Annotated in this window: 110 protein-coding genes and 3 pseudogenes (2 of these 113 only partly in view); 66 read left to right on the top strand and 47 right to left on the bottom strand. The window is 43.5% G+C overall.

The genetic code is table 11. The annotated features are described in order from the left end of the window. Nucleotides 1-144, top strand: the 3' portion of a protein-coding gene (locus MAS10914_RS0103375) for a hypothetical protein (RefSeq protein ID WP_017314491.1). 72 nt of this gene lie to the left of the window's left edge; 144 of the gene's 216 nt are visible here — the last part of the coding sequence; its start codon lies off the left edge, out of view; it ends in the stop codon at nt 142-144. A gap of 237 nt (nt 145-381) precedes the next feature. On the opposite strand, the gene ftsZ is transcribed toward MAS10914_RS0103375, so the two are convergent. Then, nucleotides 382-1,671 (bottom strand): cell division protein FtsZ, encoded by a 1,290-nt coding sequence (ftsZ, locus tag MAS10914_RS0103370; protein WP_026082307.1) that lies wholly within the window; start codon nt 1,669-1,671, stop codon nt 382-384. A 1,021-nt stretch (nt 1,672-2,692) separates the two neighbouring features. Here ftsZ and MAS10914_RS33880 point away from each other — a divergent pair. Continuing rightward, nucleotides 2,693-2,971 (top strand): hypothetical protein, encoded by a 279-nt coding sequence (locus MAS10914_RS33880; RefSeq protein ID WP_156818082.1) that lies wholly within the window; start codon nt 2,693-2,695, stop codon nt 2,969-2,971. A gap of 219 nt (nt 2,972-3,190) precedes the next feature. Here the strand turns inward: MAS10914_RS33880 and MAS10914_RS0103355 are convergent, their stop codons facing one another. Then, nucleotides 3,191-4,027, bottom strand: coding sequence for a cell division protein FtsQ/DivIB (locus MAS10914_RS0103355; protein ID WP_017314487.1), 837 nt, complete (start codon nt 4,025-4,027; stop codon nt 3,191-3,193). A 467-nt stretch (nt 4,028-4,494) separates the two neighbouring features. On the opposite strand from MAS10914_RS0103355, the gene MAS10914_RS33875 reads away from it, so the two are divergent. Beyond that, nucleotides 4,495-4,632, top strand: coding sequence for a hypothetical protein (locus MAS10914_RS33875; RefSeq protein WP_156818081.1), 138 nt, complete (start codon nt 4,495-4,497; stop codon nt 4,630-4,632). Between the two features lie 135 nt (nt 4,633-4,767). On the opposite strand, the gene MAS10914_RS0103350 is transcribed toward MAS10914_RS33875, so the two are convergent. Then, nucleotides 4,768-5,118, bottom strand: coding sequence for a hypothetical protein (locus MAS10914_RS0103350; protein WP_017314486.1), 351 nt, complete (start codon nt 5,116-5,118; stop codon nt 4,768-4,770). Nucleotides 5,119-5,944: 826 nt separating this feature from the next. Between MAS10914_RS0103350 and psbO the strand changes: the two genes are divergently transcribed. The 6 genes from psbO to psaI all read left to right on the top strand — a co-directional run bounded on the left by psbO (nt 5,945) and on the right by psaI (nt 13,375). Beyond that, nucleotides 5,945-6,778 carry a photosystem II manganese-stabilizing polypeptide gene (gene psbO, locus MAS10914_RS0103345; RefSeq protein ID WP_017314485.1) on the top strand — a complete coding sequence of 278 codons (834 nt, stop codon included), beginning with the start codon at nt 5,945-5,947 and terminating at the stop codon, nt 6,776-6,778. A 792-nt stretch (nt 6,779-7,570) separates the two neighbouring features. Continuing rightward, a complete protein-coding gene (locus MAS10914_RS0103340; RefSeq protein WP_017314484.1) occupies nt 7,571-8,347 on the top strand; it encodes an RNA polymerase sigma factor SigF in 777 nt (258 codons plus the stop codon). Between the two features lie 165 nt (nt 8,348-8,512). Next, nucleotides 8,513-9,448 carry a hypothetical protein gene (locus tag MAS10914_RS0103335; RefSeq protein ID WP_017314483.1) on the top strand — a complete coding sequence of 312 codons (936 nt, stop codon included), beginning with the start codon at nt 8,513-8,515 and terminating at the stop codon, nt 9,446-9,448. 2 nt (nt 9,449-9,450) lie between these two features. After that, nucleotides 9,451-9,705, top strand: a complete 255-nt coding sequence (locus MAS10914_RS0103330; protein ID WP_017314482.1) for a hypothetical protein — start codon at nt 9,451-9,453, stop codon at nt 9,703-9,705. Between the two features lie 970 nt (nt 9,706-10,675). Next, the gene (locus MAS10914_RS0103325; protein WP_017314481.1) at nt 10,676-13,057 is read left to right on the top strand and encodes a hypothetical protein; all 2,382 of its coding nucleotides are present in this window, start codon (nt 10,676-10,678) and stop codon (nt 13,055-13,057) included. Nucleotides 13,058-13,228: 171 nt separating this feature from the next. Continuing rightward, on the top strand, nt 13,229-13,375 hold the full coding sequence (gene psaI / locus MAS10914_RS32535; RefSeq protein ID WP_198014957.1) for a photosystem I reaction center subunit VIII: 147 nt from the start codon (nt 13,229-13,231) through the stop codon (nt 13,373-13,375). Nucleotides 13,376-13,566: 191 nt separating this feature from the next. On the opposite strand, the gene MAS10914_RS32530 is transcribed toward psaI, so the two are convergent. From MAS10914_RS32530 to MAS10914_RS0103305, 6 genes are all read right to left on the bottom strand, one after another. After that, complete coding sequence (locus MAS10914_RS32530) at nt 13,567-13,686, bottom strand: photosystem II reaction center protein J (protein WP_015209608.1); 120 nt, start codon at nt 13,684-13,686, stop codon at nt 13,567-13,569. Between the two features lie 74 nt (nt 13,687-13,760). Then, complete coding sequence (locus tag MAS10914_RS32525; RefSeq protein WP_071599790.1) at nt 13,761-13,880, bottom strand: photosystem II reaction center protein L; 120 nt, start codon at nt 13,878-13,880, stop codon at nt 13,761-13,763. 9 nt (nt 13,881-13,889) lie between these two features. After that, entirely contained in the window at nt 13,890-14,027 is a 138-nt protein-coding gene (gene psbF, locus MAS10914_RS32520) for a cytochrome b559 subunit beta (RefSeq protein ID WP_071599789.1), read from the bottom strand. Nucleotides 14,028-14,036: 9 nt separating this feature from the next. Beyond that, on the bottom strand, nt 14,037-14,285 hold the full coding sequence (gene psbE, locus MAS10914_RS0103315) for a cytochrome b559 subunit alpha (protein WP_017314479.1): 249 nt from the start codon (nt 14,283-14,285) through the stop codon (nt 14,037-14,039). Between the two features lie 103 nt (nt 14,286-14,388). Next, the gene (locus MAS10914_RS0103310) at nt 14,389-15,411 is read right to left on the bottom strand and encodes a photosynthesis system II assembly factor Ycf48 (protein WP_017314478.1); all 1,023 of its coding nucleotides are present in this window, start codon (nt 15,409-15,411) and stop codon (nt 14,389-14,391) included. Between the two features lie 95 nt (nt 15,412-15,506). Beyond that, nucleotides 15,507-15,842 carry a rubredoxin gene (locus MAS10914_RS0103305; RefSeq protein ID WP_017314477.1) on the bottom strand — a complete coding sequence of 112 codons (336 nt, stop codon included), beginning with the start codon at nt 15,840-15,842 and terminating at the stop codon, nt 15,507-15,509. Between the two features lie 263 nt (nt 15,843-16,105). Here MAS10914_RS0103305 and ndhC point away from each other — a divergent pair, with 263 nt between their 5' ends. The 4 genes from ndhC (at nt 16,106) to MAS10914_RS0103280 (ending at nt 18,455) form a co-directional block, all read left to right on the top strand. Beyond that, complete coding sequence (gene ndhC / locus MAS10914_RS0103300; RefSeq protein WP_017314476.1) at nt 16,106-16,468, top strand: photosynthetic/respiratory NAD(P)H-quinone oxidoreductase subunit C; 363 nt, start codon at nt 16,106-16,108, stop codon at nt 16,466-16,468. Next, nucleotides 16,459-17,196, top strand: a complete 738-nt coding sequence (locus MAS10914_RS0103295) for an NADH dehydrogenase subunit K (RefSeq protein ID WP_017314475.1) — start codon at nt 16,459-16,461, stop codon at nt 17,194-17,196. The genes ndhC and MAS10914_RS0103295 overlap by 10 nt, the downstream gene beginning before the upstream one ends. Then, nucleotides 17,189-17,713 carry an NAD(P)H-quinone oxidoreductase subunit J gene (locus MAS10914_RS0103290; protein ID WP_017314474.1) on the top strand — a complete coding sequence of 175 codons (525 nt, stop codon included), beginning with the start codon at nt 17,189-17,191 and terminating at the stop codon, nt 17,711-17,713. The genes MAS10914_RS0103295 and MAS10914_RS0103290 overlap by 8 nt, the downstream gene beginning before the upstream one ends. A 268-nt stretch (nt 17,714-17,981) precedes the next feature. Continuing rightward, nucleotides 17,982-18,455, top strand: a complete 474-nt coding sequence (locus MAS10914_RS0103280; protein ID WP_017314472.1) for a CRR6 family NdhI maturation factor — start codon at nt 17,982-17,984, stop codon at nt 18,453-18,455. Nucleotides 18,456-18,520: 65 nt separating this feature from the next. On the opposite strand, the gene MAS10914_RS0103275 is transcribed toward MAS10914_RS0103280, so the two are convergent. From MAS10914_RS0103275 to MAS10914_RS0103265, 3 genes are all read right to left on the bottom strand, one after another. Next, a complete protein-coding gene (locus MAS10914_RS0103275) occupies nt 18,521-19,288 on the bottom strand; it encodes a hypothetical protein (RefSeq protein ID WP_017314471.1) in 768 nt (255 codons plus the stop codon). A gap of 620 nt (nt 19,289-19,908) precedes the next feature. Beyond that, nucleotides 19,909-20,496 (bottom strand): D-glycero-alpha-D-manno-heptose-1,7-bisphosphate 7-phosphatase, encoded by a 588-nt coding sequence (locus MAS10914_RS0103270; protein ID WP_017314470.1) that lies wholly within the window; start codon nt 20,494-20,496, stop codon nt 19,909-19,911. Continuing rightward, nucleotides 20,489-21,448, bottom strand: coding sequence for a glycosyltransferase family 9 protein (locus MAS10914_RS0103265; RefSeq protein WP_017314469.1), 960 nt, complete (start codon nt 21,446-21,448; stop codon nt 20,489-20,491). The genes MAS10914_RS0103270 and MAS10914_RS0103265 overlap by 8 nt, the downstream gene beginning before the upstream one ends. A 177-nt stretch (nt 21,449-21,625) precedes the next feature. On the opposite strand from MAS10914_RS0103265, the gene ispD reads away from it, so the two are divergent. From ispD to MAS10914_RS0103250, 3 genes are all read left to right on the top strand, one after another. Beyond that, complete coding sequence (ispD, locus tag MAS10914_RS0103260; protein WP_026082306.1) at nt 21,626-22,315, top strand: 2-C-methyl-D-erythritol 4-phosphate cytidylyltransferase; 690 nt, start codon at nt 21,626-21,628, stop codon at nt 22,313-22,315. A 184-nt stretch (nt 22,316-22,499) separates the two neighbouring features. Continuing rightward, a complete protein-coding gene (scpB, locus tag MAS10914_RS0103255) occupies nt 22,500-23,045 on the top strand; it encodes an SMC-Scp complex subunit ScpB (protein WP_017314467.1) in 546 nt (181 codons plus the stop codon). 227 nt (nt 23,046-23,272) lie between these two features. Then, nucleotides 23,273-23,620, top strand: a complete 348-nt coding sequence (locus MAS10914_RS0103250; RefSeq protein ID WP_017314466.1) for a DUF760 domain-containing protein — start codon at nt 23,273-23,275, stop codon at nt 23,618-23,620. A 52-nt stretch (nt 23,621-23,672) separates the two neighbouring features. On the opposite strand, the gene MAS10914_RS0103245 is transcribed toward MAS10914_RS0103250, so the two are convergent. Next, nucleotides 23,673-24,878: an HhoA/HhoB/HtrA family serine endopeptidase gene (locus tag MAS10914_RS0103245; protein WP_026082305.1), complete on the bottom strand. Its 1,206-nt coding sequence runs from the start codon at nt 24,876-24,878 to the stop codon at nt 23,673-23,675. A 189-nt stretch (nt 24,879-25,067) separates the two neighbouring features. On the opposite strand from MAS10914_RS0103245, the gene MAS10914_RS0103240 reads away from it, so the two are divergent. Beyond that, nucleotides 25,068-25,949, top strand: coding sequence for a peptidoglycan DD-metalloendopeptidase family protein (locus MAS10914_RS0103240; protein ID WP_017314464.1), 882 nt, complete (start codon nt 25,068-25,070; stop codon nt 25,947-25,949). Nucleotides 25,950-25,979: 30 nt separating this feature from the next. On the opposite strand, the gene MAS10914_RS0103235 is transcribed toward MAS10914_RS0103240, so the two are convergent. After that, complete coding sequence (locus tag MAS10914_RS0103235) at nt 25,980-27,023, bottom strand: cysteine hydrolase family protein (RefSeq protein ID WP_017314463.1); 1,044 nt, start codon at nt 27,021-27,023, stop codon at nt 25,980-25,982. An 84-nt stretch (nt 27,024-27,107) separates the two neighbouring features. On the opposite strand from MAS10914_RS0103235, the gene MAS10914_RS0103230 reads away from it, so the two are divergent. The 3 genes from MAS10914_RS0103230 (at nt 27,108) to MAS10914_RS0103215 (ending at nt 31,279) form a co-directional block, all read left to right on the top strand. After that, nucleotides 27,108-28,400, top strand: coding sequence for an ATP-binding protein (locus tag MAS10914_RS0103230; protein ID WP_017314462.1), 1,293 nt, complete (start codon nt 27,108-27,110; stop codon nt 28,398-28,400). After that, nucleotides 28,390-30,069: a tetratricopeptide repeat protein gene (locus tag MAS10914_RS29490; RefSeq protein ID WP_017314461.1), complete on the top strand. Its 1,680-nt coding sequence runs from the start codon at nt 28,390-28,392 to the stop codon at nt 30,067-30,069. Before MAS10914_RS0103230 ends, MAS10914_RS29490 begins: the two co-directional genes overlap by 11 nt. A 412-nt stretch (nt 30,070-30,481) precedes the next feature. Next, nucleotides 30,482-31,279 (top strand): Rpn family recombination-promoting nuclease/putative transposase, encoded by a 798-nt coding sequence (locus MAS10914_RS0103215; RefSeq protein WP_017314459.1) that lies wholly within the window; start codon nt 30,482-30,484, stop codon nt 31,277-31,279. Between the two features lie 292 nt (nt 31,280-31,571). Here the strand turns inward: MAS10914_RS0103215 and MAS10914_RS0103210 are convergent, their stop codons facing one another. The 3 genes from MAS10914_RS0103210 to MAS10914_RS0103200 all read right to left on the bottom strand — a co-directional run bounded on the left by MAS10914_RS0103210 (nt 31,572) and on the right by MAS10914_RS0103200 (nt 33,655). Beyond that, nucleotides 31,572-31,817 (bottom strand): hypothetical protein, encoded by a 246-nt coding sequence (locus tag MAS10914_RS0103210; protein ID WP_017314458.1) that lies wholly within the window; start codon nt 31,815-31,817, stop codon nt 31,572-31,574. Nucleotides 31,818-31,984: 167 nt separating this feature from the next. Further along, nucleotides 31,985-32,524 (bottom strand): phosphate-starvation-inducible PsiE family protein, encoded by a 540-nt coding sequence (locus MAS10914_RS0103205; protein WP_017314457.1) that lies wholly within the window; start codon nt 32,522-32,524, stop codon nt 31,985-31,987. Nucleotides 32,525-32,731: 207 nt separating this feature from the next. Next, nucleotides 32,732-33,655 carry a tetratricopeptide repeat protein gene (locus MAS10914_RS0103200; protein ID WP_017314456.1) on the bottom strand — a complete coding sequence of 308 codons (924 nt, stop codon included), beginning with the start codon at nt 33,653-33,655 and terminating at the stop codon, nt 32,732-32,734. Between the two features lie 276 nt (nt 33,656-33,931). Here MAS10914_RS0103200 and MAS10914_RS0103195 point away from each other — a divergent pair, with 276 nt between their 5' ends. The 4 genes from MAS10914_RS0103195 to MAS10914_RS0103180 all read left to right on the top strand — a co-directional run bounded on the left by MAS10914_RS0103195 (nt 33,932) and on the right by MAS10914_RS0103180 (nt 38,245). Beyond that, nucleotides 33,932-35,980, top strand: a complete 2,049-nt coding sequence (locus tag MAS10914_RS0103195) for an elongation factor G (RefSeq protein WP_017314455.1) — start codon at nt 33,932-33,934, stop codon at nt 35,978-35,980. A gap of 364 nt (nt 35,981-36,344) precedes the next feature. Continuing rightward, nucleotides 36,345-37,274, top strand: coding sequence for a hypothetical protein (locus tag MAS10914_RS0103190; RefSeq protein ID WP_017314454.1), 930 nt, complete (start codon nt 36,345-36,347; stop codon nt 37,272-37,274). Beyond that, nucleotides 37,252-37,713: a hypothetical protein gene (locus tag MAS10914_RS0103185; RefSeq protein ID WP_017314453.1), complete on the top strand. Its 462-nt coding sequence runs from the start codon at nt 37,252-37,254 to the stop codon at nt 37,711-37,713. Before MAS10914_RS0103190 ends, MAS10914_RS0103185 begins: the two co-directional genes overlap by 23 nt. A 343-nt stretch (nt 37,714-38,056) precedes the next feature. After that, a complete protein-coding gene (locus MAS10914_RS0103180) occupies nt 38,057-38,245 on the top strand; it encodes a hypothetical protein (protein WP_017314452.1) in 189 nt (62 codons plus the stop codon). A 66-nt stretch (nt 38,246-38,311) separates the two neighbouring features. Here MAS10914_RS0103180 and ctpC read toward each other — a convergent pair whose 3' ends face one another. Both ctpC and ispG read right to left on the bottom strand, forming a co-directional pair. Beyond that, nucleotides 38,312-39,598 carry a carboxyl-terminal processing protease CtpC gene (gene ctpC / locus MAS10914_RS0103175; protein ID WP_017314451.1) on the bottom strand — a complete coding sequence of 429 codons (1,287 nt, stop codon included), beginning with the start codon at nt 39,596-39,598 and terminating at the stop codon, nt 38,312-38,314. 156 nt (nt 39,599-39,754) lie between these two features. Next, entirely contained in the window at nt 39,755-40,981 is a 1,227-nt protein-coding gene (ispG, locus tag MAS10914_RS0103170; RefSeq protein WP_017314450.1) for a (E)-4-hydroxy-3-methylbut-2-enyl-diphosphate synthase, read from the bottom strand. Nucleotides 40,982-41,466: 485 nt separating this feature from the next. On the opposite strand from ispG, the gene MAS10914_RS0103160 reads away from it, so the two are divergent. Both MAS10914_RS0103160 and MAS10914_RS0103155 read left to right on the top strand, forming a co-directional pair. Next, nucleotides 41,467-41,916, top strand: coding sequence for a Fur family transcriptional regulator (locus MAS10914_RS0103160; protein WP_017314448.1), 450 nt, complete (start codon nt 41,467-41,469; stop codon nt 41,914-41,916). 375 nt (nt 41,917-42,291) lie between these two features. Next, complete coding sequence (locus MAS10914_RS0103155) at nt 42,292-44,106, top strand: DUF3685 domain-containing protein (RefSeq protein ID WP_017314447.1); 1,815 nt, start codon at nt 42,292-42,294, stop codon at nt 44,104-44,106. 234 nt (nt 44,107-44,340) lie between these two features. Here the strand turns inward: MAS10914_RS0103155 and MAS10914_RS0103150 are convergent, their stop codons facing one another. After that, the gene (locus MAS10914_RS0103150) at nt 44,341-45,273 is read right to left on the bottom strand and encodes an ABC transporter permease (protein ID WP_017314446.1); all 933 of its coding nucleotides are present in this window, start codon (nt 45,271-45,273) and stop codon (nt 44,341-44,343) included. Between the two features lie 486 nt (nt 45,274-45,759). On the opposite strand from MAS10914_RS0103150, the gene MAS10914_RS0103145 reads away from it, so the two are divergent. Beyond that, a complete protein-coding gene (locus tag MAS10914_RS0103145; RefSeq protein WP_017314445.1) occupies nt 45,760-46,461 on the top strand; it encodes a CHAT domain-containing protein in 702 nt (233 codons plus the stop codon). Nucleotides 46,462-46,480: 19 nt separating this feature from the next. Next, nucleotides 46,481-48,682, top strand: coding sequence for an NACHT domain-containing protein (locus tag MAS10914_RS31965; protein WP_017314444.1), 2,202 nt, complete (start codon nt 46,481-46,483; stop codon nt 48,680-48,682). Between the two features lie 334 nt (nt 48,683-49,016). Here the strand turns inward: MAS10914_RS31965 and MAS10914_RS0103130 are convergent, their stop codons facing one another. After that, nucleotides 49,017-50,060: an ABC transporter permease gene (locus tag MAS10914_RS0103130; protein WP_017314442.1), complete on the bottom strand. Its 1,044-nt coding sequence runs from the start codon at nt 50,058-50,060 to the stop codon at nt 49,017-49,019. A 6-nt stretch (nt 50,061-50,066) separates the two neighbouring features. Here MAS10914_RS0103130 and MAS10914_RS0103125 point away from each other — a divergent pair, with 6 nt between their 5' ends. Beyond that, the gene (locus tag MAS10914_RS0103125; RefSeq protein ID WP_017314084.1) at nt 50,067-50,987 is read left to right on the top strand and encodes an IS5/IS1182 family transposase; all 921 of its coding nucleotides are present in this window, start codon (nt 50,067-50,069) and stop codon (nt 50,985-50,987) included. Between the two features lie 343 nt (nt 50,988-51,330). Here the strand turns inward: MAS10914_RS0103125 and MAS10914_RS0103120 are convergent, their stop codons facing one another. The 7 genes and pseudogenes from MAS10914_RS0103120 to MAS10914_RS0103095 all read right to left on the bottom strand — a co-directional run bounded on the left by MAS10914_RS0103120 (nt 51,331) and on the right by MAS10914_RS0103095 (nt 59,178). Continuing rightward, nucleotides 51,331-52,830, bottom strand: coding sequence for an ABC transporter ATP-binding protein (locus MAS10914_RS0103120; RefSeq protein ID WP_017314441.1), 1,500 nt, complete (start codon nt 52,828-52,830; stop codon nt 51,331-51,333). After that, entirely contained in the window at nt 52,827-53,840 is a 1,014-nt protein-coding gene (locus tag MAS10914_RS0103115) for a BMP family protein (protein WP_017314440.1), read from the bottom strand. Before MAS10914_RS0103115 ends, MAS10914_RS0103120 begins: the two co-directional genes overlap by 4 nt. 166 nt (nt 53,841-54,006) lie before the next feature. Continuing rightward, a pseudogene (locus MAS10914_RS33870) lies at nt 54,007-54,167 on the bottom strand (transposase); the annotation flags it as partial. Between the two features lie 114 nt (nt 54,168-54,281). Then, on the bottom strand, nt 54,282-54,875 hold the full coding sequence (locus MAS10914_RS0103110; RefSeq protein ID WP_017314439.1) for a MarC family protein: 594 nt from the start codon (nt 54,873-54,875) through the stop codon (nt 54,282-54,284). Between the two features lie 136 nt (nt 54,876-55,011). Then, a complete protein-coding gene (locus MAS10914_RS0103105) occupies nt 55,012-57,912 on the bottom strand; it encodes a hypothetical protein (RefSeq protein ID WP_017314438.1) in 2,901 nt (966 codons plus the stop codon). Continuing rightward, nucleotides 57,909-58,604, bottom strand: a complete 696-nt coding sequence (locus MAS10914_RS34860) for a YIP1 family protein (RefSeq protein WP_017314437.1) — start codon at nt 58,602-58,604, stop codon at nt 57,909-57,911. Before MAS10914_RS34860 ends, MAS10914_RS0103105 begins: the two co-directional genes overlap by 4 nt. Before the next feature lie 169 nt (nt 58,605-58,773). After that, nucleotides 58,774-59,178 carry a hypothetical protein gene (locus tag MAS10914_RS0103095; protein ID WP_017314436.1) on the bottom strand — a complete coding sequence of 135 codons (405 nt, stop codon included), beginning with the start codon at nt 59,176-59,178 and terminating at the stop codon, nt 58,774-58,776. Between the two features lie 73 nt (nt 59,179-59,251). Between MAS10914_RS0103095 and rppA the strand changes: the two genes are divergently transcribed. The 7 genes from rppA (at nt 59,252) to MAS10914_RS0103050 (ending at nt 65,012) form a co-directional block, all read left to right on the top strand. After that, nucleotides 59,252-59,929: a two-component system response regulator RppA gene (rppA, locus tag MAS10914_RS0103090; RefSeq protein ID WP_017314435.1), complete on the top strand. Its 678-nt coding sequence runs from the start codon at nt 59,252-59,254 to the stop codon at nt 59,927-59,929. Nucleotides 59,930-60,043: 114 nt separating this feature from the next. Further along, complete coding sequence (locus MAS10914_RS0103080) at nt 60,044-61,324, top strand: sensor histidine kinase (RefSeq protein WP_017314433.1); 1,281 nt, start codon at nt 60,044-60,046, stop codon at nt 61,322-61,324. Between the two features lie 251 nt (nt 61,325-61,575). Then, on the top strand, nt 61,576-61,920 hold the full coding sequence (locus MAS10914_RS0103070; RefSeq protein WP_026082303.1) for a DUF6152 family protein: 345 nt from the start codon (nt 61,576-61,578) through the stop codon (nt 61,918-61,920). A gap of 24 nt (nt 61,921-61,944) precedes the next feature. After that, nucleotides 61,945-62,352: a DUF6152 family protein gene (locus MAS10914_RS0103065; protein WP_017314431.1), complete on the top strand. Its 408-nt coding sequence runs from the start codon at nt 61,945-61,947 to the stop codon at nt 62,350-62,352. After that, nucleotides 62,352-62,843 (top strand): DUF6644 family protein, encoded by a 492-nt coding sequence (locus MAS10914_RS0103060; RefSeq protein WP_017314430.1) that lies wholly within the window; start codon nt 62,352-62,354, stop codon nt 62,841-62,843. The genes MAS10914_RS0103065 and MAS10914_RS0103060 overlap by 1 nt, the downstream gene beginning before the upstream one ends. A 48-nt stretch (nt 62,844-62,891) precedes the next feature. Further along, a complete protein-coding gene (locus MAS10914_RS0103055; RefSeq protein ID WP_033364908.1) occupies nt 62,892-64,145 on the top strand; it encodes a M28 family metallopeptidase in 1,254 nt (417 codons plus the stop codon). Between the two features lie 78 nt (nt 64,146-64,223). After that, complete coding sequence (locus MAS10914_RS0103050) at nt 64,224-65,012, top strand: trypsin-like peptidase domain-containing protein (protein WP_026082301.1); 789 nt, start codon at nt 64,224-64,226, stop codon at nt 65,010-65,012. A gap of 230 nt (nt 65,013-65,242) precedes the next feature. Here the strand turns inward: MAS10914_RS0103050 and MAS10914_RS0103045 are convergent, their stop codons facing one another. Then, nucleotides 65,243-66,766 (bottom strand): energy transducer TonB, encoded by a 1,524-nt coding sequence (locus MAS10914_RS0103045; RefSeq protein ID WP_017314427.1) that lies wholly within the window; start codon nt 66,764-66,766, stop codon nt 65,243-65,245. A gap of 304 nt (nt 66,767-67,070) precedes the next feature. Between MAS10914_RS0103045 and MAS10914_RS0103040 the strand changes: the two genes are divergently transcribed. From MAS10914_RS0103040 to MAS10914_RS0103030, 3 genes are all read left to right on the top strand, one after another. Then, entirely contained in the window at nt 67,071-67,724 is a 654-nt protein-coding gene (locus MAS10914_RS0103040) for a MotA/TolQ/ExbB proton channel family protein (protein ID WP_017314426.1), read from the top strand. Then, nucleotides 67,708-68,112: an ExbD/TolR family protein gene (locus tag MAS10914_RS0103035; protein WP_017314425.1), complete on the top strand. Its 405-nt coding sequence runs from the start codon at nt 67,708-67,710 to the stop codon at nt 68,110-68,112. The genes MAS10914_RS0103040 and MAS10914_RS0103035 overlap by 17 nt, the downstream gene beginning before the upstream one ends. A 136-nt stretch (nt 68,113-68,248) precedes the next feature. Then, the gene (locus MAS10914_RS0103030) at nt 68,249-69,013 is read left to right on the top strand and encodes a methyltransferase domain-containing protein (RefSeq protein WP_026082300.1); all 765 of its coding nucleotides are present in this window, start codon (nt 68,249-68,251) and stop codon (nt 69,011-69,013) included. Between the two features lie 71 nt (nt 69,014-69,084). On the opposite strand, the gene MAS10914_RS0103025 is transcribed toward MAS10914_RS0103030, so the two are convergent. After that, nucleotides 69,085-70,437, bottom strand: a complete 1,353-nt coding sequence (locus MAS10914_RS0103025) for a flavin monoamine oxidase family protein (RefSeq protein WP_017314423.1) — start codon at nt 70,435-70,437, stop codon at nt 69,085-69,087. Nucleotides 70,438-70,719: 282 nt separating this feature from the next. On the opposite strand from MAS10914_RS0103025, the gene MAS10914_RS0103020 reads away from it, so the two are divergent. Both MAS10914_RS0103020 and MAS10914_RS0103015 read left to right on the top strand, forming a co-directional pair. Then, nucleotides 70,720-71,373, top strand: a complete 654-nt coding sequence (locus MAS10914_RS0103020) for a GDSL-type esterase/lipase family protein (RefSeq protein WP_017314422.1) — start codon at nt 70,720-70,722, stop codon at nt 71,371-71,373. 431 nt (nt 71,374-71,804) lie between these two features. Continuing rightward, nucleotides 71,805-72,140 carry a hypothetical protein gene (locus MAS10914_RS0103015; RefSeq protein WP_017314421.1) on the top strand — a complete coding sequence of 112 codons (336 nt, stop codon included), beginning with the start codon at nt 71,805-71,807 and terminating at the stop codon, nt 72,138-72,140. 636 nt (nt 72,141-72,776) lie between these two features. Here MAS10914_RS0103015 and MAS10914_RS32510 read toward each other — a convergent pair. Continuing rightward, nucleotides 72,777-73,016 (bottom strand): zinc ribbon domain-containing protein, encoded by a 240-nt coding sequence (locus MAS10914_RS32510; protein WP_456297497.1) that lies wholly within the window; start codon nt 73,014-73,016, stop codon nt 72,777-72,779. 847 nt (nt 73,017-73,863) lie between these two features. On the opposite strand from MAS10914_RS32510, the gene MAS10914_RS0102995 reads away from it, so the two are divergent. Beyond that, on the top strand, nt 73,864-75,384 hold the full coding sequence (locus MAS10914_RS0102995; protein WP_017314418.1) for an LbetaH domain-containing protein: 1,521 nt from the start codon (nt 73,864-73,866) through the stop codon (nt 75,382-75,384). A gap of 94 nt (nt 75,385-75,478) precedes the next feature. Here MAS10914_RS0102995 and MAS10914_RS0102990 read toward each other — a convergent pair whose 3' ends face one another. After that, complete coding sequence (locus tag MAS10914_RS0102990) at nt 75,479-75,694, bottom strand: hypothetical protein (RefSeq protein ID WP_017314417.1); 216 nt, start codon at nt 75,692-75,694, stop codon at nt 75,479-75,481. Nucleotides 75,695-75,997: 303 nt separating this feature from the next. Between MAS10914_RS0102990 and MAS10914_RS0102980 the strand changes: the two genes are divergently transcribed. Further along, the gene (locus MAS10914_RS0102980; RefSeq protein ID WP_017314416.1) at nt 75,998-76,318 is read left to right on the top strand and encodes a hypothetical protein; all 321 of its coding nucleotides are present in this window, start codon (nt 75,998-76,000) and stop codon (nt 76,316-76,318) included. Between the two features lie 113 nt (nt 76,319-76,431). On the opposite strand, the gene MAS10914_RS0102975 is transcribed toward MAS10914_RS0102980, so the two are convergent. Both MAS10914_RS0102975 and MAS10914_RS33865 read right to left on the bottom strand, forming a co-directional pair. Further along, on the bottom strand, nt 76,432-76,677 hold the full coding sequence (locus MAS10914_RS0102975; RefSeq protein ID WP_017314415.1) for a hypothetical protein: 246 nt from the start codon (nt 76,675-76,677) through the stop codon (nt 76,432-76,434). A 90-nt stretch (nt 76,678-76,767) separates the two neighbouring features. Then, complete coding sequence (locus tag MAS10914_RS33865; RefSeq protein WP_017314414.1) at nt 76,768-76,917, bottom strand: hypothetical protein; 150 nt, start codon at nt 76,915-76,917, stop codon at nt 76,768-76,770. Here MAS10914_RS33865 and MAS10914_RS29475 point away from each other — a divergent pair. Further along, nucleotides 76,901-77,449, top strand: a complete 549-nt coding sequence (locus MAS10914_RS29475) for a hypothetical protein (protein ID WP_017314413.1) — start codon at nt 76,901-76,903, stop codon at nt 77,447-77,449. The genes MAS10914_RS33865 and MAS10914_RS29475 overlap by 17 nt on opposite strands. Nucleotides 77,450-77,739: 290 nt before the next feature. Here the strand turns inward: MAS10914_RS29475 and MAS10914_RS0102960 are convergent, their stop codons facing one another. Both MAS10914_RS0102960 and MAS10914_RS0102955 read right to left on the bottom strand, forming a co-directional pair. Continuing rightward, on the bottom strand, nt 77,740-77,955 hold the full coding sequence (locus MAS10914_RS0102960; RefSeq protein ID WP_232224095.1) for a hypothetical protein: 216 nt from the start codon (nt 77,953-77,955) through the stop codon (nt 77,740-77,742). A 285-nt stretch (nt 77,956-78,240) separates the two neighbouring features. Next, nucleotides 78,241-78,462 (bottom strand): hypothetical protein, encoded by a 222-nt coding sequence (locus MAS10914_RS0102955; RefSeq protein WP_232224094.1) that lies wholly within the window; start codon nt 78,460-78,462, stop codon nt 78,241-78,243. A gap of 904 nt (nt 78,463-79,366) precedes the next feature. Between MAS10914_RS0102955 and MAS10914_RS0102950 the strand changes: the two genes are divergently transcribed. From MAS10914_RS0102950 to MAS10914_RS0102915, 8 genes are all read left to right on the top strand, one after another. Then, on the top strand, nt 79,367-79,921 hold the full coding sequence (locus tag MAS10914_RS0102950; protein WP_017314410.1) for a hypothetical protein: 555 nt from the start codon (nt 79,367-79,369) through the stop codon (nt 79,919-79,921). 14 nt (nt 79,922-79,935) lie between these two features. Then, nucleotides 79,936-80,313: a hypothetical protein gene (locus MAS10914_RS0102945; RefSeq protein WP_017314409.1), complete on the top strand. Its 378-nt coding sequence runs from the start codon at nt 79,936-79,938 to the stop codon at nt 80,311-80,313. Further along, nucleotides 80,261-83,005 carry a hypothetical protein gene (locus tag MAS10914_RS0102940; RefSeq protein WP_017314408.1) on the top strand — a complete coding sequence of 915 codons (2,745 nt, stop codon included), beginning with the start codon at nt 80,261-80,263 and terminating at the stop codon, nt 83,003-83,005. The genes MAS10914_RS0102945 and MAS10914_RS0102940 overlap by 53 nt, the downstream gene beginning before the upstream one ends. A gap of 158 nt (nt 83,006-83,163) precedes the next feature. Further along, nucleotides 83,164-84,129, top strand: a complete 966-nt coding sequence (locus MAS10914_RS29470) for a hypothetical protein (RefSeq protein WP_198014956.1) — start codon at nt 83,164-83,166, stop codon at nt 84,127-84,129. A 15-nt stretch (nt 84,130-84,144) separates the two neighbouring features. After that, entirely contained in the window at nt 84,145-85,194 is a 1,050-nt protein-coding gene (locus tag MAS10914_RS0102930) for a hypothetical protein (RefSeq protein WP_017314406.1), read from the top strand. A gap of 171 nt (nt 85,195-85,365) precedes the next feature. Then, the gene (locus MAS10914_RS0102925; RefSeq protein WP_017314405.1) at nt 85,366-86,190 is read left to right on the top strand and encodes a hypothetical protein; all 825 of its coding nucleotides are present in this window, start codon (nt 85,366-85,368) and stop codon (nt 86,188-86,190) included. Between the two features lie 9 nt (nt 86,191-86,199). Next, complete coding sequence (locus MAS10914_RS0102920) at nt 86,200-86,880, top strand: hypothetical protein (RefSeq protein WP_017314404.1); 681 nt, start codon at nt 86,200-86,202, stop codon at nt 86,878-86,880. Between the two features lie 21 nt (nt 86,881-86,901). Then, entirely contained in the window at nt 86,902-88,596 is a 1,695-nt protein-coding gene (locus MAS10914_RS0102915) for a hypothetical protein (RefSeq protein ID WP_017314403.1), read from the top strand. A gap of 213 nt (nt 88,597-88,809) precedes the next feature. On the opposite strand, the gene lnt is transcribed toward MAS10914_RS0102915, so the two are convergent. The 3 genes from lnt to MAS10914_RS0102900 all read right to left on the bottom strand — a co-directional run bounded on the left by lnt (nt 88,810) and on the right by MAS10914_RS0102900 (nt 94,566). Continuing rightward, nucleotides 88,810-90,498 carry an apolipoprotein N-acyltransferase gene (gene lnt / locus MAS10914_RS0102910; RefSeq protein ID WP_017314402.1) on the bottom strand — a complete coding sequence of 563 codons (1,689 nt, stop codon included), beginning with the start codon at nt 90,496-90,498 and terminating at the stop codon, nt 88,810-88,812. After that, nucleotides 90,479-93,064, bottom strand: a complete 2,586-nt coding sequence (gene gyrA, locus MAS10914_RS0102905; protein ID WP_071599788.1) for a DNA topoisomerase (ATP-hydrolyzing) subunit A — start codon at nt 93,062-93,064, stop codon at nt 90,479-90,481. The genes lnt and gyrA overlap by 20 nt, the downstream gene beginning before the upstream one ends. 197 nt (nt 93,065-93,261) lie before the next feature. After that, nucleotides 93,262-94,566 (bottom strand): chloride channel protein, encoded by a 1,305-nt coding sequence (locus tag MAS10914_RS0102900; RefSeq protein WP_017314400.1) that lies wholly within the window; start codon nt 94,564-94,566, stop codon nt 93,262-93,264. 199 nt (nt 94,567-94,765) lie between these two features. Here MAS10914_RS0102900 and MAS10914_RS0102895 point away from each other — a divergent pair, with 199 nt between their 5' ends. The 4 genes from MAS10914_RS0102895 (at nt 94,766) to MAS10914_RS0102880 (ending at nt 99,689) form a co-directional block, all read left to right on the top strand. Further along, a complete protein-coding gene (locus tag MAS10914_RS0102895) occupies nt 94,766-94,987 on the top strand; it encodes a hypothetical protein (RefSeq protein WP_017314399.1) in 222 nt (73 codons plus the stop codon). Between the two features lie 46 nt (nt 94,988-95,033). Continuing rightward, a complete protein-coding gene (locus MAS10914_RS0102890; RefSeq protein WP_017314398.1) occupies nt 95,034-95,951 on the top strand; it encodes a histone deacetylase family protein in 918 nt (305 codons plus the stop codon). Between the two features lie 541 nt (nt 95,952-96,492). Further along, nucleotides 96,493-98,286, top strand: a complete 1,794-nt coding sequence (locus tag MAS10914_RS0102885; RefSeq protein WP_017314397.1) for a ShlB/FhaC/HecB family hemolysin secretion/activation protein — start codon at nt 96,493-96,495, stop codon at nt 98,284-98,286. A 260-nt stretch (nt 98,287-98,546) separates the two neighbouring features. Next, nucleotides 98,547-99,689, top strand: a complete 1,143-nt coding sequence (locus tag MAS10914_RS0102880) for a SpoIID/LytB domain-containing protein (protein WP_026082296.1) — start codon at nt 98,547-98,549, stop codon at nt 99,687-99,689. Between the two features lie 112 nt (nt 99,690-99,801). Here the strand turns inward: MAS10914_RS0102880 and MAS10914_RS0102875 are convergent, their stop codons facing one another. After that, nucleotides 99,802-101,088 (bottom strand): hypothetical protein, encoded by a 1,287-nt coding sequence (locus MAS10914_RS0102875; RefSeq protein WP_017314395.1) that lies wholly within the window; start codon nt 101,086-101,088, stop codon nt 99,802-99,804. 512 nt (nt 101,089-101,600) lie between these two features. On the opposite strand from MAS10914_RS0102875, the gene MAS10914_RS0102870 reads away from it, so the two are divergent. Continuing rightward, a complete protein-coding gene (locus tag MAS10914_RS0102870; protein WP_017314394.1) occupies nt 101,601-102,080 on the top strand; it encodes a hypothetical protein in 480 nt (159 codons plus the stop codon). 234 nt (nt 102,081-102,314) lie between these two features. Here the strand turns inward: MAS10914_RS0102870 and purN are convergent, their stop codons facing one another. Further along, nucleotides 102,315-102,971 (bottom strand): phosphoribosylglycinamide formyltransferase, encoded by a 657-nt coding sequence (gene purN / locus MAS10914_RS0102865; protein ID WP_017314393.1) that lies wholly within the window; start codon nt 102,969-102,971, stop codon nt 102,315-102,317. Between the two features lie 25 nt (nt 102,972-102,996). On the opposite strand from purN, the gene MAS10914_RS0102860 reads away from it, so the two are divergent. Continuing rightward, the gene (locus MAS10914_RS0102860; RefSeq protein WP_017314392.1) at nt 102,997-103,881 is read left to right on the top strand and encodes a carbohydrate ABC transporter permease; all 885 of its coding nucleotides are present in this window, start codon (nt 102,997-102,999) and stop codon (nt 103,879-103,881) included. Between the two features lie 43 nt (nt 103,882-103,924). Here MAS10914_RS0102860 and MAS10914_RS0102855 read toward each other — a convergent pair whose 3' ends face one another. After that, entirely contained in the window at nt 103,925-104,623 is a 699-nt protein-coding gene (locus tag MAS10914_RS0102855) for a bacteriorhodopsin (RefSeq protein WP_017314391.1), read from the bottom strand. 152 nt (nt 104,624-104,775) lie between these two features. Between MAS10914_RS0102855 and MAS10914_RS29465 the strand changes: the two are divergent. The 6 genes and pseudogenes from MAS10914_RS29465 to MAS10914_RS0102825 all read left to right on the top strand — a co-directional run. Next, nucleotides 104,776-105,045 (top strand): annotated as a pseudogene (locus tag MAS10914_RS29465) (DUF981 family protein); the annotation flags it as partial. Nucleotides 105,046-105,071: 26 nt separating this feature from the next. Continuing rightward, nucleotides 105,072-105,371: a transposase gene (locus MAS10914_RS0102845; protein WP_017314389.1), complete on the top strand. Its 300-nt coding sequence runs from the start codon at nt 105,072-105,074 to the stop codon at nt 105,369-105,371. Between the two features lie 17 nt (nt 105,372-105,388). Beyond that, nucleotides 105,389-105,820, top strand: coding sequence for a transposase (locus MAS10914_RS31420; RefSeq protein ID WP_232224092.1), 432 nt, complete (start codon nt 105,389-105,391; stop codon nt 105,818-105,820). Nucleotides 105,821-105,963: 143 nt separating this feature from the next. Beyond that, nucleotides 105,964-106,296 (top strand): annotated as a pseudogene (locus MAS10914_RS29455) (DUF981 family protein); the annotation flags it as partial. A gap of 753 nt (nt 106,297-107,049) precedes the next feature. After that, on the top strand, nt 107,050-107,451 hold the full coding sequence (locus tag MAS10914_RS0102830) for a response regulator transcription factor (protein ID WP_033365550.1): 402 nt from the start codon (nt 107,050-107,052) through the stop codon (nt 107,449-107,451). Between the two features lie 541 nt (nt 107,452-107,992). Beyond that, entirely contained in the window at nt 107,993-108,649 is a 657-nt protein-coding gene (locus MAS10914_RS0102825) for a pentapeptide repeat-containing protein (RefSeq protein WP_026082294.1), read from the top strand. A gap of 86 nt (nt 108,650-108,735) precedes the next feature. On the opposite strand, the gene MAS10914_RS0102820 is transcribed toward MAS10914_RS0102825, so the two are convergent. The 3 genes from MAS10914_RS0102820 to fraC form a co-directional block, all read right to left on the bottom strand. Further along, nucleotides 108,736-109,515, bottom strand: coding sequence for an ABC transporter permease (locus tag MAS10914_RS0102820; RefSeq protein ID WP_017314385.1), 780 nt, complete (start codon nt 109,513-109,515; stop codon nt 108,736-108,738). Nucleotides 109,516-109,858: 343 nt separating this feature from the next. Then, nucleotides 109,859-110,887, bottom strand: coding sequence for a septal junction protein FraD (fraD, locus tag MAS10914_RS0102815; protein ID WP_017314384.1), 1,029 nt, complete (start codon nt 110,885-110,887; stop codon nt 109,859-109,861). An 87-nt stretch (nt 110,888-110,974) separates the two neighbouring features. After that, a complete protein-coding gene (gene fraC, locus MAS10914_RS0102810) occupies nt 110,975-111,529 on the bottom strand; it encodes a filament integrity protein FraC (RefSeq protein ID WP_017314383.1) in 555 nt (184 codons plus the stop codon). A 247-nt stretch (nt 111,530-111,776) separates the two neighbouring features. On the opposite strand from fraC, the gene MAS10914_RS0102805 reads away from it, so the two are divergent. Continuing rightward, the gene (locus tag MAS10914_RS0102805; protein ID WP_017314382.1) at nt 111,777-112,913 is read left to right on the top strand and encodes a cob(I)yrinic acid a,c-diamide adenosyltransferase; all 1,137 of its coding nucleotides are present in this window, start codon (nt 111,777-111,779) and stop codon (nt 112,911-112,913) included. A 414-nt stretch (nt 112,914-113,327) separates the two neighbouring features. Then, a complete protein-coding gene (locus MAS10914_RS0102800; RefSeq protein WP_017314381.1) occupies nt 113,328-113,876 on the top strand; it encodes a cytochrome c in 549 nt (182 codons plus the stop codon). Nucleotides 113,877-114,116: 240 nt separating this feature from the next. Here MAS10914_RS0102800 and MAS10914_RS29450 read toward each other — a convergent pair whose 3' ends face one another. Together MAS10914_RS29450 and MAS10914_RS31960 are read right to left on the bottom strand one after the other, a co-directional pair. After that, the gene (locus MAS10914_RS29450; RefSeq protein ID WP_017314380.1) at nt 114,117-115,217 is read right to left on the bottom strand and encodes an LLM class flavin-dependent oxidoreductase; all 1,101 of its coding nucleotides are present in this window, start codon (nt 115,215-115,217) and stop codon (nt 114,117-114,119) included. Between the two features lie 14 nt (nt 115,218-115,231). Further along, nucleotides 115,232-115,343 carry the 3' portion of a class I adenylate-forming enzyme family protein gene (locus tag MAS10914_RS31960; RefSeq protein ID WP_017314379.1) on the bottom strand. 1,382 nt of this gene lie beyond the right edge of the window, so only the last 112 of its 1,494 coding nucleotides appear in the window; its start codon lies beyond the right edge, outside the window; its stop codon occupies nt 115,232-115,234.

Genomic DNA, 115,343 nt, shown 5'->3' with positions numbered 1-115,343 from the left:
CCAGTAGCAACACCAGTAGTTAGAAGTTTGGCTTATACCCGTGTAATTTCCCAAGCACCCTGGCAAACCTATATGGTTGCAAACAAGTTGGAAATTACAGAAGTACCAGGAATCGACATTCACCCTGGTCAGGTAGAACCGTGAAAACTTTCCGCCCCCGCTTTTTTGTACCAAATGCAGTGGCGGATATCCAAAGAAGCGAACTCTAGCCCAAATTAATTTAGTCTGTCAGTGACCTAAACGAGTTTAGTTACGTGTTGGAATCATCAGGGATAACAATACTGCTCACCCCAGTAGATGGCAAAACCCTCCAATTATAAGTTGTGGATGATGAGTCGTATAAAATTTTTCAGCCTGATTGTATTCATAATTCATCATTTCTTAATTACGAGGTGTACGTCGGTTGCGTAGAAAATCCGGTATATCCAATCCTGGTTTTTCTTTAGGTTCCGCAACAGGCGTTGGAGGATGAGCCGCTGGTGGCTGTGGCATTGGTCGTCTTGTTTGTTGTGGGGAGACAACCCGTGGTTGGTTAGCGTTTTGGGTTGGTGCGGCTTGTGCTTCACCTGTAAATCCCGTGGCAATTACGGTAAGTCTTACCTCACCTTGGAGCCTGTCATCAATCACCGCTCCAAAAATAATATTGGCGTTGGGATCAACGACTTCATAAATTGTTTCCGCAGCGGCATTCACTTCATGTAGAGTGAGGTCGCTGCCACCAGTAATGTTAAAGACAACACCTCTTGCGCCTTCAATGGAACATTCTAATAACGGTGAAGAAATGGCAGCGATCGCCGCTTCTCTGGCTCTTGATTTTCCTGAACCAATGCCGATCCCCATCAACGCCGAGCCAGCATCCGCCATAACAGCTCGCACATCGGCAAAGTCAACGTTGATCAAACCAGGGATCGTGATGATATCTGAAATACCTTGTACCCCTTGGCGCAGCACATCATCTGCATAACGAAAAGCTTCTTGCATCGGCGTCTGCTCTGGGATCACTTCCAACAGTTTGTTGTTGGGGATGATGATGAGCGTATCCACCCTACTTTTTAGACCTTCAATGCCTTGCTCTGCTTGGCTGATGCGGCGACGCCCCTCAAAGATAAATGGACGTGTGACCACGCCCACAGTTAGAGCACCCATTTCTTTTGCGACTTCGGCAACAACAGGGGCTGCACCAGTACCAGTACCCCCTCCCATACCAGCGGTGATAAACACTAAGTCGGCACCCTCTAAAGCTTTGGCAATCTCGTCTCGTGATTCCTCAGCTGCTTTTTGACCAATAGCAGGATTGCCACCAGCTCCTAAACCCCGTGTTAGCTTCTGTCCAATTTGCAAGCGACAGGGAGCAGATGCCAAGGTGAGCGCTTGGGCATCAGTATTGATTGACCAAAATTCCACTCCTGTCACATCAGAAGCAATCATGCGGTTAACAGCATTGCTACCGCCACCACCCACGCCAATCACTTTGATATTGGCGACCCGACCTGGAACAATGTCACCCATTCGAGTTTCTTCGCCGGGAATCTTCTTACTATCGTGATTTTGTCCGTAGTTTATCCCAGCATTATTAAAGGGATTAGTGGAGTTGATTGCCAGCGAAACCCCCTGTTGTCCGGGAGATTGGGAGTTTTTATAGGTAAGCCCTTGGTTATTATCAAGTGTCATCGGAGTTGCGAGCATGTAGATAAACGACTTTTTAAGGTGTTATTCACCTAGGAGTCAACTATAGTTTGACGCTGACGCTGCCATAATCTATGGCATTTTTGTTTATTGTTCTTTCTACTTCCAGCCCAAAGAGGATTGGAGGTGCGAAAGTTTGCTATTGGGTAAACCATTCAGGCACCCAGTCATACAGCTAATTCTAGTGAAGTATACCTATATTCACCTAAAATCGACCTGTATAACTTCCACCAGACATTAATATCTTCACTGCTATTTTGCTGATTTGGCTCAGTACACCGTTGGTATCCCCAATAATATCTCCGTGTTTGGGCTAGTGACTGACATGGGATATTCATTTTACAACTGGGGCCACTGGTTTTTTTTCGCTATCCGCCCCACACATAGATTTATGGTATAAATTTAAATGATATAAATATCCCAACCACTGGTAAAACCAATTCTTTCCTCCTTCAAAATCGCTCCCTCGGAGTAATTTTAAGTGATTACGTATACACAAGTGCTGAAAACAAGAAATTCTGTACACAAGATCCTGAAATAATTGCATAACTTGTAAAGACGCATCGTGGTGCGTCTCGTCTGTTACAAAGATTTGGGCAATAGTATTTACCATTTAAGAGACAAAATTGATCTTCTACTTACCTATCTCTAAACTGCAGATAATTAAGAAATTGTTGGTTAAGTAATGGTACACCCTAGTTGGGTTGTTGTTAGGTTCGCCTCTATAGAAGGGACACTTTACAACCGAAAAAGTCTACCTTTGCCTCAAGAAGAGTTTTACTCTGCGCTACTACAATTATTTATGGGCGTCTAGAGGAATCGACTGGAAGCCGCCTCTGCCTTTGGGTTGCACTATCCTCCACGCTCGTTGCAGCAGGATTTTACCTATGGCAAGCTCTTTGGGTATACCTTGGGCACACCTATGTTCCAAGGACACGCTTTGCGTTCGCGTAGCGTCTCCGCAGGAGATATGGTGAACGTAGTTGGCTAGGTCGGGCTAACCCCTATGGCTGACGCCACGCCTTACGGCGTAAGTCCGGAGGACAGGCTGCGCCAACACCTAGTGTGCGCTCTGCGCTTACGGGTATCTCCTCCCCAGAGGTTGCGCCAACGCCAGTTACCTGACGCCACTTGCTTTATGCCGGGAGAGCTTTTCAGCAGTCACCAGCGGAGGAAAACCCCTATGGCTGACGCCACGCCTTACGGCTATCGGGTGTGCCTTCAGTCGAATGCTAAGCAGGCAACAAGCGTTTTCCAACCCAGACGCCATCATCAAATTGTCTAACATCTTGCACCCCATCATTAGATGTTAGGGTAACAATAAGCTTTGCTTCTACTCCCAAATAGAAGTTTTTATGATTATTCCTCCCATTTTAATTAGAAGTTAAGGCCGATTTTTACTTGGGTTACTAAAATACAAAAAAATTGTATATTTATTAGCATAAAACTTCTTTATTAATTAAGTGTGTTTTATACATCAAATACACCAAATCTTTTTAGGGAGTTAGGGAGTTAAGTTGTTATTTTTTTGGTTCATTTGTACTAATGGAAGGTCTGGATTTTTCAGATCAATGTACTCTATTTGATTAGGATTGAGTTTTGCTGGTAAATGGCGCATTTGTGCCATTACCTTAATTTTTTCTAGCAATAGGGAACTTGGTGCCCCAAGATGTATGTTTCCCAGTTCTGTTTTCAAAATTAAATTTGTTGGATCATGAAAATCAATTTCCATGACGTTAACAGAACTCTGGCTAAGAGCTTGATAAAGTTGAGTCCAATAGGGGCGGTACTGCTCTGGCGAGCCAACAACCTTGAGACTGGGTAATCTTAAGCTGGGATTGAGTGATGTATATTTTTCCAGAGGTATCCAAACACCAGTTGCATCTAGTAACCCCACAGAGGCTTTATTGTTACCAGTGTCAGTATTTTGTTGCTCCCGGTAATTTTGGGTCATCGCTACAGGTACTCGTTCGTTAATCTGGACTATTAACCCAGGTGGAAAGAGGCGACGACTGACAGTTGCTTGTGCAATAGTCGATTGCTGTTCTAGAGATTCGGCAAGCCTATGAGGTTCTATCCGCCATAAAGACTGGGGATAGGAGAGCACGAGCAGTGACTGAATCGCTTCGTCAGAAAGTAAGTGATTGCCTGAAATCGCAAGATCTTTGGGAGTTTTTAAGACCCAAATCGGTTGGGTTGCCATCCACAACAAACCTCCAGCCAACGAACTCACAGCAATGGTTTGCCAAATCCCTTGGATAATTTTTATCTGTCGCCTTTGACGTAATTTCTTACGGCGCCCTTCTATATCTGCACGGGAAATCGATACAATGCCAGCCATTCAAACCCTTCTACATTTTCAGTCCAAGTCTTTGTTGTGCTCGTACCATTATGTAATTTTAGTAAACGCTGTCAGCTAGGTAGACCTGCTCTCTAAAAGAATTTTTTCACTTTTAGTAAAACTTTACAGCAGCTATATAAAGCCCATCAGAATTGTAGGGACATGATTCTTAACTATTAGAGTTTGTATCGAAGTTTCGCATATTGAATGTAGCCTTTTGACTTTGTTATGGCAACCTTTTCTCACTTTAAAAAGCTACAACCCTAGTATTGACAAATTATTTGATATCTGCATACTACTTATTCAATTGTTGAACACAGAGTGTATCAGGAAGCTGTCAAGGTAGAAATTGTTATACTAGCCGATTTTACCAATCGATATTTTGCGCCCTTCAGCAAATCAACAAAAAAATGTACCAGTTTTTGTGGTTGCTGGTAACTTTTATAACTAAATAACCAGGACTAATAGTGATTATCGATAACTTGGATCTAGTCGATGTGCGTCCCTTAGCATCTAAGCGATTGCCTTCTCAAGAGCAAAGACGCTACGCTAACGCGCAGCGTCCTGAAGGGATAGGACATAGAAGGCGAGGCACTGCACTTTGAGCAATCGCATCAAGGGAACCAGAATCTTTAGGGCTGGTCATGGGGATTGGTAATATTAGTAGTTCGTGGTCAAGAACAACCAATAAAAAACAACTAACAATTCCTCATTCCAAATCTAAAATCCAAAATTTAGTATTAGCAACTCAACGAACTATCGTTTTCCAAAACCTCACTGCTGTTTTCACTAGCCGCCTCTTGCTCCAATTTTGTTAAAAAGGCTTGCAGTCTCATACGCTCAATATAAGGCCAGCCTCCCTCAGCCTCAATATCGCGAAGCAGTGAGTAGAGGGCTTGACGGTTGTCGGGCAAACTTTTTTGAAAAGCCCCATCTCGGATCTGTCGGTGTAACTGCTCCAACTGTCGCAGTAAGGCTAAAAGAGCTTTAGCATCCTCTTGACAATCTTGGGCTGCATCATATACCGCAGATGCGATTGCTTGCAGTGTACTAGACAATTTCGCTGACTCTAGTTTTTTGTCGTTGCTCATACCCTCCTGTCCCTGCCAATCAGGTCTAATCAAATTTACCGGAGTTTTTTGCTTTCACTAATTACCAGTCAACCTTACGTTGAAAAGTTTAATTGATTTATGAGGCGTTGCTGTGACAAATTTCTTTGCATATCTCAACAGAAAATAGATTTTTGCGAGTGTCTGATTTTGGCGAGTAGGTTGGGGATACAAAGACTCACTACCCTCCTAGCCTCCCGCTATTGATTAGCCTATTGAAGGTAGAGTCATGATTTTAGTCTCTGTATCCATAGCAAAACTTGATACATTTTAAACATCTATGTTACCAGCAAATGTGAATAACTAGTTAACAGCAGGGTAGTGACTCTAGTGTTGAGCGCATCCATCTTTAAAAGGCAGAAGCTTGTAAAATACTAAACCTGAGTAGTCTAAATTCCTGCATAACTACCTGTAGGGCTACAGTTCCACTTCTTACAACTGATATCAAAAAGCTGTGACCGATAGAAAAGCCTCCGGTTTAGCTAGATGCGATCCCGGTTTCGTGGGTCAACAACAGAACGCTTTGATTTTGAGTTAAAAAAAATCGTATGATCTGGCTGATGCTCTGCTTGATTTCCCCATAAAATGATGGGCTGTATGTAAAACTGCTGGTTCTTTTACCACCCTTTAACCATGCATCCCAACTGATGCCGCAGGCAGGGGAGCTTGGGGTTTAAAGCTTCAGGCTAAAAGAAGCGACACGTTTAAAAACGTTTAGCAACAAGAAGTTTGAGCAGGGGCTTCCGCTTATCAAAGCTTCAGTGCAGTTTTTCAAGTTAAATACTAATTTTTGACATTGAGGTTAACCATGAGGTTTCGCGCTTTAATTGTTGCACTCTTGACTTTATGCCTGGGGTTACTTACTGCTTGTAGTGAAGGTCCATCATCGACGAGTACAGAGTTCCTGACTTACGAGCAGATTAGAGGTACTGGCTTGGCTGTCAAATGTCCCGTACTGGCAGAAACAAGTCGTGGTTCGATCCCCATCGATGCTAGCCAGTCCTACACCATAAAAGAACTGTGCTTAGAACCCACCCAATTCTTTGTGAAAGAAGAACCCATTAATAAACGGCAAGAAGCAGAATATGTTGCCGGCAAATTGTTGACTCGCCGCACCTACTCCTTGGATCAAATCAGCGGCGATTTAAAAGTCAATCCAGATAGTAGTCTCACTTTTGTGGAACGAGATGGCTTTGACTTCCAAGCCATTACAGTCAAACTGCCTGGTGGGGAAAGCATACCTTTCCTGTTTACCGTTAAAGGCTTGGTGGCTCAAACACAACCTGGCTTGACCAGCATTAACACCTCAACTGACTTTGAAGGTTCCTACAGAGTCCCCTCCTATCGTGGTGCTGCCTTCCTCGACCCCAAAGGTCGCGGTGTTACCAGTGGATATGATAACGCTGTGGCTCTCCCTGCCCAATCTGATGATGAGGAACTGAAGAACGCCAACGTTAAGCGGGCTGAAGTTCTCCAAGGCAAAATCTCTCTGCAAGTAGCGAAAATAGATAACTCTACTGGTGAAATTGCAGGGACTTTCGAGAGCGAACAGCCCTCAGATACCGACTTAGGTGCTAAAGAGCCGGAGGAAGTCAAGGTTCGCGGTCTGTTCTACGCTCGTGTAGAACCGGATCGTGTCTAGATTCTTCTTTTGACTGCAACTGAGTGGTACTCAGATCTGCTATCGCGTTTATTAAGTTAATTCTAAGAGGTAACTCCTCGCCCTCTGACAGGCTAGTGTCTGAAAGGAGGTTTTGGAGTTACCTCTGTCCGTATGTGGTTTACTGGTAGAACTGCTGACCATCTACTGAATTACCACAAAAGGCGTCTCTCCCTTTTTATCGGCTCATGTGAATATTTTTACTCTCTTAAATTTAGATTTTTAATTATAAAGCGGTATAGGTCACATCTTTAATATTAAGTGTTTTCCCTAAGATTACCTGTTTGTCATTCAGCAAGATAGTTTGTATTTTACGTTAATCTCTACTGAGTTCACTGCTGTATTAACTACTCTAATTCAGTACAATTGCGGTTTATCATTCAGGCATAAATTTTTTATTTTATTTCTATGTAGTTTGAAAGAAACTACAGGACATACCGAAAACTTAACTAAAAAACAAAAGACCTCCCTCCAATTTAAATTAAGCTGCATTGTCAATCACTTGTGGTAATTATTTCCAGCACAAAATTTTTGCTCTGCCACAGGAACTTCTCAGTTATATAGGGCGATGAGTGACGTTCGTTAACACTGTATCTGGTGCAAGTCCGCTACCTTGCGGAAAGCTCCCCAGAGGGTCTTGACGTGTCTGTTACCCGTAAAATTGCTGCGTTCACCATCTAACGGTTACGCTGCAACAAGCTGACTTATAAGTGCAACGCAGCTTGGTTTAAAAGTGAGTATTGTGCTGTTTATTTGACCAAGAAACCCGGTGCTATGCCTACCACAGTCATCAATGAACTGAAGCATGAGATTTGGCAGTTGTTGCGAGAATATCAGCAATCTCCCTGTGCTGATGTTCGCAATCAACTGGTGAAACTTAATTTTGGACTTGTGAGAAAAGAAGCTCACTACTGGCTTAATCAATGCCATGAAAGCTACGAGGACTTACTCCAAGTAGGTTGTTTGGGTTTAATTCGAGCGATAGAAAGATTTGAAATTTCCAAGGGGCATGCCTTCAGTTCCTTTGCCATTCCTTATATTCGCGGTGAAATTCAACACTATCTTCGAGATAAAGGTGTCACCGTGCGAATTCCCCGACGTTGGTTAGCGCTGCAACAGCAAGCAATCGGGGTTTCGCGTTCTTTGCGGGAAAAATACAATCGCCAACCTACTGACTCTGAGTTAGCAGCAGCATTGGCAATTTCCCTAGAAGAATGGCAGGAAATTAAATTAGCATGGTCTAACCGCGCTCCCTTAAGCCTTGATGTACCAGTCCAGGATGGCGAAGAAGGTTCAACTTTATTAGGAGAACTCGTTCCGGATAATCACTATCGCAGCTTTCAACTGGCGCAAGAAGACCAAATTCGCCTGCAACAAGCACTGGTGCAGTTAGAACAACGCACCCGCGAAGTCTTGGAATTTGTGTTTTTACATGATTTAACGCAAAAACAAGTGGCAGAACTCCTTGGTATAAGTGTAGTTACGGTTTCCCGTAGGGTCAAGAAAGGGCTAGACTCGCTCAAAGACTTAATGTGTATGGCAGAAGATTAACGGTAAAACTTAGTCAACTCGGAATCTGACTCAAAGCTACAGTGTTTAAAAAATCTTGGCAATGCGGAAAGTTAGGTTATAAAAGTATGAGACTTCTCATAGGATGTACATTTCAAGCATATTGACTTCGACAAGCAAATTTTACATAGCTTTTGAGAACAGCTCATGGGCAGAAATTCAAATATTGCAATAGCAGCCATTTTGGCTTTGGCGATCGCCTCCTGTTCCTCAGAAGGTGATCAACAATCTAGTAATCTTACGTCTACCAACACGCCTGCAGCGACTCAGCCCTTTAATAACCCTGTGGTGTCTGCTAATAAAAAAGTCACAAATCAACCCTTTAATAACCCTGTGGTGTCTGCCAAACAGACTTCACCAGTTGCTTCTATGACAACTGCTAACTTGATTCAACCAACGAATGCTACAGAACGAGTAGGTATCGTGTCAAAAGGTCGGAATGACCCGTTTGCAGAAATTGTGAGACCATATTCCATTGGAGTAACGAATCCGAATGTGGTAGCAAGACCCGTTCCTAAGTTGCCTCCTCTATCAGTCCCTCAGAGGACACAGACCACAGCAATATCTGCTACAAGGAGAAACTCTTTAAATCAACAAAAGCCCAGAGTCAACAAAACAAGGATTGCGCGGAGTACAGTGCCCAAGGCAATCGCATCTGTTAAAGGTAATGCCAACCGTCGCTTTAATCCTGTACTGCCTAAAGTCTTACCCCAAGTTATCGCCAGCCCTGCTTTAGCATCTGTATTACCACCACCACCGCAACCAGAGTTAGCCAGAACAGTTTTTGTGTCTGGTGTTGTTCTCCTTAACAAAGAACCCCAAGCAATTATCAAAGTACCAAATGAGCCAACCAGTCGGTATGTACAGGCAGGACAACGACTGGCAAATGGAGTGCTAATTAAACGGATTGAGATGAATGAAGGCTCCGAACCTGTCGTGATTCTGGAACAATATGGTATGGAAGTTGCCAGAATGGTAGGGGAAGGATCTGCTACCCAAACGCCATCAACCGCAGCTTCTGGGGGAAATTCTGTTTCTTTGACAGTACCACCCCAAAATCCTATTCCAGGCGGAGCTAGTTAAAGATGGAGACAAAAGAAAAAATTGAATTTGCTGGTTTACCTTTAGCTGCTTATCGGGAGATAGCAGCTCATTTGCTTCAAGTAGAAGGGGTGGAAGTGACCTTAATTCCCCAGACCTCCGAACAGTTTGATTACAACCAGAGCCAAATTAGCGGTTTGTGGATTGAGTACACTCCAAACTTTGGCGCCCAAAGTCGGCAACGGGTGCAGCAAATTTTGACTTACTATCGCAATCGCTACATTACTGGACGACTTTAGTTAATATCAAGTTCCTGAATAAGACCCTTACTGGAGATTTGTTGGATTGAAGTAACTTTACTGAAATCTTGTAAAAAGCCCTACTAAACACAAGCTTGGCGTTTAGCTCAACTTAGTGGAAATGGATTCAACCTACATTCCGCACCTAAACTGGCACATCATCTGAGTGTAGATTTACTGGGGCTAGTTTTACGCGTCTTGGTTACGGTTCTAGCAACCTTTTAGCCAGAAATATTACAAACGTTGGTTATTGACACTCTCACCTTCAAGGCTTCGCCTGTGAAGGGAGATTCTTGCTTCAACAGGTTTTTCTAGCCCACTGTGGTATAACGAGTTAAAAGCTCTCCCACAGGCACTGACCCCGACAGATTCCCCTCCACAAGCATCTGTTTTACTACCACGGGCTGCCCGACCGCAGTCACAAAATACTTATTCTGATGTATCGTTTGTCTGATTCACAACATTCGACCCCCCTGTTCATCAGGTATTTCTTTTTGGTGATGCGAGTTGTCTGGTGGAGAAACACCAATCTTGCCTAACCCTAACTTTTTTGGTGGCAAGTATATTCTACTACACCAAGGTATTGCGAAGCCATGTTTTTTATTGGTCGCAATTCATCTCACCCTTAAGGCGAAGCCTGTAACGGTGAGATGAATTGCGACATCCAAGATAGAAAAAAGTGCTGTGAGTAAATATAACAACTGCTTGAAGCCAAGCCTACGAGGGTTGAGTGACGAGTGACAAATAATTTGCCGCTATGGTCAAATAACTTTTCCCTCAACACATGGCGACGCATTAAACTTCGCTTCACGCTCTTGGGGGAAGTGACAGAAGTCAACTAAAACCGAATCTTAATCTTGCCTAATGTTAAATCCGAAACAACACTTTGGGTAGTGTGTTGAGTTAAACTGGCAAGCAAGATAATTCAAATACAACGAGATCCGCGCTACGGTCTCTTGCATCACTCACAATGGAACACTGGCAATTTCTGATACAGAAACAGGGCGAGCGCTCTTGGCGTCCCTTGGAATCGCCAAATGTGGAAATTATAGAAGGTCGGTATAGAGTTGTAGCTCGCTCTAAACTTACTAACATAGATGTGGAAGTGCGGGTCACTCACAGTTCAACCTTGGAGCTTCCACCGAAGCGGCGAATTCAAAAGCGATCGCGTCGCACAAACTCTGAAGGCTTAATAGCAGTCATTCCCTTTACCTACCTCAAGCCAGGAGTTTGGGAGTTACGTTGTTCCGGCGACTTAATGTCGGACTTTCTCGGTAAACCTTGGCAACATAGTGTCCAGTTGCAAGTCCTACCTAAGGTCACTACGGAGCAGGTGGGACGAGGGGATACGGGCAGATGGGGACAGGAGAACCAAGAGGAATTACCTGTCTTTACCGATGAATTACCTAAACAAGCAGCTATTATTGAGCAGCCGATTAGCCCAGTCTGGTTAAAAGGTGAGACAGTAGAACAAATTTTACATAACTTAATAGAGGTTGCTTTACCTCCTTGTGAATTGCCGGTGGAAGATGACAAAACTCTTGAGGATGCTGCGGCAGATTTTCCAGAGCCACTGCTTGTGCTGAAACTTAAAGAAGAAATCTACATTGCTCGTTGGGGACAAACTCTCACCATTAATGGATCTGTGGAGCAAAAAGAAGCGACGAATTTGGATCTGGGTCAAACACCAAACTATGAAAGAGTCTACGGAGGAGAAATAAGAATAGAATTGCGCTCACCCCAAGGTTCTAAAATCATCAGGCGAATCCGGCAATCCTTACCAGAAAAGTTAATACCATTTAGTATCAGATCTTCGATAGAGATTCCTGTTGATTGTGAATCTAAGCTGATTTTGGGGGAAATCAGTTTGTATGGCATCCTCACAATTGGTGGTAAAGCCATACTGTTAGCTAACCAGTCTTTCTCAATTACAGCGGATGTCACAGAATTACTGGCAATCAGTGCGGCAGCCAATAAGAGTGAACCAGATACGTTAAAAGACGCACCAGTACCTTCTGCAGCGCTTGCTACTTCAGCAACCAAAAAACCATCCATTCCTCTAGATTTAAAACTTTTCAATCTGGTAAAAACTCCAAAAAAAGCTCGGTCGCTTCTGTTACATCCATCTCCAAAAAAATCCCTGCCACCGAGAATTAACCCGCAATCACTGCGTAAATCAGCAGCAATTTCACCTCAATTACCGAGGTTTGCTCAACGCCAAAATAAGATGATTAGCCCTGCTGCTGTTGTTTCAGAATCTCCTTCCAAGTTGGAGAGTTCATATAGGGGTACCACTGTCACTGTCACTGCTGTTAGTCACGTAACGAGTATAGGCACGACTTTTCCCTACTTGAGACGACTAAAAGCATTGCCAGATGAAACAGAATTTATCAAGCGCAATACACCAGAGATGTTCGACTTTCATGCACCTGTTGATTCCCAGCAGCATTCAACTGAGATTCTCAATGAAGATGCAGCTCAATCAGTCGCAGAGGATGCACAATCCCAAGACACATCGTTTGTCGAATTAGTTATTCCCCGTACTTCTGAATTAATCACCACAGGTAGCTCCAACATATCCCCCTTAATTAGAAAGTGGATGCATACTCAAGGCTACTCCTTGCCTGAACCTATCAATTTGCAAAACCAGGATTACGATACCTATACAGTCCCCAGCCAAGAACAGATACCTGAAGAGATTAACACGCAGATGCATAGACACGGGGACATAGAGAACATACAGAAGGAGATAGAGGTACAACAAACAGCAGAGGAACCACAAGCAGTAGAGGAAGAAATAACTCCCTTATCACCTCCTCTCCCCCCTCATCGTAGGACATCGTCAGCTTGGTTAGCACAGGAAATTGTCGTAGATGAGACATTCGATGAAGCCGAAGTCGAACCTTTCAAAAACCAATCTTCCAAACAGCAAGAAGAATCAGTATCAGATGTCTCTGTGTGTTTACCTGTAGTTGCAGAAATCACTGAACCGTTATCAGTTCCGCAACTGCATTTGCTACCAGGCGAACTTATCTCTGGAAAATCTATTAGGGTAAGCGTGCAGTTAGCGCAAGTGTATCCTCAGGTGGCTGTGAAGTTATGGGTTGAGGATTGCCAAACTCGCTGGTTGCTGGAAGGTCCGCGCTTGTTAACAAATTTACTACCTAACTCTTGTGGAGGGATGGAAGAGATAACTCACATCAATATTCCTTTTGGCTGTTTAGAAATTCGCTTGGAAGCAATAGCTGTGGACATGGTGACTCAACAGGAAAGCCACAAAGTCACTATCCACCGGAGTGTGGTTCCTCCAGACTTACCGACCTTGCAGCTAGATGAACTTTTAGGTATTTAATCTAGGCGTGTAGGTAAGCATGTGAATTTTGAAATTTTGAATTGAAATATTATCCAACCCTTGACACTCCTATAAATTCTTACTGTGTTAAAAATCTTTAGAATTTAAAAAATTAGGGGAAAATTTGCAGTAAGCTCTTGTTGAATTGTAGTTCGATTTAATAGGAATCTTATGTACACAGCTTCGTTTTTGCCTCCCATCCTCATGTACGCAGCTTCATTTTTGCCTTCCATCCTCGTTCCTGTAACTGGTCTAGTTCTTCCGGCTGTAACATTTGCGTTTATGTTGTTGTACATCGAACGCGACGATATCGGCTAAACTAGTTAACTGACTTAACCATGAATTAAAAATTGACCGCCCCTCTTGTAGAGACGGGCGGCTTTTTTATGCTGATTTCTAATCGATTCTTCAACTGTTGTATTTAGCTACATCTTTATAGCTACTAATTGCTAATTGCTCATTGTCATTAGTACTTAGCAATTAGCAATTGTGTTCGGCTCAAATTACTCTTAAATTGAAGAACCAAGTCCAGCGTAGGCTCCGTAAAAGAAAATACCTACAACGGTAATTACGCCTAACCCTGCGATTGTCGCAACAACCCATAGGGGAATTCTGCCACTTCCAGACACAGTCTCTCCTCCCTTAATAAAAAATTTTCGACGAAAGTTAAAAAATAAACAGCGGTCAATAGCCCTCGTTCCAGTTAGTTAAAGAAATAACTGGAAAACAGAATCCCTAGAACGAAAACTAGTAGCAGTCCTAGGTAAAGAGAAGTCCGGTTAAGTTCAACTGGTTGATTGTTGGGATTGGGGTTTCTTTCCATGATTTTCTCCTAGCGTTGAATAAACTGCATGGAGGCGATCGCGCCTAAAAAGAATATAGTTGGCACAGCTAGGGTGTGAACTGCAAGCCATCTGACTGTAAAAATTGGATACGAAATTGGTTGATTGATATTATTTCCGCTAGTCATGATTTCAAACTACTCTGCCTTAAATTGCTCTACTTGTTGTTTTGCATCAAAACGGTTATTGACAATTGGCAATTCCTGCCGTATTTGTGTGTAATACTCATCAGGGCGAGGTGTACCAAACACATCGTATGCCAAGCCAGTGCTGACAAATAACCAACCCGCTATAAATAGTGCAGGGATGGTGATGCTGTGGATCACCCAGTAACGAACGCTAGTAATAATGTCCGAAAATGGACGTTCTCCAGTAGTACCCGACATTTATATCCCTACCTTCACAAAGATTGTTATTGAGATCATTATCCTACAAAGTTAAGAAAGAGTTACACCTCGTAACTTCTTTCTCATTAATAAGCACAAATACTCAAGACCCCTCTGACTTAGAAGCAGCTGCGATATTGGGATTATATTTCAGTAAAACACCGCGATCGCCAATAACAAACCCCTTTTCTGGGTTGAGAAACACAATCTTGTAAAAATTTGCGGGAACTGCTTCAACCTCACGGTCTTTTTCCCAGGTTTTACCGCCATCCGGACTCCGCAGCAAATTAGCGCTACCGCCACTTACCCAAATTTCCTCGGGCGTGCGATAAGCCAAATCGAGTAAGCCCCAGCTGGTAGAGAGTTCTGGATATTGAGATTCTAGCCACTCTTGGGGGTTAGCTGGGTCAGTAAACTGTACCTGACCACCCCGTGCTAACATCCACATTTGACCATTTTCGGTAAATCCCATATTTTCTACCCGTCGGGAACTATTCCGGTTATGAGGTATCCAAGCATTTAGCCCTGGTTCCCAAATCGAGTAGAAGTTACCCTTTGCAGAAACAGCAACATATTTGCCATCAGCAGAACGTTCTATGTTACGAACCACACCCACGGCTTCTTCCACCTGCGCTTTCCAGTTTTGACCGCCATCTGTGGTTCTGTATATTGCTCCCACATTTGTAGCCATCTCAGCTTTGTTTTGTCCAAGTGCCACAATACTAACAGGACTACCTGGTAGCTTTTCACTCAAGGGAATACGTGACCAAGAACGACCTTTATCAGTGGTATGTAACAGTAGAGAAGGTTCTCCAGCTATCCACCCCTCTTTAAGAGCAAAACTGATAGTGTTAAATCGGTATCTTTGGTCATCCAGTTTTAATTCCAGAGGTTGCCAAGTCTCACCACCGTCTTTTGTTTCCAAAAGAGTAGCATTACTGCCTACTAGGAAACCATGCTGAGGGTCATCAGTAAAGGCAATATCCAGTAGTTTTGCGTCTGTTGGGACGGAAATAACTTCCCAAGGATTGTAGCTGGTTGAGGAGACATGACTACAACCAACACACACTAGGATGACCACGAACAAAGCCAGTATTCGTTGGCAAATTTTCACAATTGAGAGCATCTGTATCTGTTAATTTTTTTTGAATTTGTGAGTTTGTGTATGGGTTTGGTATGAGGTTCGCATTGCCCACCCTACTGTTCTGTTAAGAGCGCGTCTTATTTTAAGCCGTAGAGACTCATAAAAAACAAAAAGGCAACAGCCAAAGCCCCGAAAATCAGAAGATTCTTCTGGGTGGGTGTGAGGGTATTCACACCTAAACCATATTTCAAATTTTCTTGAAAGCCAGATGCTTGACCAGCAGGACCAATGTTCGCAAAAGAAGTCTTTTTGACACCGCAAACTGGACATCGCCAAGTAGAAGATAATTCTGCAAAGGGTGTCCCAGGGACGATATCATGCTTGTCGTCCCCCTTCAGAGGTTCATAAACATAACCGCAGGCACGGCATTCATAGCGGTCTAACGCGGTCGTCTCAACAGCTTGTTCGCTCATGGCTCTTAGCGTTGGTGAGAGGGAAATCTTAAATATACGTTAAAAATTATGACATAAGTGTTAGGTTTTTCTATCTTAAGCAAAAACCAATCAAATCATCTCCAGCTCGGTTTCTCAGGATTCAAAAAAGTCAAAAAGATATAATGTAAAAGAAGGTTAACCTTCGGGTATGTGCGGAGCGCTGGCTTGCCAACGCAGTGGCTCCCCTCCCAAGAGCACTAGTCTGACAAATTTATTAGCACTAAAAGCGGTAGAAATTCATTGTGTTTGTTCTTAGTGGTTACGAGTACCTTCTAGGCTTCTTCATTGTCTGTAGCCTAGTGCCTGCCCTAGCTCTATCAGCGTCCAAGCTCCTGCGACCAAGTGGTCGCAACCCAGAACGGCGCACCACCTACGAATCCGGCATGGAACCCATTGGTGGAGCCTGGATTCAGTTCAATATCCGCTACTACATGTTCGCGCTAGTCTTCGTCATCTTTGATGTAGAGACTGTATTTTTGTATCCTTGGGCGGTTGCCTTCCACCGTCTTGGGCTATTGGCATTTATTGAAGCGCTAGTTTTTATTGCAATTCTTGTCGTTGCCCTAGTGTACGCATGGCGTAAAGGAGCTTTGGAATGGTCTTAGATACTAACATAGAGCAGCAGCAAAAAGAGCGCATCCTCAACCCGATTTCGCGTCCTACAGTAACCCAAGATTTGTCAGAAAACGTCATCCTGACCACGGTTGATGACCTCTACAACTGGGTACGGCTTTCTAGCCTTTGGCCCATGCTGTTTGGTACCGCTTGCTGCTTTATTGAGTTTGCGGCTTTGATTGGTTCCCGATTTGACTTTGACCGCTTTGGTCTGATTCCCCGTTCTAGCCCCCGCCAAGCTGACTTAATTATTACCGCAGGCACAATCACCATGAAGATGGCACCTCAGCTTGTGCGTCTTTATGAGCAAATGCCAGAACCAAAGTACGTAATTGCTATGGGTGCTTGCACGATTACTGGCGGTATGTTCAGCGTGGATTCCCCCACAGCAGTGCGTGGAGTCGATAAACTGATTCCAGTGGACGTTTACTTACCCGGTTGCCCGCCCCGTCCAGAAGCGATTATTGACGCGATTATTAAGCTGCGGAAGAAGATAGCAAATGATTCGATGCAAGAGCGGAATCGGATTACGCAAACCCACCGCTACTACAGCACAACTCACAACCTCAAGCCCGCAGAGCAAATTCTCACGGGTAAGTATTTGCAGACTGAGTCTCGCATTACACCGCCGAAGGAATTGACGGAAGCAATAGGTATGCCAATTCCACCTGCTCTTATGACACAGAGGGTACAAAAGGAGGAAACCAACCGTGGCTGAAGAATCGAAACCAGTACCAGCAGAAGAACAATCACTGGTGAAAGCGGGTGAAGTTTCCCAATGGTTGACAGAAAACGACTTTGCCCATGAGTCTCTAGAACCAGATCATAGAGGTGTAGAAATCATTAAGGTAGAGCCAGATTTTTTGCTCCCAACTTGTACTGCACTGTATGCTTACGGGTTTAATTACCTCCAGTTTCAGTGTGGCATTGACACTGGACCAGGGCAGGAGTTGGCTAGTATGTATCACTTAGTGAAACTCAGTGATAATGCTGACCGTCCCCAGGAAGTACGTCTCAAAGTGTTCCTTCCACGGGAGAACCCCAGAGTGCCTTCAGTGTACTGGATTTGGAAGGCAGCAGACTGGCAAGAACGCGAGTCCTACGATATGTTCGGCATCATCTATGAAGGACATCCAGACCTTAAGCGGATTTTAATGCCAGAAGATTGGGTCGGTTGGCCTTTGCGTAAGGATTACGTGTCCCCTGACTTCTATGAGTTGCAGGACGCTTATTAGAGCGGTTGTACCCTATCCTCAGCCCCTCTTTGTGCTCCAAAGAGCAGGGCTGTTTCAAAGTCATGAGAGGAAATCCAAAATTCCATTTTTTCGTTCTTCATTCGTGAGCAATTCGAGAAAGGGAAATGAAGGATTAAGACTTTCAGATTTTCTTTAATGACAATGAAACTACCCTGCCCTTTCTTAACTGGGAAAGAGGTAAGGGATAAGAAAAGTTTTTTGAGCCAGAAAAGAGTAGTATGAATTGTCGAGGCTATTTTTTGACTCGATGACAATCACCATCTCACTCAATACTGACTGCATTAACAGCTTGGATCTCTCCCCTGTAGTGACAGAGATTGAAAAACTGCTGCAAGAGGGGGCGATCGCATCCCACGAGCAGCAGCTACGTTTTGATATAAACTATGTCTTACAACCAGGCGATCCACGGGAACTCTCAGAAGTCCCAGAAGTGCGGATGTGGTTTATCCGCCTGGATACTCGCTATCCTTGGTTACTATTTTTACTTGATTGGCAAGCAGGGGAATTTGCCCGTTATGCAGCTATGCTTGTACCGCATCAATTCAGCACCAGAGAAGGTATTCAGTACAACCCTGAAGCTTTGGAAATCTTTTTGATGCACAAGCTGTTTGTTTTAAATGACTGGTTACAACAGCAGGGCATTCCTAATAAATCTCGCCTCCAGTCGATGGCGCAACTCCTAGGTTATGAGTTAGATGATGCCTTGTTTGAGATGTTTTAGTGATTAGTCATTAGTAAAATAAGCCACTAATAACTATGACTAATTTTTTAGTCCTTAGCTCAAGGCTACTTAATACGGCATATGAGTTTTAATGCTGTACTAAAAGCATATTCAACTGCTTTCGATTTAGTCGGTAATGCCGCTTGCCAGATGCGATAATCGTTATATTCAAGAATCAAATTTGCCATGTCATGGATTCTAATCTTCCTTAGCACATCGTATTGAGCAGATTCAAAATCTTTCAGGGTGCGACCGTTTTCTAAGACTTCTTGTGCAGCTTTAATAAAGCCATTGAAAACGGATCTCATGTATTCTTTGCCAGCACGTTCTGCAAATATAGTAGATGATTTAAACGCCCTAAATTCTTCTAAGAGAAGATTGGCGATTTTTCTCCCTTCTTGAGTATTCCAACCCGAGGGGAGTTGAACATCCAGATATTCATCTTGAATGTATTGACATTCAATATACTCCTTTATATCTACTGCTACTTGAACTATTTTATAACCCGCAAACAAGGGCTGTAAAGAATTTGCACTTGTATCAATAGATGAGTCTGGGAAAACTTTTTCTTCACCTACTGGACATTCATAGACAAGATATGTCCAAATTCCTGCTGAGTGATCTACATCAATGCTTTGAGCTTGGTAGAAAGTCATTGTTCCATCTTCTTCACACCTAAAACAGGCACTTTCTACATCTCTTGACGTATAGGGATGCATATTTTTGGAAAAGTGCATGAGCGTTCTAAAAATGCCAGTAATATGTTGAGGTTGGCTCTCTACTTGGATGTAACGTTTTCCACTGCTCACAAAGCTATGTACTCGAATCGCCATCTGTCTTTCCTTGTAATATTTCGTCACATTCTTTTTCGATGCACCAACCTGACAGCAAGAGGGAAGTGAAGGAACACATAACATGGCACCTAGATCTACCCGTAAGCTAATTACACCTGATAACATGGCAACAAGCAGTTACCAAGCAGCCGAGAATCCTCAGCTTGCTGCACTGAGGTTACTAATCTTTGTTCTAACGTAAATTTTTAGTTGCACTTAATTAATTTCGTAACAAGACTTTAAACTCCCTCTTGTGTCGATTTTCAAGAGCCATTGTAAGCTTATTTATTAAATAGCTTAGTGTTAACTTCACAAATTAGGCTCAAAGCTTTACTCAAGCTCAACTTCCAACTTATACTCAATTACAAAAGAACGCATCAAATGTATACCAAGTTATACAAAAGAATTCATTCTTTGTAAGAATTTACCTAAAATTTTTAGTTTATGCTAGTCATTAGCAAAAAATCTTTTCTCAACTAGAAGTTGGGCAAGAACTCAGGCAATTTTGTCAGTAGATAAGCTAAAATCCGCCTTTTTAAGCGGATTTTATCTAGCAATAGCCAAATTGGTACAAGTGGTACTGAGGTGAAGCTCAGTACCACTTGTTTTGTTGTATTTTTTTACACCTGTTGCTGGTGCAAAATCCACTCAACGGCTACAGCCAAATCTTTGGCAATGTAATCTGGTTTTGTGTGGTGCTGGTAATCACCAGCCAAAACGCGATCGCCAAACCCGGTTTGCACCAAAATACCCACACAACCAGCATTGTGCGCCATATCTACATCCGTCGCTTTGTCTCCCACCATAAAACTGTGCTTCAAATCCAAATCATGTTCCCAAGCCGCTGCGACCAACATCCCTGTGTTGGGTTTGCGCCAGGTAGACCAGCGAGTGTATTCTGGGTCTTTACCACCTTCTGGTGGGCTGAGGTAGGGACAATAATACAAAGCGTCTAAGAACGCCCCAGTTTCCTCTACCAATAATCGGCAAAGTCGCTGATGTAACGCTTGTACGTGAGTGTCTGGATAATAACCTCTAGCTGGTCCAGATTGATTAGAAACCAGACAGCAAAAAAGACCTCGGTCATTGATCTGGCGCACGGATTTTGCTACACCGGGAATTAAATGTAAATCTTCTACGGCGTGAATGTAGCCAGCCTCGACATTTAACACACCATCGCGGTCTAGGAATACAGCAGGTTTACCCACCCCAAATTTTCTCCAACACAGTTTTAGGTGAGATATCTGCCATCTTACCCGTAGAGGATTTAATGGCAATAAATTTATCGCTTCTTGGCAATAACTTCGCTGGGTTTGTCGGACCAAATAAGGCGACAGTATAAGTCTGTACCGCTACACTCAAGTGCATGGGTGCGCTATCAGTACATAGCATTAAATTTGCCCCAGCAATCAACGCTGCCAACTTGCCAATATCATCAGGAGAAGTGACTTTGATATAAGGTGCGGAATTTTTGAGACTACGCACAAACTCTTCATCGTCTGGTCCTTGGATGACCACTATGGGTATTTCTGGCTGCTTTTGCTGGAATTCTTGAATAATTTGCTGCCAATTCCTGACAGGGTAAATTTTATCCAGACCTTTTGTCTGAGCTAACTTGCTAGAACCACCGTGAATTAAAATGTAGCCAGTTTCCTTGATTTCTAACCGTTGTTGTTCTTTGATAGCCCAGTCAATATCTGGTTTTGGCACATTGACTGCTAACTCGGGAGTTGGGGAGTTTATACTCAACCCTTGCAGCAAGTCGTGATACATACAAGCGGCATACTGTTCTGTTCTCAGAGGAACTGGATTGGTGAGAAAAGCAGATGCTTTACTCCTGTAGCCAATTCGTCTGGGGATTCCAGTCAACCACAGCAAAACACCCACTAAAGCGCTTTGCCCTAGAGCAATGGCAATATTGTACTCGCGATCGCGTATCGTCCCAACCAAGTTGCCCCAATCTGCCAGACTATTACGGTCTTTATAGTCAAACGCCAGGACATTATTGACTGACTTACTCACCCGGTAAGCAGCCTTTGACCGGGGTTCGACAACAACATCTATCTGAGCGTTGGGGTAAGAGCGCTTCAGGTCATCTAGGGTCGGGAAGAAGAGAATTTGGTCGCCAATTCCGCCAGGAACAAGGGCTACTATTCGCATAATATATCTTGACGCTTACTCGCTGATTATTTTAGGGGAAGATAGGGATTGGGAATTAGGATTGTTAGTTGTTAGTTGTAGAAATGCGCCCTAGCGCGTCTGTACATTTACATTTATTGCTTGTCAAAAGTACTACTAACTACTAGACACTAACTAGTATAGAGATTGAGGAATTGTGTGCATTTATTAATACCAGCTGCTGGAACAGGAAGAAGAATGGGGAGTAACCGCAATAAACTTCTGCTTGTGGTATGCTCCAGACCTATTATCGCTTGGACTCTTCTAGCCGCTGAAGCGGCAAGTCAAATTAGTTCGATAGGCATTATCTGTCAACCCTATGACTGGGAAGATTTCAAGACGATTCTCACTCCATTAAAGCTAACTAAGCCAGTGGAACTGATTCAAGGGGGTTCCACCCGTCAAGAATCAGTTTACAATGGATTGCAGGCGCTGCCAGACTCCGAAGAGCAAGTGTTGATTCACGATGGAGCCAGATGCCTTGCCACACCAGATTTACTCAACTCTTGTGCTGAAGCTATTCGACAGTGTCCTGGTTTAATTGCCGCAGTACCAGTCAAGGACACTATCAAAGTCGTAGATGAAAATGGCATCATTCAAAGCACGCCCGACCGACGGCAATTATGGGCAGCACAAACTCCCCAAGGATTCGATGTTCAATTATTGAAAAAGTGCCACGCCGAAGGTATCCGTCAAGGGTGGGAAGTGACTGACGATGCTGCTTTGTTTGAAAAGTGCCGCTACCCTGTGCGAATTGTTCAGGGAGAGGAGACGAATCTCAAGCTGACTACTCCACAAGATTTGGCGATCGCTGAATTCATCCTAAAAAATAGACTGGGTAAAGGGTGAAGTGGGTTATAACAATTCTTGAAGGCGCCGAAGGTTCGCCTTTGGGATTTGCCAAAAAATCTTGATTTTTTTTCTATTTTATGATTAGGAAACAAAAAGTTGTTATTTGTTTTTTGTCATTAGTCATTTTTCAGTAGTACAAATAACTAATGACTAACGACTAATGACTAGTGACTGATAACCCATGACTAATGCCGTCATAAATGCAGCGACAAAGATAGAAGCAATTCTCTATTTAAAGGGCAAGCCCATGTCCATAAGTGAAATTGCGGAGTATGCCGCTTGCGATCGCACCACAGTTGAGGAAGGCATAATAGAACTCATTGACGAGTATGCCCACCGAGACAGCGCCTTAGAAGTCGTGGAAACACCAAATGGTTATAGTTTGCAACTGCGGTCAGGCTTTCATGACCTGGTACAAACTCTCATACCAGTAGAATTGGGCGTAGGAGCATTGCGGACTTTGGCAGCCATTGCCCTAAATAATCCAATACTCCAAAGCGACTTGATTAACTTGCGCGGTTCTGGTGTATATCAACACGTTCCAGAACTTGTCGAACTTGGTTTTGTCAAAAAACGCCGAGATAGTGAGTCTCGCTCGTATTCGTTACAAATCACCCCTAAATTTCACCAATATTTCCAAATTGACCAACTTCCCCAACTATTCTCTAATAGCCCAGAACAAAAACAACTAGAGCTAGAACTCACAGCACAACCAGAACCATCATGAGTTTTGTGGCTATGAAGCGCCGCACCCACAACTGTTGTGTGGCTTCAATTTAAAATGAATTGTGAATTCCAGTGGCGGGGCAGCTTTCCCCCCACATCCACAAGGGAATGAGGCTCCCCGCCGCTGGTCGTGGAGGAATGCTAGTACTCCAGAAAGAGGTGGTGATATGTCTCACCCTTCTACTATGGTTTAGAGTAGAATAAGCAACTCAGCTAAAAAAACAGCCAATGGTGTTTGATCCTAACTTTCTGAATGACTACCCTGAGGAACACCCCAATCAGCTTCTGAACGATAGCTTTGAGGAACTTCCCAATCAGTTACTCAAGTATCTACAGCACCAGCCACCTGAAGTCCTAGCCCGCGTCGCCCAGTCTGTCAGCCCCGAAATTAAGCAAATCATTTCGCAAAACGTCCAAGGGCTTGTCGGGATGTTGCCCGCAGAAAATTTCAACGTACAAATTACCACAGACCGGGACAATCTAGCTGGTCTTTTAGCGTCGGCTATGATGACGGGTTATTTTCTGCGCCAAATGGAACAACGGATGCAGCTAGATCATTTGAGTAACAATCATTAGTCATTTGTCATTAGTTACAAAGGACTAAGGACTAAGGACAAAGGACTAATAACTACTTCTGGGGATAAGCCCCTGATTGTACTTTAAATGTTTGAATTTTCCCGTTGCGGTTGACTTCGATTTCCAGAACGTCGCCTACAGTGCTGGACTCCACCTGCCTCTGTACTTGAGCGGCTGTTTTGACTCGCTTGCCGTTAACTTTTTGAATCAAGTCCCCAGGAAGGAGTCCTCCCTGTTGTGCCGGAGAATTTTCCAGGACTCCTGTAATGGCTATCCCAACATCCTGTTTAATGTTGAGATTTTTGTCTTGATTAATCTGCTGTTTTTTGGTCTGAGAAAGGTCTGACATTTCAACCCCTAAAAAAGGGTGTTGCACACGCCCTTTGGTAAAAAGCTCATTAGCAATGCGGGCTGCTATTTCAATGGGAATGGCAAAACCTAGCCCTTGAGCATCGGCGCGGATAGCAGTATTAATGCCAATCACCTCGCCTTGAGCATTTAACAAAGGACCACCTGAATTACCGGGGTTAATAGCCGCGTCCGTTTGGATAAAGCTAACTCGCTTGTCTGGAACACCAACTTGAGCGCTGGTACGGTCTGTAGCGCTAATAATGCCGATTGTGACAGTATTGTCTAAACCTAAGGGATTGCCAATAGCGATCGCCCATTGACCTGGTATTAAGTTTTGTGAAGTGCCTAGTTTAACTGTTGGCAGATCGTGAGATGGAATTTTTACAACAGCCACATCTGTCACTGCATCAACTCCAACCACCCGACCCTCAAAAGTCCGACCATCTTTGAGGGTCACTTGTACTGTATGTGTATCCGCTACAACATGAGCGTTAGTTAGTATTTGTCCATTTTCACTCAAAACAAATCCAGACCCTGTACCGCGCTCTATTCGCTCTCTGGGAAATGGTTGCTCTTCCTCGCCAAAAAATCGCCGCAACAGAGGATTCTTCAACGCATCAGAAATAGGATTAGCCACTTTGCGGGTTGCATTAATTCGTACGACTGCGGGTCCAGTTCTTTGAACAGCAGTGGCAATAAAATTCATATTATCGCCACTAGCAGCCCCAACTTGTCCTCCAACAGGATTTGGAACTGCAGTTTCCGGGGGCAAAGAAACTGTTACATTTCTTAACTCCCGAAACAAGCGATTTTGTGGCGGAAGATAACGACTACCCAACAAGCCTGCACCGCCGCCAATAGTCAATAAGGATAGATAAATAACCAGTTGTTTTAACGATAATTTCATAATCATTACGCTCACAGACAGCAATGCAGATGCTAATTTCTAAGTTTAGTCAAGCAAAAGGGAACTTGACAGATTAATTGGTCATCAGTCAGTTTTAGTTGTTAGCTGTCAAGAAACACCACTAACCACCCCTGATCACCTGCTGTTGCCATCTAAAATCTAAAATAATTGAGTGCCTCCTTTATATACATGACTTTTTGCTATCGTCTACTCATTCTGTGTAGCATAGTCACCAGCACCCTTGGGCTAGTATACACAAGCCCACAGTCCGCCCTTGCACAAACGTCTGTCACTGGTTGCCCCACTCCAGCCCTTGAACGCTTCCAGCGACACAAAGTTGCACCAAGAGAAACTGTGGAGAGTATAGCGCAACGCTACAATCTCACGCCAGCTACTATTATCGCCATGAATCCATCTTTACAAAATGGTAAGGTAGTGGTTGGTAGGGAAATTCAAATTCCTCCGTACAATGGGATTGTTGTTGAAGTGCCTTCTGGTCAAACTTGGCGGCAAATAGCGGCAAAATATAAAATCCGCCCCGATGTATTGTTTGACGTCAATGGATGCCAGAAAAATCCTAGGGTCGTGTTTGTTCCAGAGGTAAAACGCTCACCCAATCGTCCCATAACTGAGGCTCCCACTCCCACTCCCAGTCTCAGTAAATTAACTGGGTATCCCTTAGCCGAAGTAGCAACTGTTGCTCTACCCTATGGCTGGCAGACTAATCCTACGAATGGACAAGTTTTCTTCCACAGTGGGATGGATTTGTTAGCAGCAAAAGGGACGCCTGTGCAAGCGATAGGTGAAGGTACGGTAGTCTTTGCTAGCGAGCAAGGGACTTATGGTAATTTGGTCATCATTAATCACAGCGGCGGATTGCAAAGCCGCTACGCCCATCTTGACAGTATCAAAGTCTCTGTTGGTCAACAAGTCAAAAAAGGAGACACAGTGGGGTCTGTTGGAACAACTGGAACACCTACCATAAACCAACCCCATCTCCATTTTGAAGTCCGTTCTAGCTCATCCTTAGGTTGGACTGCTCAAGATCCCAAAGGATATCTTCAGCGGTGAGGAATTGGGGAGTGGAATACTCCCTTTTCCTTATCTCTCCATCACCCAACTCAAAAAAGGTTCTGTAGATTTAACTAGGTGCATCCCTGCTGCGGTAAATCTCTCAAATGCTGCATCGGCTGCTTCCGTATAGTCCACTACACCGGGAACAACGACAGGAGAAGTGCAATCTTCCAGCAGATAAACTTTTTTTGCTAAATTAGAGTCTATCTGCTGAATTTCTGTTAATAAATCGTCAACTGTCCAAGCGACACAGTGACTTTTGGCTTGACCTGCGACAATCACAGTATCAAATTCCAATAATTGTTGAATGAGATGCGTATTCTTTTGGGCAATTGGACGTTTATCAAAACTTTCCAAAACTTCTGGACGCAAGACAGAATAATTTTCTGTTAAAGGATTGTTACCTTTAATTTCAAATTGTGTTTGACTATGACGAGCAATGCAATGGAAAAAGACCGCCTCTTCTACAGCAGAAACTAATGCATGACCGATACCACCCAACATAGAATGATAGGGCCAAACTGTTAGCGGATATTTGCCATCTTGAGTGAGCTGCTTAACGTAGTGGTAAGCGTATTTTTCTAAGACTTCGTACTCGTATCCAAGACTGGAAGCTACTCCTGGATTAACTTTCCAAACCCCTTTTTCAATATCTGCTGGTGTGATGCTGGTAGCAGATGGGGTGGGGTGTTCACCTGTCGTATTTACCCAAAAAATGGGATGGAAAATTTGCATTGCTGTATGAGTGTCAAGCGTGGGTGTGATTTTCGTAATCACCCCTAAATTGCGATAGATAAACTCACACAAGCGGATGTTATCATCTACCGCACCCGTCCCAGATTTTCCACCGACAAACAATTCAAATTCAGGAATGCAGAAAGTGTTTTGTACATCAATTAAAAGCAGACAAATCCGGGTTTTGTCTTCTGATGCGGGTTGGATATCATATTTTTTCGCCCATTCTCTCGCTTCTTTTGCACGTTGTTGGTAAGGTACGCGCCAGACGTAGCCGACTTCTTCAGAGTTAAAGTGCGGGGGAATGGGTTCTTGGGTTGTTATTGGGGTGTTCATAGTTTAATCTTAATTTTTAGCTAAATTTTTCGGTTGAAGTTGGGTAATGATAGAAAGAGTCAGCACTTCATACGCTATAGTCCGATGTCTGAAGATTTGTTAAAGTCTTTTCAGGAAGCATATAGAAATTTGGAACTTTTGCCACTTGTGCAACAGAACGATCTGGATAGATTCAGAGTCGATTACGGTAATGAGGTTATAGAGGAATTAGAGCAATTAGTTGAAGATAGCCCTAATGCTGATGGCAAGATTATATTTACAGGGCATCGCGGCTGTGGTAAGTCCACTTTGTTAGCTGAATTTAGCAGGCGATTGCATGACCGCTATTTTGTTGTTTCATTCTCCATCGCTGACACAATCGAGATGTCGGATGTTAACCATATCAATATTCTATTTGCTATTGCACTCAATTTAATGTCTGAGGCGGAAGCAAGCCGAGTAGAAATTCCTCAATCGACTAAAGAACCTCTTTATAAATGGTTTGCTACCCGCACTCGGACTGAAGAAATGAAGTTTCAAGGAGAAGCTTCAACAGGCTTTGACTTTTTTAAATTAATTATTACAAAATTGAAAGTAGATTCTACCATAAGGTATGAAATTAAGCAAGAATTTGAACGGAAATTATCCGATTTAGTTGCGAGGATTAATGAAATAGCTGCTTTGATTCAATTGGCATCCAAGAAAGAGATTTTAGTGATTATTGATGATTTAGATAAACTTGATTTAGCAAGAGTTAATGAAATTTATCAAGATAATATTAAGGCACTGTGCCAACCTAATATCCGGATAATTTATACCATACCAATAGCAATCATTCGCGAAACTTTTCTCAGCACACTCATTGCCTCGGAAACAAATAATCAAATTGTGGTAATGCCTGTACTAAAAATTTTTGAAAAAGGCAAAAACCGTTTGCCTAATTCTGTACCGCGTCAGGAAGCAACAGATATTTTATGTGAAATTTTAAAGAAGCGGCTTGCTACTAACTTAATTGAAAGTCATACTGCTGAAAAGATAGTTGTAACGAGTGGTGGAGTGTTGCGAGAGTTAATTAGAATTGCTAATGAATGTTGTCGGATTTGTTTAAGGTTAATTAGGCGTAAAACAGGAGAAAAAGTCATTATTGATGATAGCGTTTTAGAGCAAGCAGTGACTAAGATGCGTAGTGACTTTGCGATTCGCTTAAGCAAAATTGATTATGAGATTTTGCAAAATACTTATCAAAATTTTATGCCTAATGACCCAAAACAACCAGAGTTTTTGGATTTGTTACATGGTTTGTATGTGCTGGAATATCGTAACGATGAGCCTTGGTATGATGTTCACCCGATTGTTGTAGAAACTTTGAAAAGGCGAGGGTTAATCAATGGAAGCTAGCGAACACCCTCAATCTATCGTCAACCAAGAGGAAGAACAAACAGAATTTGCTCGCACAAATCAAGAATTATTAGAAGATGAAGAAAATCAAGACGCTTACGATGATTTAATTGTCAGTATTGAGGCAAAAGAACGGGGATTAAATTTGCTGATTGGGGTTTGCGATGATGCTAACTTCCGCGATCGCATTATTGCCCAGTACGAAGCTGAACTACAACAGACTTTCCGTCCCTATCGGGTGACACTAGCGCGGTGTGAACCGAGTCTCAAGGCTGCGATTAACCAACTGGTGGAACAAGAAGAATATCTTCGTCAGCATAACCCTGCGGTGATTACAGTGACAGGTGCTGAGCAACTTTATTTTCTCAAATTGGGAAATGAACGCTCCGAACAGGAGATTTTTTTTGGTTACTTGCAGTGGACACGAGAAGCATTACGCGAGTTTCCCTATGCAATTGTCCTTTGGGTGACTCACCAAATTCTTGTTAACCTCAGTCAAAAAGCTCCAGATTTTTGGAGTTGGCGCAACGGTGTTTTCCGGTTTGTGTCGAAAAAAACGAATTCTGTTCCTGGTAGAGATGTAGCAATGCTACGTCTCAATACTTTAGATGATACAGAATTGGCAAGCATCGATGAAGATAACCCCTATTTCTTGCCTATTGAAGATTTACAACAGTTAATTCAGCAAATCGAACAGCAAGGAGCAAAAAATGCCAGTTTGGCGACTTTGTATTCTAGGTTAGGAGATATTTACAAAACAAGGTTAGATTGGGCTAAGGCTCAAGATTACAAGAAAGAACAAGATTTGGCAGTCAAATATTACAGTAAAGCCGCTGAACTGCAAAAAGAACTCGGTTTGGAGAGAGATTTAGCCACAAGCCTCAACAACCTGGCATTACTCTACGATTCCCAAGGACGTTACAGCGAAGCCGAACCGTTGTACCAGCAAGCTTTAGAACTGAGAAAACGCCTATTGGGCGAAGAACATCCTGATGTCGCACAAAGCCTCAACAACCTGGCATATCTCTACCGTTCCCAAGGAAGATACATTGAAGCTGAACCTTTGTACCAACAAGCTTTGGAACTGAGAAAACGCCTATTGGGCGAAGAACATCTTGATGTCGCACAAAGCCTCAACAACCTGGCGAATCTCTACCGTTCCCAAGGAAGATACATTGAAGCTGAACCTTTGTACCAACAAGCTTTGGAACTATGGCGATCCCTGCTGGGAGATGAACATCCCCCTGTCGCCACAAGCCTCCACAACTTGGCGTTACTCTACTTTTCCCAAGGAAGATACACTGAAGCTGAACCTTTGTACCAACAAGCTTTGGAACTATGGCGACGCCTGCTGGGAGATGAACATCCCTATGTCGCCACAAGCCTCAACAACCTGGCGAAGCTCTACTACTCCCAAGGAAGATATATTGAAGCTGAACCTTTGTACCAACAAGCTTTGGAACTATGGCGACGCCTGCTAGGAGATGAACATCCCCATGTCGCCTCTAGCCTCAACAACCTGGCATTACTCTACGATTCCCAAGGACGCTACAGTGAAGCCGAACCTTTGTACCTGCAAGCATTGGAAATTCGTGAGCATCGGTTAGGGGTAAATCATCCCAAGACTGTTATTGTTCGTAAAAATTTGGCAAGTCTTCGTCAACAGTGAGCTTCAGATACTCGTGATTGAGTCTTAGATACTCGCGCTTGAGTATTTGAGCTTTGTGATTAAGTCTCATATACTCGCGATTGAGTGTTTAATACTCACGCCAGAGTTCCAGATACTCGCGCTTGAGTGTTTAATACTCACTCTTGAGTTCCAGATACTCGCGCTTGAGTGTTTAATACTCATGCGTCACCTTCAAAGACTCATGTGCTCGTTCCAAAGACTCTTGTTTAACAATGGCAACTTGAACAATGAAGCTCAAAGCTTGAATCATCAACTTCTGAGGTTGAATAGATGGAAGCAGATGAAGGAGTAATTTTGATTTTACACAAAAGCGATCGCTTAATGGGTGATCGCTCTACAGTAATTTTATAAATAACCTCTTAAAACAGTCATCCTAAAATCATTTAACTACGTGAGAACCGACAAAATATTCTACAGTTTATTTCAGGCTTTTCCCAGTATATTTTTTGCAATCATTGGCGATACTACTGTCAATCCCAACACCTATGAATTTGTTTCCGTTGAACTTAAAGAAACTGCTTTTCGGATTGATGGTGTATTCGTCCCGGTAACTGAAACCATAAACGAACCAGTTTATTTTGTAGAAGTTCAGTTTCAACTAGACTCAAATTTTTATAGGCGCTTGTTTGCAGAAATCTTTCTGTACCTGCGTCAAAATACATCCGTTAAGTTTTGGCGTGCAGTTGTAATCTATCCCAACCAAAGTTTAGATCCAGACGATCAACAGCCGTATGAGTTGTTGCTGGAGAGTCCACAAGTCCAACGGATTTATTTAGATCAATTAGGTACAGTAACAGAAAACTCACTTCAACTTGCGGTTGTGCAGTTAATTATAGAAAGCGAAGAGACAGCTATTGATCGAGGTAGAGAATTGATTGTGCGGGCAAGACAACAACTGGCAGATGAAGCGACCAACAAGCAAATTGTAGAATTAATAGAAACCATCCTTTTGTACAAGTTTACCCATATGAGCCGAGAGGAGTTAGCAGCTATGTTGGGCATAGACGACGAATTCAAAAAAACAAGGATGTATCAATCCATTAAGGAGGAAGGCTTAGAAGAAGGAAAGGTGCAAGCTAAGTTAGAAGCAGTACCCCGGTTGTTGGGATTGGGGTTGAGTGTGGAACAAGTAGCAAGGGCTTTGGATTTGACGGTAGAACAAGTGCAGCAAGCAGCCCAGAATCACTAGTTTAATAGACTTCTTGCATTCATTCCAAAAAAAAGAATAATTAACCACAGATGGACGAGGCAGTGCGTTGCGGAGAGAAGTTGCAAGGAGGGTTTCCCTCCGGGCAAACTGAGCGCAAAGCGCACGCTACGCGAACGGGGGGTTCCCCCCGTTGTAGCAACTGCCGTACAGATGGACACAGATGGAATCAAACAGATGCAATCTTGTTTAATCTACACAAATGGTGCGTTAGCTGGCGCTAACACACCCTACGCTACTTCGCGCCTTTGCGTCTTAGAGCGAAAATTCAACCTTACATCTTACCCTTCTGCATAACTTCTTGAAGGTGATGGCGAATTTCCTGTGCTTGCTCAATATCAGACTGGCGCAACTTCTGGAATAATTCTACACAAGGCTGAGAACCAGCTTGCTGTGCATCGTTGATGTAAGTGTCATAAGCTTTGATTGCTTCAGCTTTGTTTTGCAACACAGTGAGGAAGTCGTACTCTAGGTTGCTCACAGGATTTTGAGTTTGAGCGTTTCCTGCAGTTTGAACCATAAATTTACCCTCCGTTAGGTTTCTAATTCACTTCTACTTGCCCTAAGGGAGGCATTCATCTGCCCAAAAGAGTATAAGAGAGTATAAGAAAGATGTGCGCTGTGTATGAGGATACATTCCCAGGTGGAACCTGGGAACGAGATAAGGAGCTAAAATTGCTCTACCCTTCAAGCAATTTCCTCATAGCGATGTGGATGCTGGGATTCACGCTCGTTTTCATGTTGTCTGACTTCAGTGTGCTTAACAGGACAAAATTTAGTGTTAGCACTTATGCAATCCATATGTGGCGTCTTGGCACACACGAGCAGCAGCCCGCCCAATATAAACAATAAACCACAAATTGATGCAGTTTGAATCCAAGAAATTTCCAACGCTCCGTGAACCACAACTTCTCGCAGTACAGATACAATTGTGACCTCTACTGCCACTCCTACGGCAATACTATGTTCTTGCAAGTAAACCATGAGGAGTCGGAATAATTCGACCAAAATCAAGATAAATAATATCTTGGCGGTTAGTTGTTGATAATCTGGTGCTTGCGTGAGGGCAATTAATATCCCCCATAACTGGATAAGCATGACAGCAAATAAACCTAGGCACAGGATAATCACAATCAGATCTTGGAAAGCTTCCATATTACGAACTATCCAATGCCGATTCAGCCAGCGATCATAGAACAAGAATTGACTCTTGAGGCGCTTTTTCATGAGTATTTTGATTCCAATTGGGAGAACTTCAACAGTTACCAGTTATCAGTTATCAGTTATCAGTTTCATCATTGGGTTTAAATCCCCCACCATACGCACTGCGGCTGGTACTGTTCACTGTTCACTGTTTTAAACCACACCAGCCGATTTTTCTGACACTTTTATTGTGCCGCGATCGCTCTTTATTTATTGTGCTGCGATGACGCTTTAACGAGGCTGATAATTTAAGTTTTGCGCCTGTTGCAATAATTGTGCAGCATTGTTTGCCCATTGGAAATTACGCTGAACATTGTATAAATCTCTTGCATACTGCAACACCTGTGCTGCTTCTGCGTATTGCCTTAACTGTATAAAAACCAATCCTGCGCCATAATAAGCATTGGCATAATTTGTGTTTGCCTCTGCCGATTTTCTAAAAGTTTCTAATGCATCTTTTAACTTGCCTTGGCTAAATAAAACTGTCCCAAGATTGTAGTGAGCTTCTGAATATTTGGGATTGATTTTTATTGCCTTGCGAAATGCATCTTTTGCCTTATCTGTTTTTCCTTGTTGTAAATAACATATGCCCATATGATAGGCTGGTTCAGGAGCATTTTGGCTCAGTTTCATTGCTTGTTTAAAGGATGCGATCGCTTTGTCCCAATCGCGTTGTTGCTCTCGTAGTAACCCTAAGTTGTAATGAGCAACTCCCAGTTTGGGATCAAGTTCCACTGCTCGTTGCAAGTAATCGTTCGCTTGTTGCAAATTACCCCCTTCCAACAGCGATCCTCCCAAATTCGCATAGGCTAGAGCAAACTGGGGATCAGCCTGTGTAGCTTTGTAAAATGCATCTGCCGCAGGTTGTAATTGTCCCACTTGTCGCAGTGCTAGTCCTAAGTTGTAGTGAGCTGGAGCTAGATTGGGATCGAGTTCGGTAGCTTTGCGAAATAAGGCGATCGCATCTTGTACTCTCCCCACCTGAATCGCCTGCAACCCCTGATTTAAGTAGTCTTGAGCGCTGCTATCAACATATTGCGCCAGTATGAGGTGAGGAGCAGGGGAGGCTGGGGAAGATGGAGACAGAAGGCTTTGTGCCACTAATATGAAACCCACCAAAATAGGAAGGCGATATTGATAGAGAGGGACTCGCATTGTTTTCCTTTGTTGGAATATTTTGAGTTACGTTTACTTTACAAAGTTTCTGTGACACATGAATATATTCATATAAGTTAAAGTTTATATATCAATTTTTATAATCGTTAAATTTTATTGGGCTAAATATTACAAGAAAATACGATTTTTGACCTCGATATTAAAGGAGAGATAATCTCTAGTTAAAGACAGGATAATCTTTTGAATCATCAATTTTAACTCCTTAATAACTTTAGGATAACGCGGCTAGACGAGAAGAGCCGCAAGGGAGGTTTTATGAACGAAAAAGTAAAATCGGGTTCGCGAAATGTGGCAATTGTGGGTCCATATTTAAGTGGAAAAACCACGTTACTGGAAAGTTTGTTATTCGTGACAGGGGCAATAACTCGCAAAGGCAGCGTTAAGGATGGCAACACAGTAGGAGATAGTGCTGCTGAATCGCGCGATCGCCATATGAGTGTAGAAGTGAGTGCTGCTAGCAGTGAGTATAATGGCACTCGCTTCACATTTATTGATTGTCCTGGAAGTGTGGAATTTGCCCAAGAAACTTATAACGCCTTGATGGGAGTGGATGCGGCAATTGTGGTTTGCGAACCCATCACAGACAGAGTCCTCACCCTTGCCCCTTTATTTAAATTCCTTGACGACTGGGAAATTCCTCACCTGGTTTTCGTCAATAAAATGGATCGGGTTAATATCAATGTTCTAGACACGCTACACGCCCTCAAAGCCGCTTCCAGTCGTCCCTTGGTAGCACATCAATATCCCATCATGCAACGGGAACAGCTCATTGGCTTTATCGACTTGGTGAGCGAACAAGCATATCAGTACCATTCAGGTGCGCCGGCTGACCCTATTCCCTTCCCAGAAGAACTTAAAGAAGAAGAACACACAGCACGGGCAGAAATGCTCGAAGCTTTAGCAAATTTTGATGACCATTTACTAGAAGAACTTTTAGAAGACATCGAACCACCCCAAGAAGAAATCCTCCAAGACCTGAAACTGGAATTAGGCGCAGATTTGGTTGTCCCTGTTTTCTTTGGAGTTGCTGAACAAGATTATGGTGTACGTCCACTCCTAGAAGCCTTGCTGAGAGAAGCCCCTGAACCAGAAACCACAGCAGAACGTCGCTTAAAGGCTCAAAAAAGCGATTTCCCTGTAGCGCAGGTGCTAAAAACTTACTACACCCCCCAAGGTGGCAAACTCTCTCTGGTACGAGTTTGGCAAGGTAAGTTAACTGATGGGGTTCTTCTCAACGGCGTGCGTGCAGGTGGTCTTTACCGCCTCATGGGACAACAACAGCAGCAAATTAATGAAGCTTGTGCTGGTGAAATTGTAGCTATCAGCCGTTTAGAGGGTATCAAGACCGGGGATACGATTTCTTGTCAGCAGTTAACGACAGCATTACCCAAAGCTGGGCAATTAGAACCAGTTTATGCCCTGGCAATGACTCCTGAAAAACGCAACGATGAAGTTAAGCTGAGTGGTGCTATCACCAAACTGCTGGAAGAAGACTGCTCCCTTGCTTGGGAACAACATGGCGACACCCACGAAGTTATCCTGTGGGGTCAAGGCGAGATTCATTTGCAAGTCGCACTAGACCGCCTGCGCCGCAAATATAATCTACCGATGACAACGCACTTGCCGCAAGTCCCTTACAAAGAAACCATTCGCAAGCCAGCGTCATCAATTCACGGACGCTACAAACACCAAAGTGGCGGTCATGGACAGTTCGGCGATGTTTATCTCGACATTAAGCCATTAGCACGCGGCGAAGGCTTTAACTTCAAAGACACGATTGTTGGTGGTGTCGTTCCTAAGCAGTACATTCCTGGTGTGGAAATGGGCGTACGGGAATTTCTGTCACAAGGTCCATTGGGTTTCCCGGTTGTGGATGTGGCGGTCACTCTCACGAATGGTTCTTATCACACTGTTGATAGTTCCGAACAAGCATTTAAGCAAGCCGCCCGTCTTGCTATGCAAACGGGAATACCCAAATGTGAACCCACCCTGCTAGAACCGATTGTCCGTGTGACAGTATCTACTCCAAACGAGTTTACCGCCAAAGTACTGCAACTTGTCACGGGCAGGCGAGGTCAGATTTTGGGTTATGAAGGTATACATAACTGGCAAGGATGGGATAGTGTCACCGCTTACCTGCCACAAGCAGAGATGCAAAACTTTATCGTAGAATTGCGATCGCTCACTCTTGGCGTTGGTTCCTTCCATTGGGAATACGACCATCTTCAGGAAGTTCCTGATAGAATTGCCGATCGCATTCTCACCTCTTTCAATGGCAATGGTGGTAACGGCAACGGTAAGTGATTTTGAATTTGTCTAAAATCTTTTGATTTTCTACAGTTGGAGATTTTGCTAATGATAAAGCCCAGGCGTAACACTTGGGCTTTGTTATTGGTTATTAGACTTCTTGCAAAAGTCTAATAAAATGAATAATTAACCGCAGATGGACGCAGATGGACCCAGATAAAATCTACTGATGCAAGAGGTCTATTGGTTATTAGTCATTAGTTGCTGGCGCTATACTTTTTCTAGTATTGATTTACTTTATTCTTATGTGCCTTCTACCAAAGTTTTTGTGATGAATTTTTAGGCATAGTTGCCATAATTCTTCTTTTTAAAAAGATATTGTATAGTGGAGATTAAGTGCATCTAGCAAAGAAAAATCATAATGCTAATTCAAGTGGATTTTCTTTTTGAGAGCAAGAAACCTCCACGCTCGCGAGTTATCCGGGTCTTTTGCGAAGAAACAGGCGAAAATCCTCAAATCGTGCTAGAAGATGTAGCAGCGGTATTGCTGGGAACATCATCAGAACACGAAGACGCGATCGCCTTTGTCAAGGACAAAATACAAGAAAGCGAGATAACACCGACAATACACGAGGAATTGCATTTAGTAGATTCAGATGACCTTGAAGTGTTCTACTTACAGAGCGATGAAGTTGGAGCGAACGGTGTTTACGAAACTTTTGGGAAATGGTGGAATAATCTCCGCTATGCCATCGATAAAGATATCGTTCATATCGGAGAATTGGTCATCCAACTATCTGATTGGGAACAATTGCAGGTAAGGACAAGAAGAATTTTTGGAATAAAAAATAAGGAATACAATCAGCCGATTGATTTAAGAACTTGGGCAGAAAAATTCTTTAGTTTGACAGTTGATTGGACTCTAACCGCAGTGACGACGCAGGCGAGACAGCTTGCGTCTTTTGCCGTTCGAGCTAATGCCAATAGGGTTCCCGATACTATTGGCTCTGAAGAGAATCGAACTAAAGCTAATATTTATTCGCCACAAATCCTCGTCCCCGCTGTGGCGAAAGTCAAGGGACTTTTAGAAAATCCTAAAGCATTTGTCAGCTACGCTGACGAGAAAAAGATAACTCGTAGTAGCTTCTCAAAAGATGTGGAGAAAGTTGAGAAGTTGAAAGCTGAAGAAAAAAGTACTGATGAAATTATTGAGACTGTCTGGGGAGTCACACCCCTTTCTCATGTTGTTAAATGGGAGGATGACGAGCTTTGCAATTACCAGTACGACATTCTTGTTGCTTTTGTAAATAGGGTGAAGCTGAAGAAAGATGACTTTGGAAGAAGCATTTGATTTTCTCAAATCCAAGGGATTAGATCCAAAAAAACGACCAATTGGAGAAGATCCAACCGTTGTAGCGTACCTTCAGCCTAAAACTACCTTTAGGGTAGGAAAACACAAACACAAGGATGGAGTTTTGTACGGTAATCTCTGGAATCGTAATATTTTGGCTGAATGGAGAGAGCTAGACGAAACATCATTGCCTTTTGCATTAGAGTATTGTCTCAAACTTCTCAATCAGCCCGGAATTCTTCCACCAGCCGAGGAAGTTTCTCAACTAATTGAATTACCCCAACCATCCGATGTCCCTCAGTTAAAGAAGAAAAACCTTTTGCTGTGGATAAGTGCGATCGCTGTATGTATACTGAGCGTATCAACCTTCTATGTAGCAGCCAACAGATGTACTGCTCCTAACCAGAGCATTCGTTCGTTAAATAACAAGCCAAATTAACTCGTATTAAATAACAACATAAAATAAAAATCCCCTTGTTATTGACTAGTAGCAAGGGGTTTTAATTTCTTAATAGAGCGGTTTTCATTTGGCTAAGGTACAAATTTATCTGCGTCCATCCGCGTTTATCTGCGGTTCATTCATTAGATAGCTGTTTTCAGTATAGAGTAGCTGCAACTCATTTATTGTAGCGATCGCTCAGTGCAAAAATCACGGTGTCCCCTAAAGTCGTAAAATGACGTCAGTAGGAAACGGATATCACTCCCTTCTTGGTCTAAAATTACATATCTTCTTCCTTTGCGGTTTGTTAAATTAAGTATGCGGGAAAGGAGTAAGACAACGCATGAGCGAGACACAAACTTGGTATATTGTCAAGCGACCTGCTTGCCATTGTGAAATTATCCCCAGTAACGAAGCCGCCGTTGAAAAGAATCCAGAAATTATTGAACACTGGGGACCATTTACTTCCGAAGGGGAAGCAATAGCTCGTCGCGTAGGACTGATTAGGGCTGGTAAATGCCAACCGATATAAAGAAAGAAGAAGGAAGAACGAAGAATGGTTTTCGTCTTTATCTTTTCTTTCTTCCCTCTTCTTTCTTCATTTTTCTGCCCTATTGTTGCCTTTTTGTGCAATTTCTTTGCCTAAGACTTCCACTGCTTTAGCAAATTGGGGGTCTTGTAGAGTGCCGACTTTTTCACGTTCGCCGAGCCAAAGCTTCTGTCGTTGGTCGTCCGACAAATTTACCACAATATCAGGGTGAATTCCAGCCTTATTGATATCTTTTCCACTGGGGGTAAAGTATTTGGCAATTGTGACTGCGATTCCTGAACCATCATCTAACGGGCGCACTGATTGCACTAAGCCTTTGCCAAATGTTTGACTACCGACTAAAACAGCACGCTTGTTATCCTGCAAAGCGCCTGAGAGGATTTCACTGGCACTTGCTGAACCTTTATCTACTAATATCACCAGCGGCTTATTAGTCAAAGCACGTCCATTTGCTATTTCCCGTTCCACCTCTCCTTGACGGTCTTTGGTGGAGACTATCGTACCGTTATTCATCCACATCCGGGCAATTTCCACGCTTGAGAAGAGTAAGCCACCCGGATTATTACGCAGATCCAGGACATAACCAGCGACCTGCTTACTTTCTAAATTTCTCACAGCTTGTTGCACTTCCTTGGCAGCGTTGGCGCTGAACTGCTTCAAACGAATGTAGCCAATGTTGCCCGCTGGAGTTTGCTTTTGAGAATAGTCAACTGGATGAATTTCAATCTTCGCACGTGTAATTTTGAATTCTTTTTGCTGACCGCTCCGCAAAATTGTCAAGTTGACAAACGTTCCTGGTTCACCTCGGATCAAGGCTACTGCCTGATTGGTATCCATGCCCTCCGTGCTTTTTCCGTTGATTTTGGTTATAATATCCTTTGCTAGGAGACCAGCTTTCGCGGCAGGTGTATCCTCAATTGGAGCAATAACAGTCAGCTTTTTCGTTTTCTCATCTAGACCCATCTGGATACCAATCCCGGAAAGTTCTCCAGAGGTATCAACTTGCAGACTTTTGAACTCCTCTGGGTCCATAAAACGGGTATAGGGGTCATCTAGCTTCTTCAGCATCTCCCGTATGGACTTGTAGGCTTCCTGTTTGTTGGTGTAAGACTTGTTCAGGTACTGTTGACGAACAGCGAGCCAGTCTACCTTATTGAAAGTACCATCTACATATTGGCGGTTAATAATTTGCCAAACTTCATCTACTAATTCCTTAGGACTTTCTTTAAATAAAGCCTGTCCTTTTGAGTGAGTGCCTATGCTGATGGTGACTGCGATTGTTGTTAGTGTCACCGCTGTAGCACCCAAAACAAGCCCACTTCTTGTAATCACCATAATTACTAGCTGTGCCAGACGGAAAATTTTATAGTCAGTATGCCCAATCTAACACAGGGTTTTACTGTACAGACTGAGCATTATTTTTTATTTCATGAAAACGCTTTGTGATCCGGTCACATTAAGTAATCTTCGGTACAAAACTTGTCGAAAACTTTATGGATCTACCCAACGTCCATCTGCCTTAATTAAGTTGATCAACTCTTCTACTCCTTTTTCTTCTGGAACTTTTTTAATTTCTTCTCTCCCTCGATACAAAGAAATATATCCAGGAGTTTTACCAACATAACCGTAGTCGGCATCAGCCATTTCTCCGGGTCCATTGACAATGCAACCCATAACTGCTATGTCGAGTCCGGTCAGATGTTTAGTAGCTTCGCGGACTTTGTGCAGGACTTCTTCTAGGTTAAACAATGTACGTCCGCAGGAAGGACAGGCAACGTACTCCACCATTGTTTTCCGCAGTCCCAAAGCTTGCAGAATACTGTAGCATACGGGAATTTCTTTTTCTGGGGATTCCGTCAACGATACGCGAATTGTATCGCCAATCCCATCAGCTAAGAGAGTGGCAATACCAGCAGTGGATTTAATCCGTCCGTACTCGCCATCACCTGCTTCGGTCACACCCAAGTGCAGGGGATAATCCATACCCAGTGCATCCATCTGCTGTGCCATGAGGCGATAGGCGGCTATCATCACCGGCACCCGTGAGGCTTTCATCGAAATGACCAAGTTGTGGTAATCCAAGGATTCACAAATGCGAATGAATTCTATTGCCGATTGCACCATGCCTTCTGGAGTGTCTCCATAGGTAAATAGCATCCTTTCAGCAAGGGAGCCATGATTTACGCCGATTCGCATAGCTTTGCCTTGGTCGCGCAGGGAAATCACCAATGGTGCTAATGTTTCGCGGATTTTTTCGCCGATTTCGTCAAATTCGGTTTGGGTGTATTCATTTCTATTGGAGTTGGGTTTTTCAAACACATACAACCCCGGATTAATCCGTACTTTCTCTATGTGTTTGGCGACTTCCAAAGCGATTTTCATGCCATTGTGATGCACATCGGCAACAATTGGCACGTCCTGGTAGGTTTTGATTAATTTTTGTTTAATCTCTGCCAAGGCTTTGGCATGAACCATACTAGGTACGGTAACGCGGACGATTTCGCAGCCAATTTCATGAAGACGACGAATCGCTGCTACGGAACCATCAATGTCCAAGGTGTCTTCGTTAATCATGGACTGCACTACCACAGGGTAGCCACCCCCAATCGAGACATCGCCAACTTTGACTGGACGGGTTTTGCGCCGTTTGATAGTCGTGTCAAAGGTGGGTTGAGTATTTACTGTATTGGAATTTGTAAGTGTAGGCAGGGTTTGCATAACCTGTTAGGTAAATTTTTTGTAGCAAATGAATCAAATTGGGAACGCTCTGTTTCCCAGAGTGCCACAGGTTGTGCAAATTTGAGTAATGAAGTTAGAAAAAAAGAGCAGGAAAAAAGGGAGAGGGTGAGTGGGGAAGAGGGTGAGCGGATAAACAGGTAAAAATGACTGATGAATCATCCAAAATTCAAAATCTCAAATTACTCTAAATGATTGACTATTGACAACGCATCAGGCTTTACGTAGACGTTTACTGCTATTTTAAGCTAAAGTTGTAATGAGTTCATTTTACATTAGAGTGTGGGAAAGCCAAGGTTAACCAGCACAAAAACTCCTCACCCTTATGTGTGACTGCCGCAACAATCAAAAGCAAAAACACAGATGAAGCTGAATGTGCAGGGTGTAAAACCTTTGGATATATAAAATACAAATCAACATTCAAAAGGGAAATTAGCCCATAAATTAACATAACAATCTATAAAAATATGCAAAAACAAACAATATCTACAAAACCAATTCGTTCACTTGAAGATGCTCTAGAGCAGTGTCAGACACTGGGTATGCGCCTTAGTCGTCAGCGTCGCTTTATTCTAGAACTGCTTTGGGAAGCAAGAGAGCATCTTTCTGCCAGAGAGATTTACGATCGCCTCAACCAGCAAGGCAAAGCGATCGGACATACCTCTGTTTATCAAAATTTAGAAGCACTATCCACTCACGGCATCATTGAATGTATTGAGCGCTGTGATGGACGTTTATATGGCAATATCAGTGATTCCCACAGTCATGTTAATTGTTTGGATACAAATCAAATCATGGATGTTCACATAGAACTACCTGAAGAATTTATTCGCCAAGTTGAAGAACAAACAGGGGTACGGATTACTGACTACAGTATTAACTTTTACGGATACCGTAATTCACAAGAAAGCAAATGATGGTTGTTATGAGTTGCGTTTAAATGCAACCACCAATCTATAACCCATTACCATTTTCGCCACAGTTACTGCTTACCACTGTTTCATCACATCATTGGCTAAGGCTTTTGACTTCCATGTCCCGAACAATATGGAATGGCAAGCTTGCTATATCTCAAGAGCGAAAACTCTCTTATTTTATCTAGGCTATTTCAATATAGTGTTCTGCTGAGGGAGGCCGAATACTCAAACTCATTCAATTCAAGAGTGAATGCTCGCCCATGGCAATTAATATCAATTAATCTGTCTATCAAAACAGGTCACAATAGGGAACGAAGCTAAGTTGTAAAGCTTGCTTCTTACCAAAAAAACAACGCCTGCGTTTTTAAGCGGATTATGAGCGATCGCCCTCTGAAACTATTGTTAATAGACCAGGACTCCATCTTCCGGCTAGGGCTACGAGTGGCTTTGGAAGAATTCTCTAACTTGCAAGTGGTCTCAGAGGCTCAAACAGATACTGCTGCATTGCAAATTTTAGCAGAACTTGCACAAGAAGACCCTAACCGAGTGAATTTGGTGGTTTTGGAATTAGGGAATGGTCGCTCCCTCTCCAGCCAGCAGCTAGGTTTACAACTGTGTCGCCATTTGAAAACCCAGTACCCCAACCTGCCATTATTGCTCTTGAGTTCTGTCCAAGAACAAGGGCTGCTTTTAGCAGCAAGAGCCGCTGGGGTAAATGGTTACTGTCCCAAAGGGACTCCTGTTTCCGAATTAGTCACCGCCATGCACCTGGTGGTAGCAGGTGGCTCATTTTGGGATAGGGTGGGACAAGACGAAATGGCAACGCGCAGACACGAAGACGAGGTGGTGAATGCCATTGAAAATTTCTCTGTGTCTTCTCGGCTGCCTTTCTCTAAACTGCGGAATCATCTGCGCTTATCAGGAATTGCTTACATTGACGCTACCTTGTCTCAGGTAACAGCACAATTGCAAGTCCCCGGATTGCCCTTGTTAGATCGGGCAGTCTTAGCTGGGCAAAGACGAGAATTGCTAGCAGCTCGTTGGCTTCTGAGTCAATTATTCGCTTCATCATTGGAAAGGCGAGAGGTAGAGCCGCGTTTACGTAGCGTTGCTAACGCGAATCATTTCGCGTCTGTACAGGGGCAGCCTCCCACAAATCCCACCCTTAGTCGTTCTATTTCCAAATCTGACTCACCCAACAAGCAAAATACCCCCTCTCTACTAAGTCCGCGTTCACTTCAAGCAGCGTTATTTGCTTCTTGCATTAGCAAACTTCAGTTTCCTTTAAAAAATTTAACAAATATCCCTTTAGAAATTGATATTTTACGTTCTGATAAAAAACGAGATTTACTTTATCTTATTCTGCAAAAAATTGCTGATGCACTAGATGAAATGCGAGCTTCTCTAGTAAAAATAAATCAATTATATGAATTAAAAAATACTGTATTACTTGATGTATGGCAAGCAGCAACTACAGACTTTTTCGGTAAATTTTCTAGGGTACGAGTAGGCACTAACAATTTAGAAATTGTCACTTTGTTGCTGCAAAATCCTATTGTTGTGCAAACAGAGATTCTTCAGAGGATTCCTTTGGTTGAGGAGTTATTTTCTTATCTGTTGTTTCAAACAGATTTGCAGATTGATAATGCCTCATATCCAGCAGGTCGTTCGGAAGCAAAGGAGCATGCAGAAATGCTTCTAGAGAATTTGTTGATTCAGGTAGCAAATGCTGTGGTACAGCCGCTACTCAACTCTTTAGCAGATGTAGAAGAAATTAAGCAAAGTTTTTATGACCGTCAGTTGATTTCTACGCGGGAAATTGAACGTTTTAGAAATAATTTGTCATGGAGATATCGTCTTAGGAATTATGTCAATGAACCTAAGGAAATTTTTGAAAGCCGCTATGAGCTATTTGTATTTGCACCTCGCGGTCTTGCCACAATTTCAATTTATGCACCGCGTGGACAAGAATTAGCCCAACTTTCTGGTATTGGACTAGTTGTGACCTTGACTCTAGAATTTCGTGATGCAATTGCCCCTCGTCTACAATCGCTATTATCCTTCTTGGGGAGTGGTGTTGTCTTTGTTCTCACGCAAGTCATTGGTCGCGGTCTAGGTTTAATTGGTCGTGGTATTCTTCAAGGTATTGGCAGTGTTTCTTTAACGGAAAGAAAGAATAGAAAGTTATGATTTTGGGTAAGAATACATCCGTCAGAATGTGCCCTCCGGGCACGCTGCGCGTTAACGCAGTTCCTCCGTAGGAGGCACAGGAGTCAGAAGATTTTAAGTGAACTGTATTGTCTTCTAAATTCTGACTTCTGAGAGGCTATTTATAAAGTAAATCTAAAGAGTAAGAGCTTATTCCCCAACCTAAGCAAATGCGGTTTCTTGAGAGAGCGATCAGTCGTCAAGTGGCAGGATACCCTATTTAAATTCTCGGTTTTCTTGAAAATACGGTACACCTAAAGCTGCTGGAGGGGTTGATTTACTTTTCTTACTAACTAGGGCTAGGAGTGCGATCGCATAGGGTAACATCACCAAAAACTGATAAGGTACATTTACACCTAATGCCTGAATTCGTAACTGTAACGCTTCGGTTGCACCAAATAACAAGCAGGCGAAAGCACTACCTACAGGATGCCACTTCCCAAAAATTAAAGCTGCGATCGCGATAAATCCTTTCCCAGCACTCATACCCTCAGCAAAATATCTCACCTGCACTAGGCTTAAATAAGCACCTCCTAAACTAGCAAGACATCCACCGAACACTACAGCCAGATAGCGCACACGTTGCACAGAAATCCCAGTTGTTTCCGCAGCCTTGGGATATTCTCCTACCGCGCGCAAAGTTAAACCAAAGCTGGTATTAAATAAAATATATGTACTCAATATCACTAAAATAAAAATCAAATATACAAAAATATTTTGCTGAAATAGTAAAGTACCTAATAAAGGAAGATTGGCAAACCCAGGAATAATGATTGGCTCAATTCCCACAAGACGTTGAGTACTACTATGAAATACCAGCCGCCCTAAAAAAGATGTTAACCCAGCTGCCACAAGATTAATTGCCAGCCCAGACACTAACTGATCAACGTATAAAGTCACACATAAAAATGCATGAATTAACCCTACTATTCCGCCAAAAATAAGTGCTACCATTACACCAACCCAAGGGTTATTAGTGTAAAAAGTGATGACTGCACTAGTAAAAGCACCAGTAAGTAACATTCCTTCTAGGGCGATATTCAACACTCCCGAACGTTCTGAGTACAGTCCCCCCAACGCAGCAAATGCCAAAGGTACGGCAAGACGGAGACTAGCAACGAGGTAGTCTGAAAAAAAGTCAATTGTCATTAGTAATGATGTTGATTGTTAGTAGTTCATAGGGTACACAGTTGTGCGCCCGTAAAGTAGTTATTCTGAGATTATCGGTTCTCACCAGTCACTCCTATTCAAACTACGTATTATCCAGTTTGAACTCAAATGTCAACTTATGAACCATTGTTGAGAAAACATCCAAGGTTGGTGATGCCGCTCGCAATTATAAGAAATTAATACTTTTCGCTTCACATTACAACTAATGCTCTTTCGTGGAATACCGCATTACTTATAAGTTGAAACGATAAGAAGAATCTTTTTACTTTGATTGCGAAATTTAGAACAGAAACCGTGTAGTTATCAGCAGATAGGATGCCACTGTCTAGCTGCATAAGTCAACTTTGATTTCACCTATAAAAATATGTGGAAGAGTTCTTTTGACCTCTTCTGCTATACAGACTCTGTTTTTTTTGTCAATGCGTTAGTACTAGCTAGTAAATTTTCCACGAAGCAATAAAAACCGTGAAAAAAATATTGATATTATCAGCCAATCCTAAGGACACAAACAAACTGCGCCTAGATGAAGAGGTGCGGAAAATTCAAGCGGCGCTGAAACGAGCCAACAATCGCGAGCAATTTGAAATCGTCACTGAGTGGGCGGTACAAGTTGATGACCTGCGCCGTGCGCTGTTAGACCACCAGCCAACAATTGTTCATTTTTCCGGACATGGCTCAGGAGGTAATGGATTAGCTCTTGAGAATAGCTCTGGACAAATGCAACTGGTGAGTACACAATCTCTGGCAAGGCTATTTAAGTTGTTTCAGAATAAGGTTGAATGTGTTTTACTCAATGCCTGCTATTCAGAAGCTCAAGCTGAAGCGATTCACCAGCATATTGATTATGTCATTGGCATGAATCGGGCAATTGGGGATATGGCTGCCATTAAGTTTGCTGTTGGATTCTATGACGCGATGGGTGCTGGGAGACCTTATGAGGATTGTTTTGAAGTAGGCTGTGCTTCTATTGATCTAGAGGGAATTCCAGAGTCAGAAACTCCAGTACTTAAAGCAAGGCAACGTCAGCAATTTTCCTCGAATGAAGATAAGAGTATCGTTCCTGAACAGGTAGATATGAAAACAAACCCACAAACTATGAATTTTCATGGTGATGTCAAGGGTTTTGTGCAGTACAACTCTGGAACTGTTAATCAGAACATTACTTGAAAATTGGAGGAAATAAGTTATGTCTGAAGCTAGTTTGCCAAATAATCTTCAGTTTTTTGGTGAAGTTAAGGGTTGGGTTCATGAAAATAGAGGAGTTGTCAATCAAAACATTATTGTTGAAGTATCTAATCTTCTTGGGTGGAGGACATCAGAGGCAGCCAAAAAATTTACTCAACATGAGTATGAACAGAAAAAGGTCTTGCTTTATAAGGTTAAAAATTATTGGGTTAAAGGCATCTTAGAAAATTCATTACACACCAAAGTAATGATTGAACTTGGTGTAAAAGAAGAATCAGATGCAGTCAAGGACATCTTTACTGGGCTAAAAGAGCGGTCTGGTCAGTCAAATCGACTACCAACAGGTGCAGGTGTGACTGATATCTTTAATCAGATGGGAGAGGGGCGAACCCTGTTAATTCTTGGAGACCCAGGATCGGGTAAAACAATAACCCTTCTAAAGCTGGCAGAGAGCTTGATTGCTCGTACCGAACTAGACATGAGCCGAACGATTCCAGTAGTGTTCACTTTATCTTCATGGGTGAATAAACGGCAAAAAATATCAGACTGGCTGGTTCAAGAACTCTGGAATAGATATCAAGTTCCAAAGAGTCGTGGAAAAGACTGGGTGAAACAGGAAAAAATACTACCGTTGCTAGATGGTCTGGATGAGGTCAAGCCGGAACTTAGGGAAGCTTGCGTTGAAGCTATCAACCAATTCATGCAAAAGCACGGACATACTGAGATTGCCGTAACTAGTCGTATCAAAGACTACGAAGCTCTCTCTTCCCAGTTGCAATTGCAAGGTGCAATCCGCATCCTACCTTTAAGCAATGACCAGATTAAGCAATATTTGGATAAAGCTGGTGGGGAACTGGAAGCTGTCAAAACTCTACTTCAGACAGATACCAAATTGTACGAGTTAGCTGAGTCACCCTTAACCCTCAGTGTGATAACACTGGCTTATAAAGGCAAGAAGATTGCAGAACTGCCTCAGACAGGTTCGGTAGAAGAACGTCGTCAACACCTGTTCAATACTTATATTGAGCGGAGGTTCCAGCGCAAAAATCACAAATATCCCAAAGAACAGGTGATGCGATGGCTGAGTTGGCTAGCTTTTAAAATGTCTCAAGCGTCTCAAACGGTTTTTCTAATTGAGCAAATGCAGCCTAACTGGTTGGAAACAACAACTGAAAAAAGACACTATCAATATGGAAGTATGTTGCTTGGGGGACTGACTATCTTACTGATGTTGTGGCCCATTTACGCTTGGGACCCGCTTTATCAGTTAGGTTGGCAGGCAGTAGAACATCAGAAAGGGGGACTGATGAATGCGTTGAGGTGGGGAATAGTTTTAGCACCAATTTTCGGATGGGGTGCAGCAGAAATCAAAACATATGAAACCCTGACATGGCCTTGGAAAAAAACATGGAATAACTTGCTTGCAGGATTAATTACTGGGCTGAAGTGGGGACTGATTTTTGCACTTAGTTTAGCTTCGATTGGTGGTCTGTGGATTGGTCTGACAAGGTGGCAAGCTTACGGAGGAGCAATATCAGGAATAGAATGGGGGATAGAATACGGGCTGAAGTGGGGGCTGAGTTTGGGTCTGTGTTTGGGTCTAATTGATGCCCTTAGAGGCTCTGAAATAGAAACAAAAACTATTCCCAACCAGGGTATTTGGAAATCCGCTAGCAATGCCGGAATTACTGGGTTAATTAGTTGGCTAATTTTGGTTCCGATTTATTTGTTTAATTCGCAGCTAATTTCTAATATTTACTGGGGACTAATTAGGGGGTTAGGAGATTGGTCAAAAAGCACGCCGATTGATATAGTTACTCCTGCCTTAAGATGGGGACTGCTTTTAGGATTAATCTTTGGTGGTGGCACTGCCTGCATCAGACATTTTACCTTGCGTTTCATCCTTCATCGTAATAATTACATTCCCCAGAATTATGCCCACTTCCTCAACTATGCTAGCGAACTCGTTTTCCTGCAAAAAGTTGGCGGCGGCTATATCTTTATTCATCGTATGTTGCTGGAACATTTCGCTCAGATTTACAGGAATAATACACCAAATGAAATACGTTCAAGCAATGGCGAATATGGCGAGAATCAACCTCTAACTCCAGTTCAAAATCATATTTTCTGTACTACTTGCGGCCAAAAAAATCCAGGTAATTCTAATTTCTGTTTTAAATGTGGGAAGCAATTAATTAAATAAAGTCAGTAAATCGGCGAGAAAAAACTAAACTATGTAACGAAAAGAGAAATCTCTGTTTCATCTCGTAGTAGAACTGTCTTTGCCAAAGCGCTACTACAAACCAGTGACGATTATTTACACCGACTTACTTATATACCAATTCTCTGTCAAAGGCGATCGCTAATTGTAGTTTCTGTAGTGTTAGCGGGTTGAGAATTGCTATCGTTATAGTATTTTTTAAGAGTTTCTTGGACAGTATTGCGATAATGAGTTAATGTATCCATTGTACGATTTGCTCCTGTTGGGTGTCTACGATCATTAATTGCAGATTATTTTGGCGGTTTCCGCATTCCCATTACCCATCCCCAATTCCCCGTCTTTCTACCGCTAGACTAATGGCAATAAATAAAACAGTTAAACCTTGAATAGCATAAACCACAGTTACTGGTACACCTGCACTACGCTGCATGACATTCGCACCACTACGCAATGTAGCAAAGAACAGAGAAGTCAACACTACACCGAAAACATTACCGCGACTAAGGAAAGCGATCGCGATCGCATCAAATCCGTAACCAGGAGAAACTTGTTCAAACAAGCGATATTTCAACCCCATCACCTCAGCAGCACCAGCTAATCCAGCTAAACCACCCGCCAACGCCATCACCAACATAGTCGTACGTTCAACAGAAATACCTGAGTAACGGGAAGCGACGGGGTTAAATCCCACAGCGGTTATTTGATAACCCAAAGGCGATCGCACCAACAACACCCACAAAATCCCCGCCGCAATTAAAGCTACCAAAATACCTGCATGAGCGAGACTGCCCGGTAAAATAATAGGTAACTGGGCAGACTTCGCAATCAATGGTGAATAAGGACTCGGTGCATTTGGTGCTTTGAGTGGATTCTGAACCAAGTAACTCACCAAATTAACTGCAATGTAATTTAGCAGCAACGTCGTGATGACTTCATTCACTTTGCGTACAGCTTTCAAATAACCCGGAACCCAACCCCAAGCCGCACCAAATAGAAATCCAGCTAACAACGCCAACGCTACGTGAATTATTCCTGGTAATCCTTGCACGTACAAACCAACTAAAGTACTTCCCAAAGCACCCAGATAAATTTGTCCTTCCCCACCGATATTAAATTGACCAGCACGCAGGGCAACCAACACGCCTAAACTAGTTAACAATAGAGGTGACATCTTGGTAAGCGTGTTGCCAAATCCGAAATATGTAGAAAGAGATTCTTGGAATAACGCAGTGTATGCAGTGATCGGGTTAGCACCAGCCAAGAGGATAAGAATTGCACCGATGAGTAAGGCAGATGCGATCGCTATCAAGGGTGAAACAATAGACATCTCCGGAAAATAAATAATTCCTGGTAAAATCATATACAAATGTATTTTTACCAAACTATTGTGGGTTCTCTATTTGAGCATATTCAACATCATCCTCTAGATGCACAGCGTTTAATTGGTCTCAAGTATGAGCAATTAGAGCAACTTTTAGAACAAGCGAGAGAGGTGCATAACCAAAAACAAGTATCATCTGAGTCTAAAAAGGTAAGAATTATTGCGGGTGGAGGAGGTCGCAGACCTAAACTGTCGTTGGAAGAGCAAATAATTTTAACTTTGACATATCTCAGACATTTAACAACATTTCAATTGCTGGGCATCCAATTTGGGGTAAGTGAGACAACTGCAAACGATACATTCAATTATTGGTTTCCAATTCTAGGAGAATTATTACCACCAAGCCTACTTGAGCAGGTAAAAAAAAACTCAAGTGACTACCAAGTTGTTCAAGAAATTTTAACCGAGTTTGAGCTAATAGTAGATAGCTATGAACAGCCAAGAGAGCGACCTGGGGAATATGAAGAGCAAAAAGAATATTACTCTGGCAAAAAGAAAAACCATACTATGAAAAATCAAATTATCGTTTTACCTGAGGGGAAAGATATTATTGATGTAGTAGCAGGAAAACCAGGAACAAAAAGTGACATCAATTTATTTCGGGAACATCAAAAAGGATTTGACCCCAATCAGAGGTTTCATGGTGACAAAGCATACGCAGGAGAAGAATCAATCAAGACCCCAACGAAAAAGCCAAAAAAACAAGAATTAACTCCGGAACAAAAAGAACGAAATAAAGAATTGGCCAAGGAACGAATATTTGTTGAACATTTAATTCGTGTCGTGAAAATATTCCGAGTAGCCCAAGAACGGTTTCGGTTAAATCCTAATAAATATGAACAAATAATTATGACTATTTGTGGACTTGTAAGACTCCGACTTGGAACCTTAGTTTTCTCATCATAAAAGAGCGGAATAATTCTCAAGTACAATTCCTGTACATAGCCACTTATTTTTGCCCTCTTCTTAATAAGAAACATCTCAAACCCTTATTGTTACGTGTTGTCTAGCTCACTTTTGGAATTGGCGATTGCGCGAAGCGCAGTGCCCCTTGGGCAATCGCACGCTAAAAGTCACTTCGGCAAACAATTTGAGTATTTTCGGAGATGTCTAATAGGTTTAAAAATAGAGGTTGTATCAGTAATTCTCACGTAATATCGAAGTTTTAATTCATATCCGGCGTCAATTCATAATGAGTTGAAGTATAAATCATTCAAGTATGAAATGTTAAATTTTCAACCTTGACACTTCACAGTTCATCCTTCACCCTTCTTTTCCCGCCCCCCATCAAAAAACCAATCTCCTCTATTGTCGTCCTCTGTGCATCCAAAATATCTACGAACTCACCTTTGTACATTACGGCAATGCGATCGCTTATTGCCATCACTTCCTCTAATTCAGTAGAAATATACAAAATCGCCGCACCTCGTTCTCTTTCTACCAACAATCGCTGTTGTACTGCTTGTGTCGCCCCCACATCCAGTCCCCGTGTCGGTTGCATCGCCACAATTAACAGTGGTTCCCCTGCTAATTCCCGCGCTAGTACTACCTTTTGTTGATTTCCGCCCGATAATTGACTTGCTTTGACACCAATCCGCGCAGCCCTAATATCAAACTCTTGTATTGCAGATTTAGCATTATGATTGATTGCTTCAGGTTGCAACAGAAAGTGACGACAAAATGGCAACTTCTTAAAAGTCTTCAAAATCAAATTTTGAGCGATACTAAACTGCAACACTAAACCCATTTTTTGTCTATCTTCCGGGATATAGCCAATAATTCTCTCAGCTTTGTTAAACAAGGAATTTGCAAACTCAATTCTCCCTCGCTTAATACTTTTTACTCCTGCTATTGCATCTGCCAATTCTCGCTGTCCATTCCCATCTACGCCAGCAATACCCAGAATTTCGCCTGCTTGCAAATTGAAAGATACATTGTGTACGGCAATCATACCACGCTGATCTGCAACTTCCAATCCTTGCACAGATAATACTAATTTTCCAGGCAACACTGGAGATTTCTCTAGTTGTAAAGAAACCTCACGCCCTACCATAAATTCTGCTAACTCTTGAGGCGTTGTTTGTCGTGTTGTCGTACTTGCTACTATCTGCCCGCGTCGTAACACAGTTACTGTGTCACACAGGTTCATGACTTCTTCTAATTTATGACTAATAAAAATTATTGCGTTGCCATTAGCTGCTAGTTGACGCAAGATACCGAATAAGGACTCTACTTCTGTTGGTGTTAGAACTGCTGTAGGTTCATCAAGAATTAATAACTTAGCTTGGCGGTAGAGGAGTTTGAGAATTTCGACTCGCTGTTGCGTACCTACAGGCAAGTTTCCAACTTTAGCACAGACATCAACATCTAATCGATAACTTTGAGACAAAGCAGCAATTTCTCTTTGTTTTTTACGTAGATCCAAACGCCAATTCTTTTGTGTTCCCAGGATAATATTTTCTGTAACAGTCAACTGTGGTACAAGCATAAAGTGTTGATAAATCATGCCTATACCCATTTGAATCGCTTCATGAGGAGAGGCTATTTTTACTGGTTTTTCTCGTAAGTAAATTTGACCATCATTAGGTTGATAAAGACCACTAATAATATTCATTAAAGTGGTTTTTCCAGCGCCATTTTCGCCTAATATAGCGTGGATTTTACCTGTTTCAAAATTTAAGTTGATGTTATCGTTAGCAAGAAATGATCCAAAACTTTTAGTAATCTTTTCTAAACGTAAGTAAGTCATTTCTCAAAAGTTATTTTTTTCGCAATTATGTCCTGTTTAGTATTCAATACTTTTTGTTTCACAGTTTCAGGAACCATTGCCCCAAATTTTCCTAAAGATAAAATATCGGGTCTTTCCAAACCAATAGAATAAATCTGACCTTTTAATTGCTTTTGTTTAGCAAGTTCTGCCAAATAAGCTATTGCTAAATCCATGCGCTTGACAGCACTAGTTAAAACTGATTTGGGCGCAACTTCTAATTGGTCTTTCGTATTACCAAAAGCATAAACTCCTTTATCACTTGCTGCTTGCAAAACAGATGCTGAAGCATTATCCAACCATTGATAGATAACATCAGCACCAGAAGAAATTAAGGCAAGCGTGGCTTCTTTGCCCTTAGCGACATCATTCCAATCACCAGTGAAGGTAGGCGTAATTTGAATATTTGGCTTAACTGATTTTGCTCCTAATTCCAAACCACGTAATTCTTGCTGAGTGGCTTCAAATTCTTGACCGGCAATATAAGCTAATTTGTTAGATTTTGTGATTGATGCGCCAATAATTCCACACAAATAGCTAGCTTGCATATGATCTATTCGTAAAGCGGCGATATTTTCACCCTTGATAGCGCCATTAACAGCCACAAAAAATGTGTTTGGGAATTGGGGTGCGACTTGTTCAATGGCTGCATCAAATTGTCCACCGTGGGCAAATACCACATTGTAGCCTTTACGAGCAAAATCTAATAATGCTTCTGCTTGATCTGCTTGTGCAACTTGTTCTACATAAGCAGTTTCTGCACCTAGCTTTTGTTTTGCTAACTGTACGCCTTCATAACCAGATTGGTTCCAAGCTTGATCGCTGATCACCCCAGGAAGTGCGATCGCTACTTTGAAATTTTCACTATTAGTTGCTGTTGTGGATGTCGTAGTTTGCTGGTTACTACAAGCTTTGAGTAGAAAAGTTGTGCCAAAGCTAGCTGAACCATATAAGGCTAATAAAAATTCCCGTCTCCCAAAGTTTATCACCATATGTAAATCTTCCGAATTAATTTGATTTTTAGTTAATAAATTTAAAATATATATAGATAGTGTATCAACAAAGTGTAAAATTATAGCTCTTAGCAGATAACAAGATTTTCTTGTAATGATGACTGATAACTGTTGAGGCTCTGAGAATTGATTCGTCAACAAAAGCTTAAGATGCCATTCGCTTGACCATCAAACGAATCAATGAGCCATAAATCATTGCTTCACTTAACTCTGTGTACAACTCATAATCCGTTGACGAGAACGCCGAAATCGATTAAGCCACCCAAATGTCCGTTCCACAATCCATCGTTTCCGCAATCGCTCAAATGTTTTCGAGTTCCTTTGAATTACCTCAACACGAATCTTTAGATTCTCTTTACGAATTAGCTCTGACTCCTGGGTGCTGAATTCTTATGATTTTGGTATCTCTGTGTATCTGAGCTAACTCAAAAACAACTCCTTAATCCCCACACTGCCAATCTCCACTGCAAGTGCTGCTAGTAAAAAACCTAAAAGCTGTGTTATAATAACCTCTCCTTCTACACCAATCCACTTGTCGATACCGTTTGCCAAACGCAAAATCAACCAAGTGACGAACATTGCCCCTACAATACCCACGATGACGCTAATATGTGGGCTGGGAGATTCTGACATCAAGAGCATAACTGTTGTCAGAGTCCCTGGTCCAGCTAGCAGTGGTAAGGCAAGTGGAGTAATTGCAACATCACGCTCTTGATCGATAACAGGCGTATCTAAGTCTCCTTGAAGCATTTGTAAGGCAATTAACAATAGCAGTAGTCCCCCAGCGACTCGCAATGACCCTAAGCTGATATCTAAATAACTTAATATAAATTTACCTGCAAACGCAAAGAGCAAAAGAACTGCGATCGCCACAACTATGGCTTTATCTATAACTCTGCTTCTGCTTTCTGGTTCCATGCCCTTGGTCAGAACCAATAGTATTGGTATGTTCCCCACTGCATCTGCAAGAACAAAGACTGCAATAAAGGTTTTTACGAGAATCGAGATATTCACAACAGATCATAATTATTATTTATTCTAAAAAAATACCCCAAATCCGGTTGAATTTCCTATAACTTAGAGGTGAAACTAAAAGCCAGATGATATGAGTTATGATGGATGCCCTTTCAGCCAAAAAATGAGTGAAATGCTAAAAGGTGAAGGGAGCGATCGCTGCAATATCTGGGTCGGTGTTACCTAACTGACTGGTGCTGAGTATCCATAAAGACGCTCCCTGTTTGAGGAAGATCTGGGTAACAGTATCGCCTGACTTCCGAGGCAGAATGGTTCGCCAACTTACTAAAGCTCTGAAAACCTGTTGTAGAGGACTGTCCGCGAGAGAACTCCCTATGGTTGTCGTCGTGTTTTGCCAGTCAGCCCGTGCGACCCCAAAGGGCAATAGTTGATGTCTGAGAGATGTGCTTAAATTTACCAACTGCTTAAAGCTGGTAGCATATTCGGGATGGCGAAGTAACCAATTTTTAAACTCTGGATTGGTTTTAATCGCATACGGGATATCTGTAGGATTGAATTGAATAGCAACCTGAATGGCTCTAATTGCTGCATAGATTGCCTGGTTAGAATCCTGAGCACAGTTGTTTGCAGGACCGACATAAGTTGCACCCATGCCATCTCCAATGCGGTAACGCGCTGTCATAATTTCCAGTTGGCGCATGATAACTCCCAATGGTAGGCGCTTGACTTCATCAACATCGTAGTCTTGTGTGAGAGCATCTATTTTGATGAGAATATCGCAAACGGGACGAATCCCCAACCAACCAAACTGGCGATCTCCTATATAACGAATCCAAGAAAGCCTACCTGCAATCAGCCCATCACGATTGTGGCAATAAACTTGGTGATACTCAATCTCAAAGCGTAACTCACCTGTTAGGGGTTCGCGCACCACCACAGCTACTCCGTAGGCGAAATGACCAAAATAGATAGGGGCTTTCGCTGCGGCTTCTCGTTTTTTACCGCCAATACCGCCATAGACGTGTACAACCAAGGCACAGTCCCCTTCACGCCAAGGGGACATTGCTTGCTGGATATCCATGCTTTTACGACTCAAAAGAACAGATTGTATTTGTCCTTTATGCGTGGTAATATTCTCCCAGGAGCGTTTTCTGAGATATTCACGCGCTGCTTTCCTGCCAACAATCACCTCTTGGGGTTGAACTCGTAACAAAGCACGCGGGGCTAGCGCCTGCACAACAAATATCCCAGAAGCATTTTTTGCACCGTAAATATACCAACCTGTGTCATTCAGGGGAGACTTTTCAATATCGCGGTTGGTTGAGGGGTAAAAGCCTTCATGAAAAGGAATTACCTCAGGCAAAAGCACGACTTCCTCAACAGAGTCAAACTGACGGGAATCGCGATTGAAATGTACGACCCGGAATTGTTCGCTTCTTGGTTGGATGGGCTGCAAAAACTTCACTAATCCATAAAAGCGACCAGAAGTTTGAACAGGTTCACTGGTAACGTAAAGGGTGACAGTTTCTCCATTCTGTTCAACCGCAACTGGCTCGCGCAGTATCACAACAATATCATCATCGGGTCTTGAACCAGCCAGCGACTCCAATGGAGTCACCTGACGCCAATGATTGATGCGAATTGGAACAATTTTCCCCTGTGTGTAGTTGTATAGTGCTTCCGCATTGAAGTGAACATCCTTTTTGGTTGACTGAACTGATATTTTTGATTCGGGGTCGTCAATCCATTTCAAATACACAACCTTTCCCACCAAATGTTTGTGTTTAGCATCTGCGTGATGCACTTCAAACAGAACACCTAATTGACGTTGCTCTTTTGGTGGCAAAATCAAGCGTCCCATCCAAGAGGCGATTGGTCGATAAAGTTGTGCGTTGACCGACTGGTTTAAAGGATAGTATTCTGGTCGATTAAACGCCGCTTGCTGATACCGTTCGTAATTGCTAATTTTCTTTTTAACGAGTTCTTGATTGTAGGGATACTCCTCTAGCAAAATTTTTGACATGATGTCAACCGTTTGGCGCAGATAGCTGCAACCATCTTTTAAGAATTTGTTGGCATCTAAAGGACCCCCAGCACCCATATGACCCACTGGACCAAGTGAAACAAAACTAATTTTGCCCATGCGTTTGGCACGGTTCCAGTAGGATAAGAACAAGAGCTTCCACCGCTTTGGAAACAAAATTGGACCCAAGCGCTCAACGAGGTCTTTGTTACCAACAAGATGGTAGAGATGGTCTACCAACAATGCATTGTTATTGCCGCTGATGACACCAGCTAAAGAAATAACCTCAATAGGTGCGTCTGATAATGCTTGCTTGAGATAAGAAAGCGCTCCCATAGCTATCTGTCCACCACCGCTGAAACCAATCAGTGTCACTGGGACTGCGCTACCAGGTTTGTAACCGTAGTGAACAAGGCTATTGTACATGACCTGCGCCGTCCCCTGGTTATAGATGGGTCCGAAGCGTTGGTCAGCGGAAACCGCAACAACAAGCAGATTGCGAATATTGATCGTCAAGGCAAGCAAAACACCGACTATACCGCCAGTGTTGGATTGACTGAGTCGTTCGGCAAAGCGCCAAAAAGACGAGAGTATCCCCTTTTCTGTGAGTGGTTGATTGAGGACAGAGTAGGGTATGAGTCCTCTAATGATCACGATATTATCTGGCAAAACTGCCGCTAACTCACTCAAAAACTTCTCACCATCTGGGAAGTACTTGGATGAAGCTTGACCGATGCCATCAAGGTAAATGACATAACGGACAACATCCGTTTGCGGTGGAATAGCTTCCTCTAATATTCCTGGGTCGATCTCAGTGTTAATTTTATCACCATACCACCCAGCCCACCATCCCAAAGCTTCGAGGGGAACCAGGAGTCCGGCGAAGAGGATGGCAATAAAACTAATCTGTAATAAATCAACTATGAGCTTCAACGCACTTCCCAAAGTGTTGTACCAACCTAACCATAAATGGCTCAGTTGCGGGAAGAGGAGAGTACAAAGTAGGGCAATGAAAACAATTCCTAAAAATATACTCACTCGCTTCACATTCATACTTTGCGATTATCTCCTCTATCGCCAGCGTTAGTTTGGTTATCCCTACGTAACATCTGCGGTCCTGCTTGCAGAAGTTGTTCCAGTCCTTGCATATCTGTGACCAACCGTGTCCCTGCGACTGTATTAGACAGCCACTTGCCAAGTATTGCAACTGGGCGTCCAATGCTGCGCTGCACAATCTGAAAGACAACCCATCCCAGCACGCCGCACCAAAGCGCTTGCCAAACACTAAGACCAAAGGCGACGCGCAAACCCATCACCAATCCTAACAGTGTCCAAATAGAAAGCAAGACTTGAATGGGCACACCCAAATAAGGCAATGCGACTAAAAAACTAAACATCAGCGGTGCATAGGCAAATCCCAGTGTGGACCACACGATGCCATACGGGATATTAGCATTGAATAGTATGACGCTCACCAACCATGTACTCAAGCCCCAAAACCCAATGGTGAATGCAAATAACATAGACGCTATGAACAGGCTGAGGATAAAGCGAAGTGGTTTAACGCGGTTGACAAATAGCACCAGCCCCTGACCGACAGCCTGAGAAAATCCAGCAATGAGTACAATGTATAAAGCTGCTATTGAACTTTGCGGTAGGGTTTGAATCAGCTTAAACGCTTCCGGGTTCAAGGCGATCGCTCCGAAGACAAGCTCCCAAAATCTGTCAAGGGCGGTCTGTGTCATGGCAAATGGGATGAAAAAGCTTATAACTGTTCTAGTTGTACTACTGTATTTGAATTTACTTTAGAATTTTGAAGAAAAGTTGCAATATCTGACATCTCAGGTGAAAGTAACACTTGGGGAGTAAGCCTCTCTCCTTATAGGAGAGAGGTCAAGATTGTAGTCCATTTACCTAAAAAACGCTGTAAGCCGCAATTATTTTATAGCGCATCAACTTCCTCACATCATCAATTGGCAATCGTAACTCTTGGCTAATTGCTGCTTCTAGTTGGCTCAGTTCTGTGACCGGAAATTCAAATTCCAGTTCTTTTAGCGTTTTGGAAGCTGTCTTAACTCTGACCCTAGAAACACCTTGATGCTTTTTTATTTCAGCTATGATTGATAGTACGATTGTCCTAGGTTGCTTTACTGATAAGGTCTCTACCTTTAAGGGATTCGTTGATTGACCAGAGCGGCTCAATATCCCATCCATCACAACTCCGCCCCCCACCCAAAAAGCTAATCCAAGCAATGGTAGGGGTAGCCAAAACTCTAATCCCAAAGAACGCAATATCTTAATCCAACGGGATTGGAGCATAAATTAACCATGTTTACTTTACTGACTAGTACGCACATTAGGATAAGAAAAAAACAAGTGCAGTGATTGCCCTATGTTAATTTTACTGGTGGAAGATGATCCAGCCCAATTAGAGCCACTGCGAGCTGCGCTCACTAAAGCAGGACACATTATTGATGCCATAGAAGATGGAGAAACAGCCCAGTGGCTGTTATCTCAAAAAGATTATGACTTGCTGATTTTAGACTGGATGCTTCCTAAAGTCAGTGGGGTTGACCTTTGTCAGGAGTATCGACGAGGTGGGAAAACTTCCCCAGTACTGATGCTAACTGCTAAGGACACGACTTTAGATAAAGTTTATGGTTTAGATGCTGGAGCAGATGATTATCTAGTAAAACCAGTTGATATTGTCGAACTGCTCGCACGAGTGCGAGCCTTAAGAAGGCGCTCCCCACTTTGGCAAGGAGACAAACTTTCTTTGATAGATTTACATCTGGATTTGAATAACTTAACTATTGAGCGAAATCAAGCCACAGCTCAATTATCCGGTAGAGAATTTCAATTGATGGAGTATCTCATGCGTCATCCTCGTCAAATTCTATCTCACAATCAAATAGAACAGGCTCTTTGGGGATGGGGGACAGAACCAGAAAGTAATGCTGTGACAACACTGGTGCGCCGCCTACGACAGCGCTTACAAACCGTTGGAGCCAAAGATTGGTTAGAAAATGTCTATGGTATGGGTTATCGGCTGAATGTTCCCGAAAAATGAGATGGGGAGTAGGGGGAGTAGGGGGAGTAGGGGGAGTAGGGGGAGTAGGGGGAGTAGGGGGAGTAGGGGGAGTAGGGGGAGAACTAATGACTGTTGACTTTTGACTCTTTATTTATGTTTGTTCGTAGCCGTCGTAATCTGACTTACTTATTTACAATATCGATGGGGAGCATCCTCATTGCATTTGCTGGTATAGCATATTACCTTGTCGTTCAGCAGCAGCTTCAGGCTTTTGATGACAGACTTTATGCTGATAGCAAAGTTATTGCCAGAAATCCACTGTATCGGCTGTATAACAAACGATGGCTGCTTGAGCGAAGGGATGTTCCAATTTTTGGTGATATCCCACCAATTAACAATGGCTTTGCTTATGTCCGCTGGTACAACGCCAAAGGAGAATTAGTTGATTTTACTGGGGTGTCTAGTTCAAAAAAATTAACTGTTGCTCCTGGTTTTCAAACTATTAAAATCAGTAGGAATCGTGATGGGGTCAGTGCTAAAAAAGAATTGTTTCGAGAATTAACGTTACCAATTATACAGGATAATTTCTTGAAAGGCTATATTCAAGTTGCTGTTCCTCTGACTCCTCTACGTGAAAGCTTAAATCGAGCAAGGTTATTTTTGACACTTGGATTACCAGCGACTTTAGGTACGATTGGTATTACCGGTTGGTTTCTGGGGGGACTTGCTATGCAACCAACTCGTCGAGCCTACGAACAACTACAACGCTTTACTGCTGATGCTTCCCATGAGTTACGCGCTCCCGTTGCTGCTATTTTAAGTAATGCACAAGTGGCTTTAATGCCTCCGCAGGATGAATTAGAGCAGCATTTTCGCCTAGAAAATATTGCGGAGATTGCTAAATCAATGAGCAATCTCATTAATAATCTCTTGTTTCTTGCTCGTCAGGATGGACCGCTAGATAACGCAAGTCTCAAGAGTATAGACCTTGTTGGACTACTGCGACCCATAGCCCAAGAGTATCAGCAACAAGCAGTAGGACAAAATCTAAATTTCACTTTTCACTTACCCGAGTCAGCGGTTAACCTGAAAGCCGATCCAAATTTGTTAAAACAGGCTATTGTAAATTTACTTGGCAATGCTTTTAAGTACACCCCCCAAGGTGGTACAGTTGCACTACGGCTCCTGACACAATCTCACAGAGCCATTATTCAAGTAGAAGATAACGGAATTGGCATTCCTGAGGAAGATTTACCCCATATCTTTGAACGGTTTTATCGCGTAGACACAGCGCGATCGCGTCAAACGGGTGGTTTTGGTTTAGGATTAGCAATTGCCCAGCAAATTGTGCAGGCACACCGAGGACAAATTACTGCCAAAAGTCTTCTTGGGCAAGGTTCAACCTTTCAAATCGAACTACCACAGAAAGTATGAAGGATGAAAAATTTATCTTACCCTTCATGTGACATTTTTTTGTCATACTTGCCCATCACACTAAGAAGTAACAAGAATCTTACAGGTTTGTCTATCATGTTTGGTTTATCATCCACAATGACCGTAAAATCTAACCCCGCTTGCTCTGTTGGGGTTGGGGGTGGGGTTCTTTAACACATCTGGATTCTTTCACAAAACTTAGCACCGCCAAACGTATGATTGCACGCTCTAAGTTCTTTTGGTTAACCATAATGACTGTAGTTGCGAGCCTTGCTTTTGCTGGAAAGGTAGCGGCACATCACGGTTATGACACAACCTATGATGTCGGACATCCACGCACAATCACAGGGGTGATTAAAACAGTGAGATATGCAAGTCCTCACATTCGTATGCGACTTCAAACAACTGGAGACTCCAGGCGAGTGTGGAAGATTGACTTACCATCTCCTACCCAAGCCGAACGACGAGGATTAACCCGGAACTTTCTTAAGGTTGGCTCTAGTGCAACTGTGGTAGGATGGCCTGCTTACAATGGTTCCAACGAAATGGGCGCGTCGCTAATCACGATTGGTGGAAAGACAGTGCAGGTGAACTGAGCAAAACAGTAGGGGAATCAAATCATGGATAATCAGCAACAAGTCAACAAAGCCATGGTTAAAAAAGGATTTGTGCAGGCTGCGCTGACTGCGGCAACAATTGCAACTTTCCTAGCTTCTGGAACGGAAAATGCAAGCGCACACCACGGTTGGAGTGAGTACAACAACGAGCAAACGCTTAACCTTTCTGGGGAAATCCAAAATATAAGTTATGGGAATCCGCACACCACAATAGAAGTGAAAACAGATGATAATAAAGTATGGCAAGCAGTTTTAGCACCACCTGCCCGAATGCAGAGACGTGGGTTAGCCCAAGGCGCTTTGCAGGTTGGACAGCGAGTGAGATTAGTTGGCTATCCTCATCGCAGTGATACCAACGAAATGCGGGCTGAACGAATCACTATAGGTAAGCAAACAGTAGAACTGCGCTAATGGACATTGCTGATGCAAGCTGGTGGCTGTGGTTAGAAAACAGTGCCTTGTCCTCAGTCATTCGCCAGTGGCTATGGCTCTACCCAATGCTCGAAACTTTACACATTCTTAGTCTAGCTATTGTCTTTGGCTCAGTTGCGTTGTTCGATTTCAGGTTACTTGGTTTCTCCCGCCATATGTTGGTAACAGACATGGCACGATACCTCTTGCCTTGGTCTTACCTAAGTTTTGCGGTTGTCGTGCTGTCAGGTTTTCTGATGTTTGCAGTGGATGCCACCGAAATAGCAGCAAATCCAGGTTTTCGGCTGAAGCTTTTGCTGTTGTGTGCTGCTGGGCTGAATGCGGCTTTTTTTCACAAAGTGGCTTTTAAATCCGTTAAGTTCTGGAACCGGGGTGTGAGAACTCCAGTTGTGGTAAGGGCGATCGCAGTCATTTCTCTTGTTCTTTGGACTAGTGTGATTATTTGTGGTCGCCTGATTGCATACATTTAAGAACCAGCGACAGTATCAACCGCGCTTTTCATAACTGTAGGAACAAAGGTGACGAACACGAAATTAAAATCAATATCATGGTTACAAACGGTGCTGGTAGCTGTTTTGGTTGGACTCCCTACAGCTTGCGTTGCCCAGCCAAATCGTGCTAAAGAAGTTATCCAGTCTCAAGCTGTCGTTGAGACTCAGGAATCCAACCGCACCTTTGCAGATGTGCAAGCTTTAGTGAATCTTGGTCCGCGAGTGGCTGGTACACCAGTTATGCAAAAAGCAAGTGCTTATCTAGTTGACGAGTACCGCAAGGCTGGCTATGTAACTGAAGTCCAAACTTTTACTTATTCAAAGTTTCAAGACTTAGGCTCAAACCTCACCGTTGACGGAACGACGATTAAGGGAAAAGCACTCAATGGGACAGTCCCAGGAAAATTGAATGCACCACTGGTAGCGGTTCCCAATGTCGGACGCCAAGCGGATTTTGCAGCAGTGAATGTTAAGGGTGCGATCGCCATTGTCCGGCGCGGTGAAATTCGTTTTTCTGAAAAAGCGAAAAACGCTGCTGCTGCGGGGGCTGTTGGTTTGGTGATTGTCAACAATCAACCAGGTGATGTATACGGGACGCTTGGTGAGGAGGTCAAAATTCCTGTACTGGCGCTTTCCGGTGAGCAAGGAAATCCCTTGATTCAACGTGTGCAAAGTGTACCGCCCAATGTCAGTTTGAATGTGAACGCCCAGCGGCGTGATGTGACTGGACGCAATATTGTTGCACATCTTGAGGGTGTGACTCAGCCAAAAATTATCCTGGGTGGGCACTATGACTCAGTACCTGGTTCTCCAGGAGCAAACGATAATGCTTCGGGGACAGCAGTTGTCCTGGCTCTTGCCCGCAATTTATCTCGTACTCCGACTGCTCGTCAAGCTTGGTTTATCGCCTTTGATGGTGAAGAAGACGGGCTGCACGGTTCGCGAGCTTTTGTCAATAAGGCTGAGTCGCAGTTTCTTTCAAGGCTGAAAGCTATGGTCAATTTCGATATGGTTGGGGTAAACGACCAGTTGGGGATTGGTGGTACGTCATCTTTAACTGCATTTGCTCGAAATCTTGACCCTGCGGTAAAAACCTTTGGCTCATTTGGCGGTAGCGACCATGCACCGTTTGCTGATAAGGGCGTGCCCATCCTGTTTTTTTACCGAGGTCAAGAGCCGAACTATCACACGCCAAATGACAACAAGGTCAACCCAAAACTGCTAGATGAAACAACTCAGGTAGGGTTGGATATTGTTAAGCGGATTGTGAACGCTAACTAATTTTGTGGGTGAGGAAAACGGAGCTTGTCTCCAATGATTTTTTGTCAAACCATCCTCATTATTTATAGGAAATCTGCAATGTCTTCTCTTTTTTCTTTAAAAAAGTCTTTAACGAGTTTATCTTTGGTGTCTTTTGGAGCTGCTACAGCTATGTTGGGGGCACATTTGATGCCCACAAATCCAGTGCTGTCTCAGCAACCAATCGCTCAATTGCCCTCTGCGCCAATTGGCAACACAGATAATAACTTTGTTGCTTCTGCGGTAGAAAGAACTGGATCTGCCGTGGTGCGGATTGACTCTACGCGCACACTCAGAAATTCATACACGTATGGTAGACGGGTGGCAAGAGGGACGGGTTCAGGGTTCATTATTAGGTCGAATGGTCTTATCCTGACAAACGCTCACGTTGTAGGTGGAGCAGACACAGTGACAGTCACTTTGAAAAACGGTCGTAGCTTCACAGGTCAAGTTTTAGGGGAAGATAGAGCAACAGATGTGGCAGTTGTCCAAATTCAGGCTAACAATCTCCCTGTAGTCAGTCTTGGTAATTCCGACCAGTTGAAACCTGGGGAATGGGCGATCGCGATTGGCAACCCTCTAGGTTTAGACAACACCGTAACGGTTGGTATCATTAGTGGAACAGACCGTTCTAGCCGTGCCTTTGGCTCTAGAGGTCAGGGAGTTGGGTTTATTCAAACAGATGCTGCGATTAACCCTGGTAACTCAGGTGGACCACTTCTGAATCAACGAGGGCAAGTCATTGGTGTGAACACTGCTATTATTCAAGGTGCCCAAGGACTGGGATTTGCAATTCCAATTAACTTGGCGCAGCAGGTTGCTAACCAATTAATTGCTCAGGCAGGTTAATTATATAGCAGAATTCAGAAGTCAGAACTCAGAACTCAGAAGTAAAATTGGCTCTGTGTCTGGTTTTTAGAGTTTAGCATTGTACTTCACGCACGAACAATGTGCTGTATGTCTGACCGAATCAGTGACCAGTTACCAGTTACCAGTTACCAGTTATCAGTTATCAGTTGTCAGTTTTTGCTCACTGTTCCTTGGTCACTGTTCCTTGGTCACTGTTCACTGTTCACTGGTCACTGATCACTGTTAAGGAGACGTAATTGCTCGCGCAAATCATTTTTCTCGGAAGAAGAACTTTGCTCTGGTGGCTGAGTTGAAGTGGCTGGCTTTGGGGTTGCTTGTTCTGAACTTGACCCTGTAGTTGCACTTGGTATATCTCGCCTGCGCCTAGTTTCGGTTTCGGTAGTAGTTTCGGTGAGTGCTTCTGGATTTGTTGTTGATATGGCTCGTCTTCTTCTACGTCCAGAACTTTCTTCCTCATTAGCGGAGGCTTCGCGGTTTCTCTGTTCTTCTTGTTGTCTTTGTCTTTGAGCCTCTAGTTTTTCTTGTCTTTCTCTTTGACGCCTCAGAGCTTCTCGGTTATTCTGTGACCCCTCAATAGCGAAATTTGCAAATAATTGTACGTTTTGTCTGCCAGCAGCTGCAGAATTTAATTTAAAATCTCTTGCTTGATCTAGCAGTGCTTCATCCAGCTCTTTGTGACCACTAGAACGGATAAGCCGGACGTTGTTAACATTACCACTTTGGTCAACATCAAAAGCAACACCTGGTCTGCCTTCGATGCCTCGCCGTTTAGCCCTTTCTGGGTACTTGACGTTACACTTGACGCAATCTGCAAAATCTAACTTTGAAGGAGCAGGGGTTCTTGGTCTTGGGCGTGTAGCGACTCCAGTACCACTTCCTTGTCCACTGCCAATACCTGAGCCGACACCTGAACCAATACCTGAGCCGACGCCGGAACCAATACCTGAACCGACGCCGGAACCAATACCTGAACCAATACCGGAACCGACACCGGAACCAATACCTGAACCTGAACCAGTACCAATACCTGAACCGACACCGGAACCAATGCCAGTACCAGTACCTGTGCCAGACCTTACAATGCCATCTCCTGAACCGGTGGCAATAGGGGGACTATTACCCCCGCCACCGCCACCGCCACCGCCACCTCCCTGGCTAGCTTTGGAGTTTTGCAAATCCCTCAGCGTCTGGTTCAAATTTTCATTACTCTGTGGTTTTGGAGCAGGATCAGGTTTGCTTTGTGTATTTGTTGGCTGAGGAATGACCGCTCGAGGTTTTGGATTGGGCTTTTCTATTGGTGGTGCAGTGACAATTCTTTGTGGCTGCACAGGTGGCTTTTGCGGCACTATGACTGTTTGCTTCGGCTGCACTGGTGGAAGCGGCACAGGTGGCTTTGGCGGCACTATGACTGTTTGCTTCGGCTGCACTGGTTTGGGTTGTTCAACTGATTGGGGTTTGATTGGCTCTACAATCTTTGGTTTCGGAGCTTCTTGACGAAGTTTTACTGGCTCTTGAAGCTTTTCTACTGGTTTTGGCGCAGGCGGATCCACAACCACAAATTCTATGGGTTCTTCGTCAATTTCTTGCACTTTCTGCAAAAAATTATTGACTATGCCCGAAGCCAGTACGCTGATATGCAACCCTAATGAGCCTATCAGACTAAAAGCAAGAAACGTCCTGAGCGCCCTTGCTTCTTTACCCCGTTGCTCTACAGCTGTACTAGAAAAGCTCATAGTTTAATGCTACCCATTATCAGCAACTTAGGAAGATTAAAACATTTACGAGCACATGTCAATTAGGCTATCAAGATAATCATTTACCGAATGTAGAGTTAAATGTAGCTTTAATATGGTCTTAGTAAGACTTTACAAGATTTAGAAAAAATAATGATGAATTGCAGGTTGTCAGAGATAGATGATGTTTGACACAAATTATTTGACACAAATTATTATTTACTTTAATTTATATTGAGAAGTTATATCATTTGCAGCCTACAATCTGGTAGTCTAACAAAATTAGTGGCTTGAGAAACAGTACATGCTGATTAAAAATCTGTTTGCGGCTGGTGGTGTGGTGATGTGGCCGCTGCTGGCATTCTCTGTTCTAGCAGTTGCTTTGATTATCGAGCGCGTGAAATTTTGGGTGAAGATTAATACTCGTCAAAACCGCGTTGTCCGAGACGTGTTGAATCTTTACCGTCAGGGTAATGTCGTTGGTGCAATGGATAAACTACAGAAAAATGCAGATTTACCCATCGCACGGATTTTTCTGACGGCTTTGGAACTAGAGGAACCAACTCCAGAAGAATTTCGCTTGGCATTAGAAAGTGAAGCACAAGCCGAAATACCTTTACTCAAGCGCTTTCAGAACCTCTTCGATACAATCATCTCTCTTGCACCACTGTTAGGGCTTCTGGGAACTGTTTTAGGCTTGATTGTCTCGTTTGCCTCACTCAATATTGGTGACGTTGGAGGTAGCAGAACAGCAGGTGTGACGGCTGGTATTAGTGAAGCGTTGGTTTCTACTGCATCAGGATTGGTTGTTGCTATTTTTGTACTCCTATTTGCCAATACCTTCCGGGGACTTTACCAACGCCAAATTGCGCTCATTCAGGAGCATGGTGGAGAATTAGAATTGCTCTACCGCCGTCGCTATGAAAGAGGAGAGAGGGCTTATGCGTCTGCAAGATGAACCAGATATACCACCGCAGATTAACATCGTGCCGATGATTGATGTGATATTTGCGATTTTAACGTTTTTTATCATGTCAACGCTGTTTTTAACGCGATCCGAGGGTTTACCAGTCAACTTGCCTAAAGCGGCGACAGCACAAACAGAACAACGCCCAGCGCAAGCCACCATCACGATTGATAAGAGTGGGAAAATATTCTTGGATAGGCAGGTCATTAGTCTAGAACAGTTGGAAAACGGTGTCCGGCAAAAGGTACAGCCACAGCAGCAGATGATGGTTGTGATCAATGCAGATGAAGGGGTGAATCACGGTCAAGTGGTAGCAGTGATGGATCTAGTACGGCGAGTGGAGGGAGCAAAATTAGCGATCGCCACTCAAAAACCATAGTCATTCGTAATTCGTCATCTAGTTAAATTAAACGATTGTGTTGCAAAAACAGGCGCTGTCTTGGTAAAATAGACTAGCGCTTTGTCCGTTTCAATCCCTGAGCGGGATTCGTAGAAATTGTCATTATACATAAATTATGCAAGATACGTGGAATCCAGACTTATACGAAAGATTTCTCGTAGAAAGAAGTCGGCCATTCTACGACTTAGCAAACATGGTGCGTAAACAACAGGGTATGCGAGTTCTGGATTTGGGATGTGGAACGGGAAAATTAACCCACTATCTGCACACCTCCATAGCAGCACAGGAAACCGTGGGGTTGGATTCTTCAGAGAATATGCTGCTTACAGCGCGTCAGTTGGAGGGAAATGGGCTACGGTTTGCCCTAGGACGAATTGAGGAAAATCCAGTCGCAGGAAAGTTTGATTTGGTGTTTTCTAATGCGGCTTTGCAGTGGGTGACCAGACACGAGGAGTTGTTTGCGAAGTTGCGTGCAAAGTTGCAACCTGGTGGACAGTTTGCCGCACAAGTACCAGCTATGGACTCAGAACCAGTACATATCTTGGCAGCAGAAACAGCACAGGAGTTTAGCAAGGAACTGGGAGGATATGTGCAGCGCTTGGAGGTTCTGACGCCAGAGGATTACGCAAGGCTACTTTATAAGTTGGGGTTTGTAGAACAGGAAGTCAGGCTTCAGATTTATGGGCATTTACTACCATCACGGGAAGCCGTAGTAGAGTGGTATCGCGGCACATTATTAACAGCGTATGAGAGGCAGTTAGATGCCCTGACATACGAGCGATTTGTGGAACGGTACAGTGAGAAGTTGATGAAGTGCTTAGAAGATGAGCGTCCGTTCTTTTTCCCTTACAAACGTATTTTAATGTGGGGATGCATTTGAGATGACGTTTTGTTAAGACAGACGGACTAGACATAGGGGCGTGGTGACATCGCGTTGGTAAGATAAGTATTTTATGATGGCGATCGCTCTGTAGAGACTGACCTCAGCCTAGCTGCTACATTACGAGCAGCCTTTTGTCCGGAGCGAATGGCACCTTCAATATAATTGACCCAGATACTAGAACGTTCTGTACCAGCCCAATGAATCCGACCGACTGGACTGTTAAGAGCAGAACCAGCCGTAGTGAGTAAACCAGGTGGTAAAGCAGAAATGCATCCACCTGTCCAAGGTTGGTTATGCCAATCGAATTCCACCAACTCCAGTGGTTGTCGTGCGGCTTCACCAAAAGTTTCTCCCAGAAATGCAAGCCATAACTCTTGGCGTTCCGACTGTGGTAATGTCTTATAATCAGGGGCTAACAATCCAACAATCACACCTTTGCTTCCATCTGTCGGCGAGATATCAAACGCCTCAATTTTGGTATCGATATTGAGAAAGTGACCGCTGATGATTTGACCTTGCCACCAAGGTTTTTCATAAATAGCATGGAATTTTATCCAACTCATCGTCTCCCACTCTGCAATGAGTTGACGGTGAATTGGGGGAAGAGGGGGATAGAATTGGATATGAGCAACAGTCTTGGGCATCATCGCGACAATGACTTGTTGAGCATACACAACCTCACCACAAACAAGTTGAACAACGGAACCGTCGTAACCTGATATTTCAGTGACAGGCGCATTGAGTACAACTCTCTCCCCTAAGCGTTGGGCGATATTTAAGGAAATCTGTTGTGTTCCACCAACGCAGCAAAACTCCTCCGCCGTTTCTAATAAATCATTGAATCCTGCTGTGTGGATAAAATGAAGCATCCATAAAAGCGAAACTTTTTTTGGATCGCCGCTGAGGATTTGCCGCACACACCCCTCGAACCAAGCCCGTGCTTCATCGGTTGTTGTGTTTTGCTCAATCCAATCTCCCATTGTCATAGAGTCCAACATGATTGCATCAGAAGCTTGCCAAGGGGCTTCCACTGGAACAGTACGACACAAAGCCTCAAATGTCGTCATTGCCTGAGCAAAATCTTTTTGAGCAATGTCCGATACAGATGTGGGGGATGCTTCCAGCATAGTCCATTTTTTTTGAAAGCCATAGAATGTCTGTCCTTCCAGCTTGCCCTTCTTGATAGAAACCCCCATTTCTTTTGCTAAAGCAAGCATTGCGGTATGAGTAGGACCAGCCCAAGTCCCACCTTGTTCAACATAACCCCCTGACACAAGTGGATGATTGAGAGTTCGTCCGCCCACTCGTGAATTGGCTTCCAGCACAACCAAAGATTCGATACCTAACTTATGCAATTCCCAGGCTGCACTCAGACCAGAAATGCCTGCACCCACAATTGCAACTTCTACATGAGAATTCATGTTGTTGACCTTTTGACATGAATTATGTCAATCTTTTTGTCCCTTTCCAAAAGTATACACATCTAGAACAAGTAACAGATGACACCAGAGAATCCTACAGCCCTTTAACAGTAGTTTTCCCGAATAACCGTAGTTTTTTGTTGATTACAATGAGCGTAAATTTTAATTATGTTTCGGCTCAACAGAAGCACGCACCGATGATAAGCCAGCGCTGGACAGCAAGAAAATTTTTGTTGTCCGCTTCTAGCACTCTTTCGACTTTAACAGTATTGTGATTGAATTATGTCAGAGAATCGACCACAAATCAGAATTTGCTTCCTTGGTGAATCATTTGTCAACGGTACTGGCGACCCCACGTACCTTGGATGGACTGGAAGAATATGTATTGATGCTCATAAAAAAGGATATGACATCACCTTCTACAATTTAGGAGTTAGGAGGGAAACGAGTACAGAGCTAAAACAACGTTGGTTGAGAGAAGTTTCTTATCGTTTACCAAAAGAATACGACGGTAGGGTTGTATTTTCTTTTGGGGTTAATGATATGGTACTGATAAATGGTAAACCTCGTGTTGAATTGGCGGAATCAATAGAAAATGCGCGTAGTATTTTGACTGCAGCTAAACAGTTATATCCTGTTTTAATGGTTGGTCCACCACCATATGCAGATACAGAACAGGACAAGAGAAATCAGAGAATAGCCAATTTATCCAAACAGTTGGCTTTGGTTTGTCAGGAACGGGATATACCTTATTTAGATATTTTTCCCATTTTGGAAAAATCAAATATCTGGTTAGATGAGGCAAGAGCCAATGATGGTGCTCATCCCAGAGCAGCAGGTTATGCAGAATTTGCAGAAGCCGTGCAAAGTTGGAACGGTTGGTTAAATTGGTTTCCTCCTCTTTCGCGGGTGTCATCAGTATCAGAAAAGACGTAACACTTGGTAAGAATTCATTGGTGTACCGCGCTACTATTGCCGTTTGAGTGAGAGATCTTGCTGAACGAAAATAGTTACTTACCATCTTTAGCAAGCGAAAAATAAACGGGTAGCGGTAGGCAAGTGAAAGCCATCAAGAAGGTAAAAAATAGTAACAAAAGTGTTAAGAACAAACTCTCCTAAGGAGTAGGTAGTGATCTGTTCAAAGGAAGGCTGTGCGATAGTTAAGCGATTCTTATTATTGATAACATTAAATTATATTTGAATTTTGTTGTTATTTTTTAATTTTATAATTACAGTAAAATTATGATGTTTACATCAGTAGCGCAGCGATGCATACAACCTCTCAAGAGGAACTGAGCAACAGCTACGCTTACCGAGCCAAGAGATCTATTACACCAAGTATCCATCCCCAAAGGAGCACATTTAACATGACTAGCGAACACCCAATGTATAGCCGCTTTATAAATCAACAAAAGTCTGAATACTCCGAATGGGGTCAGACTCAGATTAACGGCAAGGGAAGTCTTAAAACGGTTAATGATGAAGTCCAAGAACTGAAAGCAGGCTCCTACGAAGAGCGTAAAACTGAACGGGATAACAACAGAGCCTTTGTTAGCCTGTTAGGAAGCTTTGTGCTCATGTCGGCAGTGAGCTTGGTTGCTTGTAATCTCTTCCCGGCTCCAAGCCAACACGACCATAGCAATAGCGCTAATCGGGATGTGACACCGATGATTACACCTGTGCATGTGATGGGGTTTAACTGAATAGCACTAGAGTGTGTTTGAAAAGCTCTATTGAGCGACAAATTCTATGACTGTAGCGACAAATTAAAAGCCAAAACTTAAAACCTTTTGCCGACGTACTAAAAAGACCATTACTAAATATAGATAGGCACATCGATAGCTAGATGTCTAGCTTTGCTATTGCTCACGCTAATCGCAGTGGCTTGGGCTTGAGCACTCAGTGCTTCCAAAACCCAGCTTGCCAACTTGGGGAAGTTTCGCTTTCCTTGGCAGGTGATAAATCTTTGTTGCCAGGAGTCATATTCACGATTTTTCTCTCCTTGTTTCTACAGGGTGTTTATCCTTACTATTAAGTTTACTAATGAACTAGTGACAAACTCGGGACAAAACCGGAGGAATGTGAGTCACATATTTAAGAAAATTAAGCTTTTTTCTCCTTTTTTCTCCTTGTTGTTCCTACAGGGTGTTTATCGTTAGTATTTAGGATACTAATCAACCAGTGACAAACTCGGGACGAAAAAGTGACTTTCTTGGGACAAAACCGGACGAATGTAATTCACATCTATATATATAGATGCTGCAAATTAAAATAGAATTGTTCTGACCTGGTGTTGCGCTTCAAAAAACCTGGGAGCAAAGTTTTTGACACTCTCCGCCCTACAACGGCGAAGATTCTTGCGTCACGGGGATTCCAATGAATTTACCCGGGGCTTGCATCTTGACCGTATGCCCTACGGCTGCAAGCCCCCTAACGGCGACTACTTGAGCGGCGGCGACATCTCTATCAGTCGTGTATCCGCAATTCGAGCAAACATGAATACGCTTTGAAAGTTCTTTCTTGCCTGTCTCAATTCCGCAGTTTGGGCATATCTGAACATGAAAGTGGTAGTAAGCCATCCTCGAGGTTCAAGGGCTAATATGATTGGGATGTCCTTCTTCAACATCGTTAGTTTCTTAAGGCTGCTGAAAATTTCCGTTCTAGAAGTTGTGAGTGTGGGGAAAGCCCTTGGCTTCTAGCCGGGGGTAAGCTTACTACATGACACGCTAGGAGAGGAATTTGACGATTGGCTCTCTTTGGGTATGTTTGCGTCCCTTTAACTTTTGTTAAACGTGGTGAAACTGGTTCTTAATTTTTTACAAAAGGAGCAAACCCTAGCACTGACTTACGAAGTATTTTTCTCTTGTCAGAGAAAAAGACATGGATGATTGTTATCTATTGTCTTTTTCCAGAGACAATTGTATTGTCTGAATTTAAGACAGATAATCATTTGTTCTGACTTTAACCTAGCAGGGGGAATCCAGGACGCTAGAACAATGACTCATTGCTCTTTCCTGATGACCCCTGACCCTTTTCGCTTTCACAATCTGTAGGCAGCTTATCATGACTGCTTACAGAACGTCTATCTATAGCGTTCTTTCGGCTCTCCTTTTTCAGGGGGGTTTGGGGCATCTGCCAATTGTCCAGATCGGTTTTTAGATTCCCCTGACCCCGACAGAAAAAGGAGCATTGAGTCACAAACTTGCACATGGTGTCCCTGATGATGTCGGGACAGCCATCGGTACTCCTGTAGGCAACAGAGTGAGTTTTCTTCTCTTGTTTGCTTGTGGGAGCGCCTGATGCCACGTGCGTAAGTTCTGGCACATATGCTCATTTTAGCAGCTTGCTTGAAATGTGTCGAATATTGGCTTTAATTCTGTCTAATCTTCAATTTCTCTTGAATTATTGATTTTTGAGCAGATTTTTATGTTTCGACCTTCCCAAATCGCCCTGAGCATCACTGGACTCGCTGTTCCTATACTGGCAGTCAGTACACTAGTACACGCACAGACAACCACCTGTACTCCCGACGACACTAACCGACCGGTTTGTCCTAGCACGGCTACGATGACGAAAGCTAGTTTCATTGACCCTACGGCAACACTCAGCCATCATAATCACGTCAGGTTGGGGGAGCAGGTCTACATCGGACCGTTTTCTGAACTCAAAGACCATGAACACGGGCATGAAGCACACATCACCATTGGCAACAAGTCCAATCTGCAAGACCACATCAAAATTCATGCCCACTGGCATCACAATCGAACTGAAACTGATAAACAGAAGGTTGATTCCTTGCAGCTCCCAGACGGAGTGCATATTGGCGAGCGAGTCATTTTCGCTCATGGGACAATCATTGTCAAAGGTTCGGCGGAGATCGGCGTTCGCGGTGAAAACAATGTGACTATCGGCACAAACACAAATAACCCACCAAGCACGGCAAGTTTTACCAATGACCCCCCAGAAACCTTCATCAGCTTTGGAGCGGAGATTGATGGCGCGCGCGTTGACAAAAATACAGTCGTGTCAGCTTTGGCACGGGTTGGTCCGGGTGTGCATCTCCGCTCTGGTTATGTTGTTTTGCCTGGTAAGAACTTGATAGACCCGAATGATGAAACTCGGACTACTACCGTCAATGGTGTTGCTCCTAAGGTGAGACACATTACCCAAGCTGATCTCGAATTTGCCAATTTGGTAATTGAAGCCAATGAAAAACTCGCCGAGGGCTACAGCAGGCTCGTTAAAGATCCGGGCGGTAGCATAAATAAAGTCCAGGGTATCAGTGTCGATCCGGGCACCCTTAGCACCGGCGAACAGACACCGCACTTTGGGTCTACAATGTCCGTGGATAGTGAGGGCTATGGCTCTTGTAGCGGCGGTAGTGGCCATACTGACCACAACTTCCGCAACCGGATCATCGGGCAAGTCTTTTTCAAACAGGCTGCCTCAGCGCTCACAAATGACGTCATGAAGCACGGCATTTCCATTCGGGGCGATGAGGGCAAGGACATCTGCATTGGAACGATTGCTCACATGTCGGACAACGTGGTTATCCACGCTTTGGAGAAGGCATTGGAGCCAAGCTTGGCATTGAAGGATAAACTTTTCATCGGTGACAATGTCAGCTACGGAAATCGTGCAATTGTCCACGGCGGTCTGGCGCAAGATGCCACTAGAGTTGATACTGTTGTGGAAGAACTACCACCCACCAAGATTGGCAATAATGTGACGCTCGGAGACGATACGGTTGTGTTCCGCTCTACCATCGAAGACGGCTTTACGATTGGAGCTAAGAGCCTCATCCTTAACGCTGATGTTACGTCCGCACTACCAGGAATTACTAACAAGACAATTCCCCCAAAGTCATTTGTTACCACCAACTGTCAGGTCACGAATGGCACTACTAATTGTCAGACTGGTCTAGCCTTAAACGCAATCGAGTGGTAAAAACTTAACTGCTATGGCTCTCCTGAGTTTGTGGCAAAAAAGTATCTCAAAATACAAATAACCCTATACCCAGAAGAGCCACTGCTAGTAAGCTTTATCCTCCTACAACATAACTCCCGGCTAGAATAGTCTCATTCCATTCATCGGTGCCAGGATAAGCAACATACGACCCTGTCGTCCTACGTTTTCCGCCACTTACAGCAGCAGCGGCTTCATCACTCAATTCTTCCATAATGAAGTCCTGCTCCTGAGCAGTGGCTTCAGTTTCAACACTGGGGCGAACGTTTTTAGATAAAGATTTGAAATTCATGGGAATTGTCTCCATTGATTAATTAATGTCAGCGTGGGGGAACCCCAAGCGCAGTCTAATGGTTTTGGCTCCCTTTACTTGCTCTCCAGCTTAGTCAACAAAGCGTAACAAACTGGGGACAAAAAAGTGACGAACTTGGGACAATCCCCAGGAATTTGAGCAGATGAAAGATGGAGGAATTGTGAAAGAAAAATTTGTTGGCTATGCAAGAAAAGACCTACTGACAAAAAAGCGTCGCGCCTATCACTAGATGCGACTGCTTCACAAGTTGACTCCTTAGTCAACTAAATGGAGAGAATTCCCATGAATATTCAGGATAAACTTTTCATCGGTGACAATGTCAGCGAAGGAAATCGTGCAATTGTCCACGGCGGTCTGGCGCAAGATGCCACTAGAGTTGATACTGTTGTGGAAGAACTACCACCCACCAAGATTGGCAATAATGTGACGCTCGGAGACGATACAGTTGTGTTCCGCTCCACCATCGAAGACGGCTTTACGATTGGAGCTAAGAGCTTGATATTCAACTCCACCTTAACGTCTGCTTTGAGAGCAGATAAGAACATTCCGCCAAAGTCAATCGTTGCCAGCAACATTTTGACTGAAAACGCTGTGGAATGGTGAACATCTCAATTGCTCATATTCCTAATCTGTAGGCTAATGAGTTGTCACCGCAGTTGATAGCAGTTACAGAGGCAGTTAGCTAGTCGCACTGCCTCTGGCTGACGGGTACTAACTTAGCCTCCAACTACAGTGTAAAGAGACCAAAGTGTCTCTTCAGGGCTAGTTGTATAGCGGGCAGTATCCGGCTTGGTGTATGTGCCATCGCTCGTCGAGGTTGTGGTGGTCGTCAATTTCTTTCCGCCAACCACAGCAGCAGCGGCTTCATCGCTCAGTTCTTCCACAATGCACTCAAGCCAGTTGGCAGTCGTTTCCGACTGAGGCGCAGGTTGAACTTTATTAGATGAGGATTTGAAATTCATGGGAATTGTCTCCATTGATTAGTTAATGTCAGCGTGGGGGAACCCCAAGCGCAGTCTAATGGTTTTGGCTCCCTTTACTTGCTCTCCAGCTTAGTCAACAACTGGTAACAAACTCGGGTCAAAAAAATGACAATCTCCAACTCGACTGTTCAACTCACGTACATGAGAACCTACAATCAATCGCTCCCACAACTGACTCACACCATTAACTTGGAGGCTGAATGTGAACAGAACAACCATTTCGCCACTCTGCAATACACAAGCTCTCACGAGTGCTCACCTGCTAGCGGTGCTGTTAGCAAGCCTGTTGAGTAGTGCCTGTGACAGATTATCCAATGCGTCGCCAACTACCAACTCAAAAGAAGTGCCATCCAGCCCGCCGCAAGTTGTTAAACCGACCGTCACAGGTTTCGTCGCTACCCTGGAAGATGAAGTGAAGGAACTACCAAAGCAGCGCATTGCCTGGTCAACTTACTGGAAGCTTTGCTGGCAGCCTTATCCAGGGGCGAAGGCATACGAACTCCAGGGTGTGACAATGGAAGGTATGTCGTCTAAGCTGAAGCACCAGAGCGATCGTTGTTATCGCCTACAAGCAGCAAGAGGTGAGAATCCTAAATCGGATGGATTTGTTAATCGAGATTTAACTCTGGCAACCCACTCAGTCCAGTTGGGCTATCGCGTGCGCGCGGTTCTGGATGGCAACCGGGTGAGTGAATGGTCTTCCCCAATGCCTGTAGGCGAAGCCACCAAGCCTAAAACAAGTAAAAAATAAAAAGGCAAATATAGCAATCCTATTTGAGAGGATGTTTTAAAAGTTTTGGGCGAATATAATTCGCTACTACACGGGCAAAGTCCCTTCGGGTATCTCCTCTGGAGAGGCTGCGCCAACGCCAGTTGCCTGGGTCGGGCTAACCCTCCTGCAGCACTGGTCTCACCGCCTGCGCGGACTAACACAAAATCAAGGATTTTAAACCCACGGAGGTGGGTTTCGTCTGTGTAGCCGCGATTTCTAATCGCCGAGTTGGTATTAATTTAGACTTTACTCAAGGTTCTGCCTTTAGCCTAGCCAAGACCACTTCCCGACCATGAGGCTGGTGCCCAGATCCAATAGTCGGAGTCTGTAGATGTCGTCGGTTTCTTCCCCCCGCACACAGCAGCAGCCTCTTCATCACTCAATTCTTCGATAATGAAGTCCTGCTCCTGAGCAGTGGCTTCAGTTTCAACACTGGGGCGAACCTTATTAGATAAAGATTTGAAATTCATGGGAATTGTCTCCATTGATTAGTTAATGTCAGCGTGGGGAAACCCCAAGCGCAGTCTAATGGTTTTGGCTCCCTTTACTTGCTCTTTAGCATTGTCCACGGCGTCTCGCAACTTCTCATGCCTCCCCCATGGAAAGAAAAATCAGAGCCATCAAGTTTTCTCTCTGCATGGGGGAGGGGGGTCAGGGTTTTCCAGGTAAGAACTGCTCACTCAGGCTGCGGTTGCAACTGCCATCATCCTGACTGACTAAGCGATGACCTAGATCATCTCACTCCTGGGACTCAAGGTTCTGCCTTTAGCCTAGCCCATGAAGAGCGACGACCCGGTAGCTTCAACCTCCCAGAGTGGCGCGGGTTCCGAGGTTGTAGTGGTCGTCCGTTTCTTCCCCCCGCACACAGCAGCTTGAGCTTCATCACTCAATTCTTCCATAATGAAGTCCTGCTCCTTAGCAGTAGCTTCAGTTTCAACACTGGGGCGAACCTTGTTGGATAAAGATTTGAAATTCATGGGAATTGTCTCCATTGATTAGTTAATGTCAGCGTGGGGAAACCCCAAGCGCAGTCTAATAGTTTTGGCTCCCTTTACTTGCTCTTTAGCTTAGTTAACAAAGCGTGACAAACTGGGGTCAAAAAAGTGACACTCTTGGGACAATTCCCTGGAAAAGGAGAAAATTCCCAGTAGTGAGTGTATCAGTCAGTTTTAACTGACTTTAGGTTTTAGCCCAAACTTTACAAGAGTCCTTGTTTTCGCCAAAGAGGACTAAAGTCCTTACTACAAATTTAGTGACGATGACCTAGATCATCTCACTCTTGGGACTCAAGGTGTTGTTTGTCTTAGCAGGGAAACCGAGTAGAAAAAAGTTCTAAATTCCTACAAAACGTTGAGCAATGATTTAATTTTTTCCGTCAATAAAATTAAAAAATAATTGCTGTGAATACGAGTTCCGCTTCAAAAAAAACTGGATTGAAATTCGTGCGATACAGACCTAGATAAAAATTTATAACGTCTAAGTTAAGACAAGGTAATATAATAATTAACAACAGTATTTTTTAATTTTTTTTAATTAGAAGACTAACTGTTTGCTAAAATTTTAAGTGAGTTGATAAAAGTTATTTGTGCTTTTCTGCTATGTATTTAAGTTCTATTTATTGTTTGCTATTAGCTTGAGAAATAACCTTCGTATCCATCAACACAAAAGTCTTCTTAAGTGTGTTATAGTATCCATTGGCTATTTCGTCCTTTTTATCTAGGATCCAATAGTTTTATCTAGTCTATGTGTATAAAAATACACATATTTTTTATATATACCACGAAGAGTGCTAAGACCGAGGAGTATTCATAAAATAAAAGGATACATTATCAAAGAGTTATAGCAGTAATATTTACAAGTAGTTTCTAATATCAAAGAAGTTAGGAAAGTTAGTCCATGCCTGGAAAATATACTCAACGGGAAGCGCTGTATCGAGTAAAATACTTAATCACTCATTTGTTGGCATCTGTGTCATTTTTGCTTGCTTGTGCTGTTTTCTTAACAGTAATCTGTTGGAAAAGCCCCATCCTACTGTTGTGCTTACTTCTGGGAAGCTTAACGGTAGCAGTCATTGGGCGAATAGGGCAGTTGATAGGTTTACCTCAAGGTTGGCTTCTTTTACTGCAAACTCTCGCATTATCAGCAATCCTGAGTATATTTTGGCTAGACTACTTTACCGACCCAGCAGCAGCTCAATTTTTCGCTAAAGCGGAAAACTTTTTCAAAAACACTTTAACTCAGGGTGCTCAAGGGACGGGTACGAATGCTGCTGTGAGTTTAGTCTTTAACGTTCTGCGGGCGCTTTACTTACTTTATATCGCGGTTGCCCTCATCGGTGTGATCAACGCCGTTCGTAAAGATGAAGATTGGCAAGTCGTCGCCAGAACACCCCTGCTGGTCGTTATTGCCGTGACAATTGCCGATGTATTGACATCTTTTATTATTGGTTAAGTCCGAGAATCGTCATGAGTGTTGACCCAGACAAAGAATTTCGACCTGTTAACCAAATTCTAGGAACTAAACCTTCCTTAGGACCAATTCCTGCGGATCAAATCTTTCCTTGGACAATCATTGCTCTACTTTCCTACCTCATTGTTAATGGTTTTTTTGGTGCTTTCTTTCCAGATCAATGGCAGAAATGGTTGTGGACAGTTTTAATTGGTGGCTGGGGAATAGCCACTTGGTGGATACTAACAGGCGGCAAAAGTTGGCGATTTTTAGGCAAATTTATAGGTGTTCCAACTTGGACAAGAGGCACTGCTCGTTATCAAAGTTTTCTAGAGTTTCATTATGAAAGAAAAAATCGGAAAACAAAGCCTAGGCATCGCAGGTCAAGAAAGTAGGTTAACACCTTTTGAAGATGCTTTACATCTATCTACCATGTTGCGTGTAGCACTCGATGGTCGAGATGTCGGTGCTTACATTTTGACCAAAGGGAGTAAAAGAGATAGGTTTTGCTTCGTTTTTGGATTTGAGTGCAAGGGCATTCATACAACTTTAAGAAGCGAGCAAATAGATACAATTTGTAACAATATAGAAGCTGGTTTAAAAGACATTCCTAGAGAGGAAAGAATCACTTTTCACTTAGGGTCGTTTTCCTCAGACAAACAACGACAACAAGAACTTGCATCTCTTGTACAGCGGACTTCCTCGTCTAGCATACAATACTTGCTGACCTCTGAAAGAGCCAGAACACAACAACTGACTCGCGCTGGTATCCGAAAACCAAAATTTCTGCGCGTGTACGTGACATACACAATAGAACCGGATGCTGCTGCTGATGATTGGATTGAGAAATTTTTAGCAAGAGCGGAATCTTGGTGGTTGTCGTTTAAAGGTGAAGCATTTGAAAGGGAAAACCAACGAGTAGAAACGATGATTTCTAATGCTTATAATGAAGGATTTCGGCGCTGGGAACAAATTTTATCTAACAAATGGGGTTTGGATATCAAAGCCTTGACTGCACAAGAAATGTGGCAAGAAGTCTGGGGACGATTTAACAAGACCGAACCGATAGACATTCCCCAATTGCTTATCTTCAATGAAAATGGACTGCAAGAAGAAATTAATTCTGATTTATCTAGCAGCAAATTATTACTAGAAAATGTCCACAGCACCACCTTGTTGATGGAATCCAATGTACCTGTCGCTGACCGTCAATGGGTTAATATTAAAAATCGCTATGTTGGCGTGATGACATTTCTAGAAAAACCAGGAGGGTGGCAGAACAAAACATCTCAACTGCGTTATCTGTGGGAACTGCTTGCCAGAGATGCAATTGTGGATACGGAAATTTTTTGTCAGTTGACGGCGGCTAATCCTGCTATTGTAAAAACGACCTTACAGCGGGTACTAAAGCAGTCGAATGTGACGACAAAGGTAGCACAAGAAAAAGGGAACACTATCGATGTTGCCGCGCAGTTAAAACTCAGAAAATCTGTAGCAGCACAAGAACAAATTTATGAAGGTGCGTTACCGATTTATACGGCAAATGTTATTTTAGTGCATCGCCAAAGCCCGGAAAAATTAGACGAGGCGTGCAGGTATATAGAAAACTGTTTTCAACGTCCAGCACAAGTTATTAGAGAAACTGAATATGCCTGGAGACTTTGGTTGCAAACTTTGCCAATTGTTTGGGAAGTTTTATTAGCAAAACCCTTTAACCGTCGTCAATTGTATCTCACAAATGAAGTGTGGGGTCTAATCCCTATGGTGACAACAAGAGCAGGCGATCGCAAAGGCTTTGAACTCATTGCTGACGAAGGGGGAACACCAGTCCATTTAGATTTATTCAACCAGCATAAAAATTTAGCACTGTTTGCGACAACTCGAGCTGGAAAATCAGTTTTGGTGTCAGGAATTTTAACCCAGGCTTTAGCACATAATATGCCAGTGGTGGCGCTGGACTTTCCCAAACCGGATGGTACGTCTACTTTCACCGACTATACAGAATTTATGGGGGAGAAAGGAGCGTATTTTGATATTTCCAAACAATCAAATAATTTGTTTGAACAGCCGGACTTGCGTTCTTTGAATCAAGAAGAACAGCGAGAACGCTTTCAAGATTACGCCGCGTTTCTTGAATCTGCCTTGATGACAATGGTTCTAGGTTCATCAACGAGTAACCAGTTGCTATCGCAAACGGTGCGATCGCTTCTCAACTTGGCTTTAAACACCTTTTTTGCCGACGAGGGTATTAAAAAGCGATACAAAGCAGCTATAGAACGAGGATTTGGCACTGAGGCGTGGCAAAAAACTCCCACTTTAAAAGATTTTCTGTTCTTCTGTTCACGAGAGCAGTTGAACTTGTATACCGCAGGTGACAGAATTGACGATGCACTCGAAGTCATCAATCTGCGTTTGCGCTTCTGGCTAGAAAGTCGAGTCGGACAAGCGGTTTCTGCACCTTCTAGCTTTCCAACTGATGCTCAACTTTTAGTGTTTGCATTAAGAAACTTATCAGACAGCGAAGACGCAGCACTGCTGTCCTTAAGTGCTTATTCTGCAGCACTGCGACGTGCCTTAAGTAGTCCGGCTTCCATATTCTTTATCGACGAAGCACCAATTCTGTTTGAATTCGACCAAATTTCTGATTTGGTGGGTAGACTGTGCGCTAACGGAGCCAAAGCAGGGGTAAGAGTTATCTTATCAGCCCAAGACCCCGATACCATTGCCAAATCTAGAGCCGCATCTAAAATTTTGCAAAACCTATCAACAAGATTAATTGGTCGCATTCAACCCGTTGCCGTTGATAGTTTCGTGCAAATATTGAAATATCCCCGCGAAATTATCGCTCGCAACGCATCAGAAAGCTTTTTCCCTCGTAAAGAAGACATTTATAGCCAATGGCTGCTTGATGACAACGGCGTTTTTACTTACTGCCGTTACTATCCAGGTTACGAACAGTTGGCAGTTGTTGCAAACAACCCCGATGAACAAGCTGCAAGAAATCAAGCAATGCAGCAATATGGGGATAAATATGAAGCGGTTTCTCATTTTGCGCGTCAATTAATAGGGTCAATTCGTGGTCATTAAAGTCAGGAGGTAAAATAAAAAATACTTCTATACAAAACAAATGAATAATCTACGAAAACCCCATCCTGGTTGAGGAAAGCGTGGCTTTCCCTTGATACTAAAAAAAGTCATCAAACAAACTTGATTTTATGCGAAAAATTGGCAAACCAACAATTATCATGACTTCTTTTTTTGCTGTGGCATTTTTAGGAACCTTACCAGCCTTAGCAGAATTGGGAACTGTTTGGAGTGACTTTCAATATTATGTAAGTGATTTTCAAAATTATCTTACCAACAATATTTCTGATACTTTCAACCCAGTTGAATTACAGACACAATCAGCCATTACAAATGCATCAGGCGACCTCAATATTCCTAATCCTAATGCTGCTACTGAATCTGTTCGAGACCAGATAGTGCAATACTCTGTTTCGGATAAATTTGAGAATAACCCAGCAGTATACAGCACAACGGTCAGCAATGAAGTTAACCGCTATATTACCCGTGGTGCAATTGAAGGTCTTCTTGGTAGAGATGGTCAAAATCGCTTAAAAGGGAAGTTAGAAGATACAGAGAAATCTGTTAAGGATAGCAGTGAATTTGTTCAGAAGGCTGACGAGAAGAAGCAGGAAAAACAAACAGAGATTGAAAATCTTGTTTCCGAAGATTTTTTTAACAAATTATTAGAAAAAGTCAAGGGTACGGCAGAAGAAATCTCAACGGGTCAAGCCTCATTAGAAAGTCAACAGCAGGTAGCTAAAGTCATCAAGCTAGCTTGGGAAGGGTTATCAGAATTAGAATTACAAAATATCAATGTTCAAAGAGAGCAAACCAGGATAATGGGGGAGACACTGGGAAATGCAATCCAAATGCGTAATGATTTCCAATATTCCAACTTAAATTTGGCAGATATCTCCCAACAAATGAATGAGGTGAATCGTGTCAGAAGAGTAGAGACATCTGCCGAAGTTGCACGACTTTTACGAGTTACTTCTCAAACAGATTTGTTTAGAAAAAACCCTAACTCTCCTTCTGTGGAAAGTAATCCTTCTTCCTTGGAAGAAAATCCCCCTTCCGAAGAAACTAATCTTCCTTCCTCAGACAATAACTTTCCTCCCTTGGAACCAGACGAAGAATCAAGATAAAGTGATGGTAGAAAAATGTGGCTTTCTAGTTTCAATATTTTATCTCAGATTGGTACTAATGATAGTTTGACAAATGGAGTCCAAGCTGCACAAAGTATTGCTGAAGGTTGGGATAAGCAGTGGATTGATTTATTGCAAAATAATACCAACGAGAATTTATATGGCGCACTCACCAAGCTGGGTATTTTCTTTGCTGTAGGAACCTTGCTTTTTTTCATGGCGCAATGGATCAGAGATGTGCTTGCTAGTGAATATTCTCGTCCCATATCTGCTATGATTTGGCCCTTCATAGTGGTGATGTTATTAGCTAATCCTGGAAACGGCACTCTACTATCTAATTTGACACTGGGACTACGAGATTTTGTCAACACAATCAATCAGCAAATTGTCGAAACAGCCGATGTCAATCAAACTTATCAGCAAGCATTGAATATGAGTGTTGCTGAAGAAGTTGTGGGTGGTTTGTTGCGTCCCTGTCAGTCACTCACGGGTGAACAACAACTTGAGTGTTTCATCAAAGCAAAGGAAAAAATTGACTCACTCTTGCAGCAGTACACAGATTCCTATGGTACACAACCTTGGATAAGCAGACTTGAGAGCAAAGTTAATCAGATAGTGCTAACCAGTGGGAATGTATCGGAGTTAACTTTTAACTCTTTGCTGGGTTCCACAGTCCAAACTATTATCAAAAATATTTTAGTTTCTTTACAATCGGCTTTTCAAAACTTAATAGAAGTCACAATGCTACTTATAGCTGTTTTAGGACCCCTAGCGGTTGGAGGTTCTTTGCTACCTGTAGCGGGTAAACCTATTTTTGCGTGGCTAACTGGATTATTGTCTATTGGTATTGCCAAGATTTCTTTCAATATTATTGCTGTGATATCAGCCGCTGTCATTGTGAATGGTCCAGCGCAAGATGTCAATGCAGATCCAGACTTAATGTGGTTTATGATTCTATTAGGAATTCTGGCACCGATTATGTCTTTAGGGTTGGCTGCTGCTGGGGGATTTGCAGTATTTAGTGCCATCAGTAATACTGCGGTATGGGTACAGGAAAGAGTCTAGATGTGTGTACAGACGCATGGTACGTCTGTACAAATACAGCGGTTTGCATTTGGGTGAGGTACACAAAGAAATAATGAACCACAGATGGACACAGATGGACACAGATAAATTAGTACTTCATTCAGATGAGAAGCGCTGTATCAAAAATATTATGAGGGGGTGATTGGAAATATGACAAGGCTACTACAAGAAAGAAAATCAGGCGTCAATGTTCTGACGATATTTACTATTTTTACTTTTATTCTACATTTTTCGACTGTCATTTTTTTATTATTTCAAGGCTTGCGTATCTACGATATCAGTCAGAAGAAACCCCTCACATTAGCACAACTTGTTGATGGTAAAACAACACCTGAAATCAACTCTCTTGAACGAGAACCTGAAGCCATTCGCCAATTTATCAGCAAAACAATGGCAGCTATGTTCAACTGGTCTGGGACACTTCCACCAGGAACTATTGAAGACGTAACTAACCCGAAACCTGATGCAGGAATACTCGTTAATACGCTACAAGGGTTTACGAAAAGAGTTTCTACAAGTAGTTGGGTAGCGAGTTTTGCACTTTCAGAAGATTTTCGCCACGGTTTCTTAGCACAAGTTGCGGATATGACGCCGCCAGAAGTTTTTTCTAACAACAAGAGCCAAGAATTAGCAGCACAATTAGTTATTGAGCGGGTTTATCCTCCTGAAAAAATCGCGCCAGGTCGGTGGCGAGTCGGTATGGTTGCTAATATTGTACAGGTCAGACGTAGTGATAATAAAAAAATATTAACTCCTTTTAATAAGGATTTTTTAGTACGCTCAGTAGATTCTTTTGAGCATCCCCTAGCAAACAGTATTACTCCACTACAGAAAGCCGTATATAGTGTCCGCTCCCAAAAATTAGAAATTTACGAAGTTAGTAATTTATGTCTAACCGATGCCTATGATTCTTCCACTGAAACTCCGTTAAACCGCTGTAGCAGTGGTCTCAATTCTAACAGGTTTACACGATAGGTGAGCAGAATGCAGTTATTTAACCAAAAAAGTAAGAAAACTAATTTTCTTCCCTTGTTTGTGATAGCAACATTTGGACTGCATATGTTTACCATATTGTTGCTGATGTTTCACAATTCTATGTTAAAAAGACTGAGTGGTAAATTACCACAAAGTTTAGTGCAACTTGTTGATGGTCGTGCCATAACAGTTGATTCCCAAGAAAATTTAGAACGTAATCCAGAAACAATTCGGCGTTTTGTTGGTGAAACAATGACCATGATGTTTACTTGGTCAGAAAAACAACCACCACAAACAATTTGGCAAGCAACTTCACAACTTTTATCTGGTGATATTAGGCGAAAATTTGAGGCAGAAATTACGCAGGGACTTCCTAAAAATGTTTTAGTTAATGCAGTAGGAAATGCAGAAAGTGTATTGTTGGTGCGTCAAATTTCAGAACCAGAAAAAATAGCTGATGGTCAATGGCGATTAGAAATGGCTGCTAATCGTTTAATTTTTGTCGGTTATAATAACAAGGCTGGGGAAGCAATTCCTTTTAATAAAAAAATATTTATTCGAGCGTTAGATACACAAGCAATTTCTCTACCAAATGTCAAAAATCCTCTGCATTCTGCCATCTACCGTCTCAACGAAGCAAGGTTAGAAATTTATAAGATTTGCGATATCAACGATCAAAGCTGCTCCTAACACTCTTAAGGAAAAACACCAATGAATAACCTACCGAATTTTAATCATTCAAATAATCATAATAATTCCAATTCAAATAATCATACAAATAATCATAAAACTTCAGAAGATTGGCATCAGCGGATGGCATACTTGGTGGGTTTAGAAGAGGAAAAGACCCCATCCAATGAAGAAAGCAGTTTTTCAAATACTGCTAGTAGTAATAATGATGAAGCACCACCCTCAGATCCATCCTTAGTTCGCACGCAACAATCACTGTCATCTAACCCTTTTGCCAAGGTAGGTGTGGTGGGTGCGGGTACCCTGTTTGTGGTTGTCGTAGCTGGTGCATTTCTCTCTCAACTGATGAGTGGAACTAACAAACAGCAACAAAAGAATTTTCCGGTTGTCACCCAGAAGGATGACTCGAAAAAAATAGAGCAATTAAAACCAGAAGAAGAAATTGAGATCCTAAAAACAAAACTTGCATTAGCTGAACAAGCAAAAGCAGTAAAAGCAGCACAACTTCAGTTGAAAACTGTACGACCTAATCAAAGAACAACAAACCCAACAGCGCAACCCAAAACGAAGCCGCAACCAGCCACGCGGGTTGTGGTAGAAAGGGTACCGACCCCAGCACAAACCGTCTATGTCCCTCGCGTTGTTGAACGTATCGTCAGAGTTCCTCAACCTGTAGCGCAGGCGAACCCCACTCCTACTCAGCCTGCTCAGACTCCTCAACCAACAGCTATATCTCCTCCATCATTTGAAATATCAAATCCAGGATTAACCCCATCGGAGTTAGCAGAAGTTCCATTATCTTTATCAACAGTCACTCCAACACCAACCGAACCGCCTGTAGCACCAACTCAACCGCCTGTAGCACCAACTCAACCGACTGTAGCAAGTTCGCCTCCATCCTCTTTCTCTCCTGAGAATTATAGTGCTAGAGAGCGTGGAAGAATGACAACTGGTTCACGTAGACCAAATATAACAAGTCAACCAAACACAACAACTAATCCTCAGGAGAGATCACAACTCGGTAACAGAATTACTCGGTATAATAAAAAATCAGTTGCAGTGGGAACAAGTGCTAAAGCCGTTTTAGTGACGGCTTTATTTGGAGAAGCAAATAAGCCAGGAGTTAATAATACTAGAAATAAAAATGACGGTAAAGATGACACGACATTTGTGGTGCGCTTGAAGGAACCATTGAAATCTGTAGATGGGGCGATCGCACTTCCCGCCAATACTGAGTTATTAGCTCAAATTCAGCAAATTTCCGATAGCGGAATGGTACAGCTAGGGGTAGTTTCAATAATTTCCCAAGCAAATGGCAATTTCACACAAACCCGCCTACCTGAGAGCACACTCAAAGTTCGCGCACCTCAAGGAAAACCATTACTTGCCAACAAGTATCCTAACAGATCCGGAAAGATATCAAGTATGGATACAGGAATATTTGCCTTAGGGGGTATTGGTAAAATAGGAGATGTACTTAATCGCCCCGAGACAACACGTGTTCGTTGTGATGATGGTACTGACAATTATTGTACCGAAACCGATCAACAAAGAAACATCCCTGCTGCAGTTTTAGAAGGTGGTATGAATGCGATCGTTCCCCAAATTAACCAGCGCAACCAACAAGCAATCCAAGAAATGATGAAAAGTGGGATTTGGTTTTTGCCCTCTGGTACAGAAGTTGAAGTGTTTGCGAATCAAATAATGCGGTTTTAGCCTGCTTGAACAGGGTGAGTTTCCTATCGGCGGTTACTTACAGCGGTTTGCAACTGAGTGAGGTACACAAAGAAATAATGAACCACAGATGGACAACGGACACTTGCTACAACGGGGGGAACCCTCCGCAGTCGCCTCAACGGGGGGAACCCCCGCACGGCGCTGCTCTCCGCAACGCAGTGTCCTCCAGATGGACACAGATAAATTAGTACTTTATTCAGATGAGAAGCGCTGTATCAACCATGTTATCGTCCCTGCTGCTAACAATAACGGTGTCAACCAATCACCCCAACGCACATATAAAGTCTGGGTTTGCCGTCGATAAATTGTTTGAGCATAAACTTCGTACGTATTATGTCCAGATATCCACAAAGTTTTACCGTGGGGGTTCACAAAAGCTGAATACCCCGTATTTGTTGCTCGCACTGCCCATCTATCAGTTTCAATTGCCCGCATGATATCCTGTGCGTGGTGTTGAGCTGGCATAGCTGCACTGTAATGGGCATCATTAGAAGGACTCAGTATAAATTGTCCACCAGCAGCAGCTTGACGGCGAAATTGCCCAGAAAAAGCAGATTCGTAACAAATACCAACAATAGCGCGACCAAAAGGCGTGTCAAAAACCTGATTTGGTGAACCAGGCACTTGATGTTCGTCTAAAGGCGATAAACGGCTAATGATACCGCCTAAAATTGATTCAAAGGGAATGTATTCCCCAATTGGAACCATTTTGGCTTTGCCGTAGCGGCTTTTTATCTCACCATCGCCAGCGATCGTAAATAAACTATTTGTATAGCTGCTTCCTTTTTTGTAAAAACCCCCAATCCAAGCAACCACACCTTTTTCCCGCACTGCTGTCACCAATGAACTACGCATAATCTCATTTTGGAAAAAAGGCAAAGCGCCTTCTGGGGTCAGTACTGCATCTACATCTTGAGCTGCTAGCCTGAGATATCCAGTGGTGTAACCTTCAATGGCGCGACGAAAACCTTCAGGGTAAAGTTTGATTTCGTTGGGGATATTACCTTGAATAATCCCCACTTTTAGCGCTGCTTCTGGTGGTTGGGGAAGAGGACGAGTGTATAAACCAAAACCAATGAGGTGGAGAGTGATGAATACTGTGGCGGCGGTTACTAAATAAACGAAGCGTAGAGGCATAGAGGAGAGAATGAGGTTTTTTCTCTCTACGCTCTCTGCGTCTCGGCGGTTTATCCATGCTTCAGCAATCAAGCCATTCACCGCGACAAGAGCCGCTGTCACCGCGCTTGGTCCAGACAGTTGACCAAGGTGTAAAATAACGAGATTATACGGACTTTGAGTGTAAGAAAGAGAACTCCACCACAAAGGTCCAGCACTCCAAAGGGCTTCTAAGCCGCACCATAGAGCGGTGCCAATGAGGACGCGGATGAGAGGAGGAGGGGGGGAGGGGAGGAGGGGGGGAGTGGAGGAAAAAGATTGAAATTTGCGATGAATCCAAACTTTAAAACTCAAAATCCAGGAGAAGCAAATTGCCCAACTGGCAACTAATGCGGCTCCCCAGAGAGTGATGAATATCCAGCAAAAAAGAGCGATCGCCAAACTCGCCAACCAAGGAACCCCCATCCAAGTCATGGGGTGAATCCCAGTAATCCAGGATAAGGCAAGACCGTGATAACCAATACCCCAAACAAGGGAGACGGGGATGAGGAGATGGGGAGTAGGGGGAGTAGAGTTTTTTCGTTGTGAAGAACGAATAACTAATACCCACAGGGGAGCAAGGGCAATCCACCCTAAGAACCATGCACCAAAAGGTGCAACGGTCAACCCCATCAAAACACCGCTAGATAGAGCAATTAGGTAAGGGATTAAGATAGTAAACTTCTTCCCCTGCTCCCCCTGCTTCCTACTCTGCCTCTTCTGCATCACCAGTATCGGGGGGTACGATCGCCACTCCCGTGATTACATCATCTTCATCAAGGCGCTGTACTCGCACCCCAGTTGCTGATCGCGATTGTATGGAAATTGCATTTGTCGCCTGCCGGATGATGATACCGCGACTAGTGACCATCATAATTTCATCGTCGCTGTTGACAATGTGCAAGGTTGCCAGTTGGTCTTTTATTTTGCGGTTTTTGAATTTGGTTGCCATTAAACCTTGCCCAGCACGATTTTGCAGTCGGAATTGGGAAACTGGGACGCGTTTGCCGTATCCTCCCATTGTAATAACCAATGCCCAAGGACCAGTACTGCCGTTGCCGGAGACTTCTATGGACTCTTCATTTTCAATTTCTTCTGTTTCGATTTCCTCGATTTCGGCTTCTGTGCTTGTATCTTCTAAAGTGGCAAGAATGGCAGCAGGGAGAATATCCATACCTACCAGTACGTCACCCTTACGCAATTTCATCGATTTCACCCCACGAGTTGCCCGTCCTAAAGGACGCAGTTGTTCGTGAGTGCATCTAAAGTGAATTGCCATACCCTGACGGGAACCAATGATCACGCTGTCTTCGACTCTGGCGCGTCGCACCCACCGGAGTTGATCACCTTCTTCTAAGGATATGGCAATCAAGCCGTTGGCACGAATGTTGCTAAATGCTGCCAACTCTGTTTTCTTGATATTGCCACCCTTGGTGAGCATGACCAAATATTCATCGCTGGTAAACTCTGTAACAGGGACAATCGAGGTGATTTTCTCCTCTTTGGGAATGGGCAGCATTTGCACTATTGGCGTTCCGCGACTGGTTCGGGAACTCACGGGTATTTGATACGCTTTCAGGCAGTAGACAACACCTCGTTCGCTAAAGAAGAGAACGCTGTCATGGTCGCAGCACGTCAAGAAATGCTCAACGCCGTCATCTTCTTTCATCTTGGCAGCTGCTTTGCCTCTGGTTGCACGGCTTTGCGCCTCAAAGGTATTCACTGCCATTCGTTTGATGTAACCTTGCTCTGTCAACAGAATCAGGGCTTTTTCATTGGCAATGAGGTCACGCTCATCGATTTCTCCTTCAAGGGGTGAAATGACCGTGCGCCGAGGTGTCGCGTGTTTCTCTTTGAGTTGCTTGACTTCGGTTTGAATGATTTCAAGAATCCGCTCTCGCCGTGCCAAGATATCCTGCAAGTTAGCAATGATTGCTTGTAATTCTTCGTGTTCTGAGCGGATTTTGTCTGCTTCTAGGGCTGTTAAACGTCGCAGCTGCATTTGCAATATCGCATCTGCTTGCGCTTCCGAAAGTCCGTAGGTTGTCATCAACTCGCCTTTGGCTGTCGGCGCATCAGGTGCATGGCGAATCAAGTTGATAATTTCATCTAGGTGGGCTAGGGCAATCAACAAGCCTTGCAGTATGTGGTCGCGTTCTTCGGCTTTTCGCAGTTCGTATCGAGTACGTCTGGTAATAGCTTCAATGCGGAAATCCAAGAAGACTTGCAAAAACTCCTTCAGGGTGAGTATCTGCGGTTCGCCATTCACCAGCGCCAGCATATTCGCCCCAAAGTTTGCTTGCAGCGGCGTTTGCTTGTAGAGGTTGTTTAGTACGACACGGGGATAAGCATCGCGCTTGAGTTCTATCACAATTCGCATCCCATCGCGATCGCTCTCATCCCGAATATCGGCAATTCCCTCTATCCTCTTTTCGTTCACCATCTCGGCGATTTTTTCAATCAGCGCCGCTTTGTTGGTTTGGTAGGGCAATTCGGTGATGATGATTGCGTCTCTGTCAGGGCGTCCTCGCTGTTCAATCGTTTCAATTGTAGCCACACCGCGCATGGTGATCGAACCGCGCCCTGTGGTATAAGCTTCCCTAATTGCCGATGTTCCCAAAATCTGACCTCCTGTAGGAAAGTCAGGCCCAGGAATATACTGTATTAACTGAATATCAGTTATTTCTGGATTTTCAATCAGTGCTACCAACCCATCAATCAATTCCCCCAAGTTATGCGGCGGGATGTTGGTTGCCATACCCACCGCGATCCCAGAGGAACCATTGAGCAGTAACTGCGGAACCCTTGCTGGCAGCACTGTTGGTTCTTGCTGGGAAGCGTCGAAGTTATCGACGAAATCAACTGTTTCCGATTCGATATCTTGTAGAAGGGCATCGCCGGTTAAAGCTTGCAAGCGGCATTCTGTGTATCGCATTGCCGCTGGTGGATCGTTGTCCACCGAACCGAAGTTTCCATGCCCTTCAACTAAGGGCGATCTCATGGAAAAATCCTGCGCCATCCGCACCAAAGCGTCATAGACAGCTGTGTCGCCGTGGGGGTGATATTTACCCAGCACTTCCCCTACCACACGAGCGCATTTTTTAAACGGGCGCTCGTGGATTAGCCCCAGTTCATGCATTGCGTAGAGAATGCGACGATGCACAGGTTTCAGACCATCCCTGGCGTCTGGCAGTGCCCGACCTACAATTACGCTCATCGCGTATTCCAAATATGACCGGGACATTTCATTCCGCAGGTCAGTAGGGATAATCCTCTCCTGAGAGGTTGTCATAACCCAAAAAACTCCAAAAATTGCAAATTTTAGGCTTTATACTGAGAAAAAAGCAAAACTATTCCCAATTATTGCTGAATAATTGCCGTAATTTGATACAATTCTAGCATATATTGCTGTTTTCTGGCTTGTACCATGAACAGTGAAAGGTCAAAAATAAACAGTTATTAAGCTGTTAACTGATAGCTAATAACTGGTTAATCATGAGTGCTCATGGCTTCTTGTCCAGACTTAAGTTGAGATGCAATAAAGGGAACTTTGGGCGCAAGAAAAAATCCAATCAGACTGGCAAACAGGATTGGAGTAAAGGGGCTGAAGTTGGTCAATTTTGACAACAGCAAGGTTGTGCTGATTGGTGTGCGCGTCACAGAAGCATTGATAGCTGCCATCGTACAAATCATCGCAAGCGTGGGATTAAGTCCAGGAATTAAGGCTGCAACGGCTTTACCGACACAAGCACCCGTGAAAAACAAAGGAATAATAAATCCACCGCGCCATCCACCAGTCACAGTCATGCTAATGGTAGCCATTTTAGCTAAGGCAAGCACAAACAAAAAAACGACAGGAAAGCTTTGATTGATAACCTCATCTAACTCCTCATGTCCAAAATAACGGGTGAGAGGTAACAGAGTTGCTAAAATGCCCAATCCCAGTCCTGCTATTGTTGTGCGTAGATAAATTGGTTCACCAATCAAGGCAAAGACTCGGTCACATCCGCGAAAAATACTCATGAAAATCCATCCCGCCGCAACTCCGACAATCCCAAACATGATAGCTACGGCAAAATCATTTATGCTCTCTAGATGGTACTGAGGGAAATGCCAGGTGGGTGCAATCCCCAAATTTGTAATTGCTGCAAAGACCAGATAACTAGCGCAACTTGAAACAATGGCGGGCATCAGGGCTTCGTAATACTCCACAATATGCTGGTGGTGCAAAATCTCCAAGGCGAACATAGCACCACCAAGAGGTGCGCCAAACAAAGCAGTGAAGCCCCCAGCCATCGCCGCCAGACTCATGGATCTGAAGTCTTCACCTTGAAGTCTTAAACGGTCAGCAACCCAAGTGCCAAAGGAACCCGTGACCTGTACCAACGGTGCTTCTGGTCCAGCGCTGCCGCCCGCTGATATGCTGACTAGGGAAGCAAGAATCATTGAAGGATTTTTGCGAGCATCCAGCCGTCCGCCCTGAAAATGGATGTTATCAACTATGACACCAATTTCACCAGGATTCCCAAGGAAATGAATCACCAGACCGATAACTAAACCAGCCAATGGCATCACGAACAGGAGACTAGGACCCTGAAATCTTTGGAGTCCATGAATCATCAGTTCTAGGACAATCCAGTACAACCCAGCAAATAAACCACAAAAAATCCCTACAACAGCCCAGCGTAAAACCCAACGCGAAATCATGAAAGGATTACGCCTTGCTCGTCCAAAAAGCTGAGAGAATGTCCAACGTTGAGTTTGCTCAGTAGGAGGGCGTTTGTTTGGTAGCACTGCTTAATTTCCCTGATAAGTGAAACAAAAGATTACAAAATATTTATTTTGTTTTTGTATATGCTAAATATCATCCACAACAAGGGTGTAAAGGCGCAAGGACTCTGCCCATACCCCACCCTCAATTTAAGCCCCAAGATAGTGTGTGCCTCGCAACAGGAGAGTTTAAGCTGGGGCGTGTAAGTTTGGGGAAACAATCATGTATAGCGATGAAACAACTCCTAATCAAGCCGAAAAGACAAATCCACAAGGCGATGAATCACAATTAAGTCCAGAAATGCGTGACAGAATTAAACATCCTCCAAAAATGGATGATGTCTTGCTTGGTTTATCACCAGATGAACTTAGGGGGAACCCAGCAGTAGTACCGGAAATGCTGGATGAACCAACCGATGAAATGATTGGGTTTACTAAAGAGTAGTATAGATACATTCAATCGGTATCTTGCTGCCAAGTTTTTTGACCCTATGCTGAACGTCATCTATTCCGACGAGTTTCTGGATCACAAGACTGGGTCTTTTCATCCAGAGAAACCAGAACGCCTAACGGCGATCGCCACTGCTTTAAAACAAGCTGCGTTTGCACAACACATTGAATGGCGCTTACCCACGCCACCCGAAAAGCGCCCTCTGATGTCTGTGTTGGCACAAGCACACACGCAGCGCTACATCAAAAAACTCCAAGAAATTGCTCTTGCTGGCGGCGGTTATTTGGATGGAGACACGCCAGTTTCGCCGCGCAGTTATGATGTTGCTTTATTGGCGGTGAGTGCTTGGTTGGATGGAGTTGATGCTGTCCTAACAACGGGTAAACCAGCTTTTGTGCTGGCGCGTCCACCAGGACATCACGCCGAAAGTGATGCTGGGATGGGGTTTTGCTTATTTTCCAATGCGGCGATCGCTGCTCTTTATGCTTTGCAACAACCAGGAATTAACCGTGTCGCCATTCTTGATTGGGACGTGCATCATGGGAATGGTACGCAGGCGATCGTAGAAACTCACCCACAAATCGCCTACTGTTCTCTGCATCAGTATCCGTGCTATCCGGGTACTGGAAATTATACAGAGCAAGGCTTTCATAACAATGTGTTGAATTTGCCCTTTCCTCCTGGGAGCGATATCAGCATCTACCAACCAGTTTTTGAAACAAAAGTTCTCCCCTTTTTATCCAACTTTCAGCCAGATTTACTAATTGTGAGTGCAGGTTACGACGCCAACGCTGATGACCCTTTAGCCAGTATAAATTTGCAACCGCAAGATTATGGTTTATTCACACAATATTGTCTGGGAATAACTCGTAAAATTGTGTTTGGCTTGGAAGGTGGTTATGATTTTGACGCACTTTCCAAATCAGTTTTAGCAACAATTGAACGCTGCGTTTCGTAAGTAGGTGGAAGCGCAAGGATGGGTAGTAAATGTCATCTTTGTTAAGAGAGCACCTAATGTAAATATTTAAACTAATAAATTGGGAGTCACTTCCTGCTATTTTTTTGCAAAAAATAGCAGAAATCTCCATTTTGGTTTTCTCCCACGAGTGCAACAAGCAGATATATCGCTTACTAAATATTAGAACTCTTGCAAAAGTCAATTTTTTGAAAAAAAACCACAGATGGACACAGATGAACACAGATAAATATCGGTTTTCATCTGTATCCATCTGTGGTTCATTATTTCTTTTTACACCTTACCCAGTTGCAAGCCGCTGTAATTTACTATGAGCTACCAAATTGCCTAAATTATAGGAATTGCTTACAAATATGCCAGATTTATTCTATTTTTTAGCCCAAAAAAGCAAGATTCTCCTAAAATTATCGAAGCGTAAGGATGGATTATTGATGCTAACAGTGATGTCATTCTTATTGCTTAAACATCAATTAAACATCAATCGTGAATTCTGTACCTCTCCCCTTATCATTCTCCTGTTGTCATGCCCAATAAACTTTGCAAAAAACTATATCTCTATCAATACTCCCCTTATTTAAGCTTGGTAGCAATCATCGGCACACTACCAGTGAAACCACTACAAGCACAAGTCGTTAACACAACGCAAATATCAAACCAGCAACCCACCCAAATCTTAAGTCTCCAACCCATTTCACGACAGCAGAACGAACCACCTTCTACCCAGCCATTACCGGAACCGACGCCTCCCTCTCGCCTACCACCTCCAGAGGAATTACTGACTCCACCCAGCTTCACACCTCCCGGTTCCGAACAACCCCCACCTACTGAAGTTCCTCAAACCATCACGGTTGAAAAATTTGAAGTCACAGGCAGTACTGTCTTTAGCCCTGAAGATTTTACCAAAATCACTGCACCCTACACCAACCGTCCCATTACCCTTACAGAATTATTTGAGGTGCGAACGAAAATTACGCAACTGTATGTTGACCAAGGATACATAACATCTGGAGCCTATATCCCACCACAGAAACTCCAAGGAGGTGTCGTAGAAATTCGGATAGTTGAGGGTACACTAGAAGACATAAAAATATCAAATACACGCAGACTAAATCCTGGCTACGTGCGGAGTCGCCTTGCCATAGCTACAGGTAAACCCCTGAATCGCGATCGCCTGCTAGAAGCATTGCAACTTTTGCAACTCAATCCCCTCATTGAAACCCTGTCAGCCGAACTGTCTGCAGGTTCCCGTCCGGGGTTGAGTTTGCTAGAAGTACGTGTCAAGGAGGCAGATACTTCTAAGCTACAGATCATCCTAGATAATAGGCGTTCTCCTGCTGTGGGTAGTTTTCGCCGCCAAATCCAAGTAAGCGAAGCCAATTTCTTTGGATGGGGAGATGGCGTTAGTGCTACTTATACCAATAGTGACGGTAGCAATGCCTTGGATTTTAGCTACTCTGTACCCCTTAATCCCCGCAATGGTACTGTTACCTTTAGCTTTGGTATGTCTGATAGCGATGTGATAGAAAGACCCTTTAATGTCCTAGATATCGAATCCAACTCCCGCTACTATGAACTCACACTACGCCAGCCCATAATACAATCCCCAACTCAGGAATTGGCATTGGGTTTAACTGCAACTCGCCGAGAAAGCGAAGCTAGTTTCTTCAATGGGGAGATTCCCTTTCAAGAGGCGTTTGGCGCAGATGAGGAAGGAAAAACGCAGGTCACTGCTTTGCGTTTTTTCCAAGAATGGACACAGCGCAACAGTCAGCAAGTTTTTGCCTTACGTTCTCAGTTCAGTGTGGGACTTGACGCTTTTGATTCCAAAAGTTTCTTAGCTTGGAGAGGACAAGCACAGTGGGTGCGCCTGTTGGCTCGCGATACCCTCCTGTTACTCCGAACAGATGTGCAGCTCGCAGACCAACCACTGGTTGCCTTTGAACAATTTAGCTTAGGTGGTCTGGAAAATGTCCGAGGCTACCGCCAAGATGCCTTACTCACAGACAACGGTTTCTTTGCTTCTGCTGAAGTCCGAATTCCCATTCTCCGCTTCTTTGAACCCAACAGCCTTTTACAAGTCGCTCCCTTTTTCGATATTGGTACAAGCTGGAACCGTTCTGGCAGAACCAGCGATAATTCTGAGCTAGATCAAAATACACTTATGTCTGTAGGCTTAGGGTTGCGCCTACAATTACAAGACCGCCTTACCGTCCGCTTGGACTGGGGTATTCCTTTAATTTCAATTGCTGGGAATGACAATAAAGGCACATGGCAGGAAAACGGTTTGTACTTTTCTATCATCGCCAATCCCTTTTAAAAAGTTAAAAGTTAAAAGTTAAAAAATCTTTTTTGACGTATTCTTGTATCCCTACTCTTTATTCGTAATTGAGTGAGTAATTAAGAATTAGTTTGGGAAGGCTAGAAAGAATTTTAGCGTTGCAATGACAAATGCTATACAAATAGCGTTGCTAGCCTATGGTAGTTCATTTATATTTTATAGGGTTGAAATCTTACTTGAAGGGAAACTACAGCAGAAGTGAGCGTCAACCATACAAAAGTGTAACTATCATTGTTAGCATGAAATTCCAACTGTTCTTAGCCTCTTTATTTTCCCACATCAAAGGACGCCATTGGTGGCTTGGTATCCTCATATGGATAGCTATGGTTGCCCCATCTCAAGCATCTGTCATCCTGCGCGTGGCAATTGAAAGGGACGTCAATCAGGTAAAAGTCGGTAGTTCTACGGCTGCGGTTGTCAAGGATAGTAGCGGTCGTACTCTAGGACAGTTACCGGGAATGAGTGCTTACTATGCCCAACCGGTTCCAGGTGGAGTTGCTTTGGATAGGTGGCAGTCTAATCTATTCTGGATTGAGCCATCAGGTAAGGGATTCGTTTATATTGGCGATCGCTGGTATCGAGGCAGAACTCTCGTTGTACCGACACAAAAAGGTTTATCTGTTGTTAACTGGGTTGATTTGGAAGAATATCTCTACAGCGTTATTGGTGGCGAAATGGACAACCGTTGGCCTTTAGAAGCCCTAAAGGCTCAAGCGATCGCCGCCCGTACATATGCTCTTTACGAGCGCGAGAGACAGCGCAGTAATCCCATTTACGATGTGGGCGATACACCAGATCGTTGGCAAATTTACAAAGGCGTCAACAGTGAATCTCCCACAACCTACGCTGCGGTTGATGGCACATCTGGGAAAGTACTGACTTACAGAAACAGGATTATTCTTTCTGTCTTCCACGCTTGTTCTGGCGGACACACTGAAAACTCAGAAGATGTTTGGGGAAGTAACGAGCCATACCTACGTGCTGTTCCAGACTTCGACCAAAATATCAGCGAGTGCAACTGGGTCAGAACTTTTTCCCCGGGGGAAGTTAGCACCCAAATTCCAGATGTGGGCAACGTTAAGCAAATTATTCCTGAAAGTACATCGCGTTTCGGCAGTGTGACAGCGCTGAAAATTGTCGGCGACAAGGGTGAGAAAGTTCTCAGGGGCGAGGATGTGCGTACAGCCCTCAAGCTGAAAAGCACCCGCTTTACCGTCAGCAATGGGAATGGAGGTTTTACACTAACAGGTCTTGGCTATGGTCATGCTTTAGGCATGAGTCAGTGGGGAGCTTACAATCTCGCAAAGCGAGGGTATAATCACCTGCAAATTTTGAATTACTATTACCGAGGTGTTGCTCTAGCACCTATTCGGGTGAAGTAATCAACAGGAGTGGAGGAGTGGAGGAGTGGGGGAGTGGAGGAGTGGAGGAGTGGAGGAGTGGGGGGAAGACAAATTAATTTCTTTAATCTCCCTCCACTCCCTCATCTTTGCCCTACTCCCCGCTTCCTCTGCTTAGGCGTTTTTGCCATTCAGCATCAATTTGTTGAGAATGTTCTATTTCCTGTTCTAATAAGTCGGTTTCGCTGGAGTAGACCAAATCTTCATTCCCCAGAACTTTTTCTGCTGCAAACTGTTGAGCATAAGCTATTTTTTGCTGCAACTGAGCATCCGCGCTTGCTAATAGGTTTGCCCAGAATAGGCGCTCTCGGTTGCGTTTAGCAATTTTGCTATTGCGCCACTGAATCCAGAAATAACGTACTAAAGGAACAACTAAAAAACCTGTTCCGTAAGCCAATAATAGCCAATAAATCCCTTGTACAAAAGCAACAAGTCCACCTATTTGGGCGGCTACAGTGCCATCTCTCAACAAACTTAAGAGCACTAATGCACCAACAAAATTCGCTATACCCAACCCTGCACTCAGCATAATTTGTCCTGAATTTGCCGCACTAAAGCGCCAAGGCAATTCCTTCAAATAAGCTGATAGAGACTGACGGCGTTTCTTGGCAGCACTCACCTGCAACTCTGGAAAATAATAAACAATTTGCCCTTGGGGACTGACCTTGGGTTGCCCGTTGAAACGAGTGAGAACGGGCAGCATATAGTCTTCGTACTCTCTGGTATAACCCTCTCCAATATTATCCAAATAGGGCGCAATTTGTTCAGCGACTATGGCACCTTGGTTGTTACGAATCACTGTAGCAATTTCTTGCCAGCGGCGTTCTTCTAAGTTGTTATTAGGGTTGCCATCGCCGAACAAAAAGGAAAATACAGATTCAAAGAAATTTAGATTGCTTTTCTCCCGACGTCTTTCCCGCTGACGAGTATCATAATCTGGGCTAAGATACCAGAATAAATCAGGGAAAAAGAAAAAGCCACCACTAAAATTGACCCCTCTATTGTCGCCATCGCGGTCTGAGTTAACAGCTGAGATGATTAAGATGATGCTGATAGTTATCAGGGCGATGGAAACAATTAAGAAAATTCCGAAGGAAATCCGAATTAAGTAAAACAGAACACCCCAAACTTTTTTCCACCATTCCTGCAACCTTAATTGCAAATACTTATTACGTAAAATTGACCGTAAGTTTTTTGGAAATAGGTAAACAATGTCACCCGTATTAGAAACTTGTAAATGTCCACCGACATCAGAAGCAAGGGCTAATAACCCTTGATTTGCCTGCATGACATTTAATCCTGCCTGGGTTGCCACGTCTCCAACAGTGACGCGGTAACCTAATTGTTCCACAGCTTGCATAATGGTGGGATTTGGAGCCATCGCTCTTCCCTCGCAGCGAAAAATACTCTTACTTCTTCCAGTATAAAGTTTTATTTTTCGTAACTTGGCAAGGTTACACGAACAAGGCTTAACAAAACCAAGCGTCCCAACTCCTAATTTTTAGTAGTCTGACGGCACAGCGATACAAGAAGTAGACTTCTTGCATCTGTTTGATTCCATCTGTGTCCATCTGTACGGCAGTTGCTATCTCCTGCGGAGACGCTGCGCGAACAACGGGGGGAACCCCCCTTCGGGTTCACAGTCCCCTACGGCGGGAAACCCGCCTGCAGGGCTGATTCACCGCAACGCACTGCCTCGTCCATCTGTGGTTAATTCTTCTTTTTTTTGGATTTTTGCAAGAAGTCTAGTGAATAAGTGCTGTTTTTTGTCTTATTATAATATGCTTGTACTAATAAAAGAACAAGACATTTTGTTTTGCTGGTTTTGCAGCTTTGTTTCGCGTTAAAATTATTACCCCGGCTTGGTTTACTAGCACATTCTCTACCTAATTTATGGTTCAGTACACTCTTGCTCAAAGCCCAGAAATCATCCTCTCCGTTCCCGGTAAAGATTCAGCCAAAGCCCGTGAAAAAGCGATGGATCAGTTGATGAAACTGATGGATGAAGGTCAGTTACCTACGGAACTCGAAGATGGATTTGGTCCCCAACAGCTCATTGAAGTCAAAGAAACATCAACGGAGACCACGAGCGACGAAGACGCCATTACACAGGCTGTGCAGGTTTTGAGTAACCTAGCCACACTCAAGTTGAAAGTGCAGGAGTCACGCACCGAAGCTATGGAAGTTCGCAAGGCGGTTGACATCCTATTTTCAGATAAGTCTGTGACTGAGGAGGAAATTACTCGTCTCAAGGAAGGTTTTAAAGTTCTCAAAAATTATGCCCAAGCTAATCTGCGTTATCAAGAAGCAAGAGCAAAAGCAGAACAGGCTCGACAAGTACTAGATCAGGCTTTGAAATCTCCTGAGAAATAGCTTGATCATTTAACTAAAGTTAATCGCGGGGCTTTGGCGAGAGGGTTTCGCATCAGAAACCCTCTGGGCGTATACAGGGGTTTGCAATTGGGTGAGGTACACAAAGAAATAATGAACCACAGATGGACGAGCCAGCGCCTTGCACAGAGAAGTTGCAAGGAGGGTTTCCCTCCGGGCAAACTTCGGGGGGTTCCCCCCGTTGTGGCGACTGGCGTACAGATGGACACAGATAAATTAGTACTTCATTGAGATGAGAAGCGCTGTAAGGGCGATCGCCTGTGGTAAAATCCGATGTTCCTGAACTTGAATCCTAGCGTGGAGTGTTTCTGAGGTATCATCAGGCAGTATCGGCACGGCTGCTTGCATCAAAATCGGACCACTGTCTATTTCTAAACAAACCAGATGCACTGTACAACCAGTAATCTTCACGCCAGCAGCAAGGGCTTGTTCTACTGCATTTGACCCCTTAAAACTGGGCAACAAACTGGGATGAATATTGATAATCTTGTCAGGAAATGCATCGATGAAAACTGACGTGACCAATCGCATCCAACCTGCCATAACTACCCATTCCACATCATATTGCCGCAAAGTTTGCACGATTTGCCCATCCAATTCTTCACGGCTTTTATAGTCGCGGTGATTGAGAAGCACAGTAGGGACACCCCACTTTTGTGCCCTGACTGCGGCATAAGCATCTGGATTATTGTAGATTAAAACTTGGATTTGAGCGGACAACTGCCCGTCTTGGATTGCTTGGGCAACAGCTTCAAAGTTACTGCCATTCCCAGAAGCTAAAATTCCCAATTTCAAGGGAGATTGTATACCAAGTGTGTCAGCACTTATATTGGGAGAAACCAGGCTAGGAGTAGAATCAGGGCGAAGCGTCATAACGGCAGGGAGGATGAATCAGTAGATGCCAAAAATATATACTAAGTCGTGGTTAGATAATGATACAGTTGCTGCCTGGATTTTTCTCACTCCCGCAGTGATTTTGTTGGGCATTTTTATTCTTGGTCCTATTGCCTATTTGTTCTTCCTCAGCTTCACTGCTGGGAGTTTCACCTCAACAGGCATTCAATGGGTAGGGCTTAAAAATTACTGGCGCTTGCTTCTTAACCCCGATTTTTGGCAAGTTCTTGGTAACACTGTTTATTTTACAGTTGCCACGGTCATTCCCACTCTCGTTATCCCTTTAGGGCTGGCAGTACTGTTAAACCGGAGTATAGCATTGCGGGAAGCCCTACGAACCACCTATTTCCTACCTTCGATTATTTCTCTGGTAGCCGCTGGTTTAGGGTTTCGCTGGTTGTTTCAACCAGAAGGACCAGTGAATGCACTATTAAATAGTGTTGGCATTTCACCAATTACCTGGCTAGGAGACACCTTTTGGGCAATGCCAGTCCTTATTTTATTAAGTATTTGGAAACAATTGGGTTTCAATATGGTGGTGTTCTTGGCAGGGTTGCAAGCAATTCCTCCCAGTCGTTACGAAGCTGCGGAACTTGATGGTGCCAATTCTTGGCAGCAATTTTGCTATATTACCTTACCCGGATTGCAACCTACTTTAATATTTGCCACAGTCACCACTGTTATTTTCACGTTGCGGAGTTTTGAGCAAGTTTATGTGATGACTGGTGGTGGTCCATTGAATTCTACTAATTTGCTTGTTTATTACATTTACCAAGAAGCCTTTGCTCAATTTGATTTTGGTTATGCAGCCGCCGCTGCAACCGTACTGTTAGCAATAACGCTGGTGTTAGTGTATTTACAGTTGCGAACTTGGGGTGAGGAGAATTAGAAGAATAGGTTTGTAGTGAGCGCTTAAGCGCTCACTACAAATATTAATATGACAGGTGAGTTTCTCTTGCTGGTTCTGTTGCCTGTTCTAAAGTATGCAGTGTATTCAATGATAGAAAACCGAAACCGACTTTAGAGGCTATATCCAACAGCGTATAAAACATAGTTTCAGAACCCTGAGTGAAGGTGCTAAAACCCTCTGGGCTAAGAATCCATACAATCGGATAAAGTGTCCACAGCACTAAATGCACCGTTACCAATGTGCGGAATGCTTGCTTTGATCTGGGATGTTTGCGTTCCGCTGCAATTCGGTACGGCTGCGCCAGCAAGTAGACAATTGCTAAGTAAGCAGCGCAACTTACGATATACCAAATGTAGCTCATTGGTTTGGGTGTCACTGTGGCAACGAAGCCAGTCACAAGCATATAAGCGTTTGCTCCCAATAAGCTACCTGTAAGAGGTAAACTCGTTCTTCCTAGGAAAGTCAGATCTAACAGTAAGAGCGGCGTGGAACAAAACCAAGTTACGAACCGTACCCAATAGGTTGGACGACCATTGATGACATTCACTCCTAAACCCAATGCCATTGCTAAATATAGCCCAGCAGCAATCAAGCAAATGAAAAAATTTAGTGTGTATAGTATTTGCCATCGCTCATTTTTAGCATTATGTGCGCCGAAGCCGAAAAAAACACTTCCCAGTGCCATGCTAATGACACCAATCCATAGCCAAGCTTGAGTCATGTAGAGTTTGTATATTTCTAGAGCTTAATTATTTGTAACTTTTGTTAGCAATTATGCCAGTTTTACCTACTATAAAAAATGCTTCTAAATGTATATTTTAAATACAAAAATATGTATTCAAATAGAAAATGAAAACTATCAAAAGGTAGATTATGTTCATTAACTACATCACCTTAATGTTAATTAATTTGGTAGCTGGGCTGTTTCTACTTGCAGGTTACATATATTTTGGTCTGAATCGTACCAATCAAAAGCGCTGGATTCCTGGGTTTGGTATGACAGGAGCGATCGCTCTCGTGACCGGCTTGCACATGATTTTCACTTGGCCCGTTACAGGAAGTTTCAATATCGCTTATGGTGAAACAACAGTTTTATTCGGAATTTTGTTTCTTGGCACTGCTATAGAACCCATTTGGGATCTCTAAAAATGAGGTAAGATGACAAATAAATGCCGTACTCCAGCAGCTTAAGCGACAAAGAGTGGGAAATCATTGAGCCATTGCTCCCTCAAAAGAAGAAAACTAGACCGCCTGTTTGGACAAAAAGACAAATCTTGGATGGTATCTTCTATCAACTGAAGAATGGCTGCAATTGGTGTGATTTACCGCAAGACTTGCCACCTTATTCCACTGTGTTCTGGCATTACAAGCAGTGGCGCTCAGATGGAGTACTAGACCAGATTATGAAGACTTTGCATTCTAGAGTACGACAACAAGTCAAAAAAAACCAAAGTGGACAAGGTTGTTGATCATCGACTCGCAAGCGGTGAAGAATACATGCAATGCCAGTGCTATGTCCAAAGGGTTCTGTCATTACAAATGCACCAATGGCATTAAACGACATCTCGCTGTCGATACGCTCGGCTTACCGTTTTTTACCCACTGTACTAAAGCGAATGTGAGCGATGACCAGGGTTTAATTGAATTACTAAGCAACAATCTGGATTATTTTCGAGCTAAACCCGTAAATATCCCAAAAATTACTATTCTGCTCGATCATGGCTATCACCCAGACAAACTCACAATCGAACTGCAAAAAGTCTATCCTCAAATTATGACCAAGATCCGGTTTCAACTTGCACCCAAGCCAAGCAAAGCTGCAAAGCTCGCCGGGGGAAGCTTCCCCCGGCAGACTTTGCGAAAAAGCAGCACAAGGGAAAACTGGATTTGTACCCGTAGCCACTCGGTGGGTGATTGAGCGGTCAAACGCTTGGATGGAACGCTGTAAAAGTTTGGTCAAAAACTTTGAAAGAACGCTCTGCCATGCCACGGCTAAGCTCAATCTTTGTTTCATCAAACTCATGCTCAAACGGCTGGCAAGTGAATAGATATCAAATGGGTTCTATAGCATTAGCCCAAGGTTGGGATTTACTGACAGTAGCAATCTATGGCTTCTTCGCTGGACTTGCTGCGATTGTGATTGGTGTACGCATTATTAATCTAGATTTGACAAGGCGTCCGTTATTATCAGGAATCGGATTTATCCTCACAGGGTTGGGAGGAGTATTTGCAGCACCAACGCTATATCTACAAACAAATCGTACCTTGCGGATCATTGGCGCGATAGTACTCATAGCTGCGGCGTTAATCTTCGCTTTGACAGGATACCTGGCTTACTGGGGTCATCTTGCTGATTACTCCAATTGGAAGCCCTTGCCCATACAAAAACCTTAATCAGTGCTGAGTCTATTCCTCATTTACTAAACGCTCCTAATGTAAATAGATTTACAGCACATTGCAAGTAAATGAAGTACAACGCGCTTTGTCTAAAAGCCGAGACACTAAGCCCTTTTTACTTCTGACTTCTGACTTCTGCTGTAATATTTGAATTTATTATCGTACTTTTGACAGATACTTTAAGTATGAAAATACATCATAATTTTGCCCAGTAAGAGCATTAGCTCGCGAGAGCACAGGAATCAAATGCATCTGCCGTTCATTGGGTAGTCTACCGTTACATACTGCACCACTTAATGGCATCAAGTCTGTTCACTCTGGCTTAATGTAGAGCGAGTCCGAGACAGCACTGTAGGCTCGAAAGCGTCTGGGCTTGGTTAAACTGAGGTGACATTGAGGTAACTGGGAGGTTCTCTGCGGCGTGGCAACATGGTGCTGTGTTACCTACTAGGTGCTTTAGTTTCACCCCAAACACAGACTTAGGTCATTCATCACAAAAGGGCGGCTGTTGAGCTGATCACAGGCGCGGGATGGGAGGAGAGCCGCCCTCGTCTCCCTCTTTCACATTAGTCATTTGTCATTGGTAACAACAAATGACTAGTGACTTGTCAAATGACGTGAAATCCCTCTACCTAAGCCCTAAGGGGCACGCTGCGGGTTGGCGGAGCCTGCGCTTTGGGCTTACAGGAGAGGGATGAGCTTAATGGGGTTTGAATGGCTTCGCTAATATTCCACCAAAGTTGTGTACCTATGCTACACCCTCAGAACTATCGCATCCTCGTGGTCGATGATAATCCGGACATATTGTTCTTGCTTGAAACCGTGTTAACTGGAGAAGGGTATGCAGTTGAGGTGGCGAGTAATGGCAGATCTGCCTTAGCCAAAATCGCAACTTCACGCCCCGATCTAGTCCTGCTGGATGTCATGATGCCAGGTATGGATGGCTATGAAGTAACCCAACAGCTCCGCCAGCATCCCCAACTACCCGCGATTCCCATTATTCTGCTGACTGCGTATGCAGAGGTGGATATGGTCAAGGGATTAGATATCGGAGGGGATATCTTTCTGCGAAAGCCCCTCGATGAGGCGGTGTTACTCGCTCGAATTCGAGCTCTACTGCGGTTTCAGGACAGGATTGAAGGTCGTAAATGAGTAAGTTGGAGAACGTCCTTTATTTTACACCTCTGATTTATCTAAATAAAGGTTTTAAGTGCTTGGTGGAAGATGTGATATGAGTAGAACCTACTCAACTCGCTTATGCTTGATTAAAACCTGAAGATTCGATTTTTATCGATGAAACAGGCATCAATCTCGCAATGGTGCGAATGTAGAGATGTTCGCTCAAAGGGCAACCCGCCTATGAAGAACGTCCGTATCACAACCCTGAAAATATCACCTTGAAGTGCAACTATTACAGAGTGAGCGACGGAATTTGTTCCCTGACTACGAAAACGCCTGCTGTGCTAAAATATCAAATTTTCGTAACCTTTCTGAGAAGATTTTGACATAGAGAAAGAACCCAAAGCCCCTGCCCAAAGCCCGTATTTTAAGTCTCTTCCAGATTTTTTATCAGATTTTTCTTAATTTTGTTTAGATTCTTTACTTAGGTTATCTACTTCTGGGGTGTAATCTCAAAAATACAATGATTTTCAGTATCTGCATTTTGGATATGTTACACCCAGAGGTCAATACCATGAGAAACTTTGCTGAAAAACAGGAATTCATTCTCAACCAAATTAGCGATCAATGTTTTCAACAAAGGGACTTGAGTGGATGCGACTTAAGTGGAATCGACCTGAGAGCAGTTGATTTAAGTGGAATTAACTTGATAGGAGCAGATTTGCAAGGTGCAAATTTGAGTGGAGCAATCCTCACTGGTGCAAACTTAAGTGGCGCAAATTTAATGCAAGCCAATCTGCGGGAAGCTTATTTGTCTGAAGTTTCTTTATGTGAAGCTAATTTGATTGATGCTGATTTAAGAGGTGTAAATTTGTGTGGGGCTTTCTTATGGCGAGTGAAATTATGTGGAAGTAAACTATGGGCAGCTTCCTTGTGTGATGCTGATTTAAGCGAAGCCGACTTAAGCGAAGCTAAATTAGTTGAAGCATCGCTCATAGAAGCCAATTTAGTGAGAGCTAATCTCACAGGAGCAAAGCTTTGTGGAGCGATGCTGCTAGAAGCAAATTTGAATCAAGCTAACTTAACCACTGCTGATTTGACATGGGCAAACTTGAGTGAGGCAAACTTGAGTGAGGCAAACCTTTGGGAGGCAAATCTTACGAATGCAAAACTACAAGGTGCTATCATGCCTGACGGAACTATTCATCAACCTCAAATGTTCTTTTTTTAATTAAGGGAAAGTGGTTAGTGGTACTTTTTGTGTAGAGACATGCCTTGGCACGTCTTTACAACTAACATTTTCCAGTATCCAAATAGTTAAAATTCTCGTTGCGAGAAGATAAAGATAGCTATTGCTAATAGTAGGATGCTGTATATTAAGCCATAGCCAGCATTTATAATGAGTGATATTGCCTCAGGTAGCGCTGCCAGACCATACACAGCTTCATTTTTCAAATCCAATCGAGATAAATCTGGCAAGACAAGATACAAAGCTTGAGCCATGCGTTCAATGCCAGGATGACTACTCAGACGACTCAGTTGTAGTATGTCTTGAGTCACATTACCCATGATATACACTGCAAATGTTAAAGCTGTTGCTAACAGGGAACTAGTAAACACACCTAAAGTCATCCCCACAGCAGTCATTAAGGATAACTGCAAAAATAAAAAAATTCCGGCAATAAGAACACTTGCCACTGAATAAGGAATATTGCTAGATTGCAAAAATCCCAGATAAATCAGCGTCATGGCAGCGATGAGTACGGCTAGCACTGCCAATAAACCAACGTATTTGCCAACAACAAATTCACTGCGGCTTAAAGGTTTAGCAATTAATATTAAAACAGTGCGTTTTTCAATTTCTTTGTTAATCAATCCCGTACTAAGAAATACAGCAACAATTAAGCCCAAGACACTCATGGTTGCCAAACCAAAGTCTAAAAACATTTTGCCCTCTGTTGAGGCGGCAACTTCAGGAAGTAAGAGCAGGGCGGCTGCGAGTATTAAAGCATAAAAACCGATAATGTAAAGAATGCGATCGCGGACAACTTCGCGAAACACATTGCTTGCCAATACAGAAACTCTGCCAAAATTCATAAAAAATTGGTCATTAATTGTTAAGAAGAACTCAGTATTCAGAACTCAGGACTCAGAATACATCCCCATAAATAAATTCAGGGGATTTAAACAAAGAAGGGAACTCTTAACGGGCAACAGGCAACAGAAAGTGTACTGAGTTTTTTTATTCAAATAGTAGCCTATTTCAGTTATCAGTCATTTCTGACTGTTCCCTATTCCCTGTTCCCTGTTAATAAATTTAGGGGCTTGTACCTTTTTAACATTCTGAACGCGAGTGCGTGTCCGCAGGTCATATTCTGAATTCTGTATTCTTTTTTGGTCATTAGTTATTTATTGACTCTTCCCCATCTCCCTACCTTCTTCACTGCTGCGGTGGTGGTGATCCCGCAAAAAATGAAGTTTTTCTTTCGCACTCAATTTCTGCAATCGTATTTCTCTGTTCAGTTTTCCTAGCAGTTTGGCTTGAGGTGTTTCCCGACTCTAACACCGGATCAATTCGACAGGATTTTACTAGGTAATATCCACGGGGAGTGGAACTAGGACCACTCCAGATATTTAGGAGATCCAGTTTGTATCCGTCCTTTAAGTTTGATACACGCGGCTCAACGATCCATAGAAACCTTTCTTCATATTCTGACAAGTTTGTTTGTATGACTTGGCTGCTTAAATTGCCCACTCTTTCTCTGGCGTCAATCAACCATTGCTCTACTTGCGACCAGGGTTGTCCAGCTATTTGTGCTTCCACTTGCGGAGCAAGTTTATCTAAAATTAAAACACCATTTCTCGGAATTTTGTTACTAGGTTGTGTTTTGATAACAAAGGCACTGCCCTGATAATTATCTATGAGCAGACTTGGATATTCATTTATCCAATTCTCTGTCACAAAATAGAACTGCAACCAGCAACTAAGTACCATACAGCTGCCAATTAGAATAATGATTTTTTGGCGGTCTTCTATTTTGGGAAGTCGAGTTGTTGCTTCTGTACCAGTTCCTTCAAAAAATTCTGGAATTGCAGTAATAAGTGCCGAAATGGTTGGCCAAAGAACAATTGTTCTTGGTGTAAAAATATCTTCTTCACGACCAAAGGCAAAAACACTGACTAAGAATCCAGTTATCACTGACCCTACGGGCATATTAGTTCCAGGAATGAGTAACGGATTATCCGTGGTATACCAAGCAGTACCAATAATTAAGAATAACCAGCCGCAAAATGCAATTATATCTTTGACGATCGCTGTAGAAAGAGATGACATTAACCAAGAAAAGATACTCAAATAAATTAAAGTTTGCCAAGAGTATGCTCTCGGCGGAATCACTATCTTTTTTATGCGCTCGTAAACGTCTTCAATAACGCCAACTATACCGAAGAAATCTCTCAATATTTGCATATTATCTCCTTGAATTATCACTAAATCTGATTGACATTAATCATCTTTATTATTGAAATCAACAACTCAATCACAGCAGATATTTTTCTACGTGTTAACTGAGCGAATAAATAAAAGAACCGCTATCAAACTATAGCTAAGTGCATTAGCTATGAGTATAGTAGTCACTACATTTGTATTCTGCCATTTACTCCTAGAAGCACGACGCGAATTACGTCGTGTAACTGCTTGAGATTCTGGTTCCGGTGCTGCTTTTCCTAAGTCAACAAGTGATAGCAACAAAATTTTCAAGAGGAGATACTTCACTAAAAAAGTTCCGAAGAAAATTATAAAAGCCGTAAAAATGACTAATGTTTGTATATTGGGCGATTGTAAGCGATTGAAGAAAATAAAATTAATTAACTCAGAATTTATTTGGACTGGCAATGTAGGCTGTATAAAGAAAAATGTTATCCAACCGATGACGTTGGAAAAGAGATTAATAGAGATGGCATAAAACGCACTGGTCTTTTTGTCAAATTTTAGCCTTGTATGTAAGACATATGCTTCTATAGGAATTGCTACTAATAAAAATAAAAAATTAAACAAAATTGCTCCAATAGGAAAAACTCGGGGAAGTGGAAGTTCAGGGATTTCAAACATAAACAAGTAATCGCGCTAAGGTGTGACTTAAGAGAGTATAGCCGCACTACTGGGCATGATGGGGGAAATTATCTCATTCTTCGGGTCTTTTACCCAGTATTCCTTATGTTGCTTTTCTTCATACATCTGCTGACCTGAGATAGTGTGGAGTGTGAAGAGTTGCTACACCCCACACCCCACACCCCACACGCAATCTGACAAAACCTTGGGTAAGATGAAAGACTGCCACGTTACAGCTTTCATTCATATGACAAGGAACGGCATCGGTATTCGCACGGCGCAATTGCGCCCCTCACGGCTAATTGGTCAAATTCACGTTTATGATGGCGCAGGGAAAGGCAAGTCACAAGCAGCTTTAGGAGTCGTTTTGCGCTCTATTGGTTTGGGGATAAATACTGCTAACAATTCTAACCGTGTTTTGCTGTTGCGGTTTTTAAAAGGACCAGAACGGGATTATGACGAAGATGGGGCAATTGCCGCGTTGCAACGAGGTTTTCCCCATCTCATTGACCAAGTTCGCACTGGTAGAGCAGAATATTTTGGATCAGACGAAATTACACCTTATGACAGGGCTGAGGCGGCGCGAGGCTGGGATGTGGCTAAAGGTGCGATCGCTTCAGGTTTGTATTCAGTTGTCGTATTGGATGAAATTAACCCAGTTTTAGATTTAGGCTTACTTGGAGTGGATGAAGTGGTGCGGACACTCAAATCTAAACCCCAGGAGTTAGAAATCATTGCGACAGGACGCGCAGCACCACAACAGTTGCTTGATATCGCGGATTTACACTCAGAAATGAAACCCCATGTCCACCCAACAGCAAAAGCACAGGGAATACAAGGTATTGAAATTTACACTGGTGCTGGGAAAGGCAAGTCTACGAGTGCCTTGGGCAAGGCGTTAAAAGCGATTGGTAGGGGAATCAATCATCCGGGGTCTACTCGCGTGTTGATTATGCAGTGGCTCAAAGGTGGCACTGGCTACACTGAAGATGCTGCTATAGCTGCTTTGCAACAGTCATATCCAGAGGTGGTAGACCATCAACGCTGTGGTCGAGATGCCATTGTCTGGCGCAACTCCCGTCACGAATTGGACTATGTAGAAGCCGAACGCGGGTGGGAAATTGCTAAAACTGCGATCGCCTCCGGATTGTATAAGACTATTATCCTAGATGAGCTGAATCCCACAGTGGACTTGGAACTACTACCAGTAGAACCGATTGTTCAAGTTTTACTTCGCAAATCCCGCGATACCGAAGTTATTATCACTGGTCGCTGCCAAAATCAGCCAGCATACTTTGACTTGGCTAGCGTTCACTCTGAGGTTTATTGCCACAAGCACTATGCCAATCATGGTGTAGAACTCAAGCAAGGGGTAGATTTTTAAATGAGTGATGAGTCAAAATGACAAAGAACTCACAACTGAGAACTCACAAGGAATTTTGCCCAACTGGGTGAAAAGTTGATCTAGCTGACAAGTAGATAAAATTCTTTGAGAATAAAACATTTCCTTGTTGAAACCTCTGATTTTATGGCATAGGGTTATTCTGAGTTCTGAGTTGTGTATTCTGAGTTCTTTTCATTTGTTTTGTCATTTTATGGATAACAATACACTTGACTTAATTACAGGGGGAGTGGCGATCGCTATTATCATAGGCGGCTTCCTGATGATGTTCACCACTGTTTTCACCAGCAAACGCAAATAAGACTTCATTGACAAACATTCAAAAAACAAGACAAACGCTATCTATGTCATAAGATGTGCAAACGCGATATTATGCAAAGTTTGTGAGTGTGACGAATGTCAAATATTTTTCCGCGCAAATCTCGTAACCAAAAACTAAAGCGAAAGCCCATCGGTTTGCTTTTAGTCATTTTGGCTTGGAGTCTAGCTATGGGATGGCTGTTAGCCTTGGCAACTCATGCCCAAGGTGCCACTCCTACCTCTGAGGTAGGAACCATTGACGTAGTGCCTGCACAATACCAGCTGGGACAACAATTGTACCTAGAAAACTGCTCTAGTTGTCACATTGCCTTACCACCGGCGGTTTTGCCTACCCAAACTTGGAAAAATCTTTTAGAAGACACCCAACATTACGGCGCACAGTTAAAACGTTTGGTCGATCCTCCACGTATTTTAGTATGGAAGTATCTTGCAGCTTTCTCCCGTCTCCAACTACAAGACGAGCAAACACCATATCGCGTCAATAGCTCTCGGTATTTCAAAGCTTTGCATCCCAGAGTCAAGCTACCCCAACCTGTGCAGATTGGCAGCTGTGTCAGCTGTCATCCCAGTGCTGTTGACTTTAACTTTCGTCGCCTCACCCCGGAGTGGGAAAACTCCCAGTGAAGAGGACTGGGGGATGAGTTAATAAATTTGTAGTGAGGACTTTAGTCCTCTTGGACGAAAACAAGGACTCTTGTCCTTATGTTTTTTCTTCGTTGCGACGCTTGTAGGACATACAATTCCAAACGTTTTTAATGATGTCGTTATTGATTGGTTGCCCTGTTTTGGTTGTAAAAACAAGATGACTGGGGCAGTAATCTATGGGTTTTGGTCGAATTTCTAATAAAGGAAGAGCGCTAATGACTACACACGGAGGCCAGCTTCGACCATCAGCGGATACAAATCGCGTGCGTAGCGGGAGATTCCTTCTTCGTAGTCGATCCAAGACACGGCGACTCCATCAACCCCCGCTGCGGCGATGTCGGACATGCTTTGGACCACTTGTTCCGGGGTGCCGACGAGGGGCGTCGCGAAGAATCCTCCAATGATTGCGGCGCCCATGCCCGCTCGATCATAGTCAGCGCTCTGCGAGTTTGGCACGAGGAGGCTGAGCGCAGTGGCTGCCGCCTGCCAGTCACCTTGCTCGTGAACCGCGTAATGGTAGAGAGCGCGTGCCTCAGCCTCGGTGTCGCTACAGACGATGTGTACGGCCCCGAATACGAGGATGTTACGGCCGGTACTGTGGTATGCATCGCTTTTGAGCGCTTGCACGGTTGGGGCGATGAGTGGCTGCTCTGGGAGAATGATGAAGTTAATGTTAGCGTGTTTGGCGGCGAAGGAACGGCCAGCGGGGCTGCCTCCAGCGCTCATTACGACCGGCGCCGGCGCGGCAAGCGGCGGCGGTTGCGAGAAGACCGCCCGCCCTGAGTAGAAGCGACCGTCGAAGTCGAACGGGTGGTCATTAGCCCACGCCTGCTGGACGAAAGTCATCCACTCGTCAGCCCGTGCGTACCGTTCGTCGTGCTCTTCTTGCTCGAGTCCGAACATGGCGAACTCGAGTGCGTTCCAACCGGCCACGACGTTAAGGCCGAAGCGGCCGCCGGCGATGTGGTCCACCGTGGCCGCCATCTTGGCTGCGGTGAGCGGGTGGGTCATCGGCACATGAACAGTGGCGAACAGGTCGAGGTTACGGGTGACGGCCGCAAGACCTGCAGCCCAGGTGAACGTCTCAAACGTTCGGTGCCGATCTGGTTGGTCTGACGCGCCCATGTTTTTCCAGCGTGCAACAGGAATGAGCGCGTCAAATCCGGCGGTGTCTGCGGCCTGCGCGATGCGCAGGCTCTCGTCCCAGGTCACCGATGGCGGGCCCGCGGCGTACGTGAGGTTAGTTCCGCCGGCGATATTGGCACCGAACACGGCGAGCTTGAACGGAGCTGGACCGTGGAGAATCCGGGACATGGTCATAGTGTTTACGTGGACTATCTGTTCGGGTGGTCCAGAGAGGCTGCGCGACGTCGCAGTTCCATACGCAGCACCTTGCCTATCGCATTCCGTGGAAGGTGGTCGACGAGGACAAAACGACTAGGGCGT

Origin of the sequence: Mastigocladopsis repens PCC 10914 (assembly GCF_000315565.1) — a bacterium.
In the GTDB taxonomy this organism is placed as follows: Bacteria; Cyanobacteriota; Cyanobacteriia; order Cyanobacteriales; family Nostocaceae; genus Mastigocladopsis; species Mastigocladopsis repens.
Note: the sequence above shows the minus strand (reverse complement) of the source record. Positions and strands in the feature narration are given on the sequence as shown.

Bases quoted from the DNA above. Each gene is read 5' to 3' on its own strand.
- MAS10914_RS31965 (WP_017314444.1), top strand. From the start codon at position 46,481: ATGTCTGAAGCTAGTTTGCCAAATAATCTTCAGTTTTTTGGTGAAGTT.
- gyrA (WP_071599788.1), bottom strand. From the start codon at position 93,064: ATGACAACCTCTCAGGAGAGGATTATCCCTACTGACCTGCGGAATGAA.
- MAS10914_RS0103080 (WP_017314433.1), top strand. From the start codon at position 60,044: ATGTTTGTTCGTAGCCGTCGTAATCTGACTTACTTATTTACAATATCG.
- ispG (WP_017314450.1), bottom strand. From the start codon at position 40,981: ATGCAAACCCTGCCTACACTTACAAATTCCAATACAGTAAATACTCAA.
- MAS10914_RS0102930 (WP_017314406.1), top strand. From the start codon at position 84,145: ATGTGGCTTTCTAGTTTCAATATTTTATCTCAGATTGGTACTAATGAT.
- MAS10914_RS0103325 (WP_017314481.1), top strand. From the start codon at position 10,676: ATGGAACACTGGCAATTTCTGATACAGAAACAGGGCGAGCGCTCTTGG.
- purN (WP_017314393.1), bottom strand. From the start codon at position 102,971: ATGACGCTTCGCCCTGATTCTACTCCTAGCCTGGTTTCTCCCAATATA.
- MAS10914_RS0102940 (WP_017314408.1), top strand. From the start codon at position 80,261: ATGAAAGAAAAAATCGGAAAACAAAGCCTAGGCATCGCAGGTCAAGAA.
- MAS10914_RS0103230 (WP_017314462.1), top strand. From the start codon at position 27,108: ATGTCTGAAGATTTGTTAAAGTCTTTTCAGGAAGCATATAGAAATTTG.
- MAS10914_RS0103030 (WP_026082300.1), top strand. From the start codon at position 68,249: ATGCAAGATACGTGGAATCCAGACTTATACGAAAGATTTCTCGTAGAA.
- psaI (WP_198014957.1), top strand. From the start codon at position 13,229: ATGTACACAGCTTCGTTTTTGCCTCCCATCCTCATGTACGCAGCTTCA.
- fraC (WP_017314383.1), bottom strand. From the start codon at position 111,529: ATGTTTGAAATCCCTGAACTTCCACTTCCCCGAGTTTTTCCTATTGGA.
- MAS10914_RS0102925 (WP_017314405.1), top strand. From the start codon at position 85,366: ATGACAAGGCTACTACAAGAAAGAAAATCAGGCGTCAATGTTCTGACG.
- MAS10914_RS0102845 (WP_017314389.1), top strand. From the start codon at position 105,072: ATGCCGTACTCCAGCAGCTTAAGCGACAAAGAGTGGGAAATCATTGAG.
- MAS10914_RS0103250 (WP_017314466.1), top strand. From the start codon at position 23,273: ATGGTGTTTGATCCTAACTTTCTGAATGACTACCCTGAGGAACACCCC.
- MAS10914_RS0103240 (WP_017314464.1), top strand. From the start codon at position 25,068: ATGACTTTTTGCTATCGTCTACTCATTCTGTGTAGCATAGTCACCAGC.
- MAS10914_RS0103180 (WP_017314452.1), top strand. From the start codon at position 38,057: ATGAGCGAGACACAAACTTGGTATATTGTCAAGCGACCTGCTTGCCAT.
- MAS10914_RS0103205 (WP_017314457.1), bottom strand. From the start codon at position 32,524: ATGAAAAAGCGCCTCAAGAGTCAATTCTTGTTCTATGATCGCTGGCTG.
- MAS10914_RS0102980 (WP_017314416.1), top strand. From the start codon at position 75,998: ATGAATATTCAGGATAAACTTTTCATCGGTGACAATGTCAGCGAAGGA.
- MAS10914_RS0103185 (WP_017314453.1), top strand. From the start codon at position 37,252: ATGACTTTGGAAGAAGCATTTGATTTTCTCAAATCCAAGGGATTAGAT.
- MAS10914_RS29470 (WP_198014956.1), top strand. From the start codon at position 83,164: ATGACTTCTTTTTTTGCTGTGGCATTTTTAGGAACCTTACCAGCCTTA.
- MAS10914_RS0102945 (WP_017314409.1), top strand. From the start codon at position 79,936: ATGAGTGTTGACCCAGACAAAGAATTTCGACCTGTTAACCAAATTCTA.
- MAS10914_RS0102915 (WP_017314403.1), top strand. From the start codon at position 86,902: ATGAATAACCTACCGAATTTTAATCATTCAAATAATCATAATAATTCC.
- MAS10914_RS0103190 (WP_017314454.1), top strand. From the start codon at position 36,345: ATGCTAATTCAAGTGGATTTTCTTTTTGAGAGCAAGAAACCTCCACGC.
- MAS10914_RS0102830 (WP_033365550.1), top strand. From the start codon at position 107,050: ATGCTACACCCTCAGAACTATCGCATCCTCGTGGTCGATGATAATCCG.
- MAS10914_RS0103340 (WP_017314484.1), top strand. From the start codon at position 7,571: ATGCCTACCACAGTCATCAATGAACTGAAGCATGAGATTTGGCAGTTG.
- MAS10914_RS29490 (WP_017314461.1), top strand. From the start codon at position 28,390: ATGGAAGCTAGCGAACACCCTCAATCTATCGTCAACCAAGAGGAAGAA.
- MAS10914_RS0102950 (WP_017314410.1), top strand. From the start codon at position 79,367: ATGCCTGGAAAATATACTCAACGGGAAGCGCTGTATCGAGTAAAATAC.
- ftsZ (WP_026082307.1), bottom strand. From the start codon at position 1,671: ATGACACTTGATAATAACCAAGGGCTTACCTATAAAAACTCCCAATCT.
- MAS10914_RS0103160 (WP_017314448.1), top strand. From the start codon at position 41,467: ATGCAAAAACAAACAATATCTACAAAACCAATTCGTTCACTTGAAGAT.
- psbE (WP_017314479.1), bottom strand. From the start codon at position 14,285: ATGTCGGGTACTACTGGAGAACGTCCATTTTCGGACATTATTACTAGC.
- MAS10914_RS0103155 (WP_017314447.1), top strand. From the start codon at position 42,292: ATGAGCGATCGCCCTCTGAAACTATTGTTAATAGACCAGGACTCCATC.
- MAS10914_RS0102885 (WP_017314397.1), top strand. From the start codon at position 96,493: ATGCCCAATAAACTTTGCAAAAAACTATATCTCTATCAATACTCCCCT.
- MAS10914_RS0102820 (WP_017314385.1), bottom strand. From the start codon at position 109,515: ATGAATTTTGGCAGAGTTTCTGTATTGGCAAGCAATGTGTTTCGCGAA.
- MAS10914_RS0103245 (WP_026082305.1), bottom strand. From the start codon at position 24,878: ATGAAATTATCGTTAAAACAACTGGTTATTTATCTATCCTTATTGACT.
- MAS10914_RS32525 (WP_071599790.1), bottom strand. From the start codon at position 13,880: ATGGAAAGAAACCCCAATCCCAACAATCAACCAGTTGAACTTAACCGG.
- MAS10914_RS0103020 (WP_017314422.1), top strand. From the start codon at position 70,720: ATGTCAGAGAATCGACCACAAATCAGAATTTGCTTCCTTGGTGAATCA.
- MAS10914_RS0103015 (WP_017314421.1), top strand. From the start codon at position 71,805: ATGACTAGCGAACACCCAATGTATAGCCGCTTTATAAATCAACAAAAG.
- MAS10914_RS0103070 (WP_026082303.1), top strand. From the start codon at position 61,576: ATGACTGTAGTTGCGAGCCTTGCTTTTGCTGGAAAGGTAGCGGCACAT.
- scpB (WP_017314467.1), top strand. From the start codon at position 22,500: ATGACTAATGCCGTCATAAATGCAGCGACAAAGATAGAAGCAATTCTC.
- MAS10914_RS0102895 (WP_017314399.1), top strand. From the start codon at position 94,766: ATGTATAGCGATGAAACAACTCCTAATCAAGCCGAAAAGACAAATCCA.
- MAS10914_RS0103305 (WP_017314477.1), bottom strand. From the start codon at position 15,842: ATGAGCGAACAAGCTGTTGAGACGACCGCGTTAGACCGCTATGAATGC.
- MAS10914_RS0103210 (WP_017314458.1), bottom strand. From the start codon at position 31,817: ATGGTTCAAACTGCAGGAAACGCTCAAACTCAAAATCCTGTGAGCAAC.
- fraD (WP_017314384.1), bottom strand. From the start codon at position 110,887: ATGCAAATATTGAGAGATTTCTTCGGTATAGTTGGCGTTATTGAAGAC.
- MAS10914_RS0102955 (WP_232224094.1), bottom strand. From the start codon at position 78,462: ATGGAGACAATTCCCATGAATTTCAAATCTTTATCCAACAAGGTTCGC.
- MAS10914_RS29450 (WP_017314380.1), bottom strand. From the start codon at position 115,217: ATGACCATGTCCCGGATTCTCCACGGTCCAGCTCCGTTCAAGCTCGCC.
- MAS10914_RS0103065 (WP_017314431.1), top strand. From the start codon at position 61,945: ATGGATAATCAGCAACAAGTCAACAAAGCCATGGTTAAAAAAGGATTT.
- MAS10914_RS0103050 (WP_026082301.1), top strand. From the start codon at position 64,224: ATGTCTTCTCTTTTTTCTTTAAAAAAGTCTTTAACGAGTTTATCTTTG.
- MAS10914_RS0103350 (WP_017314486.1), bottom strand. From the start codon at position 5,118: ATGAGCAACGACAAAAAACTAGAGTCAGCGAAATTGTCTAGTACACTG.
- ctpC (WP_017314451.1), bottom strand. From the start codon at position 39,598: ATGGTGATTACAAGAAGTGGGCTTGTTTTGGGTGCTACAGCGGTGACA.
- lnt (WP_017314402.1), bottom strand. From the start codon at position 90,498: ATGCAGAAGAGGCAGAGTAGGAAGCAGGGGGAGCAGGGGAAGAAGTTT.
- MAS10914_RS0103040 (WP_017314426.1), top strand. From the start codon at position 67,071: ATGCTGATTAAAAATCTGTTTGCGGCTGGTGGTGTGGTGATGTGGCCG.
- MAS10914_RS0103035 (WP_017314425.1), top strand. From the start codon at position 67,708: ATGCGTCTGCAAGATGAACCAGATATACCACCGCAGATTAACATCGTG.
- MAS10914_RS0103115 (WP_017314440.1), bottom strand. From the start codon at position 53,840: ATGGTGATAAACTTTGGGAGACGGGAATTTTTATTAGCCTTATATGGT.
- psbO (WP_017314485.1), top strand. From the start codon at position 5,945: ATGAGGTTTCGCGCTTTAATTGTTGCACTCTTGACTTTATGCCTGGGG.
- MAS10914_RS0103275 (WP_017314471.1), bottom strand. From the start codon at position 19,288: ATGGCGATTCGAGTACATAGCTTTGTGAGCAGTGGAAAACGTTACATC.
- MAS10914_RS0103045 (WP_017314427.1), bottom strand. From the start codon at position 66,766: ATGAGCTTTTCTAGTACAGCTGTAGAGCAACGGGGTAAAGAAGCAAGG.
- MAS10914_RS33880 (WP_156818082.1), top strand. From the start codon at position 2,693: ATGGCTGACGCCACGCCTTACGGCGTAAGTCCGGAGGACAGGCTGCGC.
- MAS10914_RS0103060 (WP_017314430.1), top strand. From the start codon at position 62,352: ATGGACATTGCTGATGCAAGCTGGTGGCTGTGGTTAGAAAACAGTGCC.
- MAS10914_RS32510 (WP_456297497.1), bottom strand. From the start codon at position 73,016: ATGGCTTACTACCACTTTCATGTTCAGATATGCCCAAACTGCGGAATT.
- MAS10914_RS0103235 (WP_017314463.1), bottom strand. From the start codon at position 27,023: ATGAACACCCCAATAACAACCCAAGAACCCATTCCCCCGCACTTTAAC.
- MAS10914_RS0103335 (WP_017314483.1), top strand. From the start codon at position 8,513: ATGGGCAGAAATTCAAATATTGCAATAGCAGCCATTTTGGCTTTGGCG.
- MAS10914_RS0103295 (WP_017314475.1), top strand. From the start codon at position 16,459: ATGGTCTTAGATACTAACATAGAGCAGCAGCAAAAAGAGCGCATCCTC.
- MAS10914_RS0102825 (WP_026082294.1), top strand. From the start codon at position 107,993: ATGAGAAACTTTGCTGAAAAACAGGAATTCATTCTCAACCAAATTAGC.
- MAS10914_RS33865 (WP_017314414.1), bottom strand. From the start codon at position 76,917: ATGGTTGTTCTGTTCACATTCAGCCTCCAAGTTAATGGTGTGAGTCAG.
- MAS10914_RS0103025 (WP_017314423.1), bottom strand. From the start codon at position 70,437: ATGAATTCTCATGTAGAAGTTGCAATTGTGGGTGCAGGCATTTCTGGT.
- MAS10914_RS0102870 (WP_017314394.1), top strand. From the start codon at position 101,601: ATGGTTCAGTACACTCTTGCTCAAAGCCCAGAAATCATCCTCTCCGTT.
- MAS10914_RS0102920 (WP_017314404.1), top strand. From the start codon at position 86,200: ATGCAGTTATTTAACCAAAAAAGTAAGAAAACTAATTTTCTTCCCTTG.
- MAS10914_RS0103265 (WP_017314469.1), bottom strand. From the start codon at position 21,448: ATGCGAATAGTAGCCCTTGTTCCTGGCGGAATTGGCGACCAAATTCTC.
- MAS10914_RS0103195 (WP_017314455.1), top strand. From the start codon at position 33,932: ATGAACGAAAAAGTAAAATCGGGTTCGCGAAATGTGGCAATTGTGGGT.
- MAS10914_RS0102975 (WP_017314415.1), bottom strand. From the start codon at position 76,677: ATGAATTTCAAATCCTCATCTAATAAAGTTCAACCTGCGCCTCAGTCG.
- MAS10914_RS0102990 (WP_017314417.1), bottom strand. From the start codon at position 75,694: ATGAATTTCAAATCTTTATCTAAAAACGTTCGCCCCAGTGTTGAAACT.
- MAS10914_RS0102800 (WP_017314381.1), top strand. From the start codon at position 113,328: ATGTCAAATATTTTTCCGCGCAAATCTCGTAACCAAAAACTAAAGCGA.
- MAS10914_RS34860 (WP_017314437.1), bottom strand. From the start codon at position 58,604: ATGACACAGACCGCCCTTGACAGATTTTGGGAGCTTGTCTTCGGAGCG.
- MAS10914_RS0102875 (WP_017314395.1), bottom strand. From the start codon at position 101,088: ATGGCTCCAAATCCCACCATTATGCAAGCTGTGGAACAATTAGGTTAC.
- MAS10914_RS0103330 (WP_017314482.1), top strand. From the start codon at position 9,451: ATGGAGACAAAAGAAAAAATTGAATTTGCTGGTTTACCTTTAGCTGCT.
- MAS10914_RS0102880 (WP_026082296.1), top strand. From the start codon at position 98,547: ATGAAATTCCAACTGTTCTTAGCCTCTTTATTTTCCCACATCAAAGGA.
- psbF (WP_071599789.1), bottom strand. From the start codon at position 14,027: ATGACTAGCGGAAATAATATCAATCAACCAATTTCGTATCCAATTTTT.
- MAS10914_RS0103150 (WP_017314446.1), bottom strand. From the start codon at position 45,273: ATGACAATTGACTTTTTTTCAGACTACCTCGTTGCTAGTCTCCGTCTT.
- MAS10914_RS0103310 (WP_017314478.1), bottom strand. From the start codon at position 15,411: ATGCTCTCAATTGTGAAAATTTGCCAACGAATACTGGCTTTGTTCGTG.
- MAS10914_RS0102890 (WP_017314398.1), top strand. From the start codon at position 95,034: ATGCTGAACGTCATCTATTCCGACGAGTTTCTGGATCACAAGACTGGG.
- MAS10914_RS0103120 (WP_017314441.1), bottom strand. From the start codon at position 52,830: ATGACTTACTTACGTTTAGAAAAGATTACTAAAAGTTTTGGATCATTT.
- MAS10914_RS0102855 (WP_017314391.1), bottom strand. From the start codon at position 104,623: ATGACTCAAGCTTGGCTATGGATTGGTGTCATTAGCATGGCACTGGGA.
- MAS10914_RS0102860 (WP_017314392.1), top strand. From the start codon at position 102,997: ATGCCAAAAATATATACTAAGTCGTGGTTAGATAATGATACAGTTGCT.
- MAS10914_RS0103130 (WP_017314442.1), bottom strand. From the start codon at position 50,060: ATGATTTTACCAGGAATTATTTATTTTCCGGAGATGTCTATTGTTTCA.
- MAS10914_RS0103105 (WP_017314438.1), bottom strand. From the start codon at position 57,912: ATGAATGTGAAGCGAGTGAGTATATTTTTAGGAATTGTTTTCATTGCC.
- MAS10914_RS0102960 (WP_232224095.1), bottom strand. From the start codon at position 77,955: ATGGAGACAATTCCCATGAATTTCAAATCTTTATCTAATAAGGTTCGC.
- MAS10914_RS0103355 (WP_017314487.1), bottom strand. From the start codon at position 4,027: ATGGCTGGCATTGTATCGATTTCCCGTGCAGATATAGAAGGGCGCCGT.
- MAS10914_RS0102805 (WP_017314382.1), top strand. From the start codon at position 111,777: ATGACAAGGAACGGCATCGGTATTCGCACGGCGCAATTGCGCCCCTCA.
- MAS10914_RS0102995 (WP_017314418.1), top strand. From the start codon at position 73,864: ATGTTTCGACCTTCCCAAATCGCCCTGAGCATCACTGGACTCGCTGTT.
- MAS10914_RS0103125 (WP_017314084.1), top strand. From the start codon at position 50,067: ATGTATTTTTACCAAACTATTGTGGGTTCTCTATTTGAGCATATTCAA.
- MAS10914_RS0103280 (WP_017314472.1), top strand. From the start codon at position 17,982: ATGACAATCACCATCTCACTCAATACTGACTGCATTAACAGCTTGGAT.
- MAS10914_RS0103095 (WP_017314436.1), bottom strand. From the start codon at position 59,178: ATGCTCCAATCCCGTTGGATTAAGATATTGCGTTCTTTGGGATTAGAG.
- rppA (WP_017314435.1), top strand. From the start codon at position 59,252: ATGTTAATTTTACTGGTGGAAGATGATCCAGCCCAATTAGAGCCACTG.
- MAS10914_RS0103200 (WP_017314456.1), bottom strand. From the start codon at position 33,655: ATGCGAGTCCCTCTCTATCAATATCGCCTTCCTATTTTGGTGGGTTTC.